The 113,433-nt window shown below is 71.1% G+C and carries 108 protein-coding genes, 4 pseudogenes and 1 riboswitch (2 of these 113 only partly in view); of the genes and pseudogenes, 64 read left to right on the top strand and 48 right to left on the bottom strand.

Annotation, left to right across the window (positions count from 1 at the left end; all coding sequences use genetic code 11):
• Together bla and K1J60_RS18195 are read right to left on the bottom strand one after the other, a co-directional pair.
• Positions 1-271, bottom strand: partial view of a class A beta-lactamase gene (gene bla / locus K1J60_RS18200; protein WP_220647122.1) — the 5' end (the start) only. 689 nt of this gene lie to the left of the window's left edge; the window shows 271 of its 960 coding nt (coding positions 1-271); its start codon is at positions 269-271; its stop codon lies beyond the left edge, outside the window.
• Between the two features lie 388 nt (positions 272-659).
• On the bottom strand, positions 660-1,097 hold the full coding sequence (locus K1J60_RS18195; RefSeq protein WP_398684261.1) for a winged helix-turn-helix transcriptional regulator: 438 nt from the start codon (positions 1,095-1,097) through the stop codon (positions 660-662).
• Between the two features lie 140 nt (positions 1,098-1,237).
• Between K1J60_RS18195 and K1J60_RS18190 the strand changes: the two genes are divergently transcribed.
• Positions 1,238-2,125 (top strand): aldo/keto reductase family oxidoreductase, encoded by an 888-nt coding sequence (locus K1J60_RS18190; protein ID WP_220647120.1) that lies wholly within the window; start codon positions 1,238-1,240, stop codon positions 2,123-2,125.
• A 12-nt stretch (positions 2,126-2,137) separates the two neighbouring features.
• Here the strand turns inward: K1J60_RS18190 and K1J60_RS45890 are convergent.
• The 3 genes and pseudogenes from K1J60_RS45890 to K1J60_RS18180 all read right to left on the bottom strand — a co-directional run.
• Positions 2,138-2,341: pseudogene (locus K1J60_RS45890) on the bottom strand (hypothetical protein); the annotation flags it as partial.
• A 317-nt stretch (positions 2,342-2,658) separates the two neighbouring features.
• Positions 2,659-4,251, bottom strand: a complete 1,593-nt coding sequence (locus K1J60_RS18185; protein ID WP_220647119.1) for an MFS transporter — start codon at positions 4,249-4,251, stop codon at positions 2,659-2,661.
• 71 nt (positions 4,252-4,322) lie between these two features.
• The gene (locus K1J60_RS18180) at positions 4,323-4,958 is read right to left on the bottom strand and encodes a class I SAM-dependent methyltransferase (protein ID WP_220647118.1); all 636 of its coding nucleotides are present in this window, start codon (positions 4,956-4,958) and stop codon (positions 4,323-4,325) included.
• Between the two features lie 117 nt (positions 4,959-5,075).
• Here K1J60_RS18180 and K1J60_RS18175 point away from each other — a divergent pair, with 117 nt between their 5' ends.
• Positions 5,076-5,672, top strand: coding sequence for a helix-turn-helix domain-containing protein (locus tag K1J60_RS18175; protein WP_220647117.1), 597 nt, complete (start codon positions 5,076-5,078; stop codon positions 5,670-5,672).
• Between the two features lie 6 nt (positions 5,673-5,678).
• Here the strand turns inward: K1J60_RS18175 and K1J60_RS18170 are convergent, their stop codons facing one another.
• Both K1J60_RS18170 and K1J60_RS18165 read right to left on the bottom strand, forming a co-directional pair.
• Positions 5,679-5,984: a phage Gp37/Gp68 family protein gene (locus K1J60_RS18170; protein ID WP_259407776.1), complete on the bottom strand. Its 306-nt coding sequence runs from the start codon at positions 5,982-5,984 to the stop codon at positions 5,679-5,681.
• 90 nt (positions 5,985-6,074) lie between these two features.
• Positions 6,075-6,512, bottom strand: a complete 438-nt coding sequence (locus tag K1J60_RS18165; protein ID WP_003974483.1) for a hypothetical protein — start codon at positions 6,510-6,512, stop codon at positions 6,075-6,077.
• A 1,093-nt stretch (positions 6,513-7,605) separates the two neighbouring features.
• Here K1J60_RS18165 and hemL point away from each other — a divergent pair.
• From hemL to K1J60_RS18115, 10 genes and pseudogenes are all read left to right on the top strand, one after another.
• Positions 7,606-8,925 carry a glutamate-1-semialdehyde 2,1-aminomutase gene (gene hemL, locus K1J60_RS18160; protein ID WP_220647116.1) on the top strand — a complete coding sequence of 440 codons (1,320 nt, stop codon included), beginning with the start codon at positions 7,606-7,608 and terminating at the stop codon, positions 8,923-8,925.
• On the top strand, positions 8,922-9,596 hold the full coding sequence (locus K1J60_RS18155) for a histidine phosphatase family protein (RefSeq protein WP_220647115.1): 675 nt from the start codon (positions 8,922-8,924) through the stop codon (positions 9,594-9,596). Before hemL ends, K1J60_RS18155 begins: the two co-directional genes overlap by 4 nt.
• A gap of 192 nt (positions 9,597-9,788) precedes the next feature.
• On the top strand, positions 9,789-11,057 hold the full coding sequence (locus tag K1J60_RS18150) for a polysaccharide deacetylase family protein (protein ID WP_220647114.1): 1,269 nt from the start codon (positions 9,789-9,791) through the stop codon (positions 11,055-11,057).
• A gap of 65 nt (positions 11,058-11,122) precedes the next feature.
• The gene (locus K1J60_RS18145; RefSeq protein WP_220647113.1) at positions 11,123-11,722 is read left to right on the top strand and encodes a TlpA family protein disulfide reductase; all 600 of its coding nucleotides are present in this window, start codon (positions 11,123-11,125) and stop codon (positions 11,720-11,722) included.
• Between the two features lies 1 nt (position 11,723).
• Complete coding sequence (locus K1J60_RS18140; protein WP_398683249.1) at positions 11,724-12,506, top strand: cytochrome c biogenesis CcdA family protein; 783 nt, start codon at positions 11,724-11,726, stop codon at positions 12,504-12,506.
• A gap of 4 nt (positions 12,507-12,510) precedes the next feature.
• Positions 12,511-14,226: pseudogene (resB, locus tag K1J60_RS18135) on the top strand (cytochrome c biogenesis protein ResB); the annotation flags it as partial.
• A gap of 184 nt (positions 14,227-14,410) precedes the next feature.
• Positions 14,411-15,508 carry a c-type cytochrome biogenesis protein CcsB gene (gene ccsB, locus K1J60_RS18130; protein ID WP_220647112.1) on the top strand — a complete coding sequence of 366 codons (1,098 nt, stop codon included), beginning with the start codon at positions 14,411-14,413 and terminating at the stop codon, positions 15,506-15,508.
• Between the two features lie 85 nt (positions 15,509-15,593).
• Complete coding sequence (locus K1J60_RS18125; RefSeq protein ID WP_259407775.1) at positions 15,594-16,265, top strand: RNA polymerase sigma factor; 672 nt, start codon at positions 15,594-15,596, stop codon at positions 16,263-16,265.
• Positions 16,262-17,359, top strand: a complete 1,098-nt coding sequence (locus K1J60_RS18120) for a CU044_5270 family protein (protein WP_220647110.1) — start codon at positions 16,262-16,264, stop codon at positions 17,357-17,359. The genes K1J60_RS18125 and K1J60_RS18120 overlap by 4 nt, the downstream gene beginning before the upstream one ends.
• Before the next feature lie 231 nt (positions 17,360-17,590).
• Positions 17,591-18,121: a DUF1062 domain-containing protein gene (locus K1J60_RS18115; protein WP_220647109.1), complete on the top strand. Its 531-nt coding sequence runs from the start codon at positions 17,591-17,593 to the stop codon at positions 18,119-18,121.
• 83 nt (positions 18,122-18,204) lie between these two features.
• Here the strand turns inward: K1J60_RS18115 and K1J60_RS18110 are convergent, their stop codons facing one another.
• The 3 genes from K1J60_RS18110 to K1J60_RS18105 form a co-directional block, all read right to left on the bottom strand.
• A complete protein-coding gene (locus K1J60_RS18110; RefSeq protein ID WP_220647108.1) occupies positions 18,205-19,860 on the bottom strand; it encodes a hypothetical protein in 1,656 nt (551 codons plus the stop codon).
• Between the two features lie 73 nt (positions 19,861-19,933).
• Positions 19,934-20,062, bottom strand: coding sequence for a DUF397 domain-containing protein (locus tag K1J60_RS45880; protein WP_259408282.1), 129 nt, complete (start codon positions 20,060-20,062; stop codon positions 19,934-19,936).
• Entirely contained in the window at positions 20,004-20,960 is a 957-nt protein-coding gene (locus K1J60_RS18105; protein ID WP_220647107.1) for a helix-turn-helix domain-containing protein, read from the bottom strand. The genes K1J60_RS45880 and K1J60_RS18105 overlap by 59 nt, the downstream gene beginning before the upstream one ends.
• A 120-nt stretch (positions 20,961-21,080) precedes the next feature.
• Between K1J60_RS18105 and K1J60_RS18100 the strand changes: the two genes are divergently transcribed.
• Together K1J60_RS18100 and K1J60_RS18095 are read left to right on the top strand one after the other, a co-directional pair.
• Complete coding sequence (locus K1J60_RS18100) at positions 21,081-21,290, top strand: hypothetical protein (RefSeq protein WP_220647106.1); 210 nt, start codon at positions 21,081-21,083, stop codon at positions 21,288-21,290.
• 41 nt (positions 21,291-21,331) lie between these two features.
• Positions 21,332-21,715, top strand: coding sequence for a DUF7848 domain-containing protein (locus tag K1J60_RS18095; protein WP_220647105.1), 384 nt, complete (start codon positions 21,332-21,334; stop codon positions 21,713-21,715).
• Position 21,716: 1 nt separating this feature from the next.
• On the opposite strand, the gene K1J60_RS18090 is transcribed toward K1J60_RS18095, so the two are convergent.
• The 14 genes from K1J60_RS18090 to K1J60_RS18025 form a co-directional block, all read right to left on the bottom strand.
• Complete coding sequence (locus K1J60_RS18090) at positions 21,717-22,103, bottom strand: GntR family transcriptional regulator (RefSeq protein ID WP_220647104.1); 387 nt, start codon at positions 22,101-22,103, stop codon at positions 21,717-21,719.
• Positions 22,096-22,881 carry a hypothetical protein gene (locus K1J60_RS18085; protein ID WP_259407774.1) on the bottom strand — a complete coding sequence of 262 codons (786 nt, stop codon included), beginning with the start codon at positions 22,879-22,881 and terminating at the stop codon, positions 22,096-22,098. The genes K1J60_RS18090 and K1J60_RS18085 overlap by 8 nt, the downstream gene beginning before the upstream one ends.
• Positions 22,882-23,026: 145 nt before the next feature.
• Positions 23,027-24,001: an isopenicillin N synthase family dioxygenase gene (locus K1J60_RS18080; RefSeq protein WP_220647102.1), complete on the bottom strand. Its 975-nt coding sequence runs from the start codon at positions 23,999-24,001 to the stop codon at positions 23,027-23,029.
• Entirely contained in the window at positions 23,985-24,461 is a 477-nt protein-coding gene (locus tag K1J60_RS18075; RefSeq protein ID WP_220647101.1) for a nucleoside deaminase, read from the bottom strand. The genes K1J60_RS18080 and K1J60_RS18075 overlap by 17 nt, the downstream gene beginning before the upstream one ends.
• Positions 24,462-24,576: 115 nt before the next feature.
• A complete protein-coding gene (locus tag K1J60_RS18070) occupies positions 24,577-24,990 on the bottom strand; it encodes a gas vesicle protein K (protein WP_220647100.1) in 414 nt (137 codons plus the stop codon).
• Positions 24,971-25,210: a gas vesicle protein gene (locus tag K1J60_RS18065; RefSeq protein ID WP_220651527.1), complete on the bottom strand. Its 240-nt coding sequence runs from the start codon at positions 25,208-25,210 to the stop codon at positions 24,971-24,973. The genes K1J60_RS18070 and K1J60_RS18065 overlap by 20 nt, the downstream gene beginning before the upstream one ends.
• A gap of 129 nt (positions 25,211-25,339) precedes the next feature.
• Complete coding sequence (locus K1J60_RS18060) at positions 25,340-25,897, bottom strand: gas vesicle protein (RefSeq protein ID WP_220647099.1); 558 nt, start codon at positions 25,895-25,897, stop codon at positions 25,340-25,342.
• Complete coding sequence (locus tag K1J60_RS18055) at positions 25,894-27,048, bottom strand: SRPBCC family protein (RefSeq protein ID WP_220647098.1); 1,155 nt, start codon at positions 27,046-27,048, stop codon at positions 25,894-25,896. Before K1J60_RS18055 ends, K1J60_RS18060 begins: the two co-directional genes overlap by 4 nt.
• Positions 27,041-27,730 carry an ABC transporter substrate-binding protein gene (locus K1J60_RS18050; RefSeq protein WP_220647097.1) on the bottom strand — a complete coding sequence of 230 codons (690 nt, stop codon included), beginning with the start codon at positions 27,728-27,730 and terminating at the stop codon, positions 27,041-27,043. Before K1J60_RS18050 ends, K1J60_RS18055 begins: the two co-directional genes overlap by 8 nt.
• The gene (locus tag K1J60_RS18045) at positions 27,727-27,993 is read right to left on the bottom strand and encodes a gas vesicle protein GvpG (protein ID WP_398683248.1); all 267 of its coding nucleotides are present in this window, start codon (positions 27,991-27,993) and stop codon (positions 27,727-27,729) included. Before K1J60_RS18045 ends, K1J60_RS18050 begins: the two co-directional genes overlap by 4 nt.
• Before the next feature lie 50 nt (positions 27,994-28,043).
• Positions 28,044-28,757 (bottom strand): GvpL/GvpF family gas vesicle protein, encoded by a 714-nt coding sequence (locus K1J60_RS18040; protein WP_220647096.1) that lies wholly within the window; start codon positions 28,755-28,757, stop codon positions 28,044-28,046.
• Between the two features lie 8 nt (positions 28,758-28,765).
• A complete protein-coding gene (locus K1J60_RS18035) occupies positions 28,766-29,227 on the bottom strand; it encodes a gas vesicle structural protein GvpA (RefSeq protein WP_220647095.1) in 462 nt (153 codons plus the stop codon).
• A gap of 101 nt (positions 29,228-29,328) precedes the next feature.
• Positions 29,329-29,652 carry a gas vesicle protein GvpO gene (locus tag K1J60_RS18030; protein ID WP_220651525.1) on the bottom strand — a complete coding sequence of 108 codons (324 nt, stop codon included), beginning with the start codon at positions 29,650-29,652 and terminating at the stop codon, positions 29,329-29,331.
• Positions 29,653-29,743: 91 nt separating this feature from the next.
• Positions 29,744-30,487: a MerR family transcriptional regulator gene (locus tag K1J60_RS18025; RefSeq protein WP_220647094.1), complete on the bottom strand. Its 744-nt coding sequence runs from the start codon at positions 30,485-30,487 to the stop codon at positions 29,744-29,746.
• Positions 30,488-30,606: 119 nt separating this feature from the next.
• On the opposite strand from K1J60_RS18025, the gene K1J60_RS18020 reads away from it, so the two are divergent.
• A complete protein-coding gene (locus tag K1J60_RS18020; RefSeq protein ID WP_220647093.1) occupies positions 30,607-30,804 on the top strand; it encodes a hypothetical protein in 198 nt (65 codons plus the stop codon).
• A gap of 95 nt (positions 30,805-30,899) precedes the next feature.
• On the opposite strand, the gene K1J60_RS18015 is transcribed toward K1J60_RS18020, so the two are convergent.
• Positions 30,900-31,343 (bottom strand): PLD nuclease N-terminal domain-containing protein, encoded by a 444-nt coding sequence (locus K1J60_RS18015; RefSeq protein WP_220647092.1) that lies wholly within the window; start codon positions 31,341-31,343, stop codon positions 30,900-30,902.
• Between the two features lie 117 nt (positions 31,344-31,460).
• Between K1J60_RS18015 and K1J60_RS18010 the strand changes: the two genes are divergently transcribed.
• The 3 genes from K1J60_RS18010 to K1J60_RS18000 are packed head-to-tail and all read left to right on the top strand — an operon-like array spanning position 31,461 to position 34,438.
• Positions 31,461-32,918 carry a menaquinone biosynthesis decarboxylase gene (locus tag K1J60_RS18010; RefSeq protein ID WP_220647091.1) on the top strand — a complete coding sequence of 486 codons (1,458 nt, stop codon included), beginning with the start codon at positions 31,461-31,463 and terminating at the stop codon, positions 32,916-32,918.
• Positions 32,915-33,820, top strand: coding sequence for a menaquinone biosynthesis prenyltransferase MqnP (mqnP, locus tag K1J60_RS18005; RefSeq protein ID WP_220647090.1), 906 nt, complete (start codon positions 32,915-32,917; stop codon positions 33,818-33,820). Before K1J60_RS18010 ends, mqnP begins: the two co-directional genes overlap by 4 nt.
• A 45-nt stretch (positions 33,821-33,865) precedes the next feature.
• Positions 33,866-34,438, top strand: coding sequence for a Uma2 family endonuclease (locus K1J60_RS18000; protein ID WP_220647089.1), 573 nt, complete (start codon positions 33,866-33,868; stop codon positions 34,436-34,438).
• On the opposite strand, the gene K1J60_RS17995 is transcribed toward K1J60_RS18000, so the two are convergent.
• Positions 34,428-35,051, bottom strand: a complete 624-nt coding sequence (locus tag K1J60_RS17995; RefSeq protein ID WP_220647088.1) for a rhomboid family intramembrane serine protease — start codon at positions 35,049-35,051, stop codon at positions 34,428-34,430. The two genes, K1J60_RS18000 and K1J60_RS17995, sit on opposite strands and share 11 nt — an antisense overlap.
• 95 nt (positions 35,052-35,146) lie before the next feature.
• Between K1J60_RS17995 and K1J60_RS17990 the strand changes: the two genes are divergently transcribed.
• The 6 genes and pseudogenes from K1J60_RS17990 to K1J60_RS17965 all read left to right on the top strand — a co-directional run bounded on the left by K1J60_RS17990 (position 35,147) and on the right by K1J60_RS17965 (position 39,795).
• A complete protein-coding gene (locus K1J60_RS17990) occupies positions 35,147-35,854 on the top strand; it encodes a UbiX family flavin prenyltransferase (protein ID WP_220647087.1) in 708 nt (235 codons plus the stop codon).
• Positions 35,855-35,999: 145 nt separating this feature from the next.
• Positions 36,000-36,458, top strand: coding sequence for an Lrp/AsnC family transcriptional regulator (locus K1J60_RS17985; RefSeq protein ID WP_033532787.1), 459 nt, complete (start codon positions 36,000-36,002; stop codon positions 36,456-36,458).
• 68 nt (positions 36,459-36,526) lie between these two features.
• Positions 36,527-37,690: an aminofutalosine synthase MqnE gene (gene mqnE / locus K1J60_RS17980; protein WP_033532788.1), complete on the top strand. Its 1,164-nt coding sequence runs from the start codon at positions 36,527-36,529 to the stop codon at positions 37,688-37,690.
• Positions 37,691-37,951: 261 nt separating this feature from the next.
• Entirely contained in the window at positions 37,952-38,476 is a 525-nt protein-coding gene (locus K1J60_RS17975; protein ID WP_220647086.1) for a GNAT family N-acetyltransferase, read from the top strand.
• Positions 38,477-38,605: 129 nt separating this feature from the next.
• Positions 38,606-38,905, top strand: a pseudogene (locus K1J60_RS17970) (DUF4229 domain-containing protein); the annotation flags it as partial.
• Positions 38,906-39,147: 242 nt separating this feature from the next.
• A complete protein-coding gene (locus K1J60_RS17965) occupies positions 39,148-39,795 on the top strand; it encodes a TetR/AcrR family transcriptional regulator (protein ID WP_220647084.1) in 648 nt (215 codons plus the stop codon).
• Positions 39,796-39,880: 85 nt separating this feature from the next.
• On the opposite strand, the gene K1J60_RS17960 is transcribed toward K1J60_RS17965, so the two are convergent.
• Positions 39,881-40,981 (bottom strand): MaoC family dehydratase, encoded by a 1,101-nt coding sequence (locus tag K1J60_RS17960; protein WP_220647083.1) that lies wholly within the window; start codon positions 40,979-40,981, stop codon positions 39,881-39,883.
• A 295-nt stretch (positions 40,982-41,276) separates the two neighbouring features.
• Here K1J60_RS17960 and K1J60_RS17955 point away from each other — a divergent pair, with 295 nt between their 5' ends.
• Complete coding sequence (locus K1J60_RS17955; RefSeq protein WP_220647082.1) at positions 41,277-43,190, top strand: AMP-dependent synthetase/ligase; 1,914 nt, start codon at positions 41,277-41,279, stop codon at positions 43,188-43,190.
• A 51-nt stretch (positions 43,191-43,241) separates the two neighbouring features.
• On the opposite strand, the gene K1J60_RS17950 is transcribed toward K1J60_RS17955, so the two are convergent.
• Both K1J60_RS17950 and K1J60_RS17945 read right to left on the bottom strand, forming a co-directional pair.
• The gene (locus K1J60_RS17950; RefSeq protein WP_259407773.1) at positions 43,242-43,727 is read right to left on the bottom strand and encodes a hypothetical protein; all 486 of its coding nucleotides are present in this window, start codon (positions 43,725-43,727) and stop codon (positions 43,242-43,244) included.
• Positions 43,728-43,847: 120 nt separating this feature from the next.
• Entirely contained in the window at positions 43,848-46,616 is a 2,769-nt protein-coding gene (locus K1J60_RS17945) for a LuxR C-terminal-related transcriptional regulator (protein WP_398683246.1), read from the bottom strand.
• 360 nt (positions 46,617-46,976) lie between these two features.
• Between K1J60_RS17945 and K1J60_RS17940 the strand changes: the two genes are divergently transcribed.
• The gene (locus K1J60_RS17940; protein WP_220647080.1) at positions 46,977-47,756 is read left to right on the top strand and encodes a hypothetical protein; all 780 of its coding nucleotides are present in this window, start codon (positions 46,977-46,979) and stop codon (positions 47,754-47,756) included.
• 121 nt (positions 47,757-47,877) lie between these two features.
• On the opposite strand, the gene K1J60_RS17935 is transcribed toward K1J60_RS17940, so the two are convergent.
• Both K1J60_RS17935 and K1J60_RS17930 read right to left on the bottom strand, forming a co-directional pair.
• Positions 47,878-48,171, bottom strand: coding sequence for an AzlD domain-containing protein (locus K1J60_RS17935; protein WP_220651523.1), 294 nt, complete (start codon positions 48,169-48,171; stop codon positions 47,878-47,880).
• A 20-nt stretch (positions 48,172-48,191) separates the two neighbouring features.
• Entirely contained in the window at positions 48,192-48,905 is a 714-nt protein-coding gene (locus K1J60_RS17930) for an AzlC family ABC transporter permease (protein WP_220647079.1), read from the bottom strand.
• A gap of 68 nt (positions 48,906-48,973) precedes the next feature.
• On the opposite strand from K1J60_RS17930, the gene K1J60_RS17925 reads away from it, so the two are divergent.
• Positions 48,974-49,558: a helix-turn-helix domain-containing protein gene (locus K1J60_RS17925; RefSeq protein ID WP_220647078.1), complete on the top strand. Its 585-nt coding sequence runs from the start codon at positions 48,974-48,976 to the stop codon at positions 49,556-49,558.
• A gap of 177 nt (positions 49,559-49,735) precedes the next feature.
• On the opposite strand, the gene K1J60_RS17920 is transcribed toward K1J60_RS17925, so the two are convergent.
• On the bottom strand, positions 49,736-49,939 hold the full coding sequence (locus K1J60_RS17920; RefSeq protein ID WP_003992177.1) for a cold-shock protein: 204 nt from the start codon (positions 49,937-49,939) through the stop codon (positions 49,736-49,738).
• A 380-nt stretch (positions 49,940-50,319) separates the two neighbouring features.
• Between K1J60_RS17920 and K1J60_RS17915 the strand changes: the two genes are divergently transcribed.
• The 8 genes and pseudogenes from K1J60_RS17915 to K1J60_RS17880 all read left to right on the top strand — a co-directional run bounded on the left by K1J60_RS17915 (position 50,320) and on the right by K1J60_RS17880 (position 58,866).
• The gene (locus tag K1J60_RS17915; protein ID WP_033528243.1) at positions 50,320-51,165 is read left to right on the top strand and encodes a menaquinone biosynthetic enzyme MqnA/MqnD family protein; all 846 of its coding nucleotides are present in this window, start codon (positions 50,320-50,322) and stop codon (positions 51,163-51,165) included.
• Positions 51,166-51,327: 162 nt separating this feature from the next.
• The gene (locus tag K1J60_RS17910; protein ID WP_220647077.1) at positions 51,328-53,043 is read left to right on the top strand and encodes a serine/threonine-protein kinase; all 1,716 of its coding nucleotides are present in this window, start codon (positions 51,328-51,330) and stop codon (positions 53,041-53,043) included.
• Positions 53,044-53,235: 192 nt separating this feature from the next.
• The gene (locus K1J60_RS17905; RefSeq protein WP_220647076.1) at positions 53,236-54,009 is read left to right on the top strand and encodes a prepilin peptidase; all 774 of its coding nucleotides are present in this window, start codon (positions 53,236-53,238) and stop codon (positions 54,007-54,009) included.
• Positions 54,010-54,177: 168 nt separating this feature from the next.
• On the top strand, positions 54,178-55,377 hold the full coding sequence (gene mqnC, locus K1J60_RS17900; protein ID WP_220647075.1) for a cyclic dehypoxanthinyl futalosine synthase: 1,200 nt from the start codon (positions 54,178-54,180) through the stop codon (positions 55,375-55,377).
• Between the two features lie 7 nt (positions 55,378-55,384).
• Complete coding sequence (locus K1J60_RS17895) at positions 55,385-55,834, top strand: imidazolonepropionase-like domain-containing protein (protein WP_220647074.1); 450 nt, start codon at positions 55,385-55,387, stop codon at positions 55,832-55,834.
• Between the two features lie 26 nt (positions 55,835-55,860).
• A pseudogene (locus tag K1J60_RS17890) lies at positions 55,861-56,133 on the top strand (acyltransferase family protein); the annotation flags it as partial.
• 56 nt (positions 56,134-56,189) lie between these two features.
• Complete coding sequence (locus K1J60_RS17885; protein ID WP_220647073.1) at positions 56,190-56,888, top strand: demethylmenaquinone methyltransferase; 699 nt, start codon at positions 56,190-56,192, stop codon at positions 56,886-56,888.
• Between the two features lie 154 nt (positions 56,889-57,042).
• Positions 57,043-58,866 (top strand): zinc ribbon domain-containing protein, encoded by a 1,824-nt coding sequence (locus K1J60_RS17880; RefSeq protein ID WP_220647072.1) that lies wholly within the window; start codon positions 57,043-57,045, stop codon positions 58,864-58,866.
• Positions 58,867-58,938: 72 nt separating this feature from the next.
• Here K1J60_RS17880 and K1J60_RS17875 read toward each other — a convergent pair whose 3' ends face one another.
• The gene (locus K1J60_RS17875) at positions 58,939-59,262 is read right to left on the bottom strand and encodes a PASTA domain-containing protein (protein ID WP_220647071.1); all 324 of its coding nucleotides are present in this window, start codon (positions 59,260-59,262) and stop codon (positions 58,939-58,941) included.
• A gap of 128 nt (positions 59,263-59,390) precedes the next feature.
• A complete protein-coding gene (locus K1J60_RS17870; protein ID WP_033528250.1) occupies positions 59,391-59,897 on the bottom strand; it encodes a GNAT family N-acetyltransferase in 507 nt (168 codons plus the stop codon).
• A gap of 146 nt (positions 59,898-60,043) precedes the next feature.
• Here K1J60_RS17870 and K1J60_RS17865 point away from each other — a divergent pair, with 146 nt between their 5' ends.
• Entirely contained in the window at positions 60,044-61,336 is a 1,293-nt protein-coding gene (locus K1J60_RS17865) for a geranylgeranyl reductase family protein (RefSeq protein ID WP_033528251.1), read from the top strand.
• A gap of 312 nt (positions 61,337-61,648) precedes the next feature.
• On the opposite strand, the gene K1J60_RS17860 is transcribed toward K1J60_RS17865, so the two are convergent.
• Complete coding sequence (locus tag K1J60_RS17860; protein WP_220647070.1) at positions 61,649-62,479, bottom strand: C40 family peptidase; 831 nt, start codon at positions 62,477-62,479, stop codon at positions 61,649-61,651.
• Positions 62,480-63,195: 716 nt separating this feature from the next.
• On the opposite strand from K1J60_RS17860, the gene K1J60_RS17855 reads away from it, so the two are divergent.
• From K1J60_RS17855 to K1J60_RS17775, 17 genes are all read left to right on the top strand, one after another.
• Positions 63,196-63,555 carry an NADH-quinone oxidoreductase subunit A gene (locus K1J60_RS17855; RefSeq protein WP_009310323.1) on the top strand — a complete coding sequence of 120 codons (360 nt, stop codon included), beginning with the start codon at positions 63,196-63,198 and terminating at the stop codon, positions 63,553-63,555.
• Between the two features lie 14 nt (positions 63,556-63,569).
• On the top strand, positions 63,570-64,124 hold the full coding sequence (locus tag K1J60_RS17850; RefSeq protein WP_003998928.1) for a NuoB/complex I 20 kDa subunit family protein: 555 nt from the start codon (positions 63,570-63,572) through the stop codon (positions 64,122-64,124).
• A complete protein-coding gene (locus tag K1J60_RS17845) occupies positions 64,121-64,882 on the top strand; it encodes an NADH-quinone oxidoreductase subunit C (protein WP_220647069.1) in 762 nt (253 codons plus the stop codon). Before K1J60_RS17850 ends, K1J60_RS17845 begins: the two co-directional genes overlap by 4 nt.
• A complete protein-coding gene (locus tag K1J60_RS17840; RefSeq protein ID WP_220647068.1) occupies positions 64,879-66,219 on the top strand; it encodes an NADH-quinone oxidoreductase subunit D in 1,341 nt (446 codons plus the stop codon). Before K1J60_RS17845 ends, K1J60_RS17840 begins: the two co-directional genes overlap by 4 nt.
• A gap of 29 nt (positions 66,220-66,248) precedes the next feature.
• The gene (gene nuoE / locus K1J60_RS17835) at positions 66,249-67,079 is read left to right on the top strand and encodes an NADH-quinone oxidoreductase subunit NuoE (protein ID WP_220651522.1); all 831 of its coding nucleotides are present in this window, start codon (positions 66,249-66,251) and stop codon (positions 67,077-67,079) included.
• Positions 67,079-68,434 carry an NADH-quinone oxidoreductase subunit NuoF gene (nuoF, locus tag K1J60_RS17830; protein ID WP_220647067.1) on the top strand — a complete coding sequence of 452 codons (1,356 nt, stop codon included), beginning with the start codon at positions 67,079-67,081 and terminating at the stop codon, positions 68,432-68,434. Before nuoE ends, nuoF begins: the two co-directional genes overlap by 1 nt.
• Entirely contained in the window at positions 68,431-70,935 is a 2,505-nt protein-coding gene (locus tag K1J60_RS17825) for an NADH-quinone oxidoreductase subunit G (protein WP_220647066.1), read from the top strand. Before nuoF ends, K1J60_RS17825 begins: the two co-directional genes overlap by 4 nt.
• The gene (gene nuoH, locus K1J60_RS17820) at positions 70,932-72,296 is read left to right on the top strand and encodes an NADH-quinone oxidoreductase subunit NuoH (protein WP_220647065.1); all 1,365 of its coding nucleotides are present in this window, start codon (positions 70,932-70,934) and stop codon (positions 72,294-72,296) included. Before K1J60_RS17825 ends, nuoH begins: the two co-directional genes overlap by 4 nt.
• Positions 72,289-72,891 carry an NADH-quinone oxidoreductase subunit NuoI gene (gene nuoI / locus K1J60_RS17815; RefSeq protein WP_220647064.1) on the top strand — a complete coding sequence of 201 codons (603 nt, stop codon included), beginning with the start codon at positions 72,289-72,291 and terminating at the stop codon, positions 72,889-72,891. Before nuoH ends, nuoI begins: the two co-directional genes overlap by 8 nt.
• Entirely contained in the window at positions 72,888-73,751 is an 864-nt protein-coding gene (locus K1J60_RS17810; protein WP_220647063.1) for an NADH-quinone oxidoreductase subunit J, read from the top strand. Before nuoI ends, K1J60_RS17810 begins: the two co-directional genes overlap by 4 nt.
• Complete coding sequence (nuoK, locus tag K1J60_RS17805) at positions 73,748-74,047, top strand: NADH-quinone oxidoreductase subunit NuoK (RefSeq protein ID WP_009310327.1); 300 nt, start codon at positions 73,748-73,750, stop codon at positions 74,045-74,047. Before K1J60_RS17810 ends, nuoK begins: the two co-directional genes overlap by 4 nt.
• A 15-nt stretch (positions 74,048-74,062) precedes the next feature.
• A complete protein-coding gene (gene nuoL, locus K1J60_RS17800) occupies positions 74,063-75,958 on the top strand; it encodes an NADH-quinone oxidoreductase subunit L (protein WP_220647062.1) in 1,896 nt (631 codons plus the stop codon).
• 5 nt (positions 75,959-75,963) lie between these two features.
• Positions 75,964-77,535, top strand: coding sequence for an NADH-quinone oxidoreductase subunit M (locus K1J60_RS17795; protein WP_220647061.1), 1,572 nt, complete (start codon positions 75,964-75,966; stop codon positions 77,533-77,535).
• Positions 77,532-79,181 carry an NADH-quinone oxidoreductase subunit NuoN gene (gene nuoN / locus K1J60_RS17790; RefSeq protein ID WP_220647060.1) on the top strand — a complete coding sequence of 550 codons (1,650 nt, stop codon included), beginning with the start codon at positions 77,532-77,534 and terminating at the stop codon, positions 79,179-79,181. The genes K1J60_RS17795 and nuoN overlap by 4 nt, the downstream gene beginning before the upstream one ends.
• Positions 79,182-79,390: 209 nt before the next feature.
• A complete protein-coding gene (gene recQ / locus K1J60_RS17785; RefSeq protein WP_398683245.1) occupies positions 79,391-81,445 on the top strand; it encodes a DNA helicase RecQ in 2,055 nt (684 codons plus the stop codon).
• Between the two features lie 95 nt (positions 81,446-81,540).
• On the top strand, positions 81,541-82,731 hold the full coding sequence (locus tag K1J60_RS17780) for an AAA family ATPase (protein ID WP_220647059.1): 1,191 nt from the start codon (positions 81,541-81,543) through the stop codon (positions 82,729-82,731).
• Between the two features lie 18 nt (positions 82,732-82,749).
• Positions 82,750-84,441 carry a VWA domain-containing protein gene (locus K1J60_RS17775; RefSeq protein ID WP_220647058.1) on the top strand — a complete coding sequence of 564 codons (1,692 nt, stop codon included), beginning with the start codon at positions 82,750-82,752 and terminating at the stop codon, positions 84,439-84,441.
• Positions 84,442-84,473: 32 nt separating this feature from the next.
• Here the strand turns inward: K1J60_RS17775 and fahA are convergent, their stop codons facing one another.
• Positions 84,474-85,772 carry a fumarylacetoacetase gene (gene fahA, locus K1J60_RS17770; protein WP_220647057.1) on the bottom strand — a complete coding sequence of 433 codons (1,299 nt, stop codon included), beginning with the start codon at positions 85,770-85,772 and terminating at the stop codon, positions 84,474-84,476.
• 210 nt (positions 85,773-85,982) lie between these two features.
• Here fahA and K1J60_RS17765 point away from each other — a divergent pair, with 210 nt between their 5' ends.
• From K1J60_RS17765 to K1J60_RS17755, 3 genes are all read left to right on the top strand, one after another.
• Positions 85,983-87,242, top strand: coding sequence for a carboxylate--amine ligase (locus K1J60_RS17765; RefSeq protein ID WP_220647056.1), 1,260 nt, complete (start codon positions 85,983-85,985; stop codon positions 87,240-87,242).
• Between the two features lie 71 nt (positions 87,243-87,313).
• Positions 87,314-88,516, top strand: a complete 1,203-nt coding sequence (locus tag K1J60_RS17760; RefSeq protein WP_220647055.1) for an NAD(P)-binding domain-containing protein — start codon at positions 87,314-87,316, stop codon at positions 88,514-88,516.
• A gap of 273 nt (positions 88,517-88,789) precedes the next feature.
• Entirely contained in the window at positions 88,790-89,596 is an 807-nt protein-coding gene (locus K1J60_RS17755; RefSeq protein WP_220647054.1) for an HAD family hydrolase, read from the top strand.
• A 56-nt stretch (positions 89,597-89,652) separates the two neighbouring features.
• Here the strand turns inward: K1J60_RS17755 and K1J60_RS17750 are convergent, their stop codons facing one another.
• Positions 89,653-90,405: a LysM peptidoglycan-binding domain-containing protein gene (locus K1J60_RS17750; protein ID WP_220647053.1), complete on the bottom strand. Its 753-nt coding sequence runs from the start codon at positions 90,403-90,405 to the stop codon at positions 89,653-89,655.
• Positions 90,406-90,409: 4 nt separating this feature from the next.
• A riboswitch (cyclic di-AMP (ydaO/yuaA leader) is annotated at positions 90,410-90,619 on the bottom strand.
• A 572-nt stretch (positions 90,620-91,191) separates the two neighbouring features.
• Between K1J60_RS17750 and K1J60_RS17745 the strand changes: the two genes are divergently transcribed.
• From K1J60_RS17745 to K1J60_RS17730, 4 genes are all read left to right on the top strand, one after another.
• Positions 91,192-92,202, top strand: coding sequence for a polyprenyl synthetase family protein (locus K1J60_RS17745; protein WP_033528270.1), 1,011 nt, complete (start codon positions 91,192-91,194; stop codon positions 92,200-92,202).
• Between the two features lie 369 nt (positions 92,203-92,571).
• Positions 92,572-93,939, top strand: coding sequence for a LolA family protein (locus K1J60_RS17740; protein ID WP_220647052.1), 1,368 nt, complete (start codon positions 92,572-92,574; stop codon positions 93,937-93,939).
• Between the two features lie 105 nt (positions 93,940-94,044).
• Positions 94,045-95,025, top strand: coding sequence for an ABC transporter ATP-binding protein (locus K1J60_RS17735; protein WP_220647051.1), 981 nt, complete (start codon positions 94,045-94,047; stop codon positions 95,023-95,025).
• Positions 95,012-95,932 carry an ABC transporter permease gene (locus K1J60_RS17730; RefSeq protein ID WP_220647050.1) on the top strand — a complete coding sequence of 307 codons (921 nt, stop codon included), beginning with the start codon at positions 95,012-95,014 and terminating at the stop codon, positions 95,930-95,932. The genes K1J60_RS17735 and K1J60_RS17730 overlap by 14 nt, the downstream gene beginning before the upstream one ends.
• Positions 95,933-95,938: 6 nt before the next feature.
• Here K1J60_RS17730 and K1J60_RS17725 read toward each other — a convergent pair whose 3' ends face one another.
• The 11 genes from K1J60_RS17725 to K1J60_RS17675 all read right to left on the bottom strand — a co-directional run bounded on the left by K1J60_RS17725 (position 95,939) and on the right by K1J60_RS17675 (position 108,169).
• A complete protein-coding gene (locus K1J60_RS17725; RefSeq protein WP_220647049.1) occupies positions 95,939-96,568 on the bottom strand; it encodes a flavodoxin family protein in 630 nt (209 codons plus the stop codon).
• Between the two features lie 99 nt (positions 96,569-96,667).
• The gene (locus K1J60_RS17720; RefSeq protein ID WP_220647048.1) at positions 96,668-98,143 is read right to left on the bottom strand and encodes an amidase family protein; all 1,476 of its coding nucleotides are present in this window, start codon (positions 98,141-98,143) and stop codon (positions 96,668-96,670) included.
• 439 nt (positions 98,144-98,582) lie between these two features.
• Positions 98,583-99,002 (bottom strand): DUF4913 domain-containing protein, encoded by a 420-nt coding sequence (locus K1J60_RS17715; protein WP_220647047.1) that lies wholly within the window; start codon positions 99,000-99,002, stop codon positions 98,583-98,585.
• 76 nt (positions 99,003-99,078) lie between these two features.
• Positions 99,079-100,830 carry a type IV secretory system conjugative DNA transfer family protein gene (locus K1J60_RS17710; RefSeq protein WP_220647046.1) on the bottom strand — a complete coding sequence of 584 codons (1,752 nt, stop codon included), beginning with the start codon at positions 100,828-100,830 and terminating at the stop codon, positions 99,079-99,081.
• 364 nt (positions 100,831-101,194) lie between these two features.
• The gene (locus K1J60_RS17705; RefSeq protein WP_259407771.1) at positions 101,195-102,643 is read right to left on the bottom strand and encodes an ATP/GTP-binding protein; all 1,449 of its coding nucleotides are present in this window, start codon (positions 102,641-102,643) and stop codon (positions 101,195-101,197) included.
• A gap of 62 nt (positions 102,644-102,705) precedes the next feature.
• On the bottom strand, positions 102,706-104,199 hold the full coding sequence (locus K1J60_RS17700; RefSeq protein WP_220647045.1) for an SCO6880 family protein: 1,494 nt from the start codon (positions 104,197-104,199) through the stop codon (positions 102,706-102,708).
• A gap of 153 nt (positions 104,200-104,352) precedes the next feature.
• The gene (locus K1J60_RS17695; RefSeq protein WP_220647044.1) at positions 104,353-105,534 is read right to left on the bottom strand and encodes a hypothetical protein; all 1,182 of its coding nucleotides are present in this window, start codon (positions 105,532-105,534) and stop codon (positions 104,353-104,355) included.
• 1 nt (position 105,535) lies between these two features.
• Positions 105,536-106,345 carry a hypothetical protein gene (locus K1J60_RS17690; protein ID WP_220647043.1) on the bottom strand — a complete coding sequence of 270 codons (810 nt, stop codon included), beginning with the start codon at positions 106,343-106,345 and terminating at the stop codon, positions 105,536-105,538.
• Between the two features lie 31 nt (positions 106,346-106,376).
• Positions 106,377-106,673 (bottom strand): hypothetical protein, encoded by a 297-nt coding sequence (locus tag K1J60_RS17685; protein WP_045559387.1) that lies wholly within the window; start codon positions 106,671-106,673, stop codon positions 106,377-106,379.
• Between the two features lie 690 nt (positions 106,674-107,363).
• Entirely contained in the window at positions 107,364-107,624 is a 261-nt protein-coding gene (locus K1J60_RS17680; protein ID WP_220647042.1) for a hypothetical protein, read from the bottom strand.
• Positions 107,621-108,169, bottom strand: a complete 549-nt coding sequence (locus K1J60_RS17675) for a DUF6668 family protein (RefSeq protein ID WP_259407770.1) — start codon at positions 108,167-108,169, stop codon at positions 107,621-107,623. Before K1J60_RS17675 ends, K1J60_RS17680 begins: the two co-directional genes overlap by 4 nt.
• A 309-nt stretch (positions 108,170-108,478) precedes the next feature.
• Between K1J60_RS17675 and K1J60_RS17670 the strand changes: the two genes are divergently transcribed.
• The 4 genes from K1J60_RS17670 to K1J60_RS17655 form a co-directional block, all read left to right on the top strand.
• Positions 108,479-109,513 (top strand): peptidoglycan DD-metalloendopeptidase family protein, encoded by a 1,035-nt coding sequence (locus K1J60_RS17670; protein WP_220647041.1) that lies wholly within the window; start codon positions 108,479-108,481, stop codon positions 109,511-109,513.
• 104 nt (positions 109,514-109,617) lie between these two features.
• Positions 109,618-110,457 (top strand): hypothetical protein, encoded by an 840-nt coding sequence (locus K1J60_RS17665; protein WP_259407769.1) that lies wholly within the window; start codon positions 109,618-109,620, stop codon positions 110,455-110,457.
• Positions 110,458-110,464: 7 nt separating this feature from the next.
• Positions 110,465-113,026 (top strand): hypothetical protein, encoded by a 2,562-nt coding sequence (locus tag K1J60_RS17660; protein WP_220647039.1) that lies wholly within the window; start codon positions 110,465-110,467, stop codon positions 113,024-113,026.
• Positions 113,016-113,433 carry the 5' portion of a hypothetical protein gene (locus K1J60_RS17655; RefSeq protein ID WP_220647038.1) on the top strand. It continues 317 nt past the right edge of the window, so the window shows 418 of its 735 coding nt (coding positions 1-418); its start codon is at positions 113,016-113,018; the stop codon falls past the right edge of the window. The genes K1J60_RS17660 and K1J60_RS17655 overlap by 11 nt, the downstream gene beginning before the upstream one ends.

Raw genomic sequence — 113,433 nt, 5'->3', positions numbered from 1 at the left:
GGAACCGCTCGTCCGCGCGGTGCGCCACCGTGCGTCCCGTCGCCGTGTCATGGGCGTAGATCCCCAGCCGCGCGGAGTACTCCCGCTCCAGCTCCGTCAGTCGCCGGGAGAGCCCCGCGCCGGTGGCGGCCGAGGCGTACGCCGTCCCGGAACCGAGCCCGCCGAGTGCGCCGATCGCGCCCAGGCCCGCCAGTCCGCCGAGGCCGAGCACCGCGCGACGGCGAGGGCGGGGATGTGGGTGTGTACCCGTGGTTGCCAAGAACTTCTCCATACCGGTCGTCGTGATCGCGTTGCCGTGATCTTTCTCCGACTCGGAAAGACGCCACTGCCGTCACACCGGTTTCTCGTCGGCGCCCGGCACATGACGAGGGCGAGGGTTTGGAGCTGCTGCTGGAGTGCGTTCAAAGGTGTTCAGGTGAGCGGGAGTGAGTGTGGGTGGTCTGTGTCGTGTCATGTGGTTCGGCCGTGGTGTCGGTTGCAGTGAGGAACTGGCGTTCTCTCATCGAATGCGTGACCTTCCTGGGCGGCGCTCGTTTCGCAGGGCGACGGGATAACGACCGGGCGCGGCCAGGGACCGCCCGTCCCCGGACAGCGGGCTCTTCGCAGTTGAGGGTGCAGCGCCAAGAATGTAGAGCTGTTGGACGATTGGATGTGAGTCGTCACGAGGTGCGAGCGTCGTAGTTCTCGCGGTTTGCGAGGACCTCGACCATGTGCGTCTGCGCCCAGTTTCTGATGCCGCGCGTCATGTGGTGGAGCGAGAGACCCAGGTCGGTCAGCTCGTAGGAGACGGTGACAGGGACGGTTGGCGTCACGGTACGGGTGAGCAGACCATCGCGCTCCAGCGACCGTAGCGTCTGGGTCAGCATCTTCTGGCTGACCCCGGCCAGAAGCCGAGAGATCTCGGAGTAACGCATCGCCTTCGGAGCGTCTGCGTGTGCTGCACCGGGCCGGCCGGGGCTGTTGTCGCCGCCCAGGGCGCAGAGGATCAGGACGACCCACTTGTCCGAGATTCGGTCGAGCAGTTGCCGACTGGGGCACCCTGCCAGGAACGCGTTGTACTCCGCCTTGGCCTGAGTCCTCTTCTGGGCCGCCTTCATCGTCGTCACTGATCGCACCTCTCACCGATGGGTGGGTTACGCACTCCAAAGTGCCTACTTCCTCATAGGAAGTTCCTCTCCAATGCTGATGCGGGGACGCGGCAGGCGCCACCCCCAAGTGAACGGCGAAAGGCGACAAGATGATCACACCTTCCCTCTCTCTTCCTGGCGGCACCTGGACTCTGGGTGACCTGACCGTCACCCGGTTCGGCTACGGCGCCATGCAACTGGCGGGCCCGTGGGTCATGGGGCCGCCCGCCGATCGCGAGGGTGCCCTGGCCGTTCTACGTGAAGCGGTCGACCTGGGTATCACCCACATCGACACCAGCGACGCCTACGGGCCGCGCGTCACCAACGAGTTGATCCGCGAGGCACTGCACCCCTATCCCGAGTCGCTGCACATCGTGACCAAGGTGGGCGCGACCCGCGACGAACAGGGTGGCTGGCCTCCGGCCCGGCAACCCGAAGCTCTGCGTCGCCAGGTCCACGACAACCTCAAGTCCCTCCGGCTCGACGCACTCGACCTGGTCAACCTCCGACTCGGCAACGCCGAAGGTCCCCAGCCCGGCTCGCTCGCCGAGGCGTTCGAGACGCTCGTCGAACTCCAGCAGCAGGGTCTGATCCGCCACCTCGGGGTCAGCAACGCCACTGAGGAGCAGGTCACCGAGGCGCAAAGCATCGCGCCGATCGTGTGCGTACAGAACATGTACAACCTCGCCCACCGCCACGACGACAAGCTCATCGACCGGCTTGCCACCGACGGCGTCGCGTACGTGCCCTTCTTCCCCCTGGGGGGCTTTACCCCGCTTCAGTCTTCGGCGCTCTCGGCGGTCGCCGCTCGAGGGGAGGCGACATCGATGTCCGTCGCACTGGCCTGGCTGCTGCAGCGATCACCGAACATCCTGCTCATCCCCGGCACGTCATCGACGGCACACCTGCGCGAGAACATCGCCGGCGCGGGACTCTCCCTCTCTCATGAGGACTTGATCGAGCTGGACGGTATCAGCCGCCGAATGCCCCAGAGCTGAGCGGCCCTCAAGCCACGACCGAAGCCATCGTTCATGCTCCAGGCCGTCCCGGCAGCGGGCCTTGAGATCCTTCGAAGCCGGCGACCCCAGATGCGCCCCCACCAGACACAGCACCTTCTCATCGCCGGGCGACAGGCCCTTGAGACGAGTCCGCACCGACACACCGGACGGCCCGCAGACGACGAACGGCGCTGCGATGCTCCGCAGCTTACCCACCCCGCCACCCCCGCCCGACCCGACCCGACCCGAAGAACCCATCGCCCTGGGAAACGAGCACCACCCAGGAAGGTCACGTATGCGATGTGAGAACGCCAGTTCCCCACGGCAACCGATCCAGCTGCCGAAGTGCGCGACACGACACCGACCACTCACACTCACTCCCGCTCACCAGAACGCTCTTGAACGCATTCCAACGGCAGCAGCTCCAAACCCCCACGCAACCGGCAGGCCACCGAGCCTGTCCGCCCCGGCCTGTTCCTGGTCCTCGACGGGCTGACCGACACTCCAGCCCAGGTCGTGAGCGACCGCGTAAGTCAGCGCAGGTCGGCGACCACATCGTTGGAGTCACGGCTGTTGCCACCAGAACTCTGGGTCCGTTGCTGCGGACCTCTCGCGAGAACGTAGGCGAACAGGATCGCCATGACTGCCGCGCCCGCCCACATGGCCTGCTGCCAGCCGTCGACGAAGGACTCCTGGGCGGCTCGGGTGAGCGCCTGCGCCTGGGGGCCGGCCCCGTCGGCGGCCGCGAGGGCGTTGGCGACGCCCTCCCGGGCGGTGGCGGCGGCGTCGCCCGGCACTCCGTCGAGCCGGGAGTCGATGGCGCCGCGGTAGCCGGCGGTCAGGACCGCTCCGAGCAGCGCGACACCGAGCGCGGTGCCGAACTCCCGGGTGACGTCGTTGAGCGCGGACGCGACACCTTGACGCTCACGCGGCAAGGCGGTGGTGATGGCCTCGGTGGAGGGCGTCATCGTCAATCCCATGCCGAGTCCCATGGCGAGCATGCCGGGGAGGATCGAGAGGTAGCCGCCGTCGACGGAGACGAAGGCGGCCATGAGGACCAGTCCCGCGCCGCCCAGGAATATCCCTGAGGCCATCGTCGAGCGGGTGCCGATGCGCGCGGCTGCCTGCGGGGCGAGGCCGGAGGCGAACATCATCAGCAGCGCCATCGGCATGAGCGCCAGGGTGGAGCGAAGGCCGGACCAGCCGAGCACCGCCTGGAAGTACGGGAAGAGGACCACAAAGATCCCTGCCTGCACGCCGAAGACCGTCAAGAGCGACACCGAACCGCTGGCGAGACCTCGCTGGCGGAACAGGCGGACGTCGAGGAGTGGAGCCTGCCGTCGCAGCTCCCATGCCACGAATCCGATGGCGGCGATGACGCCGACGAGGAGGCTCAGCAGGGTCGCGGGCGCGGTCCAGCCTCGTTGGGGGCCCTCATGGAGGAAGAAGACAAGCCCGACGGCGGCGATCACGGACGACAGCGAACCGACGGCGTCGAACCCGTGCCCCGACACTTCGCGCGAGTCCGGGATGGATCGCAGCGCCATGACGGTGGCGACGACGACGAGCACGACCGGCAGGACGAAGAGCCACCGCCAGCTCGCCAGGTCGACCAGGACGGCCGACAGGTACATCCCCAGGATGCCTCCACCGCCGGCGACGCCGGTCCACACGCCGATCGCCTTGGAGCGCTCCTCGTCCGGGAAGGTCGAGGTGATGACGGCGAGGGTGACCGGCATGATCATGGCTGCGCCTACGCCGCTCAGGAAACGTGCGGCGAGCATGATCTCGGACGACGTGGCAAGGCCGGCCGCCGCACTCGCCATGCCGAAGACGAGCAGGCCTGCGAGTAGCACCGGCCTGCGGCCCCACCGGTCACCCATTGCGCCGAGCGGCAGCAGCAACGCGGCCAGACTGATGGTGTAGATGTTGATGAACCACAAAACCTCGGCCTGCGAGGCGTCGAACGCGACGGTGAGCTCCGGTTGGGCGACGTTCAGCCCGGACACCGAAGCGATGACCGCCATGAGCGCGATGCAGACCCCGACCAGGATGGTCCGTCGTTGTCGTGAGTCTTGGACGGTCGGGTGGGGAGCTCCCGCGTCCGAGGACAGGTTCGTGGTCATGGAATTCCTTTCACGAAGGCAGGGCGAATCGGCGCCGGAGCGGCGGGCCCTGGCGCTGAAGGACGGTGTGATCACCGGCGTCGGGTGGCGCGCACGACGACGTCGTGGAGGGGGACCGCTCGGCCCTCGTGGCCGGTGAGTGTGCGGAGGTGCTCTTCGGCGGTGACGATCTCCCACTCCCTGCCGTCCAGGCGCGCGGTGATGGCGGCGGAGGTGGCCGACGCTTCGGCAGGAGGGTGGTGCCCGTGGCCGGTAGAGCCCGAGGTGTGCAGGTGCCCCACGATGAGGAGCGTGCCACCGGGGCCCACCCATCCGGCGATGCGGTCGTAGAACTCCAGTTGGGGCATTGCCGGGTGGGCGTAGTGGGTCATGACCAGGTCGAACTGCGCGCCCGGGCTCCAGGCGCCCAGATCCGCCTCAACCCACTGCAGGCGCTCGGGAGCCTCGCTCGTCGCCGCCCGCTCGGCAGCGCGAGCAAGTGCCTCGGACGAGATGTCGGCTGCGGTGACGTGCCAGCCGTGGGATGCGAGCCAGATCGCCTCGGCACCGCCGCCACACCCCGCATCCAGTGCCGTGCCCGGTGTCAGGCCGCTGGTCTCACGAGCGAGGTACGGGTTGGGCGGGTTGCCGCCCATGGACCCGGGGCCGTCGGCCTTCCCTTGTTGCCAGTGCCGCTCCCAGAAGTCCTTGTCGAATCCGTGCGTCACAAATCGCCCTCCTCGTTCGCAACGCCCCTCTGCGGGTGCGTTCGTCGGTTCGTTCTTCACGGTGCCGAGAGATGGGGCAGATGCGCAAAGGCTGTTGCCGAATGGCAAAATGACGGAATGGATGAAGCCATCGACCGCACCCTGGACGCCGTCGGACCGAGGTTGAAACGCCTTCGGCTGCACCGGGACGTCACGCTCGCCGACCTCGCGGCGGAGACCGGTATTTCCACCAGCACCTTGTCCCGGCTCGAGGCGGGCCTGCGGCGTCCCACGCTCGAGCAGCTACTTCCGCTTGCTCGCGCCTATGGGGTCACACTCGACGAACTCGTCGATGCGCCGCCCACGGGCGACCCCCGCATCAATCTGCGTCCCATCTCCTGCGGCGACGGCTCGGTCATCCTGCCGCTGACCCGCAGGCCCGGGGGAATCCAGGCCTACAAGTTCGTCCTGCCGACCGGAAGCGACGACGCCGAACCCGACCTGCGCACCCACGAGGGCTACGACTGGGTCTACGTCCTCAACGGAACGCTCCGCCTCGTACTCGGGGAACACGACCTCATCCTCAAGTCCGGGGAAGCCGCGGAGTTCGACACGCGCACCCCGCACTGGTTCGGGGCCACCAGCGCCGGCCCCGTCGAGTACCTGAGTCTCATCGGAAAACAAGGCGAACGCGCGCATGTCCGTGCAGCACCGAGACAAGGACCGGCCGAGTAGGAAGGCTCAGGACCTCACATCCGGGACCACTGCTCCCTCTTCGAGCAGACGGCCGCCGGCCTTCGGAGTCAGCCCGCCGACCTGCTTGAAGAACAGAGCCACTCGAAGGGCGACACACTGGTCTCGAATGTCGAGAACCCAGGCCGAGTCCAGTTCTCGGTGAGCCGGGCCGCTCTCGCCGCCGACGATCACCCAGTCGATCCGCGACAGCTCCAGCGACGGCACCGGAAGGGTGCGATCTTCCACAGCGACCACGAACACGACTACCGGGCCGGCCTCAGCAAGGGGCTGGCTGCAAGGGAAGGTCTCCACGATTCGAGGGGACTGACACCTGACGGCCCCTCCGGGGGCATGAAGAAGGCGAGGTCCGAAGACCCCGCCCGCTACCAATGAAACCCCAGGTCAGGGCCAGACCAGGCAGTACGGCTGATGCCCCGCCTCATGCAACCTGTGGCTGAAGTCCTGCCACTCGTGCAGCAGTTGGTACACGTTGAACGCGTCGCGGGGGCCGCCGCGGTCCGGGACCGTCGACCAGATGAAGGCGGCCGCGCCGACCGCCTCCTCGCCGATGCCGCGCAGCGGGTCGACGACGGTCATCGGCAGCTTCACGACCGCGTAGTCGGGGTGCAGGACGACCAGTTCGAGCGGGGGCACCTTGTGGAGGGGGACGCCTTCGATGCCGGTCAGCACCATCGCGGCCATCGTCTCCGGCTTGATCTTGGTGAACATGCCGTTCATGCCGAGCTCGTCGCCGCCGAGTTCCTCGGGGCGCATCGAGATCGGGACGCGGGCCGCGGTCGCGCCGTCGGGCGCGCCGAAGTATTTGTACGTCACCCCCACCCGACCACCATTCCCGCTCCCCGCCCGGAGCCGGTTGACCACGTGGTCCAGGCCGTCCACCCGGTCCGTGCGGTCCGCGCTCTCGATGCGGTCCGTACGGTCCTTGCGGTCCGCGCGGCTCCTGCGTTCCGCGCGCGTCCTGCGATCCACCAGGTCAGGCCGGTCCATCCGGTCCGTCTGATCCATTCCGTCCACACGATTGACGCGATCCACATGATCGGCACGATCCATACGGTCCATACCGTCCATACGGCTGCGCCGCCCGATCCGCTCAGCGCCACCGCTCTGGATCCGGTCGGAGCCACTGGGCGGGATCCGGTCGGAACCGTTCTCGGACCGGTCGGAACCGCTCTCGGCGCGGTCGGGTCCACCGGCGGACCGGTCGGAACCGGCCGGAATCCGCCCGCTCCCCGCGCCGGGCAGACCACTGCCCGCCTCGGCCTCGGTCTCGGCCCCGGTCCGGCCGATGCCGGTCTGCGAACGGTCGGCGTCGCCCTGTGCACCGCGTCGGCGACGCGAGCGGGGCGGAGCCTCCTGCCGCTGGTCCCTCGCACCGCGTGAGTCGAGTGGATCGAGCGAGTCGTGTGGGTCGTGTGTGCCATGTGCACCCTGCGGACCGTACACGCCCGGCTGTCCCTGCGGTGTGTACGGGGGCTGTGACCCCGGCGACCCCGCGGGTGGCGGCGGTACCGACGGAAGGGGCGGCACGGGCGGCGTCGGCGGTCCCGCCGGACGGGCCGGTGGCGCACCCTGCGGACCCGGGCCCGGCGACGACGGCTGCGGGCCCGGCCCGGCCGCCCCGCTCACCTCGCCCGGCGCACTCCGGTCGGTCGATCCGCCCCGCTCCTGCCGTGTCTCCGCGGCCTCCTCCGCCTCGCGCCGGTGCCTGCCCCGCCGGGCACGACGAGGACCGAGGTCACCGGTCCCCTCGCCCAGTCCGCCACCGCGATGCATATCTCCACCCGAACGCATTTCTGGGCCGCGTGACCCCCGCCGCGCAACCCGATCATCGTGTCAGTGACCTCCCCCGCGACCGCTCGCCGAAACGTGCGCGCAAACACCAGTCGGCGGGATCTTCGGAGCCTCTGACACCATGGCCTGTGTGAGCTATCCGTACGAAGCCCCAGTTTCGCAGACTCTTTTCGACCGCGCGGCGGCCGTCACGCCCGGCGGCGTGAACTCTCCCGTGCGCGCCTTCCGTGCCGTGGGCGGTACGCCCCGGTTCATGGTGTCCGGTACCGGTCCTTATCTCACCGACGCCGACGGTCGGGAGTATGTAGATCTTGTGTGCTCGTGGGGTCCGATGATCCTCGGGCACTCCCGGCCCGAGGTCATCGCCGCCGTCCAGGAAGCCGTCGCGCGCGGCACCTCCTTCGGTACGCCCGGCGAGGGCGAGGTCGCGCTCGCCGAGGAGATGGTGGACCGGGTCGGGCCGCTGGAGCAGGTGCGGCTGGTGTCCAGCGGGACCGAGGCCACCATGTCGGCGATCCGGCTCGCCCGTGGTTTCACCGGCCGCGCCAAGGTCGTGAAGTTCGCCGGGTGTTATCACGGTCACGTCGACTCACTGCTCGCCGCCGCCGGGTCCGGTGTCGCCACCTTCGCGCTCCCCGACACCCCGGGCGTCACCGGAGCCCAGGCCGGCGACACCATCGTGCTCCCCTACAACGACCTCGACGCCGTACGCGCTGCCTTCGCCGCCCACCCCGGTGAGATCGCGTGCGTCATCACCGAGGCCTCCCCGGGCAACATGGGCGTCGTCCCGCCGCTGCCGGGCTTCAACCAGGGGCTCAAGGACGTCTGCGCGGAGAACGGCGCGCTGTACGTCTCCGACGAGGTGATGACCGGGTTCCGGACCAGCCGGGCCGGGTGGTTCGGGATCGACGGGGTCGTCCCGGACCTGATGACCTTCGGCAAGGTGATGGGCGGCGGCTTCCCCGCCGCGGCCTTCGGGGGCCGCGCCGACGTGATGGCGTGCCTCGCGCCCGCCGGGCCCGTCTACCAGGCCGGCACGCTCTCCGGGAACCCGGTCGCGACGGCCGCCGGGCTCGCGCAGCTGCGGCTGCTGGACGAGGCGGCGTACGACGTCGTGGACGCCGTGTCCCGGCAGATCCAGGGGCTCGTCAGCGACGCGCTCAGCAAGGAAGGCGTCGCGCACACGCTGCAGAACGCCTCCAACATGTTCTCCGTGTTCTTCACGGAGACGCCCGTGCGGAACTACGAGGAGGCCAAGGCGCAGGAGTCGTACCGCTTCAACGCCTTCTTCCACTCGATGCTGTCGCAGGGCGTCTACTTGCCGCCGTCGTCGTTCGAGTCGTGGTTCGTGTCGACCGCGCACGACGAGCGGGCGGTTCAGCGGATCGCCGACGCCCTTCCGGCGGCGGCACGGGCAGCAGCGGAGGCTTCGGCAGCATGAGTGACATCACGGTCGTCCACCTGATGCGGCACGGCGAGGTCGCCAACCCGGACGGGATCCTGTACGGGCGCCTGCACGGGTACCACCTCTCCGACCTCGGACGGCGCATGGCCGACCGGGTCGCCGAGCATCTGGCGCCCCGGGCCATCACGCGCGTCGTCGCCTCCCCGCTGGAGCGGGCGCAGGAGACGGCGACGCCGATCGCCAAGGCGCACGGGCTCGACCTCGCCACCGACGCGCGGCTCATCGAGGCGGACAACGTCTTCCAGGGCAAGACCTTCGGGGTCGGCGACGGCGCGCTGAAGCGGCCGGAGAACTGGAAGCACCTGGTCAACCCCTTCAAGCCGTCCTGGGGCGAGCCGTACATCGACCAGGTCGTGCGGATGATGGGGGCGCTCGACGCGGCGAAGGACGCGGCGCGCGGACACGAGGCCGTGCTGGTCTCGCACCAGCTGCCGATCTGGATCGTGCGGTCGTACGTCGAGAAGCGGCGGCTGTGGCACGATCCGCGCCGGAGGCAGTGCACGCTCGCGTCCCTGACCACGTTCACGTACCAGGGCGACAGGATCGTTTCCGTCGGCTACAGCGAGCCGGCGCGGGACCTCGTGCCGCCGCATCTGCTGGCGGGTGCCAAGCCGGTCAAGGGCAAGGACAAGGCCTTCGGCGCGTGAACGCTCCGCTGGACGACCGGACTTGACGCGGTGGGGGAGCCGCGTGCCCGTTGTGGCTGGTCGCGCAGCTCCCCGCGCCCCTGAACGGCGTCCGAGTTTCTTCGAGATCAACAGGAACCGCCGCCTCCTCTCGCCCCTCTCAAACGGTGTGCTTCACGTGAACCGGTGCGTGAGCTGACCAAGGGGGACGTAATGCGCGAACTGTCGCGAAGGGGAGTGCTGGGGCTCGGCGCGGGAGCGGCCGCCGGGCTGGGGCTGACCGGGTGCGGTACGGGCCTCGGGGGCGGGCCGAGCGAGGCCGGCGGGGCCGGTGACGGCGACAAGGGCCCGGGGCGGAAGAAGCCGGGGAAGGCGGCGAAGCCGCTGGGGGACGGGTCGACCTCGTACACGGGGAAGCAGCCGAACCAGCCGGGCAGGCCGCGGCCGCTGGCGCCCGGCGAGACGCCCCCGCAGTTCGTGGTCTTCTCCTGGGACGGGGCCGGAGACGTCGGGAACGGGCTTTTCGAGCGGTTCCTGAAGGCCGGGCGGGACCACGACGCCCATATGACGTTCTTCCTCTCCGGGATCTATCTCCTCCCCGAGTCGAAGAAGCGCGTGTACCTGCCGCCGAACAACGTGCCCGGCGCCTCCGACATCGGTTACCTGACGGACGAGCACATCAAGTCGACGCTGGGACACCTGCGTACGGCATGGCTCGACGGGCACGAGATAGGCACCCACTTCAACGGCCATTTCTGCGGCGGCAGCGGCTCGGTCGGCAACTGGACGCCCCAGCAGTGGCGCAGCGAGATCGACCAGGCGAAGTCCTTCGTCAAGGAGTGGCGGACCAACAGCGGCTGGACGGATGTCGAGCCCCTGCCGTTCGACTACGACAAGGAGCTGGTCGGCGGCCGGACGCCGTGTCTGCTGGGGCAGGAGAACCTGCTGCCCACCGCGCGCGAGCTGGGCTGGCGCTACGACTCCTCCTCGCCCGGCGGCCTCCAGGTCTGGCCGAAGAAGAAGCAGGGGCTGTGGGACCTGCCCCTGCAGTCCGTGCCGTTCCCCGGGCGGAGCTTCGAGGTGCTCTCCATGGACTACAACATCATGTACAACCAGTCCCAGAACTCCACCCAGGCCCCACCCGCCAACTACCCGGCCTACCGCACCCAGGCGACCGGCGCGTACGTCGCCGGGTTCCAGCGGGCGTACGAGACGAACCGGGCGCCGCTGTTCATAGGGAACCACTTCGAGGAGTGGAACGGCGGGGTCTACATGGACGCCGTAGAGAACGCCCTCAAGCACATCGCGCGGGCCAAGGAGAAGGCCAAGGACGGGGAGATACGGATCGTGTCCTTCCGGCAGTTCGTGGACTGGATGGACGTGCAGACGCCGGACGTCCTGGCCAAGCTCCAGACCCTCGGCGTGGGGCAGCAGCCGACGGGTGGGTGGAAGGAGTTCCTGGGGGCCGGGTCAGCCGCCTGACCTGCGGACAAGAGGGCCGTCGACCCCGCCGTAAGACCCCGAAACGGGCATGCGAAACTTTTCACATGAGTGTCCGTACGAGCCGCAGTCGTGCCGCTTTGCTCTCCGCCGGGGCCGCCGCCCTGGCGCTGACGCTGTCCGCCTGTGCGGGCGGAGGCATCGAGGGCGGTGGCGGTCAGACCGGGTTCATCACCGGCTCCGACGGGATCGCCACGGTGGAGAAGGGGGACCGGGACACCGCCCCCGACCTCTCCGGGAAGACCATCGACGGCGAGCAGCTGGACCTCTCCGAGTTCAAGGGCAAGATCATCGTCCTGAACGTGTGGGGTTCCTGGTGCGCGCCGTGCCGTGCCGAGGCCCCCAACCTGGCGAAGGTCTCCGAGGACCTCGCCGACCAGGGCGTGCAGTTCGTCGGCATCAACACCCGCGACACCAGCACCCGGCCCGCGGTCGCCTTCGAGGAGCAGTACAAGGTCGAGTACCCGAGCCTGTACGACCCCACGGGCAAGCTGCTGCTGCGCTTCGAGAAGGGCTCGCTCAACCCGCAGCTGATCCCCTCCACCCTGGTCATCGACCGGGAGGGGAAGCTCGCGGCCCGCACGCAGCAGGCGCTGAGCGAGGAGAAGCTGCGCAAGATGCTCAAGCCGATCCTCGCGGAGAAGTGACGTGAAGGTGTCGGGAACGTCCGCGCTCACCACGACCGCCGCCGAGCTGAACGAGACCGTCTTCAACGGCGCCCTGCTGCTGGCCCTGCCGATCGCCGTCCTCGGCGGGCTCGTCTCCTTCTTCTCGCCGTGTGTCCTGCCCCTGGTGCCCGGCTATCTGTCGTACGTCACCGGAGTCGGCGGCACCGACCTGGTCGACGCCCGCCGGGGCCGGATGGTGGCCGGTGCCGGGCTGTTCGTGCTCGGGTTCACCGTCGTGTTCGTCTCCAGCGGCGCGCTCTTCGGCTACTTCGGCCGGACCCTGTTGGAGCACCAGGACGTGCTCACCAAGGTGCTCGGCGTGCTCATGATCGCCATGGGCCTGTTCTTCATGGGGCTGATGCCCTGGTTCACCCAGCGGGAGTTCCGCTTCCACACCAGGCCCGCCACCGGTCTGGTGGGCGCCCCGATACTCGGCGCGCTGTTCGGCATCGGCTGGGTTCCCTGCATCGGACCCACCCTCGCCTCGGTCAACGCGCTCGCCCTCGAACAGGCCAGCGCCGGGCGGGGAGCCCTGCTGATGGTGGCGTACTGTCTGGGGCTGGGCCTGCCCTTCGTACTCGCCGCGGTGGCCTTCCGCAAGGCGCTCGGCGCCTTCGCCTGGGTCAAGCGGCACTACGCGTGGGTGCTGCGCATCGGCGGCGGCATGATGATCACGATCGGACTGCTCATGCTGACCGGCGCCTGGGACCGCATCATTCAGGAGATGCAGGTCTGGTCCTCCGGCTTCACCCCTGGGATCTGAGCCAATGACGACGACCGACTCCGGCAACCGCGAGAACACCGCCCGGCGCGGTGGCGCAGCCGCCGACGACAACGACCTCGGTGCCGCAGGATCGCAGCTCTCCACCGCTCCGCAGGAGGACGCGCCCACGCTGCCCGCGCTGGGGGCGATCGGGTGGGCCCGCTGGTTCTGGCGGCAGCTGACGTCGATGCGGGTCGCGCTGATCCTGCTGTTCATGCTGTCGCTCGCGGCGATCCCCGGCTCGCTGATCCCGCAGTCGGGACAGGACGAGACCCGGGTCGCCGACTTCCTGGAGCGGCACGACACCCTGGGGCCGATCTACGAGAAGCTCGGGCTGTTCCACGTCTACAGCTCGGTGTGGTTCTCGGCGATCTACATCCTGCTGTTCATCTCGCTCATCGGCTGCATCGTGCCCCGCACCTGGCAGTTCGTGGGCCAGCTGCGCGGCCGCCCGCCGGGCGCCCCCAAGCGGCTGACCCGGCTGCCCGCCTACGCGACCTGGCGCACGCGGGCCGAGCCGGAGCAGGTGCGCGAGGTGGCGCTGAAGGTACTGCGCAAGCGCCGGTTCCGCGCGCACCTCGTCGGCGACGCGGTCGCCGCCGAGAAGGGCTATCTGCGGGAGGCGGGCAACCTCGCCTTCCACATCGCCCTGATCGTGATGCTCGTCGCCTTCGCCTGGGGCCAGCTCTACCGCTCCGAGGGCAACAAGCTGATCGTCGAGGGCGACGGCTTCGCCAACACGCTCACGCAGTACGACGACTTCAAGTCCGGCAGCCTCTTCACCGCCGAGGACCTCAACCCCTTCAGCTTCGACCTCAAGGACTTCCGGGGCACCTACGAGGTGAGCGGGCCGAACAAGGGCACCCCCCGGATCTACGAGGCGTACATCGACTACGCGGTCGGCGCGGACGGCAAGGAGAAGTCGACCAAGATCGAGGTCAACAAGCCGCTGGAGATCGGCGACTCCAAGGTCTACCTGGTCAGCCATGGATACGCCCCCATGATCACCGTGCGGGACGGCAAGGGCCAGGTCGTCTTCAGCGACGCCGCGCCGCTGCTGCCGCTGGACTCCAACGTGACCTCCTCCGGCGCGATCAAGGTCATGGACGGCTACACCAACGCCCAGGGCAAGCGGGAACAGCTCGGCTTCCAGGCGTTCTTCCTGCCGACGTACGGCGGCAGGAACACGGCCGTGCTCTCGCAGTTCCCCGCGCTGCTGAACCCCGTGCTCAACCTGGAGCCCTACCACGGTGACCTCGGGATCGACTCGGGTGTGCCGCAGAGCGTGTACCGCCTGGAGAAGCGGAAGCTCAAGGCGTACGAGGACGACAAGGGCGCGCAGGTGCGGGAGAACCTGAAGGTCGGCGAGACGATGACGCTGCCCGGGGGGAACGGCACGGTCACCTTCGACGGGGTGAAGGAGTGGGCCGGCTTCCAGGTCACCCAGCAGCCCGGCAGCGGGTGGGCGCTCGCCGGAGCGATCGCCGCCATCCTCGGCCTCGCCGCGTCCCTCTTCGTCCAGCGCCGCCGTGTGTGGGTGCGGGCGGTGACCGGCCCCGACGGCGTCACCGTCGTGGAGATGGCGGGCCTCGGGCGCAGTGAGTCGGCGAAGGTGCCGGAGGAGTTGGGTGACTTGGCCGCGGTCGTGCATGACGAGGCTCCGACTGTCGCTGAGCTTGGTTCCGATGGTGAGCCGCCCGCCGGTGCCGGTGCCGGTGCCGGTGCCGGTGCCGAGGACGCTGACCGGCGCTTGCCGGGTGCCGCCGCGCCCACCCTCCCCCACTCTCGACTTCGCTCGAGCGGGGGGACCCCCATCGCCCCAGCGGCACGACTGCCCGCAGAGAGTGCGGGCCCGAAGTCCCCCTCCCCCAACCCCCAGCCGTACCCTCCGAAGGGGCCGAGCAGTGATTCTCGCCGCCGCCACCAACGAAAATCTCGCGAACATCAGCAACACGCTGATCTACTCCGCGATGGCCGTGTACACCCTGGCCTTCTTCGCCTACATCGCCGAATGGCTCTTCGGGAGCCGCAGCAAGGTGGGCAGGACGGCCGCCGCGCTGACCGCCGAGGGCGGTGCCGCCGCGACGAAGAAGGCGGACGCGCCCGCGGTGACGGTGAAGACGGCCGGCGGGACCGGTGTGCTGGAGAGGCCGAAGGTGGTCGTGCGGGCCGCCACCGGATCCCGGGACGTGCCGGACGGGCCCGGCGCCCACGGCGGGGACGAGCAGGGCGACCTCTACGGCCGTATCGCCGTGTCCCTCACGGTGGTGGCCTTCCTCGTGGAGTTCGGCGGGGTGCTCACTCGGGCCCTCTCGGTGCAGCGGGCGCCGTGGGGCAACATGTACGAGTTCAACATCACCTTCTCCACGGTGGCCGTCGGCGTGTACCTCTCGCTGCTGGCGCTGAAGAAGAACGTCCGCTGGCTCGGGCTGCCGCTCATCACGACCGTCCTCCTCGATCTCGGTCTCGCCGTCACTGTCTTGTACACCGCCAGCGACCAGTTGGTTCCCGCCCTGCACTCGTACTGGCTGTACATCCACGTCTCGACGGCGATCTTCTGCGGCGCCGTGTTCTACGTCGGGGCGGTCGGCACGATCCTGTACCTGTTCAAGGACTCCTACGAGAGCAAGCTCGCGAGCGGTGGCCGGCCGGGCCGGTTCGCGACCTCGGTCATGGAGCGGCTGCCTGCCTCGGCCTCGCTCGACAAGTTCTCGTACCGCGTCAACGCCGCCGTCTTCCCGCTGTGGACGTTCACGATCATCGCGGGCGCCATCTGGGCGGGCGACGCGTGGGGCCGCTACTGGGGCTGGGACCCCAAGGAGACCTGGTCGTTCATCACCTGGGTCGCCTACGCCTGCTACCTGCACGCTCGTGCCACGGCCGGCTGGAAGGGCCGCAAGGCCGCGTACATCGCCATCGCCGCGTTCGCCTGCTGGCTGTTCAACTACTACGGCGTCAACATCTTCGTGAGCGGCAAGCACTCCTACGCCGACGTCGGCTGAGTCCGCCGAGGAACACACCGAAGGCCGGTTCCCTTGTGACATGAGTCACGGGAACCGGCCTTCGGCGTACGGACAGGGAGAGGACGTGGAGACGAATGACGGGGACACGGGGGGCCGGCGTGCGTGGCGCGCGCGGATCAGGGACGGGGACACGGGGGCGTTCGGGGAGGTCTTCGACGCCTACGCGCGGTCCGTCTACAACCATGCCTTCCGGCTGACGGGGGACTGGTCGACGGCCGAGGACATCGTGTCGCTGACCTTCCTGGAGGCGTGGCGGCTGCGGGGGCGGCTGGACGCGGAGGGGGGTTCGCCGCGGCCGTGGCTGCTCGGCATCGCCACCAACGTGGCGCGCAACACCCGCCGGGCCGGCCGGCGCCATGCCGCCGCCGTCGCGCGGCTGCCGAGGCCCGAGTCGGTGCGGGACTTCGCCGACGAGGTCGCCGGGAACCTCGACGACCAGGCGTACCTGCGGGCCGTGCGCACGGCGTTGGACCGGTTGCGGCGGCCCGAGCGGGAGGTGCTCGCGCTGTGCGCGTGGGGCGGCCTGGACTACGCGGCCGCCGCGGAGGCGCTCGGCATCCCGGTCGGCACCGTGCGCTCCCGCCTCTCCCGGGCCCGGACCAAGCTCGCAGCGCAGCTCGCGGCCGGAGAGAAGGGCGCCGGGGAGCCGGGTGCCCGGGAACCCGACGCCCGCCGCGGACAGACAAGAGACGGCCGCGCCTCCGTGGCCGGGCCCATTCAGGAGGGGAACCCGTGAACGACAACCCGTCCCCCCGGGACGAGGACGAGCCGGCCGGGACCGGCGTCCCGGCCGCCGTCGAGCGGGAGCTTCTTCCGGGCCGTCACCGCGTCCTGAGGGAGCAGTTGATGCGTGAGATCGAGAACGACGGCGAGACCCCGGTCGTACGGCCGCGCACCGCGCTCTGGCGGCGGCCCGCCTTCGTGGGGCCCGCCGTGGCCGCCGCGCTGACCGTCGCGGTCGTGGTGGGCGCCGCGGTGACCCAGCAGGCGGCCGGGCCCCTGACGACCCATGCGGACGGCTCCGGCGACCGGCGCCCGGGCGAGGCGAAGCGCAGCGACCAGCGCGCGGCCGAACTGCTGGAGAGGGTGGCGGAGGCGGCTGGGAGGCGGAGCCTGCCCGAGGTGAGGGACGACCAGTTCGTCTACACCGAACGGGACGACTACCACTGGAAGATGGATTCCGAGAAGAACGACCACGGCTGCCCCGACACCCTGGAGGCGTACCCCTACGGCGTGCGCGAGTTCTGGTCGTCGGTGGACGGGCAGCACAACGGGCTGCAGCGGGAGCGTGGGGTGGACGGCGAGGTGGGGGAGTTGTCGGTCGGCATACAGCTCCCCGCCAAGAACGGTGCCAACTTCTTCCGCGAGGTCGAGGACGAACTGCCGACCGACGCCGACGGGATGTACCGCTACCTGTACGGGCTGAAGGGCGACGAGAGGGCGTCCGGCGCGAAGTCGGCCGACCGGAAGGCGTTCGACAAGGCGTCCACACTGCTCGTCGAGCAGTTGCTGCCGCCGAAGGTGGAGGCCGCGCTGTACCGGGCCGTCGCGCGGATCCCGGGACTGACCGTGTACGAGGGGTCCGTCGACGCGGCGGACCGTACGGGGGTCTCCGTCGGCCTTGAGGGCGACTGGCCCGAATACCGGGGCCACGGGCCCACCCGGCACGAACTCCTCTTCGGCACACGGACGTTGGCCTTCCTCGCCGCGGACACCGTCAAGCTCGACCCTCCGGCGGATTCCTGCGACTCCCTCGATGCGGGTGACCTTGTTACGTCGGTGGCGATCCTGGAACGCGCGGTGGTCGACAGCGTCAGCGAACGGCCTTAGCGGGAACCGTGATCGGCGGCGTGGCGCCGGGAAAACCGGTGGAGCCGCGCCGCCGTACGCCGTTACCGTGCCTGCGAACTGAGTCGTCGAGGCGAGGACGTGCCGTTGTACACCGTGTGAGACCCCCCGAGAGCTGATCTGTCGCGCGTCGCGCTCTGCGTGCCGTGCTGATTTTTGCTGCGGACTTCTCACTGAAACCGGTGTACTTCTGTGCTCCATGACTGGGTGGTCATGCCCACCTGCCTTCCGCTCGTCCTCCGCCGTTGCCACACCTGCGCCTCCGAGCGCTTCCGGGCGAACGGCAAGTTCCGTGTCAACGCCCACCGCAAGCTCATCGACGTCTGGCTCCTGGTGCTCTGCACCGGGTGCGGGGAGACCGCCAAGCTCACCGTTCTGGAACGGACGAACGTGCGTTCCGTACGACCCGAGCTGCTGGACCGGCTGCACGCCAACGACCCTGGCCTGGCGGCCGAACTCCTCCGGGATCCGCTCCTGCGGCGCCGCAACCGCGTCGCCCTCGACTGGACGGGCGCCTGGCGCCTCGACACCGGCGGGGCGGACCACCTGGACCGCGAGGTCGTCGACGTCTCGGTCCGGTTCGCGGCGCCCATACCGGTGCGGCCGGTGCGGCTGATCGCCGAGGGGTGCGGGCTGGCGCGGGCCGAGGTCGAGCGGCTGATCGCGGAGGGGAGGCTCGTCTCGGCGGTCCGGCTGAGCGGCAGACTCTCCGACGACTTCACCTTCACACTCAAGCGCCGCTGAGCCCCGACGGGGGATCAGCGGCCGGAGGCCGAGGAACGAGGGCCGAGGGCCGGGGGCATCCCCTGCCCCCGGCCCTCCGTCGGTTACCGGGCCGACGCGGGGAGGAGCGAGGCCAGGGCCCGGTGGAGGTGTTCGGTGGTCTCGGGGGTCGGCGGGGAGAAGGGGTCCGTCGTCCGCCGGGCCGCGTGGAGGACGCGGCGTACGCGCAGCCGGAGGTCGGGGGTCGTGCCGGTCGCGTCGAGTGCGGTGGGGATGCGGGTGTCGTCGGGGGTGTGGTGCGGGGCGGAGGTGAGGAAGGTGAGGGCGGCGAGCCAGTCCCGGGGCGCGACCGAGTCGTACGTGTCGTGGAGGTGGTCCACCGCGAAGTCCGGTTTGCCGAGCGCGAGTTCGTGGTGGGCGCGGTGCAGGGGGCGGGCGCTGCCGTAGTGGGAGGCCAGCGCGCGGTGGGCGTCCCGCCACGCCGGGGCGCGGCTGCCCCGGCGGTCACGGTGCGCGCGCCCGCTCTCGCCGTGGCGCAGGCGCAGCAGGAGCAGGGCCCGCAGGAAGGGGTCGCCCACGAAGTGGTCGGGGGACGGCGCGTGGCCCTCGGCCGCCAGGCGGCTCGACAGGGCGCGTACGCTCGACTCGCCGAAACCGACTGGGAGTTGAGACTCGGCGAGGACGAGCGCCGAGGCGTGGTCGTGGGCGAGGGACAGGACGGCCAGCTCGTCGAGGTGGTCCTCGTCCGGGAGGAGGCGGTCCAGCACGGCCTCGTACGCGCGACGTCCGGAGTGCTCCGCCAGCAGCAGGTCGGCCGGAGTGGTGAGCCCCCGGGGGAGGTTCCGGCCGGCCGACGTGGCGAGCAGTGCCGTGCCGAGGGGATTGCCGCCGGTCAACCGGTGCACGGCGGACGGGAGTCGGGGCGGGACCGTCAGTCCGGGGCAGGCCGCTTCCAGGGCGTCCCGGGTGTCGTCGGGCGAGAGCGGCGGCAACGACACCAGCAGCGCGTGCGAGGACGGCGTACCGCCCGGCGCCCAGTCGGCCCCACGGGTCACCTCCGCGAGCGTGCGCCGGGCCGCGTTCCGCAGGGCGGGATGGCCCTGTCCGCGCAGCCCCGCGTGGCGGCACAGGAGGACCAGGCCCAGCTTGGGGTTCCCGGCCGCGCAGGGGTGGTCGCGGTACCAGACGGCGCCTCTGCGCAGCCGCCGGTGCGAGGACGACATCCCCTCGCTGAACGCCTCCAACGCGGCCTCGACGGTCGCCTCCACCACCGGCCCCTGGTCCGACATCGACGACACCAGCCGGGCCACGGCCTTGCCCACCCACCGCCCCGCCAGCCAGCCGCCCGTGTCGCTCAGCAGCAGGATCCGCTCCGCCTCCGCGCAGATCCGTGACAGCCCGCGATCCCCCCAGCCACCGGCCGCGACGGCGAGCAGCCCGCACGCCAGCCGGGGGAACGTGATCCGCCCGGCCCCGCCGAGTGGCTCCGCCAGTTGCTCGGCGACCACGGTCACCGCCTCGTACGCGGGCGACCAGGACGTGGGGGGCCGGCCCGGGGGAGGCCGGTCGAACCGGCTCTCCTCCCCGTCGACCAACGCGACGGGGCCGCGCCCGCGGTAGGCCGCGCACAGCTCCCGCAGCACGGTGCTCCTGCCGAGCCCGCGCGCCCCCGCCAGCACCACGAACGGGGGTTCGGGCGAGTGCTCGTACGCCCTGGATATGTCGAAGAGGGCGGGGGCCGGTGTCGTTGCCGTTGTCATAGCTGCTGTGGGTATCAACAGCAGCGGGGAGAGGGGCAGTTGTTGCGGAGTACGACGATCCCTGCCCGTTCGCTTACGACTCCGACCGAACGGCGGCTATGAAGGAGAGCCAGGCGGGACGGTTGATGACCAGGACGGGTCCGTCAGGGTTCTTGCTGTCGCGGACGGGGACGACGGCGGGGATAGCGGGGGCTACCTCGATGCAGTTGCCGCCGTTGTCGCCGCTGTGGCTGCTCTTGATCCAGGTCGCTGTGCTCAGCTCGTACCTGTCCATGCTGCTCGTACCCCTTCATCACGTCGCTGATCAGGGCGGCGGACTCGCGAGCTGACGGGATGTCGGCCCTGAGCACATCATAGGTTCGGCTATAACGGGCGTAAGCAGTCGGTTCGTTGTTGAAGTGGCTGTGGTCCATCGACTCGGAGTACAGCCACCGTTCGTCGGGCAGCTCGATCAGGGACATGGACTGCCTGGGACGGAAGATCCCGAACAGGTCCGCCGGAGCCACCTGGATGCGGATGTTGGGCCGCCGCCCGACGCTCAGCAGGTGCGCGCACTGGTCGCGCATGACGTCCGGGCTCCCCACCGCTGTGCGGAGGCAACTCTCGTCCAGGACCACGACGTACAGGGGGCCGTCGTCGAACAGGAAGCGGGGCTGGCGGCTCATCCGGGCCCTGACGCGATCCTCCACCTCATCGCCCGGGACGGCCCGGGAGAAAAGCGCGCGGGCGTAGTCCTCCGTCTGCAACAGGCCCGGGACGACCCGCTCTTGGTACTCCCGCAGCCCGACCGCCACCGCCTCCATCTCGACCCGGCGCTCGAACCAGTCCGGATGCTGGACGGCCGGATACCAGTCCACCTTGGCCCACATCCGGGCCAACACCCCACCCGTCCCCAACACCTCGTCGCACCGCTTCGCGAACTGGTCACTCGGGACCCTGGTGCCGGCCTCGATCTTCGCCACCTGGGAGCGGTCGCACGGGATCTCTCTCGACAGGGCCTCCTGCGTCAGCAGGGCCACCTCGCGGTAGTGCCGCAGCACCTCACCGAACAGCACCGAACTCCCGGCCCCGACCGCCCCGTCCGCGTTCCGCCTCGTCATGCCGCCCCCTCGTGCCGCGTGTGGCAGTGGTCCAGTGCCACACGTCCCGCGTTGATATCGACCGTTCCCGTCGGCGACGCTGGATACACCCAGAGTGACGAACAGGGCTGTGGAGTGCGCGTGGAACCAGAGGGGCAGCTTGTCTACGATCCGCGGACGCGGCGTGTGGGCGAGTACCGGGACAGGGTCGGGCCGTACGCGATGCTGCGTCCGGTGGGCGGTGGCCGGGAGTGGGAGGCGGATCCGGCGACGTTGCGGCCGGCGACTCCGGCGGAGCGGCTCGGGGCGCAGGTCAGGGCGGCCAACCACCGTACGAAGAGGAGGGTGTGACGTTGCGTCAACTTGATCCCTTGGGTCCGCCCCCCGTTCCGGTGACGGGATGTACGGCGTGCGCCGAGCTGGCCGTACGGCGGGACGAGGCGCGGGCGCGGTACGACCGGAGCGCGGAGACGGATGCGAACGTGCTGCTCCGTCACCATCAGCGACGGGAGCACGGCGGAGGCACTCGCACGCGCCGCGTCTTCCGGTACGTGCCGTACGTCATCGCGCAGGATCTGACGGCGGAGCCGGAGTACGAGGCGCGGTGCGTGTCGGGCGACGAGACGGAGTGCGGCGCGGAGTCGGGCGTGCACGGTGATCCGGCGGCCGTAGAGGAGTGGCAGCGCAGGCACACGCAGGAGACACGGCACCTGCGCTACCGGCGCAGCTTCGGGGACTACTCGGTGCTGGAGCCGTTGGAGGAGGTACCCCGGTGATTCAGGACGGGTCCGGGCCCAGGGCGTCGCGGACGGCGGTCAGGATGGAGTCCGTGTCGGCGCCCAGGGCGCGGGCGGAGGCGGTGAAGTCGCGGGCCAGGGTGGCGAGTTGGGGGGCGTGCGGGCGGGCCGGTCCGGGGCGGGGAGCCGCCACCCGGGTGCCCGCGCCCCGGCGGGTGCGGATCAGTTCGGCGGCCTCCAGCTCGCGGTAGGCGCGGGCCACGGTGCCCGGCGAGAGGCCGAGGTCCGTGGCCAGCTGGCGCACGGTCGGCAGCCGTTCACCCTCGGCCAGGCGGCCGGTGACGATCAGCGCGGCGAGCTGCGCGCGGATCTGCTCGTACGGCGGGACCTGGCTGGTGGTGTCGACGCGGACGGCGGGGTCACTCATCGCCGGGGGCCCCGTCCTCGTCCTCGACCGCGCGGGGTGCGACCACGGTGACCAGGGACCAGACGACGGTGAACAGGTTCAGCAGGGCCAGGGGGTAGAACACCCAGAAGGTGATCGCGCCCAGCGTGCCGGCGCAGCCCGTCTCCGTCAGCGCGACGGAGATCATCAGGACGGCGTACAGCTGCTGGCTCGACACCAGCAGGCCCCAGGCCCCGGTGACCGCCCACGCGCGGTCGCGGCGCTGCTGTTCCTCGCCCGGCCCGTGCGCGATGCGGCGCAGGGCCCAGACGCAGGTGGGGGTGGCTATGGCGAGCGCGCCGAACATCGGGAGGCTGTAGTACAGGCCGGGCCACGGGCCGAGGGTCGCGCGCATCCCGTTGCAGGTGATGTCGACGGCCTTCCCGGTGATGAACATCCGGTCGCCGTCGACGGACGCCGTGGCGGCCGTGATCACCAGCAGGGCGACGAGGGAGACCCCCTGGAGGGCGATCAGGGGGCCCATGCGCGGGGGCACATGGTCTCTGACCAGGCGCGGGGCGAGACTCGCCGTGCGCACCGCGTCCTGCGGGCGCAGGGTCAGGGCGTCGGCGAGGAGAACGCCGGCCACGGCGCACAGGCCGAAGGCCGTGAGGCAGAACACGACCCGCTGCTCGAACTCGATGTGTCCGAGCGTGGACAGCTCCTGCGCGACGACCAGACCGATGGCGAGACCGGACCAGCGGGCGTAGTGGTCGGCGTGGTCGAGGAGCCGATGCTGGAGCGGGGCGGTGTCGAGCATGGAAAGATCCCCCCGGATCATCTTGTATCAAGCGGTGGGTACAAGATGCCGTGACCGGGATCTTGTGTCAAACACTCGGTACAAGGTGACGCGGGGGAAGACGGGCTCCGGGCCGAAGAGGTTCCCTCGTGCGCGGAGGGCGTGGTCAGTCGACCGTGATCGAGTCCAGCTGCGCCCGCAGATACGCGTGCGAGTCCACCGGCGGGTACGCCGCCCGCCCGATCGGCGCGGGCACCGACTCCACGACCGTGCCCGGGGTGCACTCGCCGAAGTACACCAGCGACATCAGCTCCTCGGCGGGCTCCTCGGCCGGGGGCGGCAGGACGCGGTGGCGCCCGGAACGCCAGCGGTCACCGGTCCAACGGGCCATCAGGTCACCGATGTTGATCGTGAAGGCGGCCGGGTCGTACGGGGCGTCCTCCCAGCCGCCCTCGTCCGTGTACACCTGGAGCCCGCCCTTCCCGGCCTGCCGGTCGAGGATGGTGACCGTGCCGAAGTCGGTGTGCGGGCCGATCCTGAACTGGCCCGGCACGGGGTCGCCGATGACGTCCGTCCCCGGGTACCAGTTGATGTTGAAGCCGTAGGTGGGGTGGCTCATATGGCGGGAGAAGAAGTCCGGCTCCAGTCCGAGGGCCTCCCCGAGGAGTGAGAGCAGCAGGTTCTCCAGCTCTCCCATCCGCGCCAGGTACTCCTCGCAGAGCGCCCGCAGCTCCGGCACCTCCGTGGGCCACACGTTCGGCGCGTACCACTCCGCGTTCACGACCGGGTCGTCGAACGGCTCGTGCGTCGCGAACGTCAGCGACTCCTTCAGGTCCGGCGGGGTCTCCGTACCCTCGGCGTACCCGTTCGCCTCGGCCCCGGGCCCGAGCCAGCCGCGCCCGCCGACCTTCACCTCGTACGCCTGCTTGGCCTCGACGGGCAGGACGAAGAAGGACCGCGCGGCCTGCCGGATGCGCGTCCGGAGGGCCGGATCGACCCCGTGGCCGGTGACGAGCAGGAAACCGGCGCTCCGCAGTGCCTCGTCGACGGTCCGGGCGATCCTGGCGCGGTCCTCGGGGCCGCCGTCGAGCCAGGGGCGCAGGTCGATGGTGGGGACACGGGGCCTACTCCCCGGTGTCACTGATGTCACTGGCGTCACCGATGTCCTCGTTCCATAGAGCCGGGTGGTGCTCGACGAAGTCGCGCATCAGGGCCACACACTCCGGGTCGTCCAGCACCAGGACCTCCACACCGTGCTCGGCGAGCCAGTCGTGGCCGCCGTGGAAGGTGGTGGCCTCCCCGACCACCACCCGCGAGATCCCGAACTGCCGTACCAGCCCGGAGCAGTACCAGCACGGCGAGAGCGTCGTCACCATCGTCGTACCGCGATACGTCCGCTGCCGGCCCGCCGCGCGGAACGCGGCCGTCTCGGCGTGGAGGGACGGATCACCGTCCTGGACGCGGCGGTTGTGCCCGCGCCCGAGCAGACCGCCGTCCGGTCCGTAGAGCGCGGCCCCGATGGGGATGCCGCCCTCCGCGAGCCCCGCCCGCGCCTCCTCGACGGCGGTGACGAGCCATGTGCGTGCCTGGTCCTGGTCCATGACCTCACTCTGCCCGCGACGGGAGGCGCTCACGTGCGTGGCGCGGATCAGGACGGTGAGATCAGAGCGGCGGGATCAGGGAGCGGGATCAGGGAGCGGGATCAGGCAGGCGGGATCAGGGTGGCGGGAGGAGGGTGCCCAGCGGGCCGAGGTCGAGGTTGAGGTCGTCCAGGGTGAGGTCGTAGCGGTCGCAGAGTTCCGTCATGCGTTCGTGCAGGACCATCAGGGTCATGCCGAGGCGTTCCTCCTGCTCCTCCGTCAGCCCGCCCTTGTCGACGCGGTGCAGGGCCTGGCGCTCCATCAGCTGGCGGAGCAGTTCGACGATGGTGAGGACCAGACGGACGAGGTCCCGCTCGACCGTGTCGGGGTCGGTGCGCAACCGGCGCGCCACGGCTTCGCCCCGGGTCGGGGGTGGCGGGGGGACCTCTTCCGGCCGGGCCGGCAGCAGGGAGAACGCGCGGTGCGCGGCCGCGGACACCTCACGGAGACGGTCGACGTGGGGGCCGCCGTCAGGCAGAGGGCTCGCCATGATCGTCGCCTCCTTCCGCCCCTTCCACGGGCCTCGGCTCGGACAGGGGGAGCGCCCACTGCTCGTCCAACCCTTCGCGGACGGCGACGATCACCGCGCGCAGCGACACCCTTACCAGGTCGATGTCCGCGATGCTCAGGACGAGGTCCCCGGTGAGGACGACACCGCCGCTCAGGAGCCGGTCGAGCAGGTCGATCAGCGCGACCTGCCGTCCACTGATCGGGCGGTCGCGGTCGTCGTACGCGTAGGGCTCGTCGTACGCGGCACGGTCGTCGTGGTCGTCGTGCGCGTCACGGTCGTCGTACGCGTCGTGGTCGCTGTACGCGCTCATCGTGGGCCGGGGCCTTCCTCAGCCACGGTCCTCGTCCTCGTTGCCCTCGGCGCCTTCGCCCTCGCCCTCGCCCTCGTCGTCGACGTTCACGGGCTTGCGCCGCTTGCGCCGGGGCTCCGCCGCCCGGGTCTCCGGACGGGCCTCCTTGCGGCGGACTTCCCTACGCGGGCGCTCCGGGCGCTCCGGGCGCTCGGTCGATCCGCTCGCGGTCAGCGCCGGAGGGGGCTCCTCGACACGTCGGCGCAGCTCCTCCACCTCGGCGCGCAGCCGATCGTTCTCGTCGGCGAGGGAGCGGTGGCCGTCGGAGCGGCGCGCGCGGGAGGAGAGGGCGGGGTCGTGCTCCCACCAGTCGATGCCGATCTCCTTGGCCTTGTCGACCGAGGCCACCAGCAGGCGCAGTTTGATGGTGAGCAGCTCGATGTCGAGAAGGTTGATCTTGATGTCGCCGACGATGACGATGCCCTTGTCGAGCACTCGTTCGAGGATGTCGGCGAGGTTGGCGCTGGAGCCCTGACCGCTGCCGTACGGAGAGGGATTTCGTGACGGCGAGGGCAAGGGGGAGGCTGACTGGGTCACGGCTCACTCGACCTCCTCGCCCTCGACTTGGTCGGCCCCTCGTCCGCCTCCTCGACCTCGGGTTCCCCGTCCTCTTCGTCCTCTTCGTCCTCGTACCCGCCCTCGGGTTCCTGATCCTCGTCGTCCTCGTCCTCGTCCTCGTCGTCCTCGTACTCGTCGGTGTCCTCTTCCTCCTCCCCTTCACCTTCCTCGTCGTCGGTCTCGGCCTCGGCCTCGGGTTCCTCGTCCTCGTCGTACCGGTCCTCCGCGCCCTCCGCGCCGTTCTCCTCTTCCTCCTCGTCCCGCGCCTCGTCGGCCGCCTCGGGCTCCTGGACCTCTCCGTCGCGGATCTCGCCGCGCCAGCCCCCGGTGGCCTCGCCGCGCATCATGACGAACGTGCGGTAGAGCTTCAGGTCGAGGCGGACGCGACGGCCCTGGGACCGGAACAGGCCTCCCACCTTCTCGAAGAGTCCCTTGGGGAAGTACTCGAGGACGAGCAGCACCTTGGTGAGGTTCTCCCCGAGCGGATGGAACGTGACGACGCCCCTGGTCGTCCCCTTGTTGCCCTCGGACGTCCAGGCGATACGCTCGTCGGGCACCTGTTCCGTGGTGGTGCCGCGCCAACTACGGTTGGACTTGGCGACCTTGACGTGCCACTGGGTCGTGACGTCGTCCTTCTGCTCGACGCCGACCACACCCTTGGCGAACCGTTGGAATTCCTCGTACTGCGTCCACTGGTTGTACGCCTCGCGCACCGGGACGCCCACGTCGACGTCCTCGATGATGGCGAACCCCTTGCCGCTGCCGCCCGAGGGATCCTTGCGGTTCCCCTTGCCGACGGCCTCCTTCGCCTTCTCGGTGACGTCCTTGGCCTTGTCGACGACGGTGTCCTTCGCCTTGCCCGCGGCGCCCTTCGCCTTGTCCGTCAGCGCGTCCTTGGCATGGGACGCGGTTGACGTCAGTGTCTCCGCGTTCATATCGCTCAGCTTGCGCGCACCGTCGCCCAGCCCATGCCCGACGTTCTGGAGCATCACCGACATCCGGGCCTCGATGTACTCCTCCAGCTCTTCCTTCAGCCGGCTCGTGCCCCCGTTCACACCGGCCCCCTCGTCCGTCCTGCTGAGGGTTCCGGTACCGGCCGGGCGGCCTTTCGCCGTTCTGCCCTCAGCCATCGTCCTGCCTCCTCGACCGTGAGCCGGATCCGCTCTTGGCGCGGCTCGCCGCAGCGGTCTTCTTCTTCGGGCGCGGTGCGCTCTTCCGGGCCGTGGATCCGCCGCGCTGAGCCGTCGAGCGTCCGCCGCCGCGGCGCGCCGTGGTCCCCGAGCCGGTCTTCCCGGCCGGGCGCTTCCGCCCCTCGGCGGGCTTCTCGTCCTCTTCCGGACCTTCGTCCTCGTCCTCCGCGTCCGCCTCGGCGTCCTCCTTTTCGTCTTCCTCCTCGCCTCCCTGCTCGGGAGCTTCCTCGTCCTCGTCCTCCTCGGCCTCGTCCTCGACCTGGTCCTCGTCGACCTCGTCCTCGGCCTGGTCCTGGTCCTGGTCCTCGGCCTCGTCCTGGTCGCCCTTCCCCTCGGCCCGTTCCCGCAGCCCCGCGGTGCGTTCGTGCAGGGTTCCGGCCAGGCTGTCGGCCTTCGCCGTCAGTACGGAGGTAGCCGCGGCCTTGCCGGCGTCCGTCAGCTCGGAGCGCACCCGCTTGGTGATGTCGCCGAGGAACGGGACGTCGAGCGCGTTGCCCAACTGCCCTGGTTTGACCCGGGATCCGGCCAGCAGCGCGCCGATGCCGAGGGCGAGCTTGGCCTTCTTCGTCCGCCCCAGCAGATAACCGCCGAGGACGGCCGCGCCCATCGTGGCGTTGTTCATGACTCTGCCTCCCTCTGCTGCTGGAGCCGGTAGGCACTGATCTCCTCCAGCCGGTGCAGCAACTCCTCCTCGCGCCGCGTGAACTCGTTCTCGTCGACCTGCCCTTCGATCCGGGCCTGCTCCAGCTTCACGAGCTCCTCCTGGATGGGCCCCGGGTCGTAGTACTCGTCCTCAGCGACCTGTCGCACCTTGTCGACCACCCACCCGACACCCCGCACGGGAGCGAACGGCAACGTCAGAATCGTCCCGACCAGTCCCACCACGACAACACCTCCTCAGAGCGAATCGAACCGAAGGCCGTGGTCGTACGAGGTCATACGAAGCTGTACGGCGGCAGCGGCCCGCGCAGCCGCAGCTCCACCCCCTCTCCCAGGGCCTCGGCCAGCTCTCCTCCGGCCTCGGCGAACTCGTCGGACCTCTCGCCGTCCACCAGGAAGGAGGCGTTCACGAAGTACTGCTGGGACGGTGGGGTGACCTGCTCGGCCAGGGCGTAGGGCCGCAGCGCGGCGAGGGCCTCCTCGCCCAGCGCCTCCTGCCGCCTCTGCACCTCCTGGGCCACGAGTTCGCCGAGCGCGAGACGGTCCTCGTACGTGCCGCCGCCCTCACGGATCGCGTCGTTCAGCTCGCGTGCCTGCGCGGACTCCGTCAGGACGGCGCGCAGGAGGGTGTCCTCGTCCAGTACGCCCTTGACGTTGAACTCCGCGCGTCCGGTGAGTTCGTCGAGCCGCTGGGAGAACTCCTCGGCCTGCTCCTGGAGCAGTCCCTCCACGGCGGCCTCGTCCGGGGCGACGAAGCCGAAGCTCAGCGGCAGGATGGCGCCGTCGGCCCACAGCTGTTCCTGGACCGTGAGGTGGGCCTCCACGTCCCGGCGGCTGACCGAGAGCACCTCGGGGGCCTCGCTGACGACGGCGGTCAGCTCGCCGCTGCTGACGGCGTGCAGTTCGGCGGGGTCCTCTCCGACGCCCTTGACGTGGTCGAGGCCCAGCGGATGCGCCGCCTTGGTGATCGCGTAGACGTACACCGACATCGGCTCGCTCACTCCTCACGGTCTCTGGAGGAACGGCGGCTCGCGCCCCGCTCGGAGCGCACGCGCTGCTTCTCGCGCCCGACGGACTCGCGCTCGCCGTCCCCGCGCCCCTTCTGGAGCGAATCGGTGACGGCCTCGACCGCGCCCGTGAGCGCCCCTTTGCTCTTGCCCCGGGCACCCGCCTCGGTGGTGTCCCCGACGATGTCCGTCAGCTGGGAGGGGGCCTTGCGTCCCGATTCCAGGTCCAGCCGGTTGCACGCCTCCGCGAAGCGCAGATACGTGTCGACACTGGCCACGACGACCCGGGCGTCGATCTTCAGGATCTCGATGCCCACCAGGGAGACCCGTACGAACGCGTCGATGACCAGCCCCCGGTCGAGGACGAGTTCCAGCACGTCGTAGAGGTTTCCCGAGCCACCGCCACCACCACCGGCGGCGGCGCCGCCACCGCTCTGCGGCACCACAGTCACGATCTCTTCCCTTCCGATGCGGGAAGCCGTATGTCAGGGGCTGCGAGCCGTGGCTCAGACGGCGTTGCCGACTGCTCGGCGGCGGCCGTGGCCGCGTCGGCTCAACGGTTGCCCCGGTCGACCTGCGCGCGCGTGTACCGGCGTCCGCGCTCGTACGCCAGCAGCTTGCCCGCGGGATCCAGAACGACCCGGTAGCCGGCCATCACACTGGTCGTCTGCGGGATGCGCTCCAGCTCCAGGACCTCGACCTGGGCCTCCCAGCCCTCGTCGGTCGGCTTCAGCGCGGAAACTGACTCGGGAGCCCGGCCCAGCAATTCGGTGAGCTGCTCGATCGCGCTCCGCATGGCCTCGGGCGCGGAGAGGCGTTCCTCGGCGGGCTCCTGCCGCGGGGAACGGCGCTTCTCCGGCTCGTGACCGTTCGTCATCATCACCTTCTTCCCCTTTGTCCATCATCGACCTCCGGCGCCTCCCATGCCACTCCGGAGCGGGGCCCTCGCGTTCACTCGGTCGTCAGGGTCATGTCGTCAGGGTCGTCAGGGTCGTCAGGTAGGTGTGCAGGTGGCCCGCTCCCTCCAGCATCGCCGCCGTGCGGGAGGTCAGCGCGGTGTGGCGGGTGGTGATCGCGGAGCGCAGGGCCCCGGTGCCGCCCTCCCGGCGGAGGTCTTCGAGGACGGGGCGGATGTGGTCGAGGAGGTAGTGGTTGCGGCGGAGGGCGAGGATGAAGCGGGCATCGCGTACCTCGTCGGGCGCGTAGTGGCGGTAACCGGTGCCGCGTGCGCGGCGGGGGGAGAGGAGCCCGGCGGCCTCCCAGACGCGGAGCGTGGACGTCCGCACGCCGAGCAGCGCGGCGACCTCGCCGATCAGCAGGTCGGTGCCGGGTACGTCCTCCTCGGGCGGCTCCCCGGCCAGCGTCTCCAACGCCTCGCGCGTCGCCCGCAACGACACCCGCTCCGCGTGCAGCGCCGCGTGCGCCTCGTCCACCAGCGCCAGCGCTCCCGGTACGTCCCCCTCGTGCACGGTCCGCATGATCCGCGTCGCCACGACCGCCCCGTACCCCTTCGACAGCGCCCGGTACGTCAGCAGCGCCCGCCGGTGCGCGTCCCCGAAGACCCGGTACCCCGAGTCCGTACGCGGCACGGGCGGCAGCACCCCGGCCTCCTCGTAGTTGCGGATCTGCTGCGTGGAGACCCCGGAGAGCCGGGCGAGGTCGACGGGGCGCAGGCGGGCGGGGGCGCTGGAAGGCGGTCCGGGTTCAGGCATCGGGTGGAAGGCTAGGGCGGTTCGGGGCCCCACCCATGAGGAGGGGCCATGGAATACATCACGACCTTGCTCAGCGGGGGGCGCAGCTGCTGTCCGAACTGAACGGGGCGCTCTTCCGCGTGGCTGCCAAGATCTCCGGTGTACGGGTCGTCGAGAAGGCGGAGGACGCCGTGGGCCGTGAGGGTGTCGGTCTGGCCTTCGGCGAGGTCGACCACCCTGATGTGTGGGACTTCGACAGGGAGAGCCTCAAATACATGGGCTCGGACGACGAGGCCCTTCTGGAGGTCGGGTCGTCGACAAGAAGGGCCGGGAGCTGACCGACTGACGCCGGACGACTGATGCCGGACGACTGATGCCGGACGATCGGCGGCCGCCGGTCCACGGCGGTCCGACGGCTGACCGACGACGACCGCTACGCCTCCTCGCCGTCCTTCTTCTCCTTCTCCTTCTTCTCCCGCTTCTCGCCCTGCACGCCCTTCTCGCCGCTCTCCTCCTCCTGCCGCTTCAGCTCCTCCTCGCGGCGGCGCAGGTCGGCCTCCCAGCTCTTCAGCAGCGACTCGTCCTTCTTGTTGCCCTCGGCGAGCGACTTCAGGAACTCGGGGTTGTCGTCGGGCGCGACGTACTGCGTGCGGTGGTTGCGGTGCCACTCCGAGGGCGTGCGACCACCGGTGGGCGCGTTGCGGAGCTTGCCGGCGGCGAGCCAGGCGATCGGTCCCACGATCCAGAAGAGCAGGATGATGAAGACCCACGCGATCTTCGGCAGGTGCTTCGCCTCGTCCTCGGGGGTGTTGAGGCAGTCGATGAACGCGTAGATGGTCAGCGCCAACGGCACGAGGTACATCAACAGCCTGAGCATGGAACAGCCCCCTGGAAGCGGTGGCGGGGCCGTGCGCCGGACCCCGGACGTGACGGCGGGGCCGTGCACCGGGCCCCGTGACGGGGTCAGGGTAGCCCCTCGGGGATACTGGACCCCATGGCTTACGACGATCTTCGCTCCCTGCTCCGCGCACTGGAGCGCGAGGGCGATCTCAAGCGCATCAAGGCCGAAGTCGACCCCTACCTGGAGGTCGGGGAGATCGTCGACCGGGTCAACAAGGCCGGCGGCCCCGCCCTGCTCTTCGAGAACGTGAAGGGCTCCGCGATGCCCCTCGCGATGAACGTCTTCGGCACCGACCGCCGCCTGCTGAAGGCCCTCGGTCTGAAGTCGTACGGCGAGATCAGCGAGAAGATCGGCGGCCTGCTCAAGCCCGAACTGCCCCAGGGCTTCGTGGGCGTGCGCGAGGCGTTCGGCAAGCTCGGCGCGATGACCCACGTCCCGCCGAAGAAGGTGAAGCCGGACAGCGCGCCCGTGCAGGAGGTGGTCCTCCAGGGCGACGACGTCGATCTGGACCAGCTGCCCGCGCTGTTCACCTGGCCCAAGGACGGCGGCTCCTTCTTCAACCTGGGGCTCACCCACACCAAGCACCCCGAGACCGGCGTACGCAACCTCGGCCTGTACCGCCTCCAGCGCCACGACAAGCGCACCATCGGTATGCACTGGCAGATCCACAAGGACAGCCGCAACCACTACCAGGTGGCCACCAAGCGCGGCGAACGCCTGCCGGTCGCCATCGCCTTCGGGTGCCCGCCCGCAGTGACCTACGCCTCCACCGCGCCGCTCCCCGGTGACATCGACGAGTACCTGTTCGCCGGGTTCGTCGCGGGCAAGCGGATCGAGATGGTCGACTGCAAGACGGTGCCGTTGCAGGTGCCGGCGAACGCCGAGGTCGTGATCGAGGGCTGGCTGGAGCCCGGCGAGATGCTCCCCGAGGGGCCCTTCGGCGACCACACCGGCTTCTACACCCCGCAGGAACCGTTCCCCGCCCTGAAGATCGACTGTGTGACGATGCGGAAGCGGCCGCTGCTCCAGTCGATCGTCGTCGGCCGCCCACCGACGGAGGACGGACCGCTGGGCCGCGCGACGGAACGCTTCTTCCTCCCGCTCCTCAAGATCATCGTTCCGGACATCGTGGACTACCACCTCCCCGAGGCGGGCGGCTTCCACAACTGCGCGATCATCTCGATCGAGAAGAAGTACCCCAAGCACGCGCAGAAGGTCATGCACGCGATCTGGGGCGCCCACATGATGTCCCTGACCAAGCTCATCGTGGTCGTGGACTCCGACTGCGACGTCCACGACCTCCACGAGGTCGCCTGGCGGGCGCTCGGCAACACCGACTACTCCCGCGACCTCTCGATCGTCGAGGGTCCGGTGGACCATCTGGACCACGCCTCCTACCAGCAGTTCTGGGGCGGCAAGGCGGGCATCGACGCCACCAGGAAGTGGATCGAGGAGGGCTACACCCGGGACGGGGGCTGGCCCGACATGGTCGAGTCCGACCCGGCCACGGCGGCGCTCGTCGACCGCCGCTGGAAGGAGTACGGCCTGTGACCAGCGCGTCGGCGGCCATCCCGCAGCAACCGGGCCGTACCAAGGCGTTCCTCCGCCTCGTGATGATCGAACACTCGATCTTCGCGCTGCCCTTCGCGTACATCGCCGCGCTCACGGCCATGTTCCGGCTGGACGGCAACATCCACTGGGTCCGGCTGCTCCTGGTCACCATCTGCATGGTGGGCCTGCGCACCTTCGCGATGGCGGTCAACCGGATCATCGACCGCGAGATCGACGCGCGGAACCCGCGCACGGCCCACCGTGAGCTGGTCACCGGCGCGATGTCGGTCAAGCACGCGTGGACCGGCGCCCTCATCGCGGTCGTGATCTTCCTCGGCTCCGCGGCGCTGCTGAACCCGCTCTGCCTCGCCCTGGCCCCGGTCGCCGTGATCCCGATGGTGGTCTACCCCTACGGCAAGCGGTTCACGAACTACCCGCAGGCCATCCTCGGTCTCGCCCAGGCCATGGGCCCGGTCGGCGGCTGGCTCGCCATCACGGGGGAGTGGTCCTGGGAGGCGGTCGTCCTCGGCCTCGCGGTCGGCATCTGGATCGGCGGCTTCGACCTCATCTACGCCTGCCAGGACGTCGAATCCGACCGCGAGTCCGGCGTCCTGTCGGTCCCGGCCCGGTTCGGCATCCCGGCGGCGATCTGGGCGGCGCGGGTCTGCCACGTACTGACGACGGCGCTGTTCGTCTGGTACGCGGTGCTGACGGACGCGGGCGCGTTCCTGTGGCTGGGCCTCGCGATCGTCGCGGGCGCGTTCGTGTACGAGCACACGATCGTCCGCCCGCACGACCTGTCGAGGTTGAACCGCGCGTTCTTCTCCGTCAACGGGTTCATCGGCATTGCCCTGTTCGTGTGCGCGCTGCTGGATCTTCTGGTTCGGGGTCTGACCCTCTGATTACCGTCGGCCTACCATCGAGGGCAGGACCCCAGGGAGGCCAGCGTGACCGTCTCGGGCATTGACCGCCTGCACTCGCAGCTCAGCAGGCTGGAGGACATGTTCCCCGGCTATCTGACGGAGATTGTCGAGGGCAGCATCGTGATGAACCCGGTCAGGCCGTTCCACGGGAAGACGATCCTGAGGGTGTCGACGGACCTGGAGGAGCAGCTTCCGCCGGACTGGGCGCTGGTGAGCGATGTGGCGTTCCCCTTCGACGATGCCAACGAGTTCTGCCCGGACATCGCGGTCATCCCGGCGGAGGCGGAGGCGGAGAACCGCAGTGCGTATCCCGCCGATCTGATCGAGTTCGTGGCTGAAGTGGTGTCGCCGGAGAGCATCCGCCGCGACTACGAGATCAAGCCTCGCTGGTACGCCTCCCGCGGCATCACCCACTACGTGATCCTGGATCCGCTCAAGGGCCACGCCGTCATGATGTGGAACCCCGGCCCCGACGGCTACCAGGGCCGCGACACCATTCCCTACGGCCCTGACCTGACCCTCGACACCCCCCTGGGCAAGCTCACCATCGCCACCGGCCGTCTCCCCGTGGACCCGAAGACGCGCCCTACGACGTGAGCGCCGTGCGGGATGGGCGCCGCCGGAACACGAACGCCGCCACCACGCCCGTCACCAGCCCGATCAGATGCCCCTGCCAGCTGACCCCGGCCGCGGTGGGGGCGATACCGCCGAGGATCGCGCCGCCCCACACGGCCGCGACCAGGACACCCACCGCCACCCCCAGCAGCCGACGCTCGACGAAGCCGGTGACGACGAGGAACCCGAAAAGCCCGAAGACGATGCCGGAGGCACCGGCGGTGTTGGTGTGGTCGGGGGACATGAGCCAGACCCCCAGCCCGTCCGCGACGATGATCAGCGCGCAGACGGCGGCGAAGCGGCGCAGTCCGCCCAGCGCCGCGAGGAACCCCAGCACCAGCAGCGGCACGCTGTTCGCCGCGACATGGCCGAAGCCGAAGTGGATGAACGAGGCGGGCACGACATCGACCAGCTCCGGCACCGAACGCGGCACGATCCCGAAGTCGTCCAGGGCATGGTCGGTCGCCACGTCCACGACCTCCAGGATCCACAGCAGCGCCACCCAGCCCACCATCAGCTTGGCCGCCGCCTTCGCGCGGTCCCCGCGCGACCACTCCCGCTCGGGACCCAGCGTCCCCCGCACTCCACCTGCCATGTCGAACCCCCGTCCGGACCTCACACGTCCCTGATGGAAACGGCCGGGCCCCCTTGACCGGTTCCCGCCGCGCGGCGCCGGATAGGCTCGGGGTCGTGAACCCAGTCAAGCCAGGGAAGACGCCGCGTACGCCTTGGATCGTAGGGGTGTCCGGCGCATCCGGCACCCCATACGCCGCGGCTGTGCTGCGTGCGCTCCTCGCCGCCGGCGAGAGTGTCGACCTCGTGGTGTCCCGGGCCTCGCGGCTGACCCTGCTCGACGAGACGGGGATCTCCTACCGGGACGCACACTGGCGCGACGACCTGCGGGAATGGCTGTCCCGTGGGGCGGACGGCAAGCCCGGCACGTTCGCGGTGGACCTCGACGGCGAAGACGGCGACCGGGTACGGCACTGGAGCCCCGGCGACCTGGCCGCCGGACCGTCCTCGGGCTCGTACCCCGTCAAGGGGATGCTGATCGTCCCCGCGTCGACGGCGTGCGTCGCGGGCGTGGCCCTCGGGCTCTCCAAGGACCTGCTGCAGCGGGCGGCGAGCGTGACCCTCAAGGAGGGCCGGCGGCTCGTCGTCGCCGTACGCGAGACCCCGTTGAACGGGCAGACCCTGCGCCACCTGGTGACCCTGGACGAGGCGGGCGCGACCGTACTGCCCGCGTCGCCGGCGTTCTACGCCGGGGCCACGCACATCCAGGACCTGGTGGACTTCGTCGCCGGACGGGCGCTGGACGCGGCGGGCGTCCCACACACCCTGTACCGGCGCTGGGAGGGCGAGGTGGGCGGGGCGCGCGCTTCCGGTGCGACCGACTGAGCCCTACGCGCTCACCCCGGCCCGCACCGCACTGGTCCCCCGCTTCTCGTACCACTGACCAGTGACCACTGACCAGTGACCAGTGACCACTGACCAACCAAGCAGCACCCACAACTCAACTCTTCAGCGGAAGGCAACCGATCGCATGGACGCGGTGGACAGGCAGCTCATCCAGGCCCTGAGGGAGAACGGCCGGGCCTCCTACGCGGAGCTGGGACGCCTCGTCGGACTGTCGGGACCCAGTGTCACCGACCGCATCAACCGGCTGGAGGCGGCCGGTGTCATCACCGGCTATCGCGCCACCGTGAACGCGGCCTCCCTCGGCCTCGGTGTGACCGCGCTCATCGGCATCTCGCTCTCCGACGCGGCCGACCACGAGGACGTGGCGAACCGGCTGCGGGACCTGGCCGAGATCGAGGACTGCTGGTTCATCGCGGGCGACGACTCGTTCATGCTCAAGGTGCGCGCCCCCGACGTCGACGGCTTGGAGAAGACCATCCGCCGACTCTCCGGCACCAAGGGCGTCTCCCGCACCCGTACGACGATCGTGCTCTCCACGAAGTGGGAGAACCGGGTGGGTGAGCTGCCGGAGGAGGAGCAGTAGGGCAGGGGACGTAGGGTTGACGAGGTCTTCGAGGCAGGCAGGCAGGTCGGTCGGTGAAAGGTGTGGGCATGGACGTCGGGCTCAAGCGCGAGCTGGAGGAGAAGGTCCGCTCCGGTGAGCGGCTGACCCGCGAGGACGGCATCGCGCTGTACGCGTCGGACGACCTGGCCTGGCTGGGCGGTCTGGCGCACGAGGTGCGGACGCGGAAGAACGGCGACGTCGTCCACTTCAACGTCAACCGCCACCTCAACATGACCAACGTGTGCACCGCCTCCTGCGCGTACTGCTCCTTCCAGCGCAAGCCGGGGGAGAAGGACGCGTACACGATGCGCATCGAGGAGGCGGTGAAGCTCGCCAAGGCGATGGAGGGCGAGAACCTCACCGAACTGCACATCGTCAACGGCCTGCACCCGAACCTCCCGTGGCGCTACTACCCCCGCTCCCTGAAGGAACTGAAGGCCGCCCTCCCGAACGTCTCGCTGAAGGCCTTCACGGCCACGGAGATCCACCACTTCGAGACGATCAGCGGTCTGACGGCGTCGGAGATCCTCGACGAACTGATCGACGCGGGCCTCGAATCCCTCACGGGCGGCGGCGCGGAGATCTTCGACTGGGAGGTCCGCCAGCACATCGTGGACCACCGCACCCACTGGGAGGACTGGTCGCGGATCCACCGCCTGGCGCACGAGAAGGGCCTCAAGACCCCGTGCACCATGCTCTACGGCCACATCGAGGAGCCGCGTCACCGGGTCGACCACGTCCTGCGCCTGCGTGAACTCCAGGACGAGACGAACGGCTTCCAGGTCTTCATCCCCCTGCGCTACCAGCACGACTTCGTGGACATGCAGGACGGCAAGGTGCGCAACCGCCTCCAGGCCCGCACCCAGATGGCGACCGGCGCGGAGGCCCTGAAGACCTTCGCGGTCTCCCGGCTGCTGTTCGACAACGTCCCCCACGTCAAGGTCTTCTGGGTCATGCACGGCGTCCAGACCGCGCAACTGGCGCTCCAGCACGGCGCCGACGACATGGACGGCTCGGTCGTCGAATACAAGATCACCCACGACGCGGACAACTACGGCACACCGAACAAACTGACCCGCGAGGACCTCCTGGACCTCATCAGGGACGCCGGCTTCCGACCGGTGGAGCGGAACACGCGGTACGAGATCATCCGAGAGTACGAGGGCCCGGACCCGGCGCGCCGGGAGTCCCCGCAGCCGATGCGGGTCTGAGGGGGCGGTTGTGCGGGCGCGGGTGCGTGGGGGCTGGTCGCCGCACTTCCCCGCGCCCCTGAAAGGCCTACGGCCCTTTCGGCCCGAAAACGCAGGGGCGCAGCCCCGCTTTTTCAGGGGCGCGGGGAACTGCGCGACCAGCCCCCACCGGACCCGCGGATGGGGGTCAAAGGGGCGCAGCCCCTTGAGGAGGGGACGGGCAGGGGCGGCGGGGGTGAATCCCCCTTGAGGCGAGCCGCACGTAATGACTACGGTCACCCCATGCCCCTTACGTTCCACCTGGATCCACCCCTCACCCCCACGCTCCACGACGGCATCCTCACCCTCTGGACAGACGTCACCAACGCCGACGGAGCCGTCGGCTTCGTCCCCCCGGTCACCCGCGAAGCGATCCGCCCGGAACTCCTCAGACACCTCACCGCCATGGCCGAAGGCAGACACCGCCTCCTCCTCGGCCTGGACGACACCGGCACCCCCGCCGCCACCGCCTTCTTCAGCTTCAACACCCACCGCCTGATGACCCACTGGGTCTGGCTCTACACGGTGATGGTCCACCCGTCCCACCAGGGCAAGGGCTACGGCCGCGACCTCATGAGGGCCGCGGAGACCGCGGCCCGCGGCTTCGACGGCATAGACGCCATCCGCCTCAACTGCCGAGGCGGCCTCGGCCTGGAGCACTTCTACGCCTCCTGCGGCTACAAGGAGGTCGGCCGAGTCCCCGGCGCCATACGGGTGGCCCCCGACGACCACCGCGACGACATCACGATGCTCCTGTCCCTCGGCTGAGGCGCGCCCCGAGGGGCCGGTGCGCGCCCGCACCCCCCTGCAAGATCGCACGCCGACCGTGCTTCACTGGACGATGCCCTCCGGCAACGTGCGGGCAGGTTTCGGAACGGAACGGAAGAGTGGATTGAGATGCTCCGCTACACACTGATGCGCCTCGGTATCTTCGTGGGCTGCTTCGTGGTCGTCTGGGCCCTCGTCTACTCCGGTGTCGCCCCGCGCGGCCTCGGCGCGTCCAACGGCATGTGGATGGTCGTGCTCGCGCTCCTGGTCTCCGCGCCGATCAGTTTCGTCGCCCTCCGCAAGGAGCGCGACCGGGCCTCCGCCCAGATCGCCCCCCGCCTCGACCGCTCCATCGGCCGCGTCAAGTCCAACCTCGCGGCCAACCGCAGCCAGGAGGACGAGGCCGACGACGTGGCCCGGACCCAGGGCCCGGAGGCGACTGACGAGACCAGCGAGACCGGCGAGGCTGCCGGGACCGACAAGGCCGACCAGGCTGCCGGGACCGACGAGGCCGTCAAGGCCGATGCGGCGGCCGCCCGGCCGACGTCCGGCAAGGCTTCGTAGCCCCGTACGCGAACCGCCGGCAGGAGCGTTCGCCGGCCCGGCGAAAAAAGGATCACCCGCCCGACGCCCGGGTCCGTCCTCGCCGTCGGAACCGTACGCTTGCCCGCATGGGTGCTGTGAAGAGCAAACGGATGCCTCGTGCGGTGCGGGAACAGCAAATGCTGGACGCGGCGGTTCGGACGTTCGGGCAGCGTGGGTACCGGGCGGCGTCGATGGACGAGATCGCCGAACTGGCGGGCGTGTCCAAGCCGTTGGTGTACCTGTACCTGAACTCCAAGGAAGACCTCTTCACGGCCTGCATCCGCCGCGAGGTCAAGGCGCTCACCACGGCCGTACGCGCGGGCGTGAACCCCGAACTGCCCGCCGACCGCCAGCTCTGGGACGGGCTGGGGGCCTTCTTCACGCACACGGCGCGCAACCCCGACGCATGGGCGGTACTGCACCTCCAGGCCCGTACGCACGGGGAACCCTTCGCCGCCGAAGTGGCGGCGATGCGGGAGGAGATGGTCGCGTTCGTGACCGGGCTGATCCTGGTCGCCGCGCGGGAGGCCCGCCGTGACCCCTCCCTGCCCGAGCGGGAGGTCGCCGGTCTCGCCGAGGGCCTGGTCGGCGCCGCCGAGGCGCTCGCCGCGTGGGCCAACGCCACGCCGGGCATCACCGCGCGCCAGGCCGCCACGACCCTGATGAACTTCGCGTGGGCCGGCCTCGGCGATTTGATGGAGGGCCGCCCCTGGACCCCACCGCCCGCCGTGTGAGAGCGGCCTGTTCGTCGCCGGGTGCGGGTGGGTGGGGACGCGGGGAACGCCGCGACCAGCCCTCACCGACCCGCACCCGACCCACTCAGGCGACGAGCGGATACACCTGACCCCGGACATGAACGCGCCCTCCGCCCGAGCCGCCCGACCCGCCCGCCCCGCCTGATCCGGGGCCGTCGGTTGCCCCGGACGCACCGCTCCCGCGCAGCTCGAAGCCGCCCCACGCCTGTCCGTCCGCCGTGTACGTCACCGCGCCCGGCAGCGGCACCGGCGCGCGGAACTCCGCGCGGACGAGGGTCGCCGGGGGTGTGCCGTGCTCGGCGAGGCAGCGGGCCACGGTCCACATGCCGTGCGCGATGGCCCGGGGGAAGCCGAACAGCCGGGCGCCGAGCGGATGCAGATGGATCGGGTTCCGGTCCCCGGACACCGCCCCGTACCGCCGCCCCACATCCCCACCCAACCGCCACTCGACGACGACGGGTACCCCCTTCGACCCGCCCCCCTTCGACCCGCCCTCCACCAACCCGCCCCCCGCCGACCCGTTCCCGCCGGGCCATCCGTCCCCGCTCCCGTCGCCCCGCGCTTCACCCCCATCCGCCCAGGCACCCTCACTCCGCCGGTGCTCGTCCTCGCGTTCGTCCTCGTCCTCGCGCTCGCGCTCGCGCTCGTGCCGATGCCGGGCGAGGTACGTGCTCCGGGACTCCCACGCGACCCCGAGCCCGCCCTCGGCCTCCTCCCCGTCCCGCACCTCGGTGACGACCGTCGCCTCCGTGCCGCGCCGATGGGGCGTCAACGCGTCGACGTACACGGTGATCTCGTACTCCGCGGTGGCGGGCAGTCGCCGACGTCGGGTGATCTCGATCGAGGTGTGCACGAGACCGAGGAGGGGCAACGGGAAGTCCCGGCCGGCCATGATCCGCATGGCCGCCGGAAAACCGAGGACGTGCGGATACGTCAGCGGAACGGCGTCCTCCCCGGTCGGGAAACCGCAGACCCGCTCGTACGCGGCGAGCCGGGCGAGGTCGATCCGGACACCGGGGAGGACGAGCCGGGGCAGTCGGGAGGGGGAGATCAGCCCGGAGGCCGCCGCGCGCGGGAGCCTGAGGCTCCTGCCCGGGGAGAGGAGGGCGCCCCTGGCGAGAACGGGACCGAGGGAGGGCGGTCGGGTGAGGGTGACGGTGGGCATCGGACGGTCTCCCCTTCCTCGCGCCGGGCTCCGCTCCCCGCGCCGGACTCCGCTTCCTTACTCGAAAGTCAGGTTACCCGAGGTAAGGCGCGATGGGGCCCCTCGTGGAGCCCAAGAGATGAACGACCCTCAGGTAACTTGGCGCGCCTTTGACCTGCGGAGGAAGCGTGACCGAGCGGTCTGCGACACTGCACATCCCCGGCCCGGTTCCATCTCCGGACCATCGCCACACTCACACGAACCTCACACACCAACCCCGTACGATCCGGACACACCGAACGCCCAGGAGCCGCCCGTGTCCCACCTCGAAAGCACCGAACCCGCCCTGGTGGAACCTGAGTTGAAGCGGCTGGACGGCGCCGTGCGGGAGGCGTACGTGCCCGCGCTCGCCGCGCCCGTGACCTACGGCTCGCTTGCGGACATCCCGTTCGACAACGCGGCCCACGCCCCCGACTCGGTCGTCCTCAGCCGCAAGGACGGCGGCACGGCCGGTGGCGGCGACGGCCGGTGGCGGGACGTCACGGCCGCCGATTTCGCCGCCGAGGTGCTCGCGCTGGCGAAGGGTCTGATCGCCGAGGGCCTCATGCCGGGCGACCGGATCGCGATCATGGCGCGGACGACGTACGAGTGGACCCTCCTGGACTTCGCGGCCTGGGCTGCGGGCCTGGTCACGGTCCCCGTCTACCCCACCTCCTCCGTCTTCCAGACCCGCTGGATCCTCCAGGACTCGGGCGCGGTGGCCCTCGCCGTCGAGACGGCGGGCCAGGCCGCCGCCCTCGGCCCCGAGCTCGACCGCATCCCCGACCTGCGCCACATGTGGGTCTTCGAGAAGGGTCACCTGGACCGGCTCGCCGAGCGGGGCCGTGACGTGTCGGACCAGGAAGTGGCCGTACGGCGTGGGGTGTTGGGCCCCGACACCCTCGCGACCCTGATCTACACCTCGGGCACGACCGGCCGCCCCAAGGGCTGCGCCCTCACCCACGGCAACTTCTGCGCCGAGGTCGACAACGCGATCGACCTCCTCTACCCCATCTTCCGCGCGAAGACGGACGAGGAGGCATCCACCCTCCTCTTCCTCCCGCTCGCCCATGTGTTCGGCCGCATGGTGGCGATCGGCTGTATGCGGGCGCGGGTCCGCCTGGGCCACTCGCCGAGCTTCCGCACGGAGGACCTCCTCGCCGACCTCAAGTCCTTCCGCCCGACGTTCCTCCTGGTCATCCCCTACGTCCTGGAGAAGGTGTTCAACACGGCCCGCGCCTCCGCCGAACGCATGGGCCGCGCTTCCTCGTACGACCGCGCCTCCGCCGTGGCCCGCCGCTACGGCGAGGCCCTGGAAGCCGAACAGCACGGCACCGGCCCCGGTCCCTCGGCCTTCCTGAAGGCGGCCCGCACCTTCTACGACCCCCTGGTCTACCGACGCATCCGCAAGGCGCTGGGCGGCCGGGTCCGCTATCTCATCTGCGGCGGCAGCCCCCTCGGCCGTCGGCTGGCCGCCTTCTACGCGGGCGCCGGCATCGACGTCTTCGAGGGCTACGGCATGACGGAGACGACCGCCGCCGTCACCGTGACCCCACCCGACCGGCCCCGGCTGGGCACGGTCGGCCGACCGCTCCCCGGCACCCGGGTCCGGATAGCCGCCGACGGCGAGATCCTCCTGCACGGCGGCCAGATCTTCCGCGGCTACTGGGACCCGCAGGCCGGCGGTGTCGTCCCCGCGAGTCCCGACGGCTGGTTCGCCACCGGCGACATCGGCCACCTGGACGACGAGGGCTACCTCACGATCACCGGCCGCAAGAAGGAGATCCTCGTCACCGACAGCGGCAAGAACGTGGCGCCCGCACCGCTGGAGAACTGGCTCCGCTCCCACCCCCTGATCGCCCACGCCATGGTCATCGGCGACCGCCGCCCGTACGTCACCGCGCTGCTGACGCTGGACCCCGAGGGCATCACCCACTGGACCCAGATGAACGCCAAGCAGGACGTCCCCCTCGACCGCCTGGCCGAGGACCCGGATCTGCGAGCCGTCCTGCAACGCGCGGTGGACGAGGCCAACCGCCTGGTCTCCCGCCCCGAGTCCATCCGCCGGTTCACGATCGTCCCCGGCGGTTTCAGCGAGGAGGCGGGCCACCTCACGCCGTCGATGAAGCTGCGCCGGGAGGTCGTGGAGAGGTCCTTCGCGGCTGAGATCGAGGGGCTGTACGAGAAGTAGACCCTGGGGCGAACCGGTCCTGTTCCCCGTTCGCCGCGGTGAACCGGCCCCCTAATTTCCCGCGGCCGGGTCGCCCTCCCCCAGCGCGACCCACCAGTACCCGTCGTCCTTGACCAGCAGCAACTCCTGCTCCTGGCCGGTCCTGTCGTACGTGAGCCGGACGGGATTGAAGTAGTCGACGACCCCCTCCAGCACGGTGACGTCGACCGGCCCGCGTGCACCCTCGCCGAACTCCCGCACCTGCTCGTAGGCGGCGCCCCGGGTCCCCTCGTACGCGGGCCCCGCCAGCTCCATCAGCCCTTCCACGTCACCGGCCTTGAGCCGCTGCACATACACGCGCACGACCGTGTCGACGTCCTCGGCGGTCCGCGCGACATCGGGATACTCGGACTTCGCGGCCCGCACGGTCACCTCGACCTTCGGCGAGCCGGCGAGCGAGTACGGCGCCCGGAACCAGTTCCACCACACGGCCGCACCCACACCGAGAACGACCACCAGCCCACCGCAGCCCAGCAGAACGCCCCGCTTCGTCAACATCCCCGCCCACCCCGTCCCCTGCCTGGCCCTACTCCTCCCAAGAGGCATCTGGGCGGGATCCGGTTGTACGGCACGACGAACTTGTTGGGCACCGACGAGCGCCCACATGAGTACCGGTACTCAATCCACCAGGTCGGCCGCCGTGAGGAGTCGGGTCAGGTCCGTCCGCGAGCGGACGTGCAACTTCCGGTAGATCCGGGTGAGATGAGCCTCCACCGTCTTTCTGGACACGAACAACGACGCCGCGGCCTCCGTGTTGTTGAGGCCGCGGGCGATCGCCCGCGACACCTGGAACTCCTGGGGGGTCAGCTGGTTCAGGGCGCCGCCCATGCCGCCCATGCCGTTGGTGCCGCCCATGCCGCCGGTGGCGGACCGGGCGGTGCTCACGGCGCCTCCCGCCGCGGCCAGTTCGCTCGCCGCTCGCCGGGCCCAGGGGACCGCGCCGAGTCGTTCGAAGCAGGCCAGGGCGGAGGCGAGAGGCGCGCGTGCGGCTCCGGGGCGCCGGTGGCGCCGTAGCACCTCCGCTTCGCACAGCAGCGTCCGCGCCCAGTCGAAGGGTCCCGTCGTCCGCTGATGGGCCGTGAGCGCCGCGCCGAAGTACGCCTCCGCCTCCTCCGGCGTCCCCGCGAGCAGCCCCCGGACCCGGGCCGCCGCCGCCTCCGCCGACGCGAGGCCCGTCTCCCGGGCCCGTTCCTCCAGCCAGGACACGACCTCGGCGGCCCGCGCCGCGTTCCCCGCCCGTACGTGCGCCTCCGCCAGGTCCGCCGCGAAGGGGACCACCTCCGGGTTCCCGATGCCCTGCTCGATCGCCAGTGACAACGTTTGCTCCAGCTGGTCGACGGCCGCGTCGTGGTCGCCGTGGGCCAGGGCCGACAGCCCGAGCACCGCCGTCATGTGGAACTCCTGGCAGCCGATGCCGTACGCCCCGCACTCCCGCCGCGCCCGCGCCACATGCTCCTCGCACTCGACCCGTTCGCCGCGCAGGGCTTCCAGCCGGGCGAGGCAGTACAGGGTGTAGCTCACGCACGTCAGCTGGCCCAGTTCCTCCGCCCACCGCAGGGACTCGGTCAAGTCGCCGCGAGCGGAAGCCCATTGGCCGATACGGGTCTCCAATTCCCCCCGCACGGCGAGGGTGAAGCCCAGCACGCCCACCGCGCTGTGCCGCCTCGCCGACTCCACGGCCGTGTTGAGCAGCCGGAGCCCCCGGACGAACTCCTCCGCCCTGCTCCACGCCTGCCCGGCGATCGCGTACACCTGCTGGTCACGGACGGGGTCGCCGCCGCCGTGCCGGTCGGCCGCCTCCAGCATCTCGCGCCCTCGCGCCGTACGGCCGGACATGATCAGGGCCCCGCCCAGCATCGACAGGCTGTACCAGCGTTCGGGGCCGGACTCGGAGGCGAGGGCGAGGGACTCCTCGGCGACGCGGACCGCCGCCGGGACGTGGCCGTCCAGGCGCGCGGCGGCCGTCGCCTCCGCCAGCAGCAGACAGGCCCGGGTGCGGTCGGAGTCGCGTACGGCGTCGGCGGCGTTCATGAGCAGGCCGTAGGCCTGGGCCGTATCGCCCTTCCAGGTGTACATACGGCCCAACAGGCCCTGGATGGCGGCGCGTACGGCCGGGTCCGGGGTGATGCGCAGGGCCTCCTCGCACCACTGCGGGCCCGCCGGGGAGCCGCTGAGCAGGGCGTCGGCGGCGGCATGGTGGAGGCGGTCGGCGCGGGGCGCGGGGTCGGGGGTGAGTTCGGCGGCGCGCCGCCAGGCCAGGGCCGACTCGCCGAAGGCGCTGCGCCTGCGGGCCTCCCGCGCGGCGTCGGCGAGCGCCGCCGCGGCCTCCTCGTCGGGGCCGGGACTCGCGGACGCCCGGTACCAGGCGTGCAACGAGCCGGTGCTCACCTCGGCCAGTGCCTGGAACGCGGCGTACCGGTGCGCGAGGGGGGCGCGGCCCAGCACCAGTGCCCGCAGCACCGGGTGGTGGAAGTCCAGCCCGTCCGCCGTGGCCGTGATCAGACCGTCCTCCTCGGCGGGGGAGAGGGCGTCGAGGGAGAGCCCCGCCGCCTCCAGCGCCTTGCGCAGCGGGCCCGCCGCCGTCGAGCGGCCGGCGGCCAGGACGACCAGGGCCCGGCGGGCGGTGTCCGGCAGACCGTCGATCCGGGCCGCCCAGGCGCGCTCCAGATGACTGCCCAGGGACGGTGGATCGAGCAACGGCTGCTCGCCGCGCGCCTGTTCGTCCGTCAGCGCCCCCGCGATCTCACGCAGGGCGAGCGGATTGCCGCCGCTGACGCGGACGAGGTCGGCGAGGACGTTGGGGGTCACGCGGCCCTCCAGCAGGGCGGCGCACTCCTCCGGCGCCAGCCCGCCCACCTGCACGGTGGGGATGCTGCGACGCGGCCCCGACTCGCCGTGGTCCTCCCGGGAGCCCAGGGCCAGGGCGACGCGTTCACTGGAGAGGCGGCGGGCGACGAAGAGAAGGACGCGCTGGGAGGAGGGGTCCACCCAGTGCAGGTCGTCGACGAGGACGACGACCGGGTGCTCGTCGCCGAGCGCCGCGAGCACGTTGAGGGCGCCCATGCAGGCGGCGTAAGGATTGCCCGGCGGGTCCGCGGGGGCGCCGCCGAGTGCCAGACAGGACTCGAGCGCCGAGCGCTGGGCGCCGGGGAGTTCCCTGAAAAGGGATGAATGGGGCATCAGGAGGTCGCCGAGGGTGGCGAAGGGGAGCACGGTCTCGGTCTCGATGCCCCGGGCGCGCAGGACCGTGGCCGGGGTCGCGCCGGAACCACCGGCCGTCGCGCGCTCCGCCGCGTAGTCCAGCAGGGCCGTCTTTCCGATACCGGGTTCGCCCCACAACAGCAGTGCCGCCCCACCCGCCCCGCCCGCCACGAGCAGGTCGTCCATCAGCCGGCGTTCCCGCTCCCGACCGACGAGTCCCCGTAACAATGCGCCACCCCCTGGTGCCCGCCTGTGCTCGGCCCCGCCCGTCCATCATCCCCCAGGGGTAGTTGTCAGGGGAGATGTAGGGACTTCCCGGAAGCGACGGGGGCCGCCCCGGGCCTTCAATGGTGTCGCGGAACAGCACCACAGGGGGATCGCCGCAGGGTGATCGCACGGGGGATCGCACGGGGGATCGCAAAGAACCGAAGGAACCGAAGGAACCGAAGGAACCGAAGGAACGGAAGAACCAAGTAGCCGAAAGGCCGAAGGAACCAAGGGAAAACAGGGGAAATGAACCAGGTCGCGGAACTAGGGGGACGGCCCATGCCGGCATCCGTGGGACGCGGGGATCTCACCTCCGGATCCGACCGGCTCGACTCGGTCGAGATCAGGGTGACGTTCTCGGGTGCGGGCGCGGCCGCCGCGACTTGGGCGCTGGCGCCGGACACCGGGGGAGCCCGGCGCCGCGTCTACTTCTGTGAGGACCTCGCCCGCTCCACGGCGCCGGGTCAACTGCCGCTTCTGGATGCGGGGTTGATCCTGCGCCTACGGGCGGGGAGCGGGCGGGGCGGGGCCGCGACCGCGGAATTGCGGCCCTGTCGCCGGTCCCGGCTCTCGGAACGCTGGCTGCGCTTCCGTGAGCAGGGACCGGATTCCTTCCACCTGGCGGGCGCCTGGTCGGGCGACCGCCGGGTGCTTTCCGCCGCCCTCGTCTCCGACTGCGGGCGCACGGCCGTGGAGGCCGCCGCCACCGGCGACAAGCCGCTGGACCTCGTCTTCTCCGACCGTCAGCGCGCCTTCCTCGCCGACTGCGCCGACATCGACGCCGACTTGGGCTCGCTCGACGTCCTCGGCCCCGTGGACACGGTCCGCTGGCGCGGCGTACGCCTGGACCACCACGAAGTGACCGTGGAGCGTTGCACGTTGGGCGCCGACCGGCCCCTGGAGTGGCTGGAGGTCTCCAAGCGGGTCGCACCCGAGGGCGCGGAGGTCGTCCAGGCCTCCCTGACCGCGCTCCTGCGGGGGAAGGGGCTCGAACCGGACCTGGGGCGGGGCGTCCGGCTGCGACGGGTACTGGAGTCGCTGGTCGGGGAGGGGGCCTGAGAGCAGGCCGGGGGAAGGGGGCCTGAGGCCGGTGTTCCGGCCGCCGGTTCGTCTTAGGCTGGTCGCGCAGTTCCCCCCGCCCCTCTTGGGGCGCGCTGCGGCTGGGGTCGGGCTGCGATCGCTACCCGACGCCCATCGCCCGCAATCCCGCCGTGGTCGCCGCCGCCCCCAGGACTACGACCGCGAACGGGGCCCTCCGCCACGCCAGCACCCCGCCCACCAGCACGCCGACGGGCCGTGCCCACCCGGCGGAACCGCCGCCCGCGGTCAGGGCACCCGTGGCCAGCAGCGCCACCAGCAGCACCACGGCGGCCCCGGCCAGCAACTCCCGCACCCGTACGGGGATCTCCACCCGCCCGTGCAGCGCGGGCCCGGTGAGCCGCAGGGCGTACGTCCCCACGGCGAGCGCGAGCATCGCGCCGACGACCCCGCCGCTCACGACACCCTCCCGTCCGCCGCGCCTTTCCCCTCCGGCGACGCCCGCCAGACCACCAGCCCGGCCAGCGCCAGCAGGACGGGAACCCCCGTGGGGGTCACCGGAGTCGTCGCCAGCGCGATCGCCGCCCCGAGCAGAGCGGCCCGGCGCACGGGCGGGCTCTCCCGCAGGGCGGGCAGCACCAGCGCGGCGAGCACGGCGGGGAAGGCGGCGTCGAGGCCGTACGTGGCGGTGTCGCCCAGCGCGGTGCCGGCCAGGGCCCCGGCCAGGACGCACACGTTCCAGACGGCGAACATGCCGAGCCCCGAGACCCAGAACGCGACCCGACGCCGTACCGGATCGCTCTGGGCCAGGGCGAAGGCCACCGTCTCGTCGGTGACGAGATGCGCGCCGACGAACCGCGCGGCCCTCCCGGGTCCCAGGAGGTCGGCGACCGCCAGACTGAAGGCCGCGTTGCGGGTGTTGAGCAGCAGCCCCGTGGCCGCCGCCGCGAACGGTCCGCCGCCGGCCAGCAGGATCCCGACCGCGCTGAACTGCGCGGCACCCGCGTACACGACCAGCGACATCACCACCGGCACCCACACGGGCAGCCCGCCCGCCACCGAGATCGCCCCGAAGGAGACGCCGACGACGCCTCCGGCGGCACAGACGAGGGAGATGTCCCGGAACAGCGCGGGGTCACGGACCTGGGGTGTTCGGAGCAGCGAACGCATGTTCTCTACAATGAACATGAGCCATCGTGTTCGTCAAGGCGAACGATCGTACTTCTGGAGCGAACGACATGTCCGACGCAGCCTCCGAGGGGCCGAAGCCTCCGTCCCGGCTCCCGCTCGACTGGATCGCCGCCTCCCTCCGCCGGGAGCGCACCCGCGCCGGCCTCTCCCTCTCCGAGCTGGCCAAGCGCGCCGGGATCGCGAAGTCGACGCTGTCCCAGTTGGAGGCGGCGAGCGGCAATCCGAGCATGGAGACGCTGTGGGCGCTGGGCGTGGCGCTCGGGGTGCCGTTCAGTGCGCTGATCGAGCCGCCGATGCCGGCGGTGCAGGTGGTCCGGGCGGGGGAGGGGCCCACCGTCCACTCGGAACACTCCAGTTACACGGCGGTCCTGCTGTCCGCCAGCCCGCCGGGGGCGCGCCGCGACATCTACCGCACCCGGCTCGAACCGGGGTCGGTACGGGAGTCGGAGCCGCACATCCCGGGGACGGTGGAGCACCTCACCGTGAGCACGGGTCGGGTGAAGGCGGGCCCGAGGGGTGAGGAGGTCGAACTCGGCCCCGGGGACTACATGGCGTTCCGTGGTGACGTGCCGCATTCGTACGAGGCACTCGCGCCCGGGACGACCTTTGTGCTCGTGATGCAGCACATCTGAGAAAGGCGCCAAGGCGGGGGCAAGGCGGGGGCAAGGCGGGGGAAGGTGGAAAGGCGGGAACGGCGGGAACCGCGGGAACCGCGGGAGCGGCGGGGAAAAGGCAGGAGCCCCTGCGCCGAAAGGCGAGGGGCTCCTTGGGTACTGCTCTCAGACGTCGTCAGAGGGGCATCCCTCGGATCAGACGGGGGTGACGTTCTCCGCCTGCGGACCCTTCGGGCCCTGCGTCACATCGAAGGAGACCTGCTGGTTCTCCTCCAGCGAACGGAAGCCGCTCGCGTTGATGGCGGAGTAGTGGACGAAGACGTCGGGGCCGCCGCCTTCCTGGGCGATGAAGCCAAAGCCCTTTTCGGCGTTGAACCACTTCACGGTTCCGGTAGCCATAAGCCCTCCTTGGGCCCAAAGGGTTGCCCTGCTCCAGAACCCTGCAAGTGTGAAAACAAGATGCCGCACAACTGCATACGTCTGAAAACGACGAGAGCCCGCGGTCACATGCTCCGCAGGCTCTGTACTGCAAGGGAAACCAAACTGCAACTTGCGGGCGAGCCTAGCACGCGGGCAGGGGAATGCAATAGAGGGCAAGATCACGTCACCCGGATGTTTGAACCGCTCGGGTCTCGGCTTGACGGATCGCCTCTACTTCCCCGTCTGTCCCACCGACGACACGCCGTCGAGAGTATTGACAAAGGGGGTACATCCGGTTTCGGGAGCACCTCCCGGCCCCCGGAGCCCGCACCGTACCCCATGAGGGCTAGCCTCGCGATGTGGACAATTCTCGCAACCGGCCGCGCGTCGGCCACATCCAGTTCCTGAACTGCCTGCCCCTGTACTGGGGGCTCGCGAGAACGGGCACGCTCCTCGACTTCGAGCTCACCAAGGACACCCCCGAGAAGCTCAGCGAGCAGCTGGTGCGCGGGGACCTCGACATCGGGCCCATCACCCTCGTCGAGTTCCTGCGCAACGCGGACGACCTGGTCGCCTTCCCCGACATCGCCGTCGGCTGCGACGGCCCGGTGATGTCGTGCGTGATCGTCTCCCAGGTGCCCCTCGAACGACTGGACGGCGCACGCGTCGCCCTGGGCTCCACCTCGCGCACCTCCGTACGCCTCGCGCAGCTGCTGCTGGCCGAGAGCGTCGGCGTACAGCCGTCGTACTACACCTGCCCGCCCGATCTCTCGCTGATGATGCAGGAGGCGGAGGCGGCCGTGCTCATCGGTGACGCGGCGCTGCGCGCGAACCTGCTCGACGGGCCGAACTTCGGCCTGGAGGTGCACGACCTGGGCGCCATGTGGAAGGCGTGGACGGGGCTGCCGTTCGTCTTCGCGGTGTGGGCGGCGCGTCGGGAGTACCTGGAGCGGGAGCCCGAGGTCACCCGCAAGGTGCACGAGGCGTTCCTCGCCTCCCGCGACCTGTCCCTGACCGAGGTGGACAAGGTCGCCGAGCAGGCCGCCCGCTGGGAGGCCTTCGACGAGCGGGTCCTGGAGCGGTACTTCACGACCCTCGACTTCCGCTTCGGCGAGCCCCAGCTGTCCGCGGTCGCCGAGTTCGCGCGGCGGGTCGGCCCGACCACCGGATTTCCGGCGGACGTGAAGGTCGACCTGCTTTCCTGAACCCTTTCCCGCGAAATCCCGGTGAACTTCCCAAAACTCCGTTGACGAATTAGGCGTTCTGTGGGATTGGGGCTGCGGACCGATCTGCGGACCGCTCGTCGACGCTCACATTTCCATTCGCGCGTACGGCACTACGCTGGAGGTACGGGGGAGGTGTCGTCCATGCAACCGCTCGATGTCGGCGAACCCACGGTCGTGGGGCCCTACCGACTGCTCGGCCGGCTGGGGTCGGGCGGGATGGGCCGCGTCTATCTGGGGCGCAGCGCGGGCGGCCGTACCGTCGCCGTCAAGGTGGTGCACCCGCACTTCGCCCTCGACGAGGAGTTCCGCGCCCGCTTCCGGCGGGAGGTCGACGCCGCCCGCCGCGTGGGCGGTTCCTGGACCGCTCCCGTCCTGGACGCGGACCCGGAGGCATCGGTCCCCTGGGTGGCGACGGGCTACGCGGCCGGCCCGTCCCTGGCGGCGGCGGTGGCGGACGGCGGCCCCCTGCCTCCCCACTCCGTCCGGGTCCTGGGCGCGGGCCTGGCGGAAGCGCTGTCGGCGGTGCACGCGCTGGACCTGGTCCACCGGGACGTGAAGCCGTCGAACGTCCTGCTCACGGTCGACGGCCCCCTCCTCATCGACTTCGGCATCGCCCGCGCCACGGACGGCACGGCGTCCCTCACCTCGACGGGCGTCTCGATCGGCTCCCCCGGCTACATGTCCCCCGAGCAGATCCTCGGCAAGGGCATCACCGGCGCGGCGGACGTCTTCTCCCTCGGCGCGGTCCTCGCGTACGCCGCGACCGGCAGGTCCCCCTTCCCCGGTGACTCCTCCGCCGCCCTCCTCTACAAGGTCGTCCACGAGGAGCCCCGGCTCGACGGTCTGGAGGGCGACCTGCGCGCCCTGGTGGAGCACTGCCTGTCCAAGGACCCTTCCGCCCGCCCGGCCCCCGACGAGGTCGCCCGCACCCTGGCCCCCCGGGGCGCGGCCCGCCTGGTGACGGCGGGCTGGCTGCCGGGCCCCCTGGTGGAACAGGTCGGCCGCAGCGCGGTGCAACTGCTGAATCTGGAGGCGGCGGAGGAAGTCCCCTCCGGGCCGGTGGGGTTCAGCAGTCCGTCGGTGGGTGTGGACCCGACGGGCCCCGCGTCCCCCTCCGGCGGCGCGAGGGTCGAAGTCCCGGCGACGAGCGGGGTGTTCGGGCCGCCTCCGGTGATGTCGCCGCAGACACCGCCGCCCGTGACGCACGTGCCGGGACAGCGGGCCGACTCGGCGTCGGCGGACACGGCCCCACCACCGGGCAAGCTGTCGCTGAGCGTGGCGGCGGCGTCCACGACCACGGCGAACGGGCGAGGCCGACGGGTGAGTTGCTCGATCGCCCTGGCGGTCGCGGGCGCGTTCGCCGTGGTGGGTGTGGGCGCCGTGTTCGGCCTGGGGATGCTGAACGGCGACGACAAGACGGGCGACGCGGCCGGAAAGGCCCCGTCCGCGAGCAGCGGCCCGACCGACGGGAACGAGGACTCGGGTCCGCAGGACCTGGCGGGCGACCTGCCCGAGAAATACGTCGGCACCTGGGAGGGCGACGGCTACGCCCTAGGGGGCAACCTCCCCGCCGGCACCTTCACCGTCACCCTCGAACAGGGGTCCGTGGGCGACCGGTTGGGCACCTTCCGCTCCGTCGACCCGCTGGGCGGGGCCTGCGACGACACGTTCGTCCTCAAGGAGGTCACCGCGGACCACATCCTCGTCACCAGCATCGCCGACGCGAAGAACAACCCCAAGACCTGCACCAGCAACACCCACGAGGTCACCCTCACCCCCGTCGGCGACGAACTCCAGTACACCGCGGACAACGCGGACGCGGGCGACCCGACGGCTCGTCTGGCAAAGGTGAAATAGGACGCTGTGATCAAAAAGGCAAGGGGCGCGGCCCTGGCCCTTTGGGGGGCGCGGGGAACTGCGCGACCAGCCCCCACCGGACCCGCGGACGGGGGTCGAAGGGGCGCAACCCCTGGGGGAGGGACGGGTAGGGGCGGCGGGGGCGAAACCGTCCCGGTACCCCACAGGCGCCCCACCTCATAGGCTGCCCCCGTGGCTCTCGACCCCTGGCTGATCGCACTGACCGTGGCCGCCGCACTCTGGGGCGCAGCCACAGGCACACTCCTCCCGCGCCCCGCCTACCGCTTCACGGTCGACGAGGACCACCCCTGGCAACACGAGTGCCCCGCAGGCCACCCCATCGCCGGCCCGGCCAACGGCTGGCTCGGCCCCGCCCGTTGCAGCGCACGCTCCACAGCGGGCCCCCGGCCCCCCGCCTGCTCCTACGGCCCCAGCACCCCCGCCGTCGCCACCACCACCGCCCTGATCTGCGCCGCCCTCGCCCTGACCACCGGCACCCGCCCCGAACTGGCCGTATGGCTGCTCCTCGCCCCCCTCGGCGTGCTCCTCACTCTCGTGGATCTCGGCGCCCAACGCCTCCCGGACCCCCTGACCCTCCCCTTCGCGGGTCTGGCCCTCACCCTCCTGGGGGCGGTCGCGTACGTGCCCGAGCACGCCGGCCAGTGGCGCACGGCGCTGTACGGCGCCCTCGCCCTCGGCGGTCTGTACTTCCTCTTCTTCCTCATCAGGCCCATGGCCCTCGGCTTCGGCGACGTGAAGCTGGCCCTCGGCCTCGGTGCCGTCCTCGGCTGGTACGGCTGGGGCGCGCTGTACCTCGGCACGTTCGCCGGCGCCCTCATCGGCAGCGCGTACACCATGGTCGCGCTGGCCAGGGGCCGCGCCGTACGCCGACAACTGGTGGCTCTGGGCCCGTTCATGCTCGCGGGAGCGTACGTCGGCCTCCTGCTGGAGGCGTACGCCGCCTGAGGCCCATCCCCTGCCCGATGGAGTTATCCACAGGCAGACGGCCTGACGTCGGCCGATCCGAACCCCTGGCGTAGGCTGGCCTGGTCCGCCCACCCGTCTCCCACCACCACCCTTATGTCGAAGGCGCCTCGCGCGCTCTCTGGATTCCTTACGAAAGGGACGCTCCCGGTGACCGAGAAGGCCGACCTCCAGTCCGTTCTCGACCGTGCCGCAGAGGGTGGGCGGATCACGCCGGAGGAGGCACTCGACCTCTACCGCGACGCCCCGCTGCACGCGCTCGGCGCCGCGGCCGACGCCGTACGCCGGCGCCGGTACGCGGGCACGGAGCACATCGCGACGTACATCATCGAGCGGAACATCAACTACACGAACGTGTGCGTCACGGCGTGCAAGTTCTGCGCGTTCTACGCCCCGCCGACGGCCAAGGACAAGGGCTGGACGCGCGACCTCGACGACATCCTGCGCCGCTGCGCGGAGACCGTCGAGCTGGGCGGTACGCAGATCATGTTCCAGGGCGGGCACCACCCGGACTACGGGGTGGAGTACTACGAGACGCACTTCGCCGCGATCAAGAAGGCCTTCCCGCAGCTGGTCATCCACTCCCTCGGCGCGTCCGAGGTGGAGCACATGGCCCGGATCTCCAAGGTGAGCGTCGAGGAGGCCATCCAGCGCATCCACGCAGCCGGTCTCGACTCCTTCGCCGGGGCCGGCGCCGAACTGCTCCCGGCCCGGCCCCGCAAGGCCATCGCGCCGCTCAAGGAGTCCGGCGAGCGCTGGCTGGAGATCATGGAGGCCGCGCACAACCTGGGCGTGGAGTCCACGTCCACGATGCTCATGGGTACCGGCGAGACCAACGCCGAGCGCATCGAGCACCTGCGGATGATCCGTGACGTACAGGACCGGACGGGCGGCTTCCGGGCCTTCATCCCGTACACCTACCAGCCCGAGAACAACCACCTCAAGGGCCGTACGCAGGCCACTCTCTTCGAGTACCTGCGGATGATCGCCATCGCCCGGCTCTTCATGGACAACATCGCCCACATCCAGGGCTCCTGGCTCACCACCGGCAAGGAGGTCGGCCAGCTCTCCCTGCACTACGGCGCGGACGACCTCGGCTCGATCATGCTGGAGGAGAACGTCGTCTCCAGCGCGGGGGCCAAGCACCGCTCCAACCGCATGGAGATCATCGACCTGATCAGGAAGGCCGGCCGCGTCCCCGCCCAGCGGACCACCACCTACGAGCACATCGTCGTCCACGACGACCCGGCCGACGACCCCGTCGACGAGCGTGTCATGTCCCACATCTCGTCCACGGCGATCGAGGGCGGCACGGCCCACCCCGAACTGAAGCTGCTGAACGCCAACTAGGGCCCACGTGCTGACGATTCACGCCGCCGACGAGGTACGGCGCACCTGGGACGACCCGGAGCCGATCAAGGACGGCGCCGTCGTGGTGGACGGCACCCGGGTCCATGCCGTGGGGCCGTCGGAGGAAGTGCGCCGACGGTTCCCGGGCGCCCGGGTGCGGCAGTGGCCCGGCGTCCTCGGGCCCGGCCGGCTGCACGAGGGCCCGCTCCCGGACGCCCCGTCACCCCGCGAACGTGTCCACGCGGTGCTGAAGGGGGGCGCGGTCGCGGTTCTGGAACAGCACGCGAACACCCCGGAACTCCGTACGGCCGCCGAGCGCAACCACGTGGCGGTGCTACCACGCCCACGCCCCATGGCGATCAGCGCATCGGGCCGAGCGGACCTGGCGGTCTTCGACGAGGCCGACGTCTGCGTCGCCACGGTGTGCGCGGGGCGCCTGGTCCACCGCCGCCGCTGAGGGGCGCCGCCGCTTTTGACGGAGGAGCAGGGCTGACCGGGTTCCGGCGGCACGACCGCGTCCTCACGATCTTCAACTCCGGCGCGGTGACGATCTACCTGTGGCACGAGATCGCCATGATCCTCGCCGTCCCGCTGATCGACCGGACCCGCAACGTCCCCGCCTTCGAGAAGTACCTGCCGCTGGAGAGCCAGTGGTTCATGGTCGGCGCCGGCCGGCTCCTGATCGGTGTGTTCGTCCTGCTCTGCGGGTGGGGCGAGGACGTGGCCGCGAAGAAGAAGCCGAAGCTGCTGCCGTGACGCGCCACGGGCCGGGCGCCGCACCGGCGTCCGGCCCGTACTGCCACAATGGGCCCGTGACCCGCGCATCCTTGGACAAGCAGCCGCACGAAGTCGCCTCGATGTTCGACCGAGTGGCGAAACGGTACGACCTGACCAACGACGTGCTGTCCCTCGGACAGGACCGGCGCTGGCGCAAGGAGGTGGCGCGCGCGGTCGACGCCCGCCCCGCGCAGAAGATCCTGGACCTCGCCGCCGGCACGGGCACCTCCTCCCTGCCCTTCGCGCGGACCGGTGCGTACGTCGTGCCGTGCGACTTCTCCCTCGGCATGCTCCAGGTCGGCAAGGAACGCACCCCCTGGCTGCCGTTCACCGCCGGCGACGCCACCAGGCTGCCGTTCAAGGACGACACCTTCGACGCGGTCACCATCTCCTTCGGCCTGCGCAACGTGCAGGACACCGACACCGCGCTGCGCGAGCTGTACCGGGTGACGAAGCCCGGCGGCCGTGTCGTGATCTGCGAGTTCTCGCACCCCACGTGGGCGCCGCTGCGCACCGCCTACACCGAGTACCTGATGCGCGCGCTGCCGCCGGTCGCCCGTGCGGTGTCGTCCAACCCCGACGCGTACGTCTACCTCGCCGAGTCCATCCGCGCCTGGCCCGACCAGCCGGGGCTCGCCGAGCGCCTCCGGAAGGCCGGCTGGGACAAGGTCGCGTGGCGGAACCTGTCGGGCGGGATCGTCGCGCTGCACCGGGGGTTCAAGGCGCAGGCGTAGGGACCGCGCAGGGGTGAAGTCCGGCCGCGGGGAGGGGAGTTCACCCGCACGAGGGATGTCCGCCGGGGAATCCTGTTGACGGGAACCGGTCAACAGAAACTACCGTCCGTTGAGGCACCGGTACGCACCGGTGATATCTGACGACGGGGGTTCCATGACGTCCTACTGCCCGCACTGCGGGACACCAGGCCCTGACGAGGCGCGCTTCTGCATGACGTGCGGCCGTGAACGCGTGCCGGTCCCCCCGACCGCGCCACCCGGGGTGCCCCCGGCCTCCCCGACGGTCTCGCCGCCTCCGCCGTCCCCGATGGTTTCGGCGCCTTCGACACCCCCACCACCGGCGCCGCCGGGCGCGCCCCCCGTCGGGCCGCCGCCACCTCCCCCGTACGCTCCCGTCCCCGCCCGCCCCTCGCCCGTCGGCGCCTTCCTCGGCCGCGCCCTGCGGGGTGACTGGGGCGGCTCCGCCGCGGCAGCGCTCTGGCCGGTCGGGCTGCTCCTCGCCGCCGCCCTCGCCCTGGCCGTCCCCTCCTACGACCAGGGCACCACGGACGAGGACGACTTCGTCGGCTTCGGCGACCGCCTGGGCCTCGCCCTCGCCGCCCTCCTCCAGGGCCTCGGCGGTGGCTTCAAGATCTCCGAGAGCGGTGGCGGCGACTTCTCCGGCGGCTACGAGTCCGCCGAGGGCGCCCTCACCCTGACCCTGGTGCCGCTCACCGTGACCGTCCTGTTCATCGGGGCGCTCTTCCTCGGCGTACGGCAACTCCGCACCCGCCTGGCCACCCGCGCCGCGTACAGCGGTGCGGGAGCGCCCGGGGCGGGAGCCGTCGGCGGCCGTACCACCGGGCTCGAAGCGGCCGTGCGGGTCACGCTGCTGGTGACGGCCGCCGTCCTGGTGCTGGGGCTGTGCGCGCAGCCCGACATCGCGCGCGTCGAGGTCTCGACCTCCCCCTGGCGTGCGGCGCTGGGCGCGCTGCTGCTCACCGCCGCCGTCTCGGCCGGCCTGCTGCAACGCGACGACCTGGCCGCCTGGCTCGCCGTCCGTCCAGGGCCCCGCATCCTGTTCCGGGCGACGGGAACGGCCGTACGGGCCATGGCGATCGTCCTCGCCCTCTGCTCGCTCGTCACCTTCGTCGTCCTCGCGGCGAACGACGAGTGGCACGCCGAGTGGGAGGAGGACCTGAACCCGCTCCTCCTCGTGCTGTTCGTCCTGCCCAACCTCGCCGTCACCCTCCTCGGCCTCTCCTGGGGCGTGTCCGTCCAGGGCGAGGCGGGCCGTACCCGGTACGGGGACGACACGTCGTACGACTCCTCCGGCGACTACGGCCTCGTGGAGTCCGGCCCGTACGGCGGCTACGAGCGCGAGTCGTTCGGGCTCTCCGAACTGGGCGACGCCGTCAACTCCTGGGCGGTCGTGGGCGCGTTGACGCTCGGTGCGGTCTGCGCCCTGGCCTTCGGGGTCCTCGCGGCCCGCCGTTCCTCGGGCCGTGGCGAGCAACTCCTCGCAGCGGGCGTCTTCTTCGGGCTCTTCCTCCTCCTCGCCGGCGTCAGCGGCCTCGGTATGGAGGCGTCCGGCTCGGCCACGGCCGACCTCGGCGCCGAGTTCTCGGCGGCGGGCCAGGTGGACGTGGGCCTCGACCTCCCCGAGGTGCTGCTCTTCGGTCTCCTGTGGATCTTCGCCGCGGCCTTCCTCGCGCCCTATCTGGTGCAGATGACGGGAGCGCGTACGGCGGTGATCGCACCGCCGATCCCGGCGATGCCGAGCAGCGGCCCGACGGCGGCCCACGGGCTCCCGCAGCAGGCCCCCGCCCCGGCCCCGGCCCCCTACGAGCCTCCGCTCGTGGAACTGGGCCACCACCACCTACCGCCCGCCGAGCCGCCCAAGTCCCGTAGCCGCACGCTGATCTGGACCCTCACCGTCGTGGGGGCCTTCGTGATCGGCGGGGGAGGGACGGCGGCGATCCTGCTCTGGCAGAAATAGGAGACGGGGCACAGGAGACAGGGCACGCGAAGGGCCGCCCTCCGGGCGCCGACGGGAACGTGACGACAGGACCTAGCGAAGAACCGCGAACGGGTCCCCCGGCTCGTCCAACGCCCTGCGCAGCCCGGGCGGCGGCCCGCCGCGCCGTGGCTCACGCACGCCCCCGCCGTCGTCCCCCAACTCGAACCACACGGTCACGGCGGCCCCGCGCGGCACCTCCACCCCCGGCGGCGGGTACTGCCGTACGACGTAGTCCACGACGGTGCGGGCGAAGTCGGGCCGGTCGGGCGCGACGAGGAGCACCCCGCCCGCCTCGGCCGCCTCGCGCGCGTCCACGGCCATCAGACCGACGAACCGTGGCACACGCACTTCGGATGACTTGGGTGTTATGCGCACAGATGTTCACCCCCAGCGGTACCGGCAGGGTAACCGCCGAGCGCCCCCGCCCGGAAGCACTGCGTGGCAATCCGCGCCAAATCGCTACGCTGGGTGACGAGTTGCCGAAATCCCGAACAGCCGGAGCGTCAGAGCGTCAGTCGGTAGCAGTGCCCCACCTGTTGCGAGACGGGCGTCGTGAACGTCTCCGCCAACTCCATCCCCAGCCGCCGCGTGACGGCGATGGACCGCTCGTTGCGGGCGTCGACCATGGCGACGACTCTGCCGACGCCGGCCGCCCGCACCCGTTCCAGGGTCTGTGTCGCGGCGGCGGTCACGTATCCCTTGCCCCAGTGGTCGCGGGCGAGCCGCCAGCCGATCTCGATCTCGCCGGTCGGGCCCCACTCGCGGGGCCACGGCTGGGCACCGGTGAAGCCGATGGCCCGGCCCTCCTCGTCGAGCAGGGTCCACAGGCAGAACCCGTGCTCGGCGTCGTGACGGCGCTGGCGCGCGGTGAGCTCCTCGTAGACGGACAGCTCGGCGGACCGGCCGCCGTGGAACTCCATGACGTCGGGATCGTCGAAGATCCGGTGCCAGGCGAAGGCGTCCTCGTCGGTGGGGACACGCAGCCGTACGTCGGGCAGAGCTCGGTTCACAGGGGCAGCCCTTCAGCCGTTGATCGGTACCGCTGAATAGACTGCCCATGTCCGACGCCTGTCGGCACATGTTTTCTGGCCGTCCGGTTCCCCGGACGTCCAGCAGGCTTTGCTCCGATCCTTCTACTTCTTGGGGAGAACCCGTCGTGACCGAGCCCCAGCCCCTTACCGAACACACCGCCGATGTGATCGTCGTCGGGGCCGGGCCAGCCGGTTCCACCACCGCGTACTACCTGGCGAAGGCCGGACTCGACGTGCTGCTCCTGGAGAAGACCAGCTTCCCCAGGGAGAAGGTCTGCGGCGACGGCCTCACCCCGCGCGCCACCAAGCAGCTCGTGGCGATGGGTATCGACATCTCCGAGGAGGCCGGCTGGCTCCGCAACAAGGGGCTCCGGATCATCGGCGGCGGCGTCCGCCTCCAGCTCGACTGGCCGGATCTCGCCGCCTATCCGAACTACGGACTCGTCCGCAAGCGCGACGACTTCGACGAGCAGCTCGCCCGCCAGGCCCAGAAGGCGGGCGCCCGGCTGTACGAGCGCTGCAACGTGGGTGCGCCGATCATCGACGACCGCACGGGCCGGATCACCGGGGTGCACGCCAAGCTCGGGGACGAGAAGCGTGAAGTCACCTTCCACGCCCCGTTGGTGGTGGCGGCCGACGGCAACTCCACCCGGCTCTCCCTCGCGATGGGCCTGCACCGCCGCGAGGACCGCCCGATGGGCGTCGCGGTCCGTACGTACTTCACCTCTCCGCGCCACGACGACGACTACCTGGAGTCGTGGCTGGAACTGTGGGACAAGCGCGGACCGGGCGAGGACCGTCTCCTCCCCGGCTACGGCTGGATCTTCGGCATGGGCGACGGTACGTCCAACGTCGGGCTGGGCGTCCTCAACACCTCCGCCGCCTTCAAGGAACTGGACTGGCGCGACGTCCTGAAGGCCTGGTGCGCGTCCATGCCGGAGGAGTGGGGGTACACCCCCGAGAACATGACCGGCCCCATCCGCGGTGCCGCCCTCCCGATGGCCTTCAACCGCCAACCGCACTACACCAAGGGCCTGCTGCTGGTCGGCGACGCCGGCGGCATGGTGAACCCCTTCAACGGCGAGGGCATCGCCTACGCGATGGAATCCGGCCAGATCGCCGCCGACGTCATCGTCCAGGCCCACGCCCGCGCCACGCCCGGGCAGCGTGAACTCGCCCTCCAGCGTTATCCGCAGGTCCTCAAGGACACCTTCGGCGGCTACTACACGATGGGCCGCGCCTTCGTGAAGCTCATCGGCAACCCGAAGATCATGAAGCTCGCCACGCAGCGGGGCCTGACCCACCCGCTCCTGATGAAGTTCACCCTGAAGATGCTGGCCAACCTCACCGACCCCACGGGTGGCGACGCGATGGACCGCATCATCAACGGACTGAGCAAGGTGGCCCCGAAGGCGTGACCGGCGCCTGACCCGCGCCGATGTGGGCGATCTGCGTGATGTGGGCGATCTGTGCGAGGTGCGCGTGGCCGGCCGTGGGCTCTCCCCGGCCGGTGGGTGCCCCGTGCGCGCGCCGAGGCCGCCACGGCCTTCGCGGCCGGAACCGCTGTACGCCCCTGAGGGGCCCGCTGTCGTCCGGGATCGCGTAACACCTTGGGAGTGGGACGACAGGCGCCCTGTGGGGTGCCTGTGGCCTTTCTGTGGGCAGCCCGAGGGCCGCTGTCCCCTCAGGGGAGAGCGGCCCTTCGAAAACGCCCTGGGCGACCGCGTGGGTCAGAGCACGCGCACCGCGCCCGTTGCCGGGTAGCCGGAGAGATCCTGGATCACGACGCCCTTGGAGGGGTTCGCCGCGTCGAGGTACTGGCCGTTCCCGACGTAGACACCCACGTGGTACGCCGAACCCTTGGCGCCCCAGTACAGGATGTCGCCGACCTGGAGGTTCGACAGCGAGACCTCGGTGCCCTGCATCGACTGGTCCTGCGAGACCCGGGGGAGGTCCACGCCGACCTGCTTGAACGCGGCCTGCACGAGCGAGGAGCAGTCCCACGCGTTGGGGCCCGCGGCGCCGAGGACGTAGGCGTCGCCGAGCTGCGCCTTCAGGAAGCCGATGACCGTGCCGACGCTGCCCGTGGCGGGCGCCGTCGTGGTCGTCGTCGACGAGTTGGTTGTGAGGGTGGTCCGCTCGGTGTCACGCGAGGCGCGCTCGGCGGCGGCCTTGCGCTCGGCCTCCTCGGCGGCCTTCTTCCGGGCCTCTTCCTTCTTCGCCTTGGCGAGGTCCTTGTCGGCCTGCTTCGCCGCCTCTTCGGCGGCCGCGTCACGCTCGGCCTGCAGCTGGTAGTCGGCCGCCATCGCCTGCGTGGCGTCCGCGGACTGCGCGGCCTGCGTGGCCAGGTCGGCCGTGAGGGTGGGCAGTTCGAGCGTCTGCGTCACCGGCTCCGCCGCGAAGGCAGACGTGGACGCGCCGGCCACTGCCACGGTGCTGAGAACGCCACCGGCGACTCCGGCGCGCATCGCGATCGAGGACGCGTTGCGGCGGGGTTTCCGGTGGCTGCGTATGTGAGCGGTGTGGGACATGGGTACAAGCGGTACCAGCGACTCCTCCATACCTTCAAGAAACGTGTGCTGCGCCACAGTTGTTCAACGGAAGCCGTAAATTCCCCGAGCGTCACTCTTTATTGACGCCGTAACGGGCATAGCGGACACGGTCGAACAGGCCTTTGATCATGCGCTTTCGTGATTACGCCCGAATTGCCCTGCGCTTACCATCGATCGCAGCGAGTGGCCAAGGTCGGTGGATTTGATCTCGGTCCGATGTGGCGCAGGTCACGGAACGGTCACCCGCTCCCGCGGCGTCCCGCGCGGAGGAACGCCTCTCGACGCTCGTGAACGCGTGCACGCGTCCACATCGGCCATCGAACCTCCTCGCGAGGTGTGAACGCGGCGCTCTACCAAGCGGTCTCGTCCAACACCAATTTGCATGCAGAGGAACTCTCTTGATATGGAGACGCCCTGCGTGACCAGCGGTAACGAGTGAAAATGTCACTTCTGGTGATCAGTCTGGCGCTTCGTGTATGAAGATCGACGCTCATCCGACTTCATGATCCTTCGTCAGGTGGTGGAGATCACAAACTCGGTGCCGCACCCGTGTCGCAGATCACAGACCGGCAGGCATAGGATGCGGGGCAGTTGGGCTTGTGACCTGCTTCACATGTTCGCGATCTTCGTCGAGGCAGACGGGGTTCGTGTGACCGGTGGGGCGGGAGAGCAGGGTCCACGCCAATCCGCCAGCAGTCAGTGCCGACTGAGAGGAGCGAGGAGCGGTGAACGCCTATGCGCCCATCCTCGTACTGGGAGCCCTCGGGGCAGGCTTTGCGATCTTCTCCGTGATCATGGCCACGCTGATCGGCCCGAAGCGCTACAACCGGGCCAAGCTCGAGGCCTACGAGTGCGGGATCGAGCCCACCCCCACGCCGGCCGGCGGCGGGCGATTCCCCATCAAGTACTACCTGACGGCGATGCTCTTCATCGTCTTCGACATCGAGATCGTCTTCCTCTACCCGTGGGCCGTCACCTTCGACGCCCTGGGTGTTTTCGGGCTCGTGGAGATGCTGCTCTTCGTGCTCACCGTCTTCGTCGCCTACGCGTACGTCTGGCGCCGCGGCGGCCTGGAATGGGACTGAGGGGCCTTTAAGCCATGGGACTCGAAGAAAAACTGCCGAGCGGTTTCCTGCTGACCACCGTCGAGCAGGCCGCGGGCTGGGTACGCAAGGCATCCGTCTTCCCCGCCACCTTCGGCCTCGCCTGTTGTGCCATCGAGATGATGACCACCGGCGCGGGCCGCTACGACCTGGCGCGCTTCGGCATGGAGGTGTTCCGCGGCTCGCCGCGTCAGGCGGACCTGATGATCGTGGCCGGCCGGGTCAGCCAGAAGATGGCGCCGGTGCTGCGGCAGGTCTACGACCAGATGCCGAATCCCAAGTGGGTGATCTCCATGGGGGTCTGCGCGTCGTCCGGCGGCATGTTCAACAACTACGCGATCGTCCAGGGCGTCGACCACATCGTCCCGGTCGACATCTACCTCCCGGGCTGCCCGCCACGGCCCGAGATGCTGATGGACGCGATCCTCAAGCTCCACCAGAAGATCCAGACGTCCAAGCTCGGCGTGAACGCGGAGGAAGCGGCCCGCGAGGCCGAGGAAGCCGCGCTCAAGGCACTCCCCACCATCGAGATGAAGGGGCTGCTGCGATGAGCGACGCGAACGGCAAGAACGGCAAGAACGACTCGAACGGGGTGAACCCCGAGAAGGACCTCGCGGCCTCCAACCTCCCCGGCCAGCGCGGCGACGGCGGCGAGGAGATCCGCGTCCAGCGCGGCATGTTCGGCGCGAACAACGGCGGCGACACCTCCGGCTACGGCGGTCTGGTCCGCTCCATCCGGCTTCCCGGAGAGGCCGTCCGCCCCTACGGCGGCTGGTTCGACGAGGTCGCCGACGAACTGGAGGGTGCCCTGGAGGAACAGGGCCTCGTCCCCGAGAACGTCATCGACAGGACCGTCGTCGACCGCGGCGAGCTCACCTTCCACATCGAGCGCGAACACCTGCCGACCGTCGCCCGGACCCTCCGCGACGACCCGGCCCTCCGCTTCGAGCTGTGCACCGGCGTCTCCGGCGTCCACTACCCCGGCGACAAGGGCCGCGAGCTGCACGCCGTCTACCACCTGCGCTCGATCACCCACAACCGGCTGATCCGCCTGGAGGTCTCGGCCCCCGACGCCGACCCGCACATCCCGTCGCTCGTCCCCGTCTACCCGACCAACGACTGGCACGAGCGCGAGACGTACGACTTCTTCGGCATCGTCTTCGACGGCCACCCCGCGCTGACGCGGATCATGATGCCGGACGACTGGCAGGGCTTCCCGCAGCGCAAGGACTATCCCCTCGGCGGCATCCCCGTCGAGTACAAGGGCGCCCAGATCCCGGCTCCGGACCAGCGGAGGTCGTACTCATGAGCACGCAGCACGCATCGGCGGAGTCCGCCGCCTCGGCGCGCGAGACCACCGAGGGCACCGTCTACACGGTCACCGGCGGCGACTGGGACGAGGTCGCCGAGACCGCGGCCCGGTCCGACGACGAGCGCATCATCGTCAACATGGGCCCCCAGCACCCGTCCACCCACGGTGTGCTCCGGCTGATCCTGGAGATCGACGGCGAGACCGTCACCGAGGCCCGCTGCGGCATCGGCTACCTCCACACCGGCATCGAGAAGAACCTCGAATACCGGACGTGGACCCAGGGCACCACGTTCGTGACGCGCATGGACTACCTGACGCCGTTCTTCAACGAGACGGCGTACTGCCTCGCCGTGGAGAAGCTCCTCGGCATCGAGGACGAGATCCCGGACCGCGCCACGATCATCCGGGTGCTCCTGATGGAGCTGAACCGGCTCTCCTCCCACCTGGTGTGCATCGCCACCGGCGGCATGGAACTGGGCGCGACCACGATCATGATCTACGGCTTCCGTGATCGTGAACTGATTCTCGACATCTACGAGCTGATCACCGGGCTGCGCATGAACCACGCGTACATCCGGCCCGGCGGACTCGCCCAGGACCTGCCGCCCGGCGCGGTGGACCAGATCCGCGAGTTCGTGAAGAAGATGCAGAAGAACCTTCCCGAGTACGACAAGCTCGCCACCGGGAACCCCATCTTCAAGGCCCGTATGCAGGACGTCGGCTATCTGGACCTGTCCGGCTGCATGGCCCTCGGCGCCACCGGCCCGATCCTCCGCTCCGCCGGCCTCCCGCACGACCTGCGCAAGGCCCAGCCGTACTGCGGCTACGAGACGTACGACTTCGACGTCCCGACCGCCGACACCTGCGACTCCTACGGCCGCTTCCTGATCCGCCTCGAAGAGATGCGCCAGTCCCTGCGGATCGTCGAGCAGTGCCTGGACCGGCTGCAGCCCGGCCCGGTCATGGTCGGCGACAAGAAGATCGCCTGGCCCGCCCAGCTCGCCCTGGGACCGGACGGACTCGGCAACTCCCTGGACCACATCAAGAAGATCATGGGCACCTCCATGGAGGCCCTGATCCACCACTTCAAGCTGGTCACCGAGGGATTCCGCGTCCCGCCGGGACAGGCGTACTCGGCCGTCGAGTCGCCCAAGGGCGAACTCGGGGTGCACGCCGTGTCCGACGGAGGCACCCGCCCCTTCCGGGTCCACTTCCGCGACCCGTCCTTCACCAACCTGCAGGCCATGGCGGCGATGTGCGAGGGCGGCCAGGTCGCCGACGTCATCGTCGCCGTCGCGTCCATCGACCCCGTGATGGGAGGCGTCGACCGGTGACCACCACCCCCGAGGGCGTCAGCCTGGGCATGCCGCAACTGCCCGCGCCCGACTACCCGGACGACGTTCGAGCCCGGCTGGAGCGGGACGCGGCCCAGGTCGTCGCCCGCTACCCGGACTCCCGGTCCGCCCTGCTGCCGTTGCTGCATCTCGTGCAGTCGGAGGAGGGCCATGTCACCCGCACCGGCATGCGGTTCTGCGCCGAGGTGCTCGGCCTGACCACGGCCGAGGTCACCGCGGTCGCCACCTTCTACTCCATGTACCGGCGCAAGCCGAGCGGTGACTACCAGGTGGGCGTCTGCACCAACACCCTGTGCGCGGTGATGGGCGGCGACGCGATCTTCGAGGCGCTGCAGGACCACCTCGGCGTCGGCAACGGCGAGACCACCGGCGACGGCAAGGTCACGCTGGAGCACATCGAGTGCAACGCGGCCTGCGACTTCGCGCCGGTCGTGATGGTCAACTGGGAGTTCTTCGACAACCAGACCGTCGACAGCGCCAAGCGACTCGTCGACGACCTGCGCGAGGGAACCGAGGTCCGGCCCACGCGCGGGGCGCCGCTGTGCACCTTCAAGGACACCGCGCGGATCCTCGCCGGCTTCCCCGACGAGCGGCCCGGCGCCGTCGAGGCGAGCGGCGGCGCGGGACCCGCCTCGCTGGTCGGCCTCCGCCTGGCCAGGGGAGAGGCCGGACCCGCGCGCGTGGTCCATCCACGGGACGGCGGCCCGCACGACGAGCCGCAGGACAAGGTGCACGAGCCGTCACCCGGTGAGCACCTCAGCTCGCACGACGCGCCGCAGGAGACATCGGCCTCCGACCCCGCCCACCCGGCCGGGCCCGCCGCCGAGGAGGGGGAGTGATGACGTTGGCACCCGAGATCAAGGGCAGCAGCCCGGAGAAGCTGCTCGCACCCGTGCTGTCGGCCTTCTGGGACGAGGACAGGCCGTGGTCGCTCGACGTCTACCGCAGGCACGACGGGTACGAGGGACTGCGCAAGGCGCTGGCCATGTCACCGGACGACGTCATCGCGTACGTCAAGGAGTCGGGTCTGCGCGGCCGTGGCGGCGCGGGATTCCCGACCGGAATGAAATGGCAGTTCATTCCCCAGGGCGATGGAAAACCGCACTATCTGGTTGTCAACGCCGACGAGTCGGAGCCCGGAACGTGCAAGGACATTCCGCTCCTCTTCGCGAACCCGCACAGCCTCATCGAGGGCATGATCATCGCGTGCTACGCCATTCGGTCCTCGCATGCCTTCATCTACCTGCGTGGTGAGGTCGTCCCCGTCCTGCGGCGGTTGCACGAGGCCGTCCGCGAGGCCTACGAGGGGGGCTTCCTCGGCGAGAACATCCTGGGCAGCGGACTCGACCTCGACATCACCGTGCACGCCGGCGCCGGCGCGTACATCTGTGGTGAGGAGACCGCACTGCTCGACTCGCTCGAAGGCCGCCGGGGTCAACCCCGGCTGCGTCCCCCCTTCCCCGCCGTGGAAGGCCTCTACGCCTGTCCCACTGTGGTGAACAACGTCGAGTCGATCGCCTCGGTTCCCGCCATCCTGCACAGGGGCAAGGAATGGTTCAGGTCGATGGGAAGCGAGAAGTCCCCCGGCTTCACGCTCTACTCCCTCAGCGGCCATGTCGCCTCCCCCGGCCAGTACGAGGCCCCGCTCGGCATCACCCTCCGCCAACTGCTGGAGATGAGCGGCGGCATGCGGCCCGGCCATCGCCTCAAGTTCTGGACGCCGGGCGGCTCCTCGACCCCGATGTTCACCGACGAGCACCTCGACGTCCCCCTCGACTACGAAGGAGTGGGCGCCGCCGGTTCCATGCTCGGCACGAAAGCACTCCAGTGCTTCGACGAGACGACCTGCGTCGTCCGGGCCGTCACCCGCTGGACCGAGTTCTACGCCCACGAGTCCTGCGGCAAGTGCACCCCCTGCCGCGAAGGCACCTACTGGCTGGTCCAGTTGCTGCGCGACATCGAGGCCGGCAAGGGCGTCATGAGCGACCTCGACAAGCTGAACGACATCGCCGACAACATCAACGGCAAGTCCTTCTGCGCCCTCGGCGACGGCGCCGCCTCGCCGATCTTCTCCTCCCTCAAGTACTTCCGCGCGGAGTACGAGGACCACATCACGGGCCGGGGCTGCCCGTTCGACCCGGCCAAATCGACCGCCTGGGCCGACAAGGACAAGCACGCGGAGGTGAACGCATGACCGTGACCACCAGCGCTCCCTCCGGGGGCGGGGAGGCGGCGGTCCCGCCGGAAGATCTCGTCTCGCTGACCATCGACGGCGTCGACATCAGCGTGCCCAAGGGCACCCTGGTCATCCGGGCCGCCGAACAGCTCGGCATCGAGATCCCCCGCTTCTGCGACCACCCCCTCCTCGACCCCGCCGGCGCGTGCCGCCAGTGCATCGTCGAGGTCGAGGGCCAGCGCAAGCCCATGGCGTCCTGCACGATCACCTGCACGGACGGGATGGTCGTCAAGACCCACCTCACCTCCCCCGTCGCGGAGAAGGCCCAGAAGGGTGTGATGGAGCTCCTGCTCATCAACCACCCGCTGGACTGCCCCGTCTGCGACAAGGGCGGCGAGTGCCCGCTGCAGAACCAGGCCATGTCGCACGGCCACTCCGAGTCCCGCTTCGAGGGCAGGAAGCGGACGTACGAGAAGCCCGTGGCGATCTCCACGCAGGTGCTGCTCGACCGCGAGCGGTGCGTGCTGTGCGCCCGCTGCACCCGGTTCTCCAACCAGGTCGCCGGCGACCCGATGATCGAACTGATCGAGCGGGGCGCCCTGCAGCAGGTCGGCACCGGCGAGGGCGACCCCTTCGAGTCGTACTTCTCCGGCAACACCATCCAGATCTGCCCCGTCGGCGCGCTGACCTCGGCGGCGTACCGATTCCGCTCCCGCCCCTTCGACCTGGTCTCCTCGCCGTCCGTCTGCGAGCACTGCTCCGGCGGCTGCGCCACCCGCACCGACCACCGGCGCGGCAAGGTCATGCGACGCCTCGCGGCCGACGACCCCGAGGTCAACGAGGAGTGGATCTGCGACAAGGGCCGCTTCGCGTTCCGCTACGCGCAGCGCCCGGACCGGCTGACCACCCCGCTCGTCCGCAACGCCCAGGGGGTCCTGGAGCCCGCTTCCTGGCCGGAGGCCCTGGAGGTCGCCGCCCGGGGGCTCCTCGCGGCGCGCGGCCGGGCCGCCGTCCTGACCGGCGGCCGGCTCACCGTCGAGGACGCCTACGCGTACAGCAAGTTCGCGCGCGTGGCCCTCGACACCAACGACATCGACTTCCGCGCGCGCGTGCACAGCGGCGAGGAGGCCGACTTCCTGGCCGCCCGCGTCGCCGGACGCGGCCGCGACCTCGACGGTACGGGCGTCACCTACACCTCCCTGGAGAAGGCCCCCGCCGTCCTGCTGGTCGGGTTCGAGGCCGAGGAGGAGGCGCCCGGCGTCTTCCTGAGGCTGCGCAAGGCCTGGCGCAAGCACAAGCAGCGGGTGTTCTCGCTGGCGACGCACGCCACCCGGGGCCTGGAGAAGGCCGGCGGCACCCTGCTGCCCGCCGCGCCCGGCACCGAGACCGAGTGGCTGGACGCCCTCGCGAGCGGCTTCGGCCTCGACGACGACGGCACCAAGGCCTCCGAGGCGCTGCGCATCGAGGGCGCCGTGATCGTCGTGGGCGAGCGCCTCGCCGCTGTCGCGGGCGGGCTCACCGCCGCCGTCCGGGCCGCGTCGCTGACCGGCGCGAAGCTGGTGTGGATCCCGCGCAGGGCCGGGGAGCGCGCCGCCGTCGAGGCGGGCGCGCTGCCGTCCGTGCTGCCGGGCGGGCGCCCGGCCACCGACCCGCGCGCACGCGCGGAGGTCGCCGCCGCCTGGGGCGTCGGCGAACTCCCCGCGCGCTACGGCCGGGACACCGGGCAGATCGTCGAGGCCGCCGCCACCGGAGAGCTCGGGGCCCTGGTGGTGGCGGGAGTGGAAGTCGGCGATCTGCCCGACCCGGCACGCGCGCGTGAGGCACTGTCCGCGGTGGGCTTCCTGGTGTCGCTGGAACTGCGGCCCAGCGAGGTCACCGACCGGGCCGACGTCGTCCTCCCGGTCGCCGCCGTCGCCGAGAAGGCGGGCACCTTCGTCAACTGGGAAGGCCGCGTGCGGATGTTCGAGGCCGCGCTGAAGCCCGACCAGATGACCCGCCCGGTGGCGCCCACCGACGGCCGCGTCCTGCAGATGCTGGCCGACGCCATGGACGTCCACCTGGGGCTGCCGGACCTGCGCACCACGCGCGCGGAGCTGGACCGCCTCGGGGCGTGGGACGGGGCGAGGGCCAACGAGCCGGTGGAGGTCGCGACCGGAGCGCCGCGCGCGGCCGCCGGGGAGGCCGTCCTCGCCGGACACCGGCTGCTGCTCGACCAGGGCCGTCTCCAGGACGGCGACGAGGCGCTCGCCGGGACCCGGCACGCCGCCCACGCGCGCGTGTCCGCCGCCACGGCCGCCGAGGTCGGCGTCAAGAACGGCGACGCCCTCGCGGTCAGCGGCCCCGCCGGGGTCGTCGAACTGCCGTTGCTGATCAGCGAGATGCCCGACCGCGTCGTCTGGCTGCCGCTGAACTCCACCGGTTCGGGCGTCGCCTCCGACACCGGGGCGCTGCCCGGCGCACTCGTCCGTATCGGCCCCGCGACGCTCGCCGCCGAGGTCCCCGAGGAGGTGGAGGCATGAGCGCGTACTTCCTCGCCGCTGAAGACCTCTCGATGTTCGGCCGCGACCCCTGGTGGCTGGTCGTCGTCAAGGCGGTGTTCTGCTTCGCCTTCCTGATGATCACCGTGCTGTTCTCCATCGTGTGGGAGCGCAAGGTCGTCGCCTGGATGCAGCTGCGCATCGGCCCCAACCGGCACGGCCCCTGGGGCATGCTCCAGTCGCTCGCCGACGGCATCAAGCTGATGCTCAAGGAAGACGTCATCGTCAAACGCGCGGACAAGGTCGTCTACGTCCTCGCGCCGATCGTCGCGGCCATCCCGGCCTTCATGGCGATCGCGGTGATCCCCTTCGGGCCCGCCGGCAACGAGATCTCGATCTTCGGCCAGCGCACCACGATGCAGCTCACCGACCTGCCGATCGCGATGCTCTACATCCTCGCCGTCGCCTCGGTCGGCATCTACGGCATCGTCCTCGCGGGGTGGAGCTCCGGCTCCACCTATCCGCTCCTGGGCGGCCTGCGCTCCTGTGCGCAGATGATCTCCTACGAGATCGCCATGGGCGCCGCGTTCGCCTCGGTCTTCCTCTACTCGGGGTCGATGTCGACGTCGGCGATCGTGGAGGCGCAGCAGGACCGCTGGTACATCGTGCTGCTGCCGGTGTCGTTCGTCATCTACATCGTGACCATGGTCGGCGAGACCAACCGCGCCCCGTTCGACATGCCGGAGTCCGAGGGCGACCTCGTCGGCGGCTTCAACACCGAGTACTCGTCGATCAAGTTCGCGATGTTCATGCTCGCCGAGTACGTCAACATGGTGACCGTCTCCGCCGTGTCGGTGACGCTGTTCCTCGGCGGCTGGCGGGCTCCCTACCCCATCAGCACCTTCTGGGAGGGCGCCAACCACGGCTGGTGGCCGATGCTCTGGTTCGTGGTGAAGGTGCAGCTGCTGCTGTTCTTCTTCATCTGGCTGCGCGGCACCCTCCCACGCGTCCGCTACGACCAGCTGATGAAGCTCGGCTGGAAGGTCCTCCTGCCGGTCTCCGTGGTCTGGCTGATGCTCGTCGCGACCGTGCGGACCCTCAGGAACGAGAACTACGACTTCGCCGAGATCGCGCTGTACGTCCTCGGCGCCGTCATCGTCCTCTTCCTGCTCTCCGTAGTCGCCGACATGTTCCGCGACCGGCGCGAGGCACAGGACCAGCCCGCCGAACCGGCCGGCTTCGACCCGATGGCCGGCGGATTCCCCGTGCCGCCCCTGCCCGGACAGACCCTCCCGCCGGTGCCGCGCAGGCGCCCGCGCCGGGAGCGGGAGCTGATTGTCAGTGGCGGGTCCGATACTGACAGTGACGGATCTTCGAATGGGAGGGAGGCGTCCGATGGCTGAGGAGCCGAAAGAGAACAAGCAGGGGTTCCAGAACCCCGTCGCCGGCTTCGGCGTGACCTTCAAGGCCATGTTCAAGAAGCGGCTGACCGAGCAGTATCCGGAGCAGCAGAAGACCACGGCCCCGCGGTTCCACGGCAGGCACCAGCTCAACCGCCATCCGGACGGCCTGGAGAAGTGCGTCGGCTGCGAACTGTGCGCCTGGGCCTGCCCCGCCGACGCCATCTACGTGGAGGGCGCCGACAACACGGACGAGGAGCGCTACTCCCCGGGCGAGCGGTACGGCCGCGTCTACCAGATCAACTACGCCCGCTGCATCCTGTGCGGCCTGTGCATCGAGGCCTGCCCCACGCGCGCGCTCACGATGACCAACGAGTTCGAGCTGGCGGACTCCAGCCGCGCCAACCTCATCTACACCAAGGAGCAGCTGCTCGCCGGTCTGGAGGAGGGCATGGTCGACTCGCCCCACTCGATCTTCCCCGGCGCCGACGAGCAGGACTACTACCGGGGCCTGGTCACCGAGGCGGCGCCCGGTACGGAGCGTCAGGTCGCCACCTCCCAGGGCGAGAGGCCGGAAGACGAGGAGGTGGACGCATGAGCGCGCAGCTCGCCGCCTACACCACCTCCACCGGTGAGGCCTTCCAGTTCTGGGTGCTCGGCACGATCGCCGTGATCGGCGCCCTGTGCACCGTCTTCATGAAGAGGGCCGTGCACAGCGCGCTCTGCCTCGCCGGCACCATGATCATCCTGGCCGTGTTCTACCTGGCCAACGGCGCCTACTTCCTGGGCGTCGTGCAGATCGTCGTCTACACCGGCGCGATCATGATGCTGTTCCTGTTCGTGGTGATGCTCGTCGGCGTCACCGCGGCGGACTCCCTGAAGGAGACCATCAAGGGCCAGCGCTGGCTGGCCCTCCTGTGCGGCCTCGGCTTCGGCATCCTGCTGACCGCGGGCATCGGCAACGCCTCGCTGACGGAGTTCAACGGCCTGGGCACGGCGAACGCGGGCGGCAACGTGGAGGGCCTCGCGGCCCTGATCTTCACCGACTACGTGTTCGCCTTCGAACTCACCGGCGCCCTCCTCATCACGGCCGCCGTCGGCGCCATGGTCCTCACCCACCGCGAGCGCACCGAGCGCGCCAAGACCCAGCGCGAGCTGGCCGAACAGCGCGTACGCGAGGGCAAGCACCTCCCGCCGCTGCCGGCCCCCGGCGTCTACGCCCGGCACAACGCGGTCGACATCGCGGGCCTGTTGCCCGACGGCACCCCGTCCGAGCTGACCGTCAGCAAGACCCTGCGGGACCGGGGCCAGATCCGTGACGTGTCGACCGAGGCACTGAACGACCTCAAGGCCCTGGAGCAGCGCGCCGAGGACCGCCTGGAGCGCTCGCACAGCGGAAGCGGCGGAAACGGCCGCGACAGCGGCACCAACGGGAAGAACGGGGAGGCAGCGAAGTGAATCCCGTCAACTACCTGTATCTCGCCGCCCTCCTGTTCACCATCGGCGCCACCGGCGTCCTGATCAGGCGGAACGCGATCGTGGTGTTCATGTGCGTCGAGCTGATGCTCAACGCCTGCAACCTCGCCCTGGTCGCCTTCTCCCGGATGCACGGCAATCTCGACGGCCAGATCATCGCCTTCTTCACGATGGTCGTCGCCGCCGCGGAGGTCGTGGTCGGACTCGCGATCATCGTGTCGCTCTTCCGGTCCCGCCACTCGGCCTCGGTCGACGACGCCAGCCTGATGAAGCTGTAAGGGGTCGGAAGAATCGTGGAGAACCTGATTGCGCTGCTGGTCGCGGCGCCCCTGCTCGGAGCCGCCGTCCTGCTGTGCGGCGGCCGTCGCCTGGACGCCGTCGGCCACTGGATCGGCACGGCCCTCGCCGCCGCCTCCTTCGTCATCGGCGTGGTCCTCTTCGCCGACATGCTCGGCAAGGACGCCGAACACCGCGAGATCGGCCAGCACCTGTTCAGCTGGATCCCCGTCGAGGGCTTCCAGGCCGACGTGGCCTTCCAGCTCGACCAGTTGTCGATGACGTTCGTCCTGCTGATCACCGGAGTCGGCTCGCTCATCCACGTGTACTCCATCGGGTACATGGAGCACGACGAGCGCCGACGCCGCTTCTTCGGCTATCTGAACCTGTTCCTCGCGGCGATGCTGCTGCTGGTCCTCGCCGACAACTACCTGTTGCTGTACGTCGGCTGGGAGGGCGTCGGTCTCGCCTCGTACCTGCTGATCGGCTTCTGGCAGCACAAGCCCAGCGCCGCCACCGCCGCGAAGAAGGCCTTCCTGGTCAACCGCGTCGGCGATGTCGGCCTGTCCATCGCCATCATGCTGATGTTCACCACCTTCGGGACCTTCGCCTTCGGGCCGGTCCTGGGCGCCGTCGGCGAGACGAGCGAGGGCACGCTCACCGCGATCGCCCTGATGCTGCTGCTCGCGGCCTGCGGCAAGTCCGCCCAGGTGCCGCTGCAGTCCTGGCTCGGGGACGCGATGGAGGGCCCGACCCCGGTCTCCGCCCTCATCCACGCCGCGACCATGGTGACCGCGGGCGTCTACCTGATCGTCCGCTCCGCGAACATCTTCAACGCAGCCCCGGACGCACAGCTCGTCACCACCGTCGTGGGCGCGGTCACGCTCCTCTTCGGTGCGATCGTCGGTTGCGCGAAGGACGACATCAAGAAGGCCCTCGCCGGCTCGACGATGTCGCAGATCGGCTACATGGTGCTGGCCGCGGGCCTCGGCCCCATCGGCTACGTCTTCGCGATCATGCACCTGGTGACGCACGGCTTCTTCAAGGCGGGCCTGTTCCTCGGCGCCGGCTCGGTCATGCACGGCATGAACGACGAGGTCGACATGCGCAAGTACGGCGGCCTGCGGAAGTACATGCCGATCACCTTCGTCACCTTCGGCCTCGGCTACCTCGCCATCATCGGCTTCCCGGGCCTGTCCGGCTTCTTCTCCAAGGACAAGATCATCGAGGCGGCCTTCGCCAAGGGCGGCACCGAGGGCTGGATCCTCGGCGGCGTGGCCCTGCTGGGCGCGGCCATCACCGCGTTCTACATGACGCGCGTGATGCTGATGACGTTCTTCGGCGAGAAGCGTTGGCAGCCCGACGAGCACGGCCACGAACCGCACCCGCACGAGTCCCCCAAGGTCATGACGATCCCCATGATCGTCCTGGCGGTCGGATCGGTCTTCGGCGGCGCGTACTTCAGCATCGGTGACCGGTTCATCCACTGGCTGGAGCCCGTCACCGGCCACGCGCACGGCCACCCGCCGGTCAGCGCCCTGACGGTGACGATCTCCACGGTCGCCGTGATGGTCATCGGCGTCGGCCTCGCCTGGCTCCAGTACGGGCGCAAGCCCGTCCCCGTCGTCGCCCCGCGCGGATCGCTGCTCACCCGGGCCGCCCGGCGCGACCTGCTCCAGGACGACTTCAACCACGTCGTCCTCGTACGCGGCGGAGAGCACCTGACGCGCTCCCTCGTCTACGTCGACCACACCCTGGTCGACGGCGTCGTCAACGGCACGGCGGCCTCGATGGGCGGCCTCTCCGGGCGGCTGCGCCGGATCCAGAACGGCTATGCCCGGTCGTACGCGGTCTCGATGTTCGGCGGTGCTGCGATCCTCATCGCCGCGACCCTGCTGATGAGGGCGGTCTGATACCGATGTCCTTTCCTCTGCTGACAGCGACGGCGGCGCTCCCGGCCCTCGGGGCGATCGCCACGGCCGCCGTCCCGGCCCCGCGGCGCAACGCCGCGAAACTGCTGGCGCTGATCGTCTCGCTGGGCACGCTGGTGCTCGCCGCGATCATCGCGTTCCGCTTCGACCCCGGTGGCGACCGCTACCAGCTCACCGAGTCCCACGCCTGGATCGCGGACTTCGGCGTGCGGTACGAGCTGGGCGTCGACGGCATCGCGGTGGCGCTGATCGGGCTCACCGCCCTGCTCATCCCGTTCATCATCCTCGCGGGCTGGCACGACGCCGACCCGCTGGAGACCGGCAGCAAGCGGTGGCGGCCGACGCAGGGCTTCTTCGCCCTGATCCTGGCCGTCGAGGCGATGGTGATCATCTCCTTCGAGGCCACCGACGTCTTCCTCTTCTACATCTTCTTCGAAGCCATGCTCATCCCGATGTACTTCCTCATCGGCGGCTTCGGGGACCGGGCCCACGAGCACGGCGAGGAGGCGGCGTCCACGCAACGCTCGTACGCCGCGGTGAAGTTCCTCCTCTACAACCTGGTCGGCGGTCTGATCATGCTGGCCGCGGTCATCGGCCTCTACGTGGTCGCCGGGAACTTCTCGCTCCCGGAGATCGCCGAGGCCCGTGCCAACGGCTCCCTGGAGATGGCGACCACCACCGAGCGGTGGCTGTTCCTCGGCTTCTTCTTCGCCTTCGCCGTGAAGGCCCCGCTGTGGCCGCTGCACACCTGGCTGCCCAACGCCATGCAGGAGTCCACCGCCCCGGTCGCCGTCCTCATCACGGCCGTCGTCGACAAGGTCGGCACCTTCGCGATGCTCCGCTTCTGCCTCGGACTGTTCCCCGAGGCCAGCAAGTGGGCGACGCCCGCGATCCTCGTCCTGGCGTTGATCAGCATCATCTACGGGGCGCTGCTCGCCGTCGGCCAGCGCGACATCAAACGGCTGGTGGCGTACGCGTCGATCTCGCACTTCGGCTTCATCATCCTGGGAATCTTCGCGATGACCAGCCAGGGCCAGTCCGGCGCGACGCTCTACATGGTCAACCACGGCATCTCGACCGCCGCCCTGATGCTGGTCGCCGGATTCCTGATCTCCCGGCGCGGATCCCGGCTCATCGCCGACTACGGCGGGGTGCAGAAGGTCGCGCCGGTCCTCGCCGGCACCTTCCTGATCGGTGGCCTCGCGACGCTGTCGCTGCCCGGACTCGCCCCGTTCGTCAGTGAGTTCCTGGTCCTGGTCGGCACGTTCGCGCGCTATCCGGTGGTCGGGATCATCGCCACCGTCGGCATCGTCCTCGCCGCGCTCTACACCCTCGTGCTCTACCAGCGGACGATGACGGGCCCGGTGAAGGCCGAGGTCGAGGGGATGCCCGACCTGAGGGTGCGGGAGCTCGTGGTGGTCGCCCCGCTGGTCGTGCTGCTGATCTTCCTCGGCGTCTACCCGAAGCCGGTCACCGACATCGTCAACCCGGCGGTCGAGCACACCATGTCCGACGTCCAGAAGAAGGACCCCCAGCCCGAGGTGGAGGCGGCCAAGTGAGCGCATCAGCCGTCCACAGCCTGTGGACAACCGCGGCCGACCCGATCACCAAGATCGACGCGCCGAAGATCGAATACGGGCAATTGTCGCCCACCCTGATCGTCATCGGCGCGGCGATCGTCGGAGTGCTGGTCGAGGCCTTCGTCCCGCGCAGGTTCCGCTACCACGCCCAGGTGTTCGTCTCCGTCGTCGCCCTCGCGGCCTCCTTCGCCGCGGTCGTCGCGCTCGCGGCGGGCGGATACGGCACCACCAAGGCCGGCATCGCGGCCATGGGCGCCATCGCCGTGGACGGACCGGCCCTGTTCCTCCAGGGCACGATCCTCCTCGCCGGCATCCTCGGCGTCTTCACCTTCGCCGAACGGCGCCTCGACCCCGAGGCGCACGGCAACAAGGTCGACTCCTTCGCCGCACAGGCCGCCTCCGTGCCCGGCAGCGACAGCGAGAAGGCCGCCGTCAGGGCGGGGTTCACCACCACCGAGGTCTTCCCCCTGCTGCTCTTCGCGATCGGCGGCATGCTGATCTTCCCGGCGGCCAACGACCTGCTGACCCTCTTCATCGCGCTGGAGGTCTTCTCCCTCCCGCTCTACCTGCTGTGCGCCGTGGCCCGCCGCAAGCGGCTCATGTCGCAGGAGGCGGCGGTCAAGTACTTCCTCCTCGGTGCCTTCGCGTCCGCCTTCACCCTCTTCGGCATCGCCCTGCTGTACGGCTACGCGGGCTCGGTGAAGTACGCGACGATCGCCCAGGTCGTCGACGGCACCATCAGCGACATCAACCCCGCCCTCGCCGAGACCATGGGCAACGACGCGCTGCTGCTGATCGGCGCCGCCATGCTCGTCATGGGCCTGCTCTTCAAGGTCGGCGCGGTGCCGTTCCACATGTGGACCCCGGACGTCTACCAGGGGGCGCCCACGCCCGTCACGGGCTTCATGGCCGCCGCGACCAAGGTGGCAGCCTTCGGCGCGCTGCTCCGGCTCCTGTACGTCGTCCTGCCCGGCCTGCGCTGGGACTGGCGGCCGGTCATGTGGGCCGTCGCCATCGTCACCATGCTGGCCGGCGCGATCGTCGCCATCACCCAGACCGACATCAAGCGGCTGCTCGCCTACTCCTCGATCGCCCACGCCGGTTTCATCCTCGCCGGTGTCATCGCGGCCTCACCCGACGGCGTCTCGTCCGTGCTGTTCTACCTGGGCGCCTACTCCTTCGTGACCATCGGCGCGTTCGCCGTGGTGACGCTGGTGCGCGACGCGGGCGGCGAGGCCACGCACCTGTCCAAGTGGGCCGGGCTCGGCCGCAGGTCCCCCCTGGTGGCGGCCGTCTTCGCGGTCTTCCTGCTGGCCTTCGCGGGCATCCCGCTGACCTCCGGGTTCGCGGGGAAGTTCGCCGTGTTCAAGGCGGCGGCGGAAGGCGGCGCGGGCGCGATCGTCGTGGTCGGTGTGATCTCCTCGGCCATCGCCGCGTTCTTCTACATCCGCGTCATCGTGCTCATGTTCTTCAGTGAGCCGCGCCCCGAGGGGCCGACGGTCGCCGTGCCGTCACCGCTGACCATGACCGCGATCGCGGTCGGGGTCGCCGTCACCCTGGTGCTCGGTGTCGCGCCGCAGTACTTCCTGGATCTGGCGGGACAGGCGGGCGTCTTCGTGCGATAGGGCTCCGCTCGATTGTTCGAAGCGTGTGCGAACGTGGCGGGACCCGGCTTCGGAAGAGGCCGGGTCCCGCCGACGTTTTCGGGCCCCGGAGCCGCCCCCTGCGGGTGGAGCCTGTGGATAACTCTGAGGCTGTCGGTGCGGGCGCCTATCGTGGCAAGGGCTGGAGGAAGCACGGGCGGCACAGGACGCAAGGGCGCGGGGGACGGACGATGATCGGGACGGACGTGACGGACGTGACGGGTGTGAGGGCGGACGAGGGCATGACGGCCGGGCCGCGCGGGGACGGCGAGGCGCTGGCCGTGCTCCACCGTGTCTTCGGATACGACGCCTTCCGGGGCGAGCAGGAAGCGATCATCGAGCATGTGGTCGCGGGCGGCGACGCCGTCGTGCTCATGCCGACGGGCGGCGGCAAGTCCCTCTGCTACCAGATCCCGTCCCTGGTCAGGCCCGGTACCGGCATCGTGGTCTCCCCACTGATCGCGCTGATGCAGGACCAGGTGGACGCCCTGCGGGCCCTGGGCGTGCGCGCCGGGTTCATCAACTCCACGCAGGACTTCGACGAGCGGCGCGTGGTCGAGGCGGAGTTCCTCGCGGGCGAGCTGGACCTGCTCTACCTCGCACCGGAGCGCCTGCGGCTCGACGCCACCTTGGATCTGCTGGGGCGCGGCAAGATCTCGGTCTTCGCGATCGACGAGGCACACTGCGTCTCCCAATGGGGCCACGACTTCCGGCCCGACTACCTCTCCCTCTCCCTGCTGGGCCGGCGCTGGCCGGACGTGCCGCGCATCGCGCTCACCGCCACCGCCACCCGCGCCACGCACCGCGAGATCACCGAGCGGCTGGGCATGCCCGGCGCCAGGCACTTCGAGGCCAGCTTCGACCGGCCCAACATCCAGTACCGCATCGTGCCCAAGGCCGACCCGAAGAAGCAGCTGCTGTCCTTCCTGCGCCAGGAGCACGCGGGTGACGCCGGCATCGTCTACTGCCTCTCGCGCAACTCCGTCGAGCGGACCGCCGAGTTCCTCAGCAAGAACGGCGTCGAGGCGGTGCCGTACCACGCGGGCCTCGACGCGGGCACCCGCGCGGCGCACCAGTCACGGTTCCTGCGTGAGGAAGGGCTCGTCGTCGTCGCCACGATCGCCTTCGGCATGGGCATCGACAAGCCCGACGTACGCTTCGTCGCCCACCTCGACCTGCCGAAGTCCGTCGAGGGCTACTACCAGGAGACCGGCCGCGCCGGACGCGACGGACTGCCGTCCACGGCCTGGATGGCGTACGGCCTGAACGACGTCATACAACAGCGGAAGATGATCCAGGGCAGCGAGGGCGACGAGGCGTTCCGCCGCCGGGCCGCCGGCCACCTCGACGCCATGCTGGCGCTCTGCGAGACGGCCCAGTGCCGGCGCGGCCAACTGCTCCAGTACTTCGGCCAGGAACCCCAGGCCGACGGCTGCGGCAACTGCGACACCTGCCTCGTCCCACCGGAGACCTGGGACGGCACCGTGGCCGCGCAGAAGGTGCTCTCCACGGTGGTGCGGCTCCAGCGCGAGCGGGGGCAGAAGTTCGGCGCCGTGCAGATCGTCGACATCCTGCTGGGGCGCCGGACCGCGAAGGTCATCCAGTTCGACCACGACCAGCTCTCCGTCTTCGGCATCGGCGAGGACCTGGCCGAGGGCGAATGGCGGGGCGTCGTGCGGCAGCTCCTCGCCCAGGGGCTCCTCGCGGTCGAGGGCGAGTACGGCACGCTGGTGCTCACCGAGGAGAGCGGGGCGGTGCTGCGGCGGGAGCGGGACGTGCCGCTGCGCAAGGAACCGAAGAAGCCGGCGACCACACGGTCGACGTCCGGCGGCTCCGGGTCGTCGGGCTCCGGCCGGGGCGAACGCAAGGCGAAGGCAGCCATCGAACTCCCCGACGACCTGCTCCCCGTCTTCGAGGCCCTGCGCGCCTGGCGCGCCGAACAGGCCCGCGAACAGGGCGTCCCCGCCTACGTCATCTTCCACGACGCCACCCTCCGTGAGATCGCGGCCACGGCCCCCGCCTCCGTCGCCGAACTCGGCACGATCAGCGGGATCGGCGAGAAGAAGCTCGCGACGTACGGGGAGGGGGTGCTGGGGGTGCTGGCGTCGGCAGGCGGGGCCGTGGACGGACCTTCGGCCGCCGCCTCCGACGGGGCGAAGGGCCCGGCAGGCGACGACTCGACTGACGCGGACTCCTTCGACTGGCCGGACGACGAGCCGGAACCCGAGCCGGACGACTGGGCGTAGCGGACAGACGGGGGACGACCCGCCGCCCGGGCCCGGGCGGCGAGGTCCGCCGCAGGGGTGGCGCCCGACGGGGCGCCGGAGGGGAGGGGTCGACCATGGACGCGCAGGACACGGCGGAGAAGCTGCGGACGATCACGGGGGAGCTGTCGGAACGCTTCTACGAGCGGGCCGACGTGGTCCGCACCCTGGTGGTGACGCTGCTGGCCGGGCAGCACTCCCTGCTGCTCGGGCCGCCAGGCACGGCGAAGTCCGAGATGGCCAGGGAACTCACCGGCAGGTTCGAGGGGGCGGCCTACTGGGAGATCCTGCTGTCGAAGTTCACCGCTCCGACGAGGATGTTCGGTCCCATCGACGTCGCCGCGCTGACCCGGGGCGAGTACCGCCAGGTGTACGAGGGCCGCGCCACGACCGCGCACGTCGCGTTCATCGACGAGATCTTCAAATGCTCCACGGCCGCGCTCAACGAGACGCTGGGATATCTCAACGAGCGGATCTACCACCCCGAGAACGGCGGCGAGCCGGTCCACTGCCCCCTGATCGGAGCCATCACGGCGAGCAACGAACTGCCCGTCGGGGAGGACTCGGCCGCGATCTACGACCGGCTGTTGGTGCGCATCGAGGTCGGGTACCTGGAAGACCCCTCCAACTTCGCCGCGCTGGTCCGCTCCGCCGTCAGCCGCCCCCAGGCACGGACGCGGACCACCGTCGAGCTGGCCGCGCTGCGGCACGCCGTCACCGAAGCCGTGCCAGCCGTCGAGGTGCCCGACGCGATCGTGGACGCGGTGTGCACGCTGCGGGCCGCCCTGCGCCGCAAGGAACTCGTCGCCTCCGACCGCCGCTGGCGGCAGGCGGTGGGGCTGCTCCAGGCGTCCGCGTACCTCGACGGCCGCGAGGCGGTCGCCGAGACCGACCTGTCGGTGCTGACACATGTGCTGTGGGACTCCCCGGCGGAGCGCCCGACCGTCGAGCGCGAGGTGCTGCACCTGGTCAACCCCGACGCCAAGGAGGCGCTCGACCTGGCCGACACCATCGACGAGTTGGAGGCCCAGCTCGACGCGATGGCCGGGCAGTCACGCGAGGCGCTGAGCGAATGGGTCATCAAGAAGGCCCACAACAGACTGGCCATGGCGGGGCAGCGACTGGAGAAGCTGCGCGAGGAGGCGGCGACCTCGGGCCGTTCCACCGCCACCATCGACCGTGTCACCGGCCGCCAGCGCGCCGTACGCGCCCGGGTCCTCACCGAGGCCCTCGGCGTCGACGCCAGCACGGTGCAGGCCCAGCTCTGAACAAGGGGGAGGGCGGTGATGGACGGGACGACATCCGATGCGGTGTCCCGGGGCGGGGCACCGGCCGGGCTGGACGAGTTGGCGGGGCGGGCCGGGAAGTGGCTGGGGCTGACGGACGCGGGGCCCGAGCGACACACCGCGGCGGTGGTCGCGGACCGGTTCGACCGGATGACATGGCGCGACACGTACGAGCAGTCGGTCGGACTGCGCGAGCTGGCCGAGGAGTTGGACGAGGAGCGGTACGGGCACCACGGTCATGGCCCTCGTCGAAGCGGTCATCGCGACGAGACCGCCGACCTGCTCACGGATGTCTTTCTGGCCGCGTACAAGGTCCGCCCGCGGTTGCGTGACCGTGCGGAGATCACGCCCTCCCGGCTGGTCAACCACCAGGTGATCACCGCCCTGGTGGAGTCCCCGGAGTTCGCCGCACTGCACCGGGAGACGGCCGGCGACCCCTACGCCGCCGCCATGGCCGTGCTCGCCCAGGCCCAGGCGCTCCGCCGCATGCTGGAGCACACCCGCGACGCCCGAGAGCGGGCCGAACAGGCGGGCACCGCACAGCGGGACGCGGAGGACGCGGCGACCGCCGTGGGCGAGGCCCTTCAGCGGGCCGCGGACGAGGCGGACGAGGAGGGCACCGTGCCGACCCCCGCCGCCGACGCCGTGCACCGGGCGATCAAGGACGCGGAGAGGGCCGGGACCATCGCGCGGCGGGCCGCCCTGGACAGTGCGCGGGCCCTGACGGCGGCGGCCCCCGGTACCCGTATCGCCGCGCGGGCCGCGACGGCGAAGGCCGCCGAGGCCGTACGGCAGGAGGCCTCGCTGATGCGGGCGTGGGGTGTGGGCCCCGGCGAGCTGGAGCGGATGTCGTTCGACCAGCGGGCCCGGCTCGCGGAGCGGCTGCGCACCGGCCGCCTCGCGGAGTGGGCCGAACTCATCGGCCGCTTCCGGCAGATGGCGGCCGGTGAGCGGGCCCGCAAGGTCGAGAGCACCGTCGGGGAACTGGTCGGCGTCACGCTCGGCGACGACCTCTCCCGGGTCATCCCCTCCGAGCTTGCCCATCTCGGCCTGCCCGAGCTGCGCGCCGTGTTCGCCGCGCGGTACGCCGCCGGGGAGCTGATGCTCTACGACAGTCAGGGGGAGCAGACCACCGGCCGGGGCGCGGTCGTCGCGTGCGTCGACACCTCGCACTCGATGTACGAGTCGGGGCCCGGCGGAGTGACGAGGGAGGCGTGGTCCAAGGCGTGCGCCCTGGCACTGCTGGACCAGGCCCGCCATGCCGGACGGGACTTCGTCGGCATCCTGTTCTCCGCCGCCGACAAGATCCAGGTCTTCCGCTTCCCCGGGGACGAGCCCGCCGACACGGCCCGGGTCGTCGACTTCGCGGAGACGTTCCTGGGGGGCGGCACCAGCTATCAGACGCCGCTGTCGGCGGCCGCCGAGCTGCTGAAGGAGGAGTTCGACGACGCGGGCCGCGCCCGCGGTGACATCGTGATGCTCACCGACGACGACTGCGGTGTCACCCCGGAGTGGATGCGTTCCTGGCACGAGGCCAAACACGGACTGGGTTTCCGTGTCTTCGGTGTGGCCATCGGTGCCCCACGGGTCGCCGACGCCGACTCGGTCCTGGACACCCTGTGCGACAACCTTCGTTCGATAGAGGACCTCGCCGACGTCCACGCCGCCGCCGACCTGTTCCGCGTGATCTGACCCGGGTGCGGCCGGTACCGAGGCGCGGGGCCCTACGCCCGGCCCGCCACCACCCGCCCCCTGACCTCGCCCAGCCCCACCTTCGTGCCGCCCGGTCCCGGAGCCCACGCCGTGAGGGTCACCTCGTCGCCGTCCTCCAGGAACGTGCGCCTGCCGGTCGGAAGGTCGAGCGGGTCGCGCCCGTTCCAGGTGAGTTCCAGCAGCGAGCCCCGCTGGTCGGGGGCGGCCCCGCTGACCGTGCCGGAGCCGTAGAGATCGCCCGTACGCAGGGACGCGCCGTTCACCGTCATATGGGCCAACTGCTGCGCGGCCGTCCAGTACATCGTGGCGAAGGGCGGCTCCGAGACGACATGCCCGTTGACCGCGACGCTGATCCGCAGGTCGTACCCTCCGGGATCGATGTCCGGGGCGGAGTCGTCCAGGTAGGGCAGCAGCGGATGCGTACGCGTCGGCGGTGACACGCGCGCCTCCTCCAGCGCCTCCAGCGGCGTGACCCAGGCCGAGACCGACGTCGCGAAGGACTTCCCGAGGAACGGCCCGAGCGGAACGTACTCCCAGGCCTGGAGATCACGCGCCGACCAGTCGTTGAGGAGACACACCCCGAAGACGTGGTCGCGGAAGTCCCCGAGCCCCACCGGCCGTCCCCGCTCGGAGGGCACCCCGACCACGAACCCGACCTCCGCCTCGATGTCCAGCCGTACGGACGGCCCGAACACCGGCTCCGGATCGGCCGGCGCCTTGCGCTGCCCGGCCGGCCGCACCACGTCCTCGCCGGACACGACGACCGTGCCGGACCGGCCGTGGTAACCGATCGGCAGATGCTTCCAGTTGGGCGTCAGCGGATCCGGCGCGTCGGGGCGGAAGATGCTGCCGACGTTCCGGGCGTGGTTCTCGGAGGCGTAGAAGTCGACGTAGTCGGCCACCTCGAACGGCAGGTGCAGGGTCACCGAGGACAGCGCGTGGAAGTACGGCGCGATCGTCTCCCGGTGCGAGGGCACCGTCAGCCACGCCGTCAACGCCCGCCGCAGGTCCGACCAGGCCGTGCGCCCCGCCGCCAGCAGGGGGTTCAGCGTGGGGTGCGCCAGCAGCGCGGCGTACGGGGAGCCGAGGGCGTGCGCCGCCGCCGCGGCGTCGAGGACGTGGTCGCCGAGACGGACACCGACCGTACGGGCACCGGCGGTCCGGGCACCGGCGGCCCCGGCACCGGCGGCCCCGGCACCGGTGGAAGGGGCGGCGTCGGACGCGTCGAGGGAGAAGACACCGTAGGGGAGGTTGTGCGGACCGAAGGGGTGACCCTCGGGGACATCGTCGGTGACATCGAAGGGGGGCATCGGGTGCTGCCTCGCTCTCGTACGTTCCGTCGTACCTCTGGTCGCGGCTCACGTTACGGGGCGGTGCGAAGATCGGGGAGTGTCTAAAGAGTTCGTAATGTCCTGATAGGGGAGGGTCGGAAGGAAAGGTTCCGGCTTAGCGTCCTCTGGGGGACACGGACGGGGTGGGTCCGGGTCCGGTAGGGGGGACACGTGGGGGGACCCGTGGCCATGGGTACTTGGGGTGCGCCGGTACAGGCGGACCGAGGCGTTCCGGGGCTCGTCGTGAAGCTCGGCGACTATCCGCTGCACCACGGCGGCGTCGGAGCCATCCGCAGCCTGGGCCGGCTCGGCGTGCCGATGTACGCGATCACGGAGGACCGTTACACACCGGCCGCCGCCTCGCGCTACCTGCGGCGCGCGTTCGTGTGGCCGACCACCGGGACGGAGGAGCCCGCGTGGCTGGTGGAGGGACTGCTGCGCATCGGGCGGCGGATAGGGCGGCCCGCCGTGCTCATCCCCACCGACGAGGAAGCCGCGGTGCTCATCGCGGAGCACCAGGAGGAGTTGGCGACCCGCTTCCTCTTCCCCCGTGTCGACGGGAAGCTCCCGCGCCGCCTCGCCAGCAAACAGGGCCTGCACGAACTCTGCGTGGAGCACGGCATCGCGAGCCCCGTCAGCTCGTTCCCGCAGTCGTACGAGGACGTGGAACGGTTCGCGGAACGGGCCCGCTTCCCCGTGGTGGCCAAGAACCGGGAGGCGTTCGAGCGGCGCAGGCAGCCCGCGGTGAACGGGACGACCCGCATCGCCGACCGGCAGTGCCTGCTGCGGCTGGCCCGCGAGTGGGGCGACCGGCCAGGGGTGATCCTCCAGGAGTATCTGCCCCGGGAGGACGCCGAGGACTGGATCGTGCACGCGTACTTCGACGCGGACTCCACCCCCCTCGCGATGTTCACCGGGGTGAAGGTGCGGTCGTGGCCGCCGCACGCGGGGATGACGGCGAACGCGTACGTCGTCGACAACCCCGAACTCGCCGACATCGCCGCCCGGTTCATCAAGCAGATCGGGTTCACGGGGATCATCGACCTCGATCTGCGGTTCGACCGGCGGGACGGGCGGTACAAGCTGCTGGACTTCAATCCGCGGATGGGCGCGCAGTTCCGGCTGTTCGAGAACGAGGCCGGGATCGACGTCGTACGCGCCATGCACCTCGATCTGACCGGGCGTCCGGTGCCGGAGGGGGAGCAACTCGCCGGACGTCGGTACATCGTGGAGAACATCGATCTGCCGGCCCTGCTCGCCTACCGGCGCAGCGGCTACACCACACCGCACGCGCCGCCGCGCGCGAGCGGGACCGAGCTGGCGTGGCTCGCGGGTGACGACCCGCTGCCGTTCCTCACGATGCTCGCGCGCTTCGTGCGACCGGGCGCGAAGCATCTCTACCAGCTGTGGCGGGCCAACCGCCTCGGCAACGCACACGTGCGCCCCTGAGCCCTGCCCACAGGGCCACCGGCACACGTGACCACACGAAGTAGGCATGAAGCGTCCTGGGGAGGGACTTCGTGATTCAACCGGTAGCAGTCATCGGTGCCGGGCCGTTCGGTCTGTCCACGGCCGCGCACCTTCGGGCGCACGGCATTCCGGTCCGTGTCTTCGGTGAACCCATGGTGAGCTGGCGGGACAACATGCCCGCCGGAATGCTGCTGAAGTCGACACCGGCGGCGTCGAGCATCGACGCCCCGCAGCAGGGCCACACGCTCGCCGACTACTGCGACGCGGCGGGGATCCGACGGCTGGTGACGGACGAGGACATCATCCCCGTCGAGACCTTCATCTCCTACGGCGAGTGGTTCCAGCAGCGGCTCGTGCCCGACCTGGAACGGGTCCGGGTGGTCTCGGTCGACCGGATCAAGAGTGGCGGCTTCGAACTGAAGCTGGACTCGGGGGAGTTGTTCGCGGCGCGGGCCGTCGTCGTGGCGAGCGGGTTGTTCGGGCTGGCGCACCTGCCGGCCGAGCTGGCGGGCGCGGCCGTCGACGGCCCCACCCCCATGGGGCCCGTCTCGCACAGCTCTCAGCACGCCGACCTGAGCCGGTTCAAGGACCGGGAACTGATCGTCGTGGGCGCGGGGCAGTCCGCCCTGGAGGCGGCGGTGCTGGCGGCCGAGGCCGGCGCGCGGGTGCGGGTCGTCGCGCGGGGGCGGGGGGCCGTGGCGTTCGGCGCGCCCCCGTGGAAGCAGCCGAGGATGCGCCCGGAGTCGCCGTTCGGGCGGGCCTGGTCGTTGTGGGCGCTCAGTTACTACCCGCAGCCGTACCGGTATCTGCCCGCGGCCGCCCGGCACCACCTCGTCCGCCGGGTGCTCGGGCCACTGGGTGCGTGGTGGCTGCGGGACCGGTTCGACGGGCGCGTGGAGGTGCGGGAGGTGGCCCGGGTCGTGCGGGCCGGCGTCATCGACGGACGCCCCCTGCTCGTGGTGCGCGAGCACGACGGCCGTACGTCGGAGTGGGGCGCCGATCACGTCATCGCCGCGACCGGGTACCGGGTGGACCTCGGGGCGATGGGGTTCCTCGGCCATGAGCTCCGTACGGAGCTGGGGGTGAGCCGGGGGACGCCGGTGCTGGGGGCGGGGTTCCGGTCGTCGATCCCGGGGCTGTACTTCACGGGGTTGCCCGCGGCGGCGTCGTACGGGCCGGTGATGCGGTTCGTGTGCGGGACGGAGTTCGCCTCGCCTCGGTTGGCTCGGCATCTTGCCGCGGCCCATGGGTGAGACGGGTCCGGGGTGAGCGCGGGTGGGGCGGTGCGTGGCGGGGCTGAGGCGGGTCGTTCGTGACGGGGTGCGGGTCATGCGTGGCTGGTCGCGCGGTTCCCCGTGCCCCTTTCATGGCCTGCGGCCGCTTCAAGGTGCGTGGGCCCCCTCGTCTCGCTGAACCCGCGTTCGGGCAAGGGGTGTTGACGTACGGGTGCCGTGGGGCGGTCGGGATGCCGGACGTCGTCCGGTTCGAGTCGAACCGATGGGGCGCGGCATCCGTATTCTCTGATCATGGCCGCTCCCACCGCATATTCACTCATCGCCACTGACCTGGACGGAACGCTCCTGCGCAGTGACGACACGCTCTCCGACCGGTCCCTCGCCGCGCTGGCGCGGGCCACGGAGGCCGGGGCCCAGCACCTCGTGGTGACGGGACGGCCGGCACCGAGAGTGCGCCCCCTCTTCGACGACCTCGGCAGCAGGGGGCTCGCGGTGTGCGGACAGGGCGCGCAGTTGTACGACCCCGGCGCGGACCGACTGCTCTGGTCGGTCACCCTGGACAGGGAACTCGCCGAGACCGCGCTCGGCAAGATCGAGGCGGAGGTCGGTCAGGTGTACGCGGCGGTCGACCAGGACGGCGTCGACGGCCTCACCCTGATCGAGCCCGGCTACCTCATGCCGCACCCCACACTGCCCGCGGTGCGGGTGCCGCGCCGCGACGACCTGTGGTGCGAGCCGATCAGCAAGGTGCTGCTGCGCCATCCCTATCTGTCGGACGACGAGTTGGCCTCGGCGGCGCGGATGGCGGTCGGTTCGCTGGCGACGGTCACCATGTCGGGGCCCGGCACCGTCGAACTCCAGCCGTGCGGCATCACCAAGGCGACGGGCCTCGCGCTGGCCGCCGACCATCTCGGTCTGTCCCCGGACGAGACCATCGCCTTCGGTGACATGCCCAACGACATCCCGATGTTCGACTGGGCCGCGCACGGCGTCGCCATGGCCAACGCCCACCCCGAACTCAAGGCCGTCGCCGACGAGGTGACCCTCTCCAACGAGGACGACGGGATCGCGGTCGTGCTGGACCGGCTGTTCGGCTGAACAAACGTTCCCCTGGGCCCGCCGGCCCAGGGGAACGAGTGCGGAGTGGGTGGGGCTCAGTACGGGCCGAACACGTTGTCGATCGAGCCGTACCGGTCGGCGGCGTAGTTGCAGGCCGCCGTGATGTTCGCGACCGGGTCGTACGGGTCGTACGGGGTGCCGGACACGTGGTACGCGGCGAACGTCGGGTCGATGACCTGGAGGAGGCCCTTCGACGGGGTGCCCGCGGCCGCGTTGGAGTCCCAGTTGTTGATCGCCAGCGGGTTGCCCGAGGACTCGCGCATGATGTTGCGGTGGATCCCGTTGTATGTCCCGGGAATTCCCTTTTGCGCCATGATGTCCAGCGACTCGCGGATCCAGCCGTCGAGGTTGTTCGGGTACGTCTTGACCGACGCCTGCGTGGCCGTGGTGGTCTTCGAGGCCGTCGACGACTTCTTCGCCGTGGCCGCCTTCGTCCCGTTCACCTTCAGCTTCAGGCCCGGGCGGATCAGGGCCGGGTTGTCGCCGACGGCGGCGCGGTTGTCCTTGTAGAGCCGCTGCCAGCCGCCCTTGACGCCGTGCTTCCGGGCGATGGAGGAGAGCGTGTCGCCGGAGACCACGGTGTAGGTCGCGGACTTGGGCTGCGCCACGGCGGGGGCGGACTGCGGGGCCGACTGGACGGAGCCGACGGCCTGGGCCGGGGTGGCGGCGCTCGCGGTCGTGGCGACCGTGAGCGGGAGGGCCAGGGCGGCCCCGCCCGTTCCGGCGGCGAGCACGCCACGGGTGAACGCGTTGCTTCTGGGACGGCGGTGTTTGCCTCGTGCGGGCATGGCGGATTCCTCTCCGTCGCCTGCGAGGTGAGCTGTCGGGTTCGGGCTGGAGATGCCCGGCCACGTGCGTCGCCTGGGCGGTCGCTGTGCGTGTCGCGTCCGCTGGGCGTACTGCGCGTGGCTTCACCCCTAGTCGGTCCGATGGGGGAAATGCCGGACCGGCGCTTACCTGGGTCCCCCGCTCCTGCCGTGCGTGGATGAGTGGTCAATGGGTGGGGAGTCCGGGCGGCGGCAGGATTCGGCGGTCCGTCCGGACGGGGTGTGAACGTATGCGAGAGCACACGATCGGAACAAGTCCCGGTTTGGCCGGTAGGTCTAGTTGACCTTGACTTTGGTGTGATTCGGCGGCAATTTCCGATGCGTGTTCCGGGGTCAACTTGCCTACCGCAAAGGGAAAGTCGACCTGGCGCCGGAAGGTTGCCCCGCCCGGGGCGGGTGACTCAACTCACGGGAGGAGTCGGGTGAAGTGCTCGCTATGCGGCAAATCGGTCAACTCGGACCAGGTGTTTGGGGACGCCTTCGGGGGTGTACCGGGGACCTCCGGGGGTCCGCGGGGTCCTCCGACGGCGGGGCCGGGGCCGGGGCGGGGGCCGGGGCGGGCCTCGCGCGGGTGCCGTACGCGCGTCGACCCGTGGGCGCTCGTGGTGATCGAAAGGTGACCGGATACGCTGACTCGGGTGATGGCAGCGACAGATCGACAAACTGTGTCATCGACCGTGAGAGCGACCCAGACCGACCGTGTGACCGTGTGACCGTCAGTAGACGTCAGCAGACAGGAGAACCCTCGTGACCGTCGTCGAGCCATTTGGGCTGAGCGCGCGGGACCAGGCTCTCGAAGCCGATGTCCAGGCCGGAATGGCGGCCGTCGAAGAGGGTCTGCTGGAGGCGACCAAGAGCGAGGTCCCCTTCATCCAGGAGGCCGCCCAGCATCTGCTGCGCGCGGGCGGCAAGCGGTTCCGCCCGCTGCTGGTGATGCTCGCGGCGCAGTTCGGCGACCCGTACGCGCCGGGTGTCGTGCCCTCGGCGGTCGTGGTCGAGCTGACCCATCTGGCCACGCTGTACCACGACGACGTGATGGACGAGGCCGAGGTGCGCCGGGGCGTGCCGAGCGCCAACGCCCGCTGGGACAACTCGCTCGCCGTCCTCACCGGCGACTTCCTCTTCGCCCGCGCCTCCCACGTCCTCGCCGATCTCGGCCCCGACGCCGTCCGCATCCAGGCCGAGGCCTTCGAACGGCTGGTCACCGGACAGATCCTGGAGACCGCCGGGCCGCGCGACGGACGCGACCCGATCGAGCACTACCTCGACGTGCTGGGCGGCAAGACCGGGTCGCTGGTCGCGGTCGCCGGACGGCTCGGCGCACTGATGGCCGGGGCCGACGAGACCGTGGTCGACGTGCTGACCCAGTACGGGGAGCGGCTCGGTGTCGCCTTCCAACTCGCCGACGACGTCCTCGACATCGCCTCCGACTCGCACGAGTCGGGCAAGACCCCCGGCACGGACCTCCGCGAGGGTGTGCCGACCATGCCGGTGCTGCGGCTGCGCGAGCGGGCGGGCCGACTGGGTCTGGCGGACGACATCGCCCTGTGTGAGCTGCTCGACTCCGACCTCACCGACGACGCCCGCCACGCCGAGGCCCTGGCCCGGCTCCGCGTCCACCCCGCCCTGGAGCAGGCCCGCCGCGACACCATCCGCTACGCGGAGGAGGCCCGCGCCGTGCTGGCCCCCCTGCCGGAGTGCGACGCGAAGGCGGCGCTGGTGGAGCTGTGCGACGCCGTGGTGCACCGCGCCGGCTAGTCACCCGGACCGGGTTCCCTCTGAGGCCAGCCCTCTGAGGCCAGCAGCCCTCTTGGGCCAGCCCTCTGAGGCGAGCCCCCGGATGCTGCCGCCTTCCAGGAGTGGGCGTCGGCGTCCCCTAGGGGTCCCTTAGGGGGCGCGATCCTGCCCGTCGGCGTCGTCCCCCACGGGCTGTGGGGAGGTGCCGCCCCGTCATGTCATCCCTGACGGGTCGCCATGTCATCCCGTAGCAGTACGTGGAGTTGAGTCCCGAGTCTGACGATTCCCTCCGGCCGATTTGGTCAGATGGGTATCACCACTCCTCACCGATTCGGGTGAGAATGGCGGCTCCGAGTAGACGCCGCCGCCGACGACGGAGGTAAGGCACACATGGCACCGTACGAAACCGACGACAGCGCCCGGTCCGGCGACGCGGCCGCGCTCGCGGCCGAGGCCGAGGAGGCGCGCTCGGCACGGCGACGCAAGGCCGCGCGGTACGTCGTCCCGGTCACCGTGCTGGGCGTGGCGGCCGCGACCATCGGGCTCGTCCCGGCCTTCGCCGGCTCCGGTGACCCCGATCTGCCGAAGATCAGCGCGCAGGAACTCATCGAGAAGATCGCCGCTTCGGACGTGCAGCAGGTGTCCGGCACGGTGAAGATCACCACGGATCTGGGCCTGCCCGACCTGGGCGGCCTGGCGGACAGCCTGGGATCGCAGGCCGCGCCCGGCGGCGACGGCGGTTCCTCCGCGGACCCCTCCTCCAAGCTTCTCGAACTCGCCTCCGGCACCCACACGTTGCGGATCGCCGCCGACGGCCCCGACAAGCAGAAGCTGTCGCTGCTGGACGAGGCGGCCGAGTACAGCGTCATCCACAACGGCGACGACCTGTGGGCGTACGACAGCGCCTCGAACGAGGTCTACCACGCGACCGGCGCGGGCCCGGAGGGCGAGGGGAAGGAAGGCCCGGACAAGGGCGGCAAGGGCGCCCCGGACACCGCCGAGGACGTGCCCGCCACGCCTCAGCAGCTCGCCGAGGAGGCTCTGAAGGCCGTCGACGACACCACGTCCGTGGTCGTCGACGGCACCGCGCAGGTCGCCGGGCGCGACGCGTACAAGCTGGTCGTCAAGCCCAAGCAGTCCGGTTCCACGGTCGGGGCGATCTCCATCGCCGTCGACGCGAAGACGGGCCTGCCGCTGAAGTTCACGCTCACCCCGGCGAGCGGCGGCGCGGCCGTCGTGGACGCGGGCTTCACGAAGGTCGACTTCGGCAAGCCGAGCGCGTCGACGTTCGACTTCACCCCGCCGAAGGGCGCGAAGGTCACCGAGGCCGACGAGGTCGAGAAGGCGGGCGGCCACGCGTCCGGGTCCGGCGACTCCGTGTTCGAGGGGCCCGGCAAGAACGGTGAGTTCAAGGACGGTGAGTTCAAGGGCCGTGAGTCCAAGGACGGCAAGGGCTCCGAGGCGGAGTTCGCGAGCGGGCTCGACGGGCTGAAGACCATCGGCAAGGGCTGGAGCACCATCGCCGTGTTCGACGGCGGGTCCGAGGCCGGCATGCCCACCGGTGGCGGCGACTCGTCCGGCGACGCCCGGGTCGACGGGTTCCTGAACTCCCTCGGCGACCAGGTCAAGGGCGAGTTCGGCTCGGGTACGGTCTTCAAGACCCGGCTGATCAACGTCCTCTTCACCGACGACGGCACCGTGTACGCGGGCGCGGTCACCAAGGACGCCCTGGTGAAGGCGGCCGACGCGGCGAAGTAGTGTCGCCCGGCCGGCGGGCCGGGACGGCGAAGCAGCGATGCCCGGCCGGTGGGCCGGGACGGCGAGCCTGCCGTCCCGGCCCACCGGCCGTACCCGAGGGGAGCCATGAGCGACGCAGCCATCCACACCCAGGGGCTGACCAAGACCTTCCGCGGCGGACAGGTGGCCGTGGACCATCTGGAACTCACGGTTCCCGGCGGCAGCGTCTTCGGCTTCCTCGGCCCGAACGGCTCGGGCAAGACCACCACCATCCGCATGCTGATGGGTCTGATCGAGCCGACCTCGGGCACGGCCCAGGTCCTCGGCCGGCCCATGCCGCGCTCCGCCCGGACCGTCCTCCCGCACGTCGGCGCGCTCATCGAGGGCCCCGCCCTCTACGGCTTCCTCTCCGGCCGCGACAACCTGCTCCGCTACGACTCCGCCGACCCGACCGCCGACCCGCGCACCCGGCGTACGCGGGTCGCGGCCGCCCTCGACCGGGTGGGGCTCGCGGCCGCCGCCGGCAAGAAGGCGAAGGCGTACTCGCTGGGCATGAAACAGCGGCTGGGTCTCGCGGCGGCGCTGCTCCAGCCGCGTCGGCTCCTCGTCCTCGACGAGCCGACGAACGGGCTCGACCCGCAGGGGATGCGTGAGATCCGCACCCTGGTACGGGAGTTGGCGTCCGACGGCACCACCGTCTTCCTCTCCTCCCACCTCCTCGACGAGATCGAGCAGGTGTGCACCCACGCCGCCGTCATGGCGCGGGGCCGGCTCATCGTCCAGGGCGCGGTCGCCGACCTGGCCGCCGGCGCACGTGGCCGTCTCGTCGTCACCACCCCCGACACGGCGGACGCGGCCCGGGTGCTCAAGGAGCAGGGAGTCGCCGACGTGGTCGTGGTCGAGGGGGTCGAGGGGGCGGAGAGCGCCGGGACCGAGGCAGGCGGCCGGGTGACGGCGGAACCGCCGCCGCCCGGCCGGGACCTCGCCGAACTGAACGTTGCACTGGTCACCGCGGGCGTGCGCGTCCGCGGGTTCGCCCTCGAACGCGCCTCCCTGGAGGACGCGTTCGTGGCACTCACGGGGGAGGGCTTCGATGTCGCGGGCTGACACACCGGGGGCGGAGACCACCGCGCCGACCGCCCCCGTCCGTACCCCCAGCCTCCTGTGGACCTTCGGGCTGTTCCGCAGCGAGTTGCTGACGACCTTCCGGCGGTGGCGGACGATCGCGCTGCTCGGTGTGCTCGCGGCGGTGCCGATCCTCGTCGGGATCGCGGTGCGGATCGAGACGGGTGACGGATCGTCGATGGGCGGCGGACCGGACGGAGGGGGCGGCGGCGGTGGCGGGCCCGCGTTCATCGCGCAGATCACCAACAACGGCCTGTTCCTGGTGTTCACGGCGCTGGCCGCGACGCTCCCCTTCTTCCTGCCGATGGCCGTCGGTGTGATCGCCGGGGACGCGATCGCGGGCGAGGCGAACGCGGGCACCCTCCGCTATCTGCTCGTCTCACCGGCCGGCCGCACCCGGCTGCTGCTCACCAAGTACGCGACGACCATGACGTTCTGCCTGGTCGCGACCCTCGTCGTGGCGGCCTCCGCACTGGCGGTCGGGGCCCTGCTCTTCCCCCTCGGGGACCTGACCACGATCTCCGGTACGCGGATCAGTTTCGCCGAGGGACTGCTGCGGGCCCTGCTGATCGCGCTGGCGGTGGCCGCGTCACTGATCGGGGTCGCGGCCCTCGGGCTGTTCGTCTCCACCCTCACCAACAGCGGGATCGCGGCGATGGCCACCACGGTCGGGCTGCTCATCACCGTCCAGATCCTCGACCAGATCCCCCAGCTCGACGCCCTCCACCCGTACTTCTTCTCCCACTACTGGCTCTCCTTCGCCGACCTCATGCGCGAGCCGGTCTACTGGGACGACCTCCAGCGCAACCTGGGCCTCCAGGCCCTGTACGCGGTGGTGTTCGGCTCGGCGGCGTGGGCGAGGTTCACGGCCAAGGACATCACCGCCTGAGGCGACTCAGGCTGCGGACTCCTCCCTGTCGTACGGGAAGCGCGCGAACGGCGGCTCCACGGTGAAGAACGTCTTCGCGCGGGTCAGGGCCGCGGTGTCCCGGAGTACGTCGCCGGGCTTGCTGCCGTTGCCCAGCAGCACTCCGCCGATGGGGGTACCTCCCACGCCTTTAAGGCAGTGGGGGAGCATGCCGAGGTACGCGGCGGAGTGGTTGAGCGTCCCGACGAGGGGCTCGGCGACCTCCTCCTCGTCGTGGGCGAGCGCGGTGACGCCCCAGAGGGTGCGGCCGGCCATGTGCTCCTTGAAGTCGAGACCGGGGGTGCGCAGCCAGCCCGACCAGTGGTCGAGGTAGCGCTTGACGTGGGCGGACACGGAGTACCAGTACAGCGGCGACGCGATCACGATGTCCGTGGCCGCGAGCGTGGCGTCCAGCAGCAGCGCCCTGTTGTCGCCCTCGGGGCGCACGTGGTCACTGTCGTGCCGCAGATCCTCGAAGTCCGGCAGCGGATGCCGGGCCAGATCGATCCACACCTGCTCGACATCGTCCGGCAGCTGCTCCGCCGCCGCACGGGCCAGCATCTCGGTGTTGCCGTCGGAGCGGCTGCTGCCGAGCACGAACAGGAAACGGCGGGTCATGGGGTCCCCCTGGTATGCGGCGTACGACGATTACATGCAGACACAATATATGCGTACGCATGTGATGCCAAGGTGGCGCGGCGATGCCCGCTCATGGGGTTACGCCTGGACGGCTTCGGCGGCTTCCGCGACCCGGAGCAGCAGGGCCTCCTCGCCGTCCCGGGCGACGAGCTGGAGGCCGACCGGGCAGCCGTCGGCGTCGAAGCCCGCCGGGATGCTCAGCGCCGGGTGGCCACTGAGGTTGAACGCCCAGGTGAGAGCCGTGGAGTAGCGGTCCCCCGGCCCGTCGTGCCCGTGCGGGGGGTTGGGCGTGGTGGGGGTGAGGATCAGGTCGGCCTCGGCGAAGAGCGCGGCGAGCCGCCGGTCGTTCTCGGCGCGGACCTCCCGGGCCGCGCGGAGGTGCGCCGGATCGACACGCGCTCCGGCGCGGAGGGTGAGCCAGGCCGGTCCCGGGTCCTCCAGGGTGAGTGCGCCGGGCTCCCGCCGGGTGCGCGGACCGGCCGACCACGGGGGAGAGGGGGCCTGCCGCACGAGACCCGCGTCCGCGAGGCGGAGGGCGGCGGCACGGGCGATCGCGGCGATGCCCGGTTCGACGTCGGCGAAGCCGAGGTCGTCCGACCAGACGGCGACCGGGGGAGCCGGGGCACGGTCGCCCGCGGGTACCGCCTGTGCCGGGCGTGGCGTGTCGGCACTCGCGCCGAGCGCGGCGGCTGCGCCGGTCCCGGCCGCCGGCGTCGCATCGCCGTCGGCGGCTGCCCGGGTCGCTTCGGCCGTCCCGGGTGGGCTCGGCTGTTTCCGTCCGTCGCCGTTCGGCCCACTTCCTGCGGCGGCTTCCGACTCCCGCGCGGCCTCGGCTGCATCCGTCATGCAGCGCCAGTACGCCGCCGCGTCGGACGCGTGGCGGGTGAGGACGCCGGCCGAGGCGAGGCCCGTGCGGTCGGCGGAGGGGAGGAGTCCGTTCGTGGACTTCAGTCCGACGATGCCGCACCAGGCGGCGGGGATGCGCACCGACCCGGCGCCGTCCGTGCCGGTCGCCATCGGTACCAGGCCCGCTGCGACCGCCGCCGCGGACCCGGCGGAGGAGCCGCCCGGAGTGCGGTCGGCCCGCCAGGGGTTGACGGTCCGGCCGCCGGAGCCGAGCCCCCAGGTCTGCCAGGGGGTGCCGGGGCCGGGCACGGAGGTCGCGCCCACGGGGACGCACCCGGCCGCGACCAGCGCCCGTGCCGCCGCCGTACGCAGCCCGGACCGTCCCTTCACCCCGATCGGCACCCCGGCCAGCGGCAGCCACACGCCTGCCGCGACCCGCACATCCACCTCACCGGCGCGCCGCAGGGCCTCCTCCGCCCACACCTCCACGAACGCGCACAGCGTGGGCTCGGCCCGCTCGATCCGGGCGAGCGCGGCCGCGACGACGTCGAGGGCCCGCAGCTCCCCCGCCCGCACACCGGCGGCAATGCGCACGGCCGACAGGGACGTGAGGGCGTCTGCGGTGTGGGCGTCGGTGGGGAGGGCGTCGGTGGGGACGGCGCCGGGTGGCGGTGGCGAATCGGGGCGCGGTGAGGTGTGCGGTTCCATGGCCTTCCAGGGGTTCTTCGGGCTCGTCGAACTGGGGGATCTCGCGGACTTCCCCGCGGTTCCTCAGCGGACCGGTCCGCCCGGTCCGCCCGGTCCGCCCGGGGTGGGCGGCGTGGGCGGACCGGGCGGGGCGGGCAGGTGCGGACGGCCCTGGTGCGGGCCTTGCGCCACCGGGGGCGACCCCGTCGGCCCCACCGCTCATCCCGCCGGTACGGCGCTTGGCGGCGCCCGCGAACGGGTTGCCGGTGGCCGGACCCTGCTGCCCCGGCACCCCCGGCCCGGTCGACGACCGCTGCCCGGCCGCTGCCTGAAGACTCGCCGCCCCCTGCCCGGGGCCCGGTTTCTGCCTCGCCTGGCAGCAAGCCCGGGACTTCAGTCCCGGGTAATTGACGGGTAGGGTTCGCCCCACGGCGGGGCTCCTGCCCGCCCGGGGCCCCGCTCAGCTCCCCGTCCCGTACGGCTCCACGGTCGGCGGTTGCTTCGCGCGGTGGGCGCCCGCCTTGCAGCCCGCGAACGGGCCGCCGGGGGAGCGGAGTTCGGCCATGACGGGCCCGAGGTGGTCGCGGTGCCACACGGCCGGACCCGACGGGCCCGCCGTCGGGTCGGTGAGCTCCTGCCAGGCCAGCCACAGGGCGTGCAGCCGGGCCACCGCCTCCAGGTGCTCCCACCAGCGCGGACACCAGGGCTGCTGGGAGGTGACCTCGCGGCCGTAGACCGGGAGCAGCAGATCCCCGACCCAGACGGCCAGGCCGTGCATCTCCTCGGCGTACTCGGCGCCGTCGAGGTAGAGGATGAACGGCGGGCCCACGGCGGGGAGCGGCTGTTCCGGACTGTGCTGTTCGACGGCGGTGGTGGTCATCGACTGCTCCCTTCGACGAGCTTCTCCGGCACGTACGAGGAGACGTACAGCCGTACTTGCCGGGCCCCCGGCGGCCTCATCGGGCGATCCTCTCCGTCGCCCTCGCCGTGATGGCCTTGACCTCGGCCTGGGCGGCCAGCGCGATGCGGTCGGCGCCCGGTTCGGCGTACCACGGGCGGAGGCGGACCAGGGCGGGCTTGACCCCGGTGGCGAGGAGGAGGGCGGTGCCCTTGGGGAGGGCGCGGATGCGGTCGGCGGGCAGGATGCGTTCGAGGCGGTACGAGGTGGAGCGGGAACGCCCGTCCCTGCCGCGGGAGTAGCTCACCGTCGACACGTCGTGCTCGCCGACCAGCCGCGAGACCTTCTCCACGAAGTCCGCGTCGTCGAGGCCCGCGCCGAGCAGCTTGATGGTCGCGGCACCCCACAGCGCGTCCATCCCGGCCTCGCCCCACACCCGGGTGCCCTGGCGGTAACTCTGGAGCAGCGTCACGACGTTGATGCCGCGCGAGCCGAAGTGGGAGTAGAGGTCGGGCAGGTCGGAGATCCGGCAGACGTTGGCGGCCTCGTCCAGCACCGCCGTCATCGGCGGGTCCAGGCGCCCGCCCATCCGTTCGGCGGCCACGACACCCGCGCGCAGGACGGAGTCGGCGCACGCGGCGATGACACCGGCGGCCGAGCCGCCGCCGTCCTTGGAGAGCAGGTAGAGGGTGTCGCGGGACAGCACGTGCCGCTCGGGAAGGAACTGCGGCAGCCCCGGGTCCGGGCTCGCCCAGGCCGCGATCGTCGGGTCGAGCAGGCACGCCACGCACTGGCGGGCCGTCTCGTAGATGCCGTCGCGGGTCTCCACCGCGCCCTGGACGGTGCCCTGGAGCTGGTCGGCGAGGGCCGCCATGCCCGCGTCGCGCAGCAGGTCGACGGGCGTACGGTCGGCCGGGTCCGCGAGCCACGACAGCACCTCGCCGATCTGCCGCTCGCCCCGGTTGGCCGCGTGGAAGAGCGCGGTGAGCGTGTTCTGGGCAGCCGAGATCCAGAAGTCCCGCTTGGAGGCGTCGTCGTTGACCGCGCCGACGAAGTGGCCGGCCAGCCGGCGGGCGCCCTCGATGGTGGCCGCGTCGGCGAGCATGTCCCACCACAGGCCGCGCGGGGTGTGCGCGATGCCCTGCGGGTCGAACGTCCAGACGCTGCCAGCGCGTTCGCGTTCCGCCCGGGTCACGCTGTACACGTCCGCCTTGTTCGACGTCAGCAGCACGCTGCCGCGGGCGCGCAGGACACGGGGCACGGCGATGCCGGTGGACTTGCCGGCCCTCGGTGCCATCAGGTCCAGTTCCACGTCCTCGTAGCTGCTGCGGAGTTCGGGGCCGCCGGGCTCCAGGTCACCGAGGAGGTTGCCCGTCTCGTCCGGCGGGAGTTTGCCGGACCTGGGGAGGGACGGGCGGAGTTGGCGGGCGCGGGCGGCGGCGCCCTTCGGGAGGAGGGCGGAGAGTTCGCGTCGGCCCGCGAGGCCGCTGGGCTTCCTGCCTCGGCGGCGGACGAGGACGACGGGGGTGATGAACAGGGTGAGGGCGCCGCCGAGGACTGTGCCCATGCCGGCGGTGAGGGTGCCGGAGGAGGTCGTGGGCCAGAGGGCCGCGGGGCCGTCGGTGACGAGGGTCTTCATCGTGGTGAGGGTGAAGGGGGGTGGGTGCCAGCCGGCGCCGGTGAGGGCGGCGGCGAGGGTGCCGCCGAGCCAGGCGGTGAGGAAGAGGGTGCCGATGAGCAGGGCGGTGCCGGGGATGATCCAGGGCAGTAGGTCGTCGGTGGTGGTGTGTGGTTGCTTGCGTGTGGCCATCTCTGTTCCCCCGTCTGATCGAAGTTCTTCTTCGCCCCCGCCGCCCCTACCCGTCCCGTCCCCAGGGGCGGTGCCCCTTCGACCCCCGGGGGCGCCTGATGGGGTGGGGGGTGCGGTGCGATGGCGGATGCGGGTGCGTGGGGCTTCTCGCGCAGTCCCCGCGCCCCTGAAAAGCCGGGGCTGCGCCCCGTGCTTTTCCTCCCGCAGCCGACGCCGCTTTTCAGGCCGCTGGGCCATTCCAGGCCCGCAGGGGCCTGGTCTTCAGGCGCGCGGGGAACTGCGCGAGACGCCCCACGCACCCGCACCCGCACCCGCACACGAACCGGCCCCCCACCCCAAGGCCCCCACCCCTAACCCCCCAAGCTCACACACGCCCACCCTTCGACAGCGTCGGCGTCCACCTCGTGTTCGTGTTGTGGAGTTCCCGCTCCGTGTCCGTGATCGACACCTTGATCGGGATCCCGGGCCGGCCGCCCACCTTGATCAGGAACCGGCCACGACCGGGCGGCTCCTCGTTGCCCCCCGTGCTGGCCCACCCCGGCGGTGACGACCACGACGACACGAGGTCGATCTCCCGCTCCGACAGACCGACGATCTCGCCGAGCTCCCGCATCTCCGTACGGGGGAGCCCGGCGCACACCACCATCCCGGCCCGCTCCACGAAGCCGCGCGCCTTCGCCCGGTCCGCCTCGCTGCCCAGCGCCTCCGCGTCCTTCAACGTGTGCGTGATCTTCGCGTCGCCGAGCCCGAGGGACCGGTTGAGGCGGGTGAGCGCGTCGATGCGTTCGACGATGCCGGAGGCGGCCCGCAGGGGGCGCCAGAGTTCGTCGAGGACGGTGAAGAACCAGCGCTGCGGTGCGAGGCCCGCGTCGGCGAGCGCGTGGGCCGCCGCGACCGTGCCGAGGCCGTCCGACCACGCCGCCAGCATCGCCGCCGCCGTGAGCTGTGTGTCCGCCTCGCCGATCCGGGAGATGTCGACGCAGACGGCGGGCGACGCCGGGTCGATACGGGTGGAGGTCTCGGAGGCGAAGGTGTCGCCGAGCGGGCCGTCCAGCACACCGAGCAGGGAGCGGTGCAGTGGGTCCACCGCCTCCTGGTAGCGGGCCACGTCGCCCCGGTCGAGGGTCACCGCCCGCACCCGGTCCGGGCCCTCGTCCAGCACTTTCAGGAGGTCGGGCAGGAGCGGGGCCCGGCCCGGCTTCGTACGTTCCGTCAGGTGATGCAGGCACGCCGACAGCACCGACTGTTCGTGGTCGTCCATCGGGCGGCCCCGGACGATGGTGATGAGCGCCGCGACCATGTTCAGCACTCGGCCGTGCGCCTCCGCCGCCAGGATCCGTCCCCGCTCGCCGCCGATCCGGAGCGCCGCCTCGCCCATCGCGCCGGGGTCGAGGACGTTGATGCCGCCCACCCCGCGCCCGATGGAGATCACCTGACCGCCGAGCGCCCGGACGGTGTCGGCGTAGTCGGGCTTGAGGTCGCCGAGGACCAGCGGGGTGATGCCCGTGGCCGCCATGCCGATCAGCATGCGGTTGACCAGGGTGGACTTGCCGAGGCCCGGCATCCCCAGCATGAAGAGCGACGGGTTGGAGATGTAACGGGCGCGGGTGAACCAGGAGATGGGGTCGCCGCAGACCGTCGCGCCCGTGTGCAGGTGCTGGCCGAGCGGCACCCCGGTCATGGGGGCGCCGGAACCCGCCGCGAAGGGCCACAGACCGCACGCCTGGACCGTCGTGGCCCGCCACAGCGCGGGCGGGTCGACATGCCCGACCTGGCCGCCGCCGGGGCCGAACCACCCCCGCGGGGGCGCCACCTGAGGCCGTACGGGACGTGTGGGACGTGTCTGACCTGCGGAACCTTCAGCTGCGCGCGTGCTCACAGCGCCTCCCGGATCTGGTACGGAACGAGGGTGTGCTCCCACGGCAGCAGGCCGACGGGGAGCGTGCAGGTGAACGCGGACGCCTGCATACGGTCGGCGGGACGCATCAGGATGCGCGAGGACGCCTGGAGGTTGCGTACGGTGATCGCCGCGTCCGGCAGCTGCTCCTCGCTGTCCACGGTGACCGTCACCATCAGCGAGAACTCCACGAGCCCGGCACCCGCCGCCTCCTCCGCCGCCGTCTGCTCTGCGGCCTGCATCTCGGAACTGGCCCGTGCCTGCACCAGTCCCCGCTTGGAGCCCGCCATGAAGTGCGCGGCACGCCGGTCGGCCTCGACGATGCGGGCGGAGGTCGCCGGGTCGATCGGGCGGTAGACCAGCGAGACCCGCTTGCGGCGGGTGCCCGACGCGGGCTCCAGCAGGCCACGCAACACGCTGGAGCGGACCGTGCCGCGCGGCGCCAGCGTCAGCATCCACGTCCGCGAGACCCCCGAGTCGTGCTTGTACGCCTGCACCGACTCCACGGCCGCCGCCGGGCCCGCGTCCGACCAGTCGAGGCCCGTGGTCGTCTGCTCGGCACGGGCGCTCAGCACATCGGGAGCGACGGCGGGGTCGTAGGCCACCCGTACGATCTCCGCGATCCGGTCGGCGGAGAGCGGGTACGCGGAGCCGCCGCCGGCCGCGACCAGGCCCGACAGCAGGCCGGGCAGCCGCATGGACAGGTCGGTGATGACGTCCTCGACGTCCCGCTTGGGGCCGCCGGTGGGGCCGTAGGTGAGGGCGATGTAGGTGTGCATCTCGGAGGAGGCGGACGGGTAGCGCGCGACGACCTCCTCCATCACGGCGCGGGCCGCCGCCGGGGCGTCCGGCGAGATGCGCGGCAGCACCTCGGCCGCCAGCCGCGTCCCGGTGTCCGGCGCGGTCTCCACGACGACCTGGGCGCCGCGCAGGCCCGGCTCGTGCGAGAGCCGCGAGAGCCAGTCACCCCAGGACGCCACCCAGATGTCGACCTGCTCGGGGTCGACCAGCGAACCGCCGTCCGGCTCGCAGGCCAGGACCACCGTGCAGAGGTTGCGGCCGGGGTGGTGGAGCACCCCGAAGGCGCGGTTGTACGCGTCCCGGCCCTCGTACATCTTGGTGCGGGCCAGCAGGCCCGGCGGCTGGTAACGGCCGCCGGGGCGCTTGGAGAGCGGGCCGGAGACGTACGTCGTGGAGCCGTTCGCCTTGCGCCTGAGCCAACCGATACGCACCGCGACCACCTGGTAGATGTTGCGGCCGTCCACCGTGCGCAGCGCGAGCGGCGCGAGGAAGAGGCCGAGGGGGATGAGGACGAGGATCGCGGCCAGCAGAGAGACCAGCGAGGCGAGCAGAGCGACCAGGAGTCCGCCGAAGGCCACGACGGTGCCGAGGAGGCCGAGTGGACCGAGGCCGGGGCGGCGGGGGCGACGCCAGTTTCCGTAGGTGGGACGCGTGAGGGCGTCGGTGGACATGGGTTCCTTCTTCCGGCTGAGTTCGCTGGTTTCCCCTGCCTACGAGCTCGGGGTGTTCGGTCGCTCGGTGGCTGCGGGTCCGTCGTGGTCGCTCGCGCAGTTCCCCGCGCTCCTGGGGGAAAGGGCCTGCGGCCTCTTTCCCCCAGGAGCGCCCTACTGGTTGTGGCCCTTCATCCCGTCGTTGTCGTCCAGGGAGCCCGCGACCTCGGATGCCGCCTGCATACCGGTCTGGACGACGACGGCGGCGGCCTGGACCGCGACGGCCGCGCCCGCCGTGGCCGCTCCCGCGGCGGCGGTACCGGCCGCAGCGCCGGCGCCACCCGCACCGCCCGCGGAGGCGCCCGCGCCCGAGGAGGGTGAGCCCTGGGGGCCCGTCGAACCGCCGCCCCCGCCGCCGCCCGACTGACCGGCCGCGCCGACGGCACTGCCGGCGATGCTGACCGCGCCGGAGGCCATGTTGTTGGCGGCGCCGAGGGCGACCGTGCCGCCCGAGGTACCGCCGAGGGCGGCCGTGGCCGGGACGATCAGCTTGAGCAGGGCGGGCAGGGCGAAGACCGCCATGATCAGCATGCCCATGCCCGCGATCACCTGGTTCAGGTCCTTGGTGTCCTTGGTCATCGCGGTGGCCGAGTAGATGATCAGGGCCGCCGCCGGCTTGTACAGCAGCCAGGCCGCGAGCCAGCCGATGTGCTTCTTCCACCAGCCCTCGCCCCACCCGGTCATCGAGGAGGCGGCGGCCAGCGGCAGCGTGCCGACCAGCATGATCAGGACACCGATGCGGATGTACATCAGCACGATCTGCACGAAGCTCGACAGCATGACCAGCAGACCGAAGATCAGCACCAGACCCGGCTGGTTGAGCGTCAGCACGCCCAGCATCTCGGCGGCCTTGTCACCCAGGTTCGATCTCGCGTAGACGTCCTTGGCGTACGCGTCCGACGCCTTCATCAGGGCCGTGACCACGGGTACGGAGGCCGCGCCGACGAGGATGACCTTCCACATCCCCATGAACGCCTGTCGCATCGACTGGCCCTTGCGGTCCACGGCCATCCTGATCGCGGCCAGCAGCAACGACGCCACCGCGACATAGGCGACGATCCAGTTGACCTCCGCGGTGATCTGACCGATGGGACTGCCGGCGGTCGCCTGGCCGTGGCCGCCGCCGTTCCCCGTCGGGTCCTTCACGTCGATGTTCAGCCAGACGCCGTTGAGCGCCTTGAGCACCTCCGCCGCGCCGTCGCCGATCGCCTTGGCGAAGACGACCACGGCCCCCTCGGTGAACTGCTTGCCGCCCTCTTCGATCACACAGTCGTAGAGCTTCCAGGAGCAGGCCATCTCACGCCTCCCAGGTGACGAAGCCGTCGGTGCCGCTGACCTGCGACACTCCGCTGTAGACCGTGCCGTCCGGGTCGGGCGAGAGTTTCCAGTCGCCGTCCCGCCAGCGCACGGTGACCGAGGCGGAGCCGTAGCCGCCGTCGCCCATGCCGCGCACCAGGACCATCACGGTCGCCTGTGTCTCGTCGTACGACAGGACCGTGAACCCGGCGTAGCCGCCGGCGTCCGGCGAGCCCGTGGTGGACTTGTTCGCCTCCTGGGAGCGGCTCGCGATCAGCGCGTCGCGGCCCGCGCCCGGCACGACCTGCCGGTCGACGACCTCGCGCCAGCCGTCGTAGCTGAGGTGGTCGGTGATGGAGTGGACCGCCATGACGGCGCCCAGCGGGGTGTGGGCGAAGCAGGACCAGACCGGACCGTCGTACGTGAGCGGGCCCGCCGCCTTGGAGACCGGGACCAGACCGGTGCCGTTGGCCTTCCAGCGGAAGTCGCGCGGCGCCTCGGTGGGCTCCGCCTGGTCGCGGTCGTCGGTGCGGCACCCGGCGGGCCGCTTGTCCGAACCGCCGGCACCGTCCGCACCGCCGTCGGAGTCCGAGCCACTGTCGGAGCCCGTGTCCGAGGTCGAGGTCGGTGCCGGGTCCGGATCGCCGGCCGCGCCGGGAGACCCCTCGCCGCCGTTGCCCGTCACCGCGAAGAGCACGGCGAGGACGAGCAGTACCGCCAGGAACCCGGCCGACAGGATCCAGCCCCGCTGCTGCCAGAACGGCTGCTCCCACTCTCCGCTGCCCCCGTGGGCCCGGCCGGAGTTCAGCATCGTCGCTCCCCCTTTCGACGTGCTCGGACGACTAGAAGACGAAGTTCACGAGCGGGCCGGCGGTGGCGACCAGGACACAGCCGCCGAGGACCATGCCGAGTCGGCCCATGTGCTCCGAGCCCTCGCCGCGGCGCATGGAGATCGCCATCATGGCGCCGCAGATCAGCACACCCGCGACGCCGGCGGCGGTGCCGGCCCAGGCGACGATGCCGAGCACGGTGTCGACCTTGCCGGTGAGTTCGGCGGGAGCGTCGCGGTTGGGGTTGGGGACCGTGCCGTCGGCCAGGAGGACGGACTGATGAGCCTTGGCGGCTATCGCGTGCAGCATGTGGTTTCTCCCCGTGGTCTCGGCCGTCCCGCCGTGGGCGGCGGGACGATGTCGACCGATGTGAGCGGATGGGACATTGGGTCGTTTCCGGGGCCGGCGTGACGTGCCCGGGTTCCCGGTCGCCCTGTGAGCTTGGCGACTGCTGTGAGCCGAAACCAAGCGATGTAGTGATCCAGCACCTGTCGGTGACGTGCTCGTGACAGACGGGAACTCCTCGTCATGTCCGGGACAGTGACGATCCGTCAGAAACGTCGGGACCTGCGGCTAAGTGGAGGGCATCGCACCGGTGTGCGAAGAGGACGACGTGTCCAAGTGCGACGGGGCCGCGCGTCCTCGCGCGGCGGGGTCGTGTGTCCTCGCGCGGCGGGGTCGTGCGTCGGGGCTGCGACTCGGTGCACGACGGGTGCGTACCCGCGCGTTACGAGAAACCGCCCGAAGCCACGGCGGAAGCTTCTGAAGCCACGGCGGAAGCCCCTGAAGACGCAGCGGAAGCCGCCTGAAGACGCAGCGGAAGCCGCCTGAAGACGCAGCGGAAGCCGCCTGAAGACGCTCCAGAAGCCGCCCGAAGCCACGGCGGGAGCCGTCAGGCAGGGCCGAAGCCGCCCGAAGACACGGCGACGGCCCGCCGGTTCCCCGTGAACCGGCGGGCCGTCGCCCTGTCTTCCGCCCGGTGTCCCGCTCGGCGTCCCCCTACAGCACGAACCCCACGATCGGTCCGGCCGTCGCGCCGATGATGCAGGCGCCCATGACCACCGCGAACTGGCTGAGATGCTCGTCGCCCTCCCCGGACCGCAGCGAGATGGCCATCCGCGAGCCCACGATCAGCAGCCCGCACACACCGGCCGCGGTGACCAGCCAGGCGAGGATGTTCAGTACGTAGTTGAGCTCGTTGGTGACCACGGCCGGAGGCCCGGCCAGTGTCGAGGCGGCGGCGTACAGGGTGCTGCTCATGGGGTCCTCCCGGTCAGACGGGCCAGTGCCGCGCTCTCCCGGGGCGGCGGGCCGGTGAGATCGCCGGTGCGCCAGGCGGGCACCCAGGGCACCCGGTAGACGTCTATGACGGAACCGATCACCTTCACGCGCTGCGCCAGCTGCCGGGGCAGCCGGCCGGGCGCGTCCGCGACCAGCACGATCGCGTCCAGGTCGAGCCCCGGCGGCGCGTCGCCCCGCCGGAAGATGTCCAGGGTGTGCGAGACCGCGTCGAGCCCGGCGGCGTGCGTGCGCCCCACCAGGAGCACCGAGCCCGGCTCGCCCTGGTCGGGACGCGGCCAGTTGCGGCCCGCGTCATGACCGCCGAAGACCGTCGCGAGGGTGGTGGACCCGGCGCCACCGTGCGTGGCCACCCAGGAGAACCGTCGCGTGCTCGCCGCCGCCAGGGGCGCCGGATCCGGCGGCCGTGCCTCCGGCTCCGTCACCGGACCGCGCACCCAGATCTCCGGCCCGGCCGCCGCCTGTCCCGTGTCCGGCCGCATCACCGCATCACCGCTCTCCACCACTCCCCGTTTCCGCCGCTGATCACGCGGTCCGCTCGGCGCGGTCCGCTCGTCGCAGTCTTCCTGAGCCCGTGGCGCCCGTCGCACCCGGCGGGGTGCCCGCCGCCGTTGCGTGCCCGGCGCGACGCCCACCCCCGATCTTCACGGCGTACGGGCGGCTTGGGAATCGGGACGTGAGTTCCTGCGACGAGCCTGTGACGCACCGGTGACGCGTGGAGTGGGGGTGAGCGGCGAGACTCGTCTGACTGGACCCAAGTGGCAGGAGCATGACGGAACTTCGTCGTCCCGCCGCTTCGACGCTGAGGGGAGCAGATGTCCAACGGGGGAGGGTCCGTCACGACCTGGGTCGTCGGCGGCTGTGTGGCTGCCGTGATGATGCCGGTGGTCATGATGGTCGCGGTGAGCGGCGGCGGCGATGCCGAGGCCGAGGAGCAGGGCGTCGGGGGAGGCCTCAAGTCGGGCCAGGTGCCCGCCGAGTACGTGCCGTGGGTGCTCAAGGCCGGCGCCATGTGCGATGTCATCAAGCCGGCGGTGATCGCCGCGCAGATCGAGGCCGAGTCCGGCTGGAACCCGAACGCCAAGTCCCCGGTCGGCGCCGAGGGGCTGAGCCAGTTCATGCCCGGCACCTGGCCGAGCTGGGGCAAGGACGACGACGGCAACGGCCGTGTCTCGCCGTACGACCCCGGCGACGCGATCATGGCCCAGGGCCGCTACGACTGTGCCCTCGCCAAGCAGGTCCAGGGCTACAAGGACAGCGGCCAGGCGACCGGCGAGACCCTCGACCTGGCGCTCGCCGCGTACAACGCCGGTCCGGGAGCCGTGCAGAAGTACGGCGGCATCCCGCCCTACACCGAGACCCAGAACTACGTCGCCCGCATCAAGTCCCTGATCTCCAAGTACGAGTCGGTCGACGACCCGCCCGGCAAGCTCCCGGCCGGCCGGGAGATGGCGATGCCGCTCCCCGGCAACCCGCCCGTGACCTCCCCGTACGGCTGGCGCATGCACCCCACGCTCGGGGTCCGCAAACTCCACACCGGCATCGACTTCGGCGCGGCCGCCGGCACGCCGGTCCTCGCCGCCCGTGACGGCGAGGTCACCTTCGCCGGCTGGAGCAACGGCTACGGCAACCGCGTCGTCATCTCCCACGGCACCATCAACGGCGACACCATCTCCACCACCTACAACCACATGCTGTCCGGCCTCAACGTCGGCGTCGGCGACAAGGTCAAGGTCGGCCAACGCGTCGGCCTCGTCGGCTCGACCGGCTACTCGACGGGCGCCCATCTCCACTTCGAGGTGCAGCAGAACGGGGCCTACGTGAATCCGGCGCCGTGGCTGGGGCTGTAGTGGTGAGCAGGGCGAAGTGGGCGGCACGGAACCGCCGTTCGGCGTGGACGACCGGTTCGACGGGGCAGGACACTGAGGTGAGGAGGGGAACGAGGGTGAACACGATGCGTGATGCACGCGGGGGGCGCGAGGAGCGTGACACGCGCGGGGAAGCGCGGGTCCCGGGCGGACCGCACGTGCCCGGTGCGCGGCACGGAACGGGTGGCGGGCTGATCCGGCGGGCCGGCGTGGTCCGGCGGGCCGGCGCGGTCCGGCGGGCGGGCGTGGCCGTGCTCGCGGCGGTGACCGGTGTGGCCGTCCTCACCGCCTGCGGCCTGGAGGACCACCGCGAGACGGCGGGCGGCTCCACGGCCACGTCCGAACCGCCCTTCACCCCCAAGGCCCCCCTCCCCTCCGGGAAATCGCTCGGCCCGGACGCCCACGTCCCGAGCCCCACCGGCGTCGACGAGACGGACGCGACCGCCGTGGCCGAGGCCTGGACCGAGGTCGCGTACGGCTACGACACCAAGTACGACACGGGCCCGCACGACGCCGTCCTGCGCTCCGCGCGCTGGTTCACCGCCGCCAAGGCGAAGGCCGAACGCTCGTACCGCCCCGCGAGCGGCGCCGGTGAACAGTGGAACTCCTGGGCCGCGCACAAGGCGTGGACCACGGTCGACGTGGAACCGGACGACGACGGGGACGCGCCCTCCGACTCGGCCAGGGACGCCTACCGTGCCCTCTTCGTCGACGGCACGGCACACGGCCGCGACGGCTGGACGGGAACCGGCCCTCAGGCCACGGTGTACGTGAAGCTGGTGCGCTCGGGCAAGGGCGAGCCGTGGCGGGTGGACGAGGTGCGTACGGTGGAGGCAGCGATACCGACACCGGACCCGTCCACCCCGGCCTCAGCCGCCACCCCCACAGCTCCTCTTTCTTCTTCTCCTTCTGCCCGACCCGAGTGAGGGAACGATGACTCGACTCAGCCGCGAACAGAAGCGGGAACTCAAGCGCGCGGGACGTGTGCCGGCCGGGCTCACCCCGATCGACGTCCGTGTCTCGGCCGAGGCCGGTGCGACGGTCGGCGGCATGCCGGTACCGCCGGCCGCCGGGGAGTCCCTCCAGAGCGCCGCCCTCGACTACCTCCACCGCCTGGCCCTCGCCACCGGCCATCCCGTTCTCGCCACCGTCCACGACGAACGCATCGGCTACGTCGTCCCCCTCCGGATCCACGTCGACGGCTCCAGCCACTACGCCGGCGAGCCGGTGCGGGTGGGCGAGCCGAGGGGGTTCGCGGCAGAGGGGGCGCCAGCCGTGCGCGAGGGCGCGGCGGTACGCGAGGGGGAGGAGCGGATCGCGCCGGGCATGGCCGCGCCGGCCCACCTCGGCGAGGGCACGGACGCGTGGACAGCACCGGAACCGCCTGCCTCGGCCCCGGCCCAGGCCCCGCGTCGCGACAGGTCGACGCATGTGCTGCGCGCGGTGCCGGAGTCGGCGGCCACGGGCCGACTCCCGCAGGAACAGGGCGACTCGCGGGGCGCACACCCGCAGGCTCACACCTCGGCACACCCTCACCAGGACCCGAACTGGCAGCCCCGCCCCGAACAGCACGCGCAGGCCGACCCCGGGCGGGCGCCGCAGACGGACGCCGAGCGCCGCTCTCCGGCCGAGTGGCAGCCACACGGCGGCGGAGAGCAGCAGCCTCGCAGCGGCTGGCAGCAGCAGGGCGAGTCCGGGCGGGAGCCGCAGGTCGGTGAGCCGCGGGCTCGGTCGGCCGAGTGGCAGGCGCGGTCGGTCGGGCAGGCCCCGGCCCAGGTTCCGTCCCAGCCCGAGGTGCAGCAGGAGTGGCAGCCTCAGGCAGGGCCGGAGGGTTCGGCGCACCCCGAGCAGCACCGGCCGCAGCCGACCGCCCAGCCCGATGTACGGCCGGACGCGCGGCCGGAGTCGCAGTCGCACCCTCAGGGGCAGGCGAAGCGGGAGCCGAGCACGATGCGGTTGGCGGCGGGCGACCCGGCGCCCTCGGCGGAGCCGGTCGCCTCCACCCCGGAGCCCGAGCGCCCGAAGCGAGAGCCCAGCACCCTTCCGCTGACGGCGGCGAAGCCCACGTCAGGGCCCTTCGCCGACCCGACGCCCGCGCCCGCGCCCGCAGAGCCCCCGCCCGCCCGCGCGCAGGCCACCGAACCCCCACCACCCTCACCCGCCCCGAACCACGCCTCGTCCACCAACGCGCCCACACCCGAGTCGGCCGCAGCGCCCCACGCGCAGCCTGCGGCGCAGCCCGTGAAGCCGCAGCCGCGGACGATGCCCCTCACGGCGGCGAAGGAGAAGCAGGGCGAACGTGTCGACCAGGGCGACGCGTCGCAGCCGGCGTCGGGCGGGGTCGTTCCGTCGACGTTCGTGCTGCGCGCGGTGCCGGAGCCGCAGGACGGACCCTTGGCGCGGCCACCGCGCACCCCGGGCCTCCCCCTCACCCTGCCGGGCGTCCCGGTGGACTCGGAGGCCCGACCCTCGGCACCCGAGCCCGCCCAGGACCTCGCCCCGGCCGCCGGCACCGTCTCGCCCCCGACCGGCGAGTTCGGCCCGCTCACGGACCCCGAACCGCCCCCGATCGGGACGGCCTCCCCGTCCTGGCACCAGGACCGGGCCGCAGCCCCGCCCCAGCCCTCGACCAGCACCCCCCGCTCGGCCCCGGCCTCCCTGAACCCGCAGCCGTGGCCCCCGGCCCCGACCGACGCCCCCACCCCGGAGCCGGCACACACCCCGTCCCCGGGTCCCACCCCGGAGTCCGGGCCCGCCTCGCTGGAACCCCAGCCCTGGCCGCCGACTCCGACTCCGGGACCGGCCCCGATGCCGATCCACCCGCAGCCCACCGCCCCCACCCCGGAACCCGCACCCCCCGCCACCCTGGCCCCTCCGGCGGAGTCCGCGTCCGACGCGTACTCCGCCCCCGAGTGGAAGGTGCTGGAGGAGGACACCGCGCCGAAACCCGCGCCGGTACGGGAGTTCGACGCGGTGGCCGAGGCGGTGCTGGACCCGGCGGAGGACGGTGGCACCCCGTCACCGTTCGCGGAGCCCGTCTCGCGCATCAACGAGGCCGTGAAACTGGGCCGGATCCAGGAAGCCGCGGAGATGGCCGAGCAGACGGTCGCACAGGCGACGGCGACGCTTGGCCCCCAGCACCCCGAGGTCCTGAAACTCCGCGAACTCACCGCCTACATCGCCTACTTGGCCGGTGACGCCCTCCGCTCGTTCCACCTCTCCCTCGACCTCGCCGGTCTCCGCCACCGCATGCGCGACCAGCGTGCCGCGTACGGCAACATCCAGAGCGCGGCGGCCGCCTGGCGGGCGGTCCGCGACCCGCTTCAGGGTCTGCACCTGGGCCGCGACCTGATCGCCGTCTGGACCGACCTCGCCGCGGACGCGGGCCCCGCCGCCGACGACCTGGAGCAACTGGAGAAGGCCCGCACCCGCATGACCCGCCTCACCGACCGGGCCCGCGCCCTCGACTCCGCCCCCTACGCCCATGGCCAGTAACCCCAGTTATCCCAGCGACCCCACCCGAGGCCACCACCGCCCTCGCCCCGGCCGCGTACCCGGCGTCCCCGACGGCGCGCTCGGACGTTCCGGCCGCGTACCCGGCGCCCCCGACGGCGCGCTCCACCGCCCGACCGACCGGTCCCGCGCGGCCCGCCACCGCTCCCTCTCCCCGACGTCCACCGAACACCACCCCGGACCGCGTCCCCGAGTCGAGGTCACCGTCAACGAGTTGACCGGCACGGTGAGTTGGCGCACCCTCGTCCGCCCGACACGCGCACCGACCGCCCAGGACGGCACCCCCGGTACCGTCGGCGCGTCCGGCACCCCTCACCGCCGTACGACCGCGACCGAGCCGGGAGCCGCCGCCCCCTTCAGCGCCCGCGCCGCGGCCTTCCGCTCCGCAG

It is taken from the genome of Streptomyces akebiae (assembly GCF_019599145.1).
Lineage (GTDB): Bacteria > Actinomycetota > Actinomycetes > Streptomycetales > Streptomycetaceae > Streptomyces > Streptomyces akebiae.
Note: the sequence above shows the minus strand (reverse complement) of the source record. Positions and strands in the feature narration are given on the sequence as shown.

Bases quoted from the DNA above. Each gene is read 5' to 3' on its own strand.
- K1J60_RS17695 (WP_220647044.1), bottom strand. From the start codon at position 105,534: ATGGCCTGCTCCTGGAAGCTCTACGACTGTGTGATCGAAGAGGGCGGC.
- K1J60_RS17670 (WP_220647041.1), top strand. From the start codon at position 108,479: ATGTCCAACGGGGGAGGGTCCGTCACGACCTGGGTCGTCGGCGGCTGT.
- K1J60_RS17985 (WP_033532787.1), top strand. From the start codon at position 36,000: ATGGACGCGGTGGACAGGCAGCTCATCCAGGCCCTGAGGGAGAACGGC.
- K1J60_RS17840 (WP_220647068.1), top strand. From the start codon at position 64,879: ATGAGCACGCAGCACGCATCGGCGGAGTCCGCCGCCTCGGCGCGCGAG.
- K1J60_RS17680 (WP_220647042.1), bottom strand. From the start codon at position 107,624: ATGAGCAGCACCCTGTACGCCGCCGCCTCGACACTGGCCGGGCCTCCG.
- hemL (WP_220647116.1), top strand. From the start codon at position 7,606: ATGGCCTGTGTGAGCTATCCGTACGAAGCCCCAGTTTCGCAGACTCTT.
- K1J60_RS17945 (WP_398683246.1), bottom strand. From the start codon at position 46,616: ATGGACGACCTGCTCGTGGCGGGCGGGGCGGGTGGGGCGGCACTGCTG.
- K1J60_RS17755 (WP_220647054.1), top strand. From the start codon at position 88,790: ATGGCCGCTCCCACCGCATATTCACTCATCGCCACTGACCTGGACGGA.
- K1J60_RS17725 (WP_220647049.1), bottom strand. From the start codon at position 96,568: ATGACCCGCCGTTTCCTGTTCGTGCTCGGCAGCAGCCGCTCCGACGGC.
- K1J60_RS17935 (WP_220651523.1), bottom strand. From the start codon at position 48,171: ATGCTCGCGCTCGCCGTGGGGACGTACGCCCTGCGGCTCACCGGGCCC.
- K1J60_RS17825 (WP_220647066.1), top strand. From the start codon at position 68,431: ATGACCGTGACCACCAGCGCTCCCTCCGGGGGCGGGGAGGCGGCGGTC.
- K1J60_RS17930 (WP_220647079.1), bottom strand. From the start codon at position 48,905: ATGCGTTCGCTGCTCCGAACACCCCAGGTCCGTGACCCCGCGCTGTTC.
- K1J60_RS18055 (WP_220647098.1), bottom strand. From the start codon at position 27,048: ATGGCTGAGGGCAGAACGGCGAAAGGCCGCCCGGCCGGTACCGGAACC.
- K1J60_RS17690 (WP_220647043.1), bottom strand. From the start codon at position 106,345: ATGCTGAACTCCGGCCGGGCCCACGGGGGCAGCGGAGAGTGGGAGCAG.
- K1J60_RS18155 (WP_220647115.1), top strand. From the start codon at position 8,922: ATGAGTGACATCACGGTCGTCCACCTGATGCGGCACGGCGAGGTCGCC.
- K1J60_RS17720 (WP_220647048.1), bottom strand. From the start codon at position 98,143: ATGGAACCGCACACCTCACCGCGCCCCGATTCGCCACCGCCACCCGGC.
- K1J60_RS17880 (WP_220647072.1), top strand. From the start codon at position 57,043: ATGACGTCCTACTGCCCGCACTGCGGGACACCAGGCCCTGACGAGGCG.
- K1J60_RS18010 (WP_220647091.1), top strand. From the start codon at position 31,461: ATGGCTTACGACGATCTTCGCTCCCTGCTCCGCGCACTGGAGCGCGAG.
- K1J60_RS17975 (WP_220647086.1), top strand. From the start codon at position 37,952: ATGCCCCTTACGTTCCACCTGGATCCACCCCTCACCCCCACGCTCCAC.
- mqnE (WP_033532788.1), top strand. From the start codon at position 36,527: ATGGACGTCGGGCTCAAGCGCGAGCTGGAGGAGAAGGTCCGCTCCGGT.
- K1J60_RS18090 (WP_220647104.1), bottom strand. From the start codon at position 22,103: ATGAGTGACCCCGCCGTCCGCGTCGACACCACCAGCCAGGTCCCGCCG.
- K1J60_RS17740 (WP_220647052.1), top strand. From the start codon at position 92,572: ATGGCACCGTACGAAACCGACGACAGCGCCCGGTCCGGCGACGCGGCC.
- K1J60_RS18175 (WP_220647117.1), top strand. From the start codon at position 5,076: ATGGATGAAGCCATCGACCGCACCCTGGACGCCGTCGGACCGAGGTTG.
- K1J60_RS17920 (WP_003992177.1), bottom strand. From the start codon at position 49,939: ATGGCTACCGGAACCGTGAAGTGGTTCAACGCCGAAAAGGGCTTTGGC.
- nuoH (WP_220647065.1), top strand. From the start codon at position 70,932: ATGAGCGCGTACTTCCTCGCCGCTGAAGACCTCTCGATGTTCGGCCGC.
- K1J60_RS17795 (WP_220647061.1), top strand. From the start codon at position 75,964: ATGTCCTTTCCTCTGCTGACAGCGACGGCGGCGCTCCCGGCCCTCGGG.
- K1J60_RS18145 (WP_220647113.1), top strand. From the start codon at position 11,123: ATGAGTGTCCGTACGAGCCGCAGTCGTGCCGCTTTGCTCTCCGCCGGG.
- K1J60_RS17910 (WP_220647077.1), top strand. From the start codon at position 51,328: ATGCAACCGCTCGATGTCGGCGAACCCACGGTCGTGGGGCCCTACCGA.
- K1J60_RS17925 (WP_220647078.1), top strand. From the start codon at position 48,974: ATGTCCGACGCAGCCTCCGAGGGGCCGAAGCCTCCGTCCCGGCTCCCG.
- K1J60_RS17685 (WP_045559387.1), bottom strand. From the start codon at position 106,673: ATGCTGCACGCGATAGCCGCCAAGGCTCATCAGTCCGTCCTCCTGGCC.
- K1J60_RS18085 (WP_259407774.1), bottom strand. From the start codon at position 22,881: ATGCTCGACACCGCCCCGCTCCAGCATCGGCTCCTCGACCACGCCGAC.
- K1J60_RS18150 (WP_220647114.1), top strand. From the start codon at position 9,789: ATGCGCGAACTGTCGCGAAGGGGAGTGCTGGGGCTCGGCGCGGGAGCG.
- K1J60_RS18075 (WP_220647101.1), bottom strand. From the start codon at position 24,461: ATGGACCAGGACCAGGCACGCACATGGCTCGTCACCGCCGTCGAGGAG.
- nuoF (WP_220647067.1), top strand. From the start codon at position 67,079: ATGACGTTGGCACCCGAGATCAAGGGCAGCAGCCCGGAGAAGCTGCTC.
- K1J60_RS18115 (WP_220647109.1), top strand. From the start codon at position 17,591: ATGCCCACCTGCCTTCCGCTCGTCCTCCGCCGTTGCCACACCTGCGCC.
- K1J60_RS18185 (WP_220647119.1), bottom strand. From the start codon at position 4,251: ATGACCACGAACCTGTCCTCGGACGCGGGAGCTCCCCACCCGACCGTC.
- K1J60_RS17780 (WP_220647059.1), top strand. From the start codon at position 81,541: ATGGACGCGCAGGACACGGCGGAGAAGCTGCGGACGATCACGGGGGAG.
- K1J60_RS18040 (WP_220647096.1), bottom strand. From the start codon at position 28,757: ATGTCGGTGTACGTCTACGCGATCACCAAGGCGGCGCATCCGCTGGGC.
- K1J60_RS17950 (WP_259407773.1), bottom strand. From the start codon at position 43,727: ATGTTGACGAAGCGGGGCGTTCTGCTGGGCTGCGGTGGGCTGGTGGTC.
- K1J60_RS17730 (WP_220647050.1), top strand. From the start codon at position 95,012: ATGTCGCGGGCTGACACACCGGGGGCGGAGACCACCGCGCCGACCGCC.
- K1J60_RS17850 (WP_003998928.1), top strand. From the start codon at position 63,570: ATGGGACTCGAAGAAAAACTGCCGAGCGGTTTCCTGCTGACCACCGTC.
- K1J60_RS18025 (WP_220647094.1), bottom strand. From the start codon at position 30,487: ATGCCTGAACCCGGACCGCCTTCCAGCGCCCCCGCCCGCCTGCGCCCC.
- K1J60_RS17860 (WP_220647070.1), bottom strand. From the start codon at position 62,479: ATGGAGGAGTCGCTGGTACCGCTTGTACCCATGTCCCACACCGCTCAC.
- K1J60_RS17700 (WP_220647045.1), bottom strand. From the start codon at position 104,199: ATGTCCACCGACGCCCTCACGCGTCCCACCTACGGAAACTGGCGTCGC.
- K1J60_RS17665 (WP_259407769.1), top strand. From the start codon at position 109,618: ATGCGTGATGCACGCGGGGGGCGCGAGGAGCGTGACACGCGCGGGGAA.
- K1J60_RS18070 (WP_220647100.1), bottom strand. From the start codon at position 24,990: ATGGCGAGCCCTCTGCCTGACGGCGGCCCCCACGTCGACCGTCTCCGT.
- K1J60_RS18110 (WP_220647108.1), bottom strand. From the start codon at position 19,860: ATGACAACGGCAACGACACCGGCCCCCGCCCTCTTCGACATATCCAGG.
- K1J60_RS17960 (WP_220647083.1), bottom strand. From the start codon at position 40,981: ATGCCCACCGTCACCCTCACCCGACCGCCCTCCCTCGGTCCCGTTCTC.
- K1J60_RS18050 (WP_220647097.1), bottom strand. From the start codon at position 27,730: ATGAACAACGCCACGATGGGCGCGGCCGTCCTCGGCGGTTATCTGCTG.
- K1J60_RS17750 (WP_220647053.1), bottom strand. From the start codon at position 90,405: ATGCCCGCACGAGGCAAACACCGCCGTCCCAGAAGCAACGCGTTCACC.
- K1J60_RS18190 (WP_220647120.1), top strand. From the start codon at position 1,238: ATGATCACACCTTCCCTCTCTCTTCCTGGCGGCACCTGGACTCTGGGT.
- fahA (WP_220647057.1), bottom strand. From the start codon at position 85,772: ATGCCCCCCTTCGATGTCACCGACGATGTCCCCGAGGGTCACCCCTTC.
- K1J60_RS18195 (WP_398684261.1), bottom strand. From the start codon at position 1,097: ATGAAGGCGGCCCAGAAGAGGACTCAGGCCAAGGCGGAGTACAACGCG.
- K1J60_RS17765 (WP_220647056.1), top strand. From the start codon at position 85,983: ATGGGTACTTGGGGTGCGCCGGTACAGGCGGACCGAGGCGTTCCGGGG.
- K1J60_RS17810 (WP_220647063.1), top strand. From the start codon at position 72,888: ATGAGCGCGCAGCTCGCCGCCTACACCACCTCCACCGGTGAGGCCTTC.
- K1J60_RS17715 (WP_220647047.1), bottom strand. From the start codon at position 99,002: ATGACCACCACCGCCGTCGAACAGCACAGTCCGGAACAGCCGCTCCCC.
- K1J60_RS17660 (WP_220647039.1), top strand. From the start codon at position 110,465: ATGACTCGACTCAGCCGCGAACAGAAGCGGGAACTCAAGCGCGCGGGA.
- K1J60_RS17735 (WP_220647051.1), top strand. From the start codon at position 94,045: ATGAGCGACGCAGCCATCCACACCCAGGGGCTGACCAAGACCTTCCGC.
- K1J60_RS17940 (WP_220647080.1), top strand. From the start codon at position 46,977: ATGCCGGCATCCGTGGGACGCGGGGATCTCACCTCCGGATCCGACCGG.
- K1J60_RS18105 (WP_220647107.1), bottom strand. From the start codon at position 20,960: ATGACGAGGCGGAACGCGGACGGGGCGGTCGGGGCCGGGAGTTCGGTG.
- K1J60_RS17995 (WP_220647088.1), bottom strand. From the start codon at position 35,051: ATGGCAGGTGGAGTGCGGGGGACGCTGGGTCCCGAGCGGGAGTGGTCG.
- K1J60_RS18015 (WP_220647092.1), bottom strand. From the start codon at position 31,343: ATGCTCAGGCTGTTGATGTACCTCGTGCCGTTGGCGCTGACCATCTAC.
- K1J60_RS17775 (WP_220647058.1), top strand. From the start codon at position 82,750: ATGGACGGGACGACATCCGATGCGGTGTCCCGGGGCGGGGCACCGGCC.
- nuoE (WP_220651522.1), top strand. From the start codon at position 66,249: ATGCCGCAACTGCCCGCGCCCGACTACCCGGACGACGTTCGAGCCCGG.
- K1J60_RS17845 (WP_220647069.1), top strand. From the start codon at position 64,121: ATGAGCGACGCGAACGGCAAGAACGGCAAGAACGACTCGAACGGGGTG.
- recQ (WP_398683245.1), top strand. From the start codon at position 79,391: ATGATCGGGACGGACGTGACGGACGTGACGGGTGTGAGGGCGGACGAG.
- nuoI (WP_220647064.1), top strand. From the start codon at position 72,289: ATGGCTGAGGAGCCGAAAGAGAACAAGCAGGGGTTCCAGAACCCCGTC.
- K1J60_RS17965 (WP_220647084.1), top strand. From the start codon at position 39,148: ATGGGTGCTGTGAAGAGCAAACGGATGCCTCGTGCGGTGCGGGAACAG.
- K1J60_RS18030 (WP_220651525.1), bottom strand. From the start codon at position 29,652: ATGACGAACGGTCACGAGCCGGAGAAGCGCCGTTCCCCGCGGCAGGAG.
- K1J60_RS17710 (WP_220647046.1), bottom strand. From the start codon at position 100,830: ATGGCCACACGCAAGCAACCACACACCACCACCGACGACCTACTGCCC.